The organism is Sorangium sp. So ce426 (assembly GCF_051475585.1).
Lineage (GTDB): Bacteria > Myxococcota_A > Polyangia > Polyangiales > Polyangiaceae > Sorangium > Sorangium cellulosum_B.
The window spans coordinates 2245841-2361183 of record NZ_CP150341.1 but is presented as its reverse complement, the minus strand read 5'-3'; the positions used below and the strand labels follow the sequence as shown (position 1 = coordinate 2361183).

Sequence of the window (115343 nt, the reverse complement as noted above, 5' to 3'; positions counted from 1 at the left end):
CGCCCGCGCGATACGCCGCGATCCCCGCGGCGAGGAGGCGCTCCGCCTCCGCCGAGATCCGGTCCTGATCGCCGCGGATCGAGCGCGCCTGGAGCGCGTTCTCCACGGCGGCGACGACGTCGGCGACGCGGAAGGGCTTCTCGATGTAGGCCTCCACGCCGTAGCTCGACTTCAGGTCCTCAGCGAACCGCCACCCGCGGTAGACGGCCGAGATCATGATGATCGGGATGTGGCCGTAGCGCTGGGTGCCCTTCATGCGGCGGGCGATGTCGAAGCCGTGCACCTCCGGCAGCATGGCGTCGAGGATCATCACGTCGGGCGGATTCTCCTTGACCATGCGCAGCGCGAGGAGCCCGCGATCGGCCTCCTCCACGCGGTACCCGCGCTCCTCGAAGATGCGACGGAGCAGCTTCCGGATCTCCGGCTCGTCGTCGACGACCAGGATCGTCGTCTGATCGCCCTGCGGCGCCTTGCCTGCGCCCGGGAGCGACTCGACGACGGAGAGATCACGGTCAGCGGTGCCGAAATCCGTGTCCGTGAGCTCGTCGGCCGCCGCCGCCCTCCGCATGGCGTCGTCGACGACGAGCGGCGGCCCCGCCGAGGAGAGGCGGGCCGGCGACGGGGCAGCAGGCGGGCTCGGCTCATCGGTGAGATCGGCGAACGAGATCTCCGCGTCGTCGCGCGGGCGATCCGGCGCGGGCCGCGGCGGCGGCGCGGCGCTGGGAGCAGGCGCCGCAGGGGCCTGGGCCGCCGTCGCCGGGGGCACGGCGGACGCGGGCCGGCGCGGCGCGGGCTGCGCGGGGGCTGGCGGGGGCGCGGGCGGCGCCTCGGAGGCGGACGACGCCGTGGAGCCGAGCCCGGCCCGCTTCAGCACCTCGGGCGGGCACTTGGCGCCCACGTAGAAGGGCTCGCCCTGCTCCTTCATGTCGTAGGCGGCCGCGATGGTCCGCACGAGGGGGCCCGCGAGCGCGATGTACGGGAAGACGCGCTTGCCGGTCACGAACTCGAGCTCGTCGATCACCTTCTTGTCGGCGGGCGCGGCCATGGCCACGAGGATGCGATCCTCGCGCACGAGCACGGGAAGGAGCTTGTGCTTGGCGGCGATCTCGCGGGGGAGGATGGAGAGGTCGCTCAGCTTGATGCAGACCTGGTTGAGATCGATGCCAGGAACGCCGCTCTGCTCGGAGAGGGCCTTCAGCGCAGCGACCTCGGAGACGGTGCCGCTCTCGATGAGGTTCGTGGCGAGGGGCACCCCCTTCGCGCGCGCCTCGAGGAGCGCCTGTTCGAGCTGGGGCTGGGTGACCGCCCGTTGCTGCAGGAGGATGCGTCCGAGCGGCTTTTTGTTGGCGTCTTGCGTCATTCCGCGGGCCGAGTTCGAAGGCTAATGGACGAGGAATGCGCGGGCAAGCACGCGACCCGCGCGCGAAGGCGGCCATCCGACCGACACGACCGGCTCGGGCTCGTGCGCCGGCGGCTCGGGCATACGGCCGGGTCGAGCGCGGCCAGGGCGCCGCCCGATGCGCGCGGATCCGAGCGCGCGTCCCGACGCCAGAGGCGAGAGCTCACCATCCGCCCATGTTACTCCGGAACCCTCCGGGCAGCGCAGGCGATGCGCCGGCGGCGCGACGGCGCCCGCTGCGCCCGCTCCGCGAACGCATCGAAGAGGCCATGGCGACGATGTAGGGTCACTCGGTTTGCTCTGTCTTACTCGGTCGCGCCCACCGTCTCGTTCGCGTCGTTGGCATTACCGTCGCCGCTCGCGCCGAGCCACGCGCGAGCGAACGCCGCGTACCTCCCCTCGGCGATCGCCGCGCGCGCTTCTCGCATCAGGCGGCCATAGAGGTGGAGGTTGTGCTCCGTCAGCAGGCGCAGCACCAGGATCTCGCCGGCCATGTAGAGGTGCCTCAGGTACGCGCGGCTGTATCCGCCGGCGCAGGTCGGGCAGGCGCAGGTCGGATCGAGCGGCGAACGGTCTTCTTTGTAGCGGGCCTGCTTGATGACGATCTTGCCGTGCTGCGTGAGCGCTTGCCCGTTCCGCGCGTTCCGGGTGGGGAGCACGCAGTCGAACATGTCGACCCCGGCGCCGATGGCGTGCACGAGGTCGATCGGCGTCCCCACGCCCATGAGATAGCGGGGGCGCGCCGGGTCGAGGTGCGGCCCGATCTGGGCGACGACCTCATGCATCATCGCGATCGGCTCGCCCACGGAGAAGCCGCCCAGGGCGAGCCCGTCGAACGGCAAGGCGCCGAGCTCATCGGCGTGCGCCATGCGCAGCGCGACCGAGGTGCCGCCCTGCACGATGCCGAAGAGCGCCTGGCTCGGGCGCTTCGCGGCGAGGCAGCGCTTCCCCCAGCGCGTCGTCAGGCGGCACGCCTCCTCGACCTCCGGGCGCGGCGCCCCGCCCGGCGGGCACACGTCGAGCTGCATCGCGATGTCGGCCCCGAGCAGCCCCTGCACCTCCATCGCGACCTCGGGCGTGAGCGCCTTGCGGGCGCCGTCGAGGTGCGATCGGAACACGAAGCCGTCCTCGACGAGGGTGCGCCGCTCGGCGAGCGAGAAGGCCTGGAAGCCCCCGGAGTCCGTGAGCATCGCGTGCGGCCAGCGGGTGAACGCGTGCAGGCCGCCGAGCTGCGCGACGAGCTCGGGGCCAGGGCGGAGCCACAGGTGGTACGTGTTGCCGAGGACGATCCTCGCGCCGGTCGCGGCCACCTCGGCGGGGGTCAACGTCTTCACGCTGCCCTGGGTGCCGACCGGCATGAACGTCGGGGTCTGCACGTCGCCGTGCGGCGTGGAGAGCACGCCCGTCCGGGCATGCCCGTCCCTCGCGAGCTCGGAGAAGGAGAAGCCAGGCGTCCGGCTCATGGCGCGTCCACCCCACGGATCAACATGGCATCACCATACGAGTAGAAGCGGTAGCCGGCGTCGATCGCCGCGCGGTACGCGAGGAGCGTGCGCTCGCGTCCCGCGAAGGCGAACACCAGCGCGAGCAGCGTCGAGCGCGGCAGGTGGAAGTTGGTCAGCAGGGCGTCGACGACGCGGAACCGATAGCCCGGCTGGATGAGGAGGCGCGTCTCCCCGGACTGCGCCCTCACGAGGCCGGCGCGGGCCGGATCGGCGGCCGACTCCAGCGCGCGAACCACGGTGGTGCCGATCGCGATCACCGGCGCGCCGCGCTCGCGCGCCCCCGCGATCGCGCCCGCGGTCGCGTCCGGGATCGAGTAGACCTCCGCGTGCATCGGGTGCAGGTCGAGATCGTCGACCGTGACCGGCTGGAACGTGCCGAGGCCGACGTGCAGCGTGACGCTCGCGATCTCGACCCCGTTCGCGCGGAGCCGCTCGACGAGGCCGGGCGAGAGGTGGAGGCCCGCCGTGGGCGCGGCGACCGCCCCTGGGACCCGGGCGAAGATGGTCTGGTACCGCTCGCGATCGGACGCGTCGTCGCCGCGGCCGAGGTAGGGCGGGAGCGGGACGTGCCCGTACGCGTCGATCGCAGCGGCGACGGACAGCCCCGCGGGTGAGGAGAGCTGCACCGTGAGCACGCCGTCCTCGGCGCGCTCCAGCACCTCCGCGACCAGCGCCCCGTCGCGCTCGATATCGAGCACCGATCCCGGGCGTATCGGCTTGGAGGCGCGCCCCATCGCCCGCCAGCGCTCGGACCGCGGCGCGCTCTCCTGCGGCCCTCCGCCGAGGTCCTCCGCGCCGGCCGGCGCCCCGTCCAGCCGGCGCAGCAGGAAGAGCTCGACCTGCCCGCCCGTGCCGCGCTTCCTCCCGAACAGACGAGCGGGCACGACCTTCGTGTCGTTGACGATGACGAGCGCGCCGCGCTCGATGTACCGGTCGAGATCGCGGATCGCCGCGTGCTCCACCTCGCCCGCTCCGCGGCCGCGATCGACCAGGAGGAGCCTCGCTCCGTCGCGCTCCTCGGGGGGCCGCGAAGCGATCAGCGCTTCAGGGAGTTCGTAGTCGAGCAGCTCGCAGCGCACGCCGCGCTACTAGCACGACGCGGGCGTGAGCACGTTCGTCTTGGCGCGGAGGAAGCGACAGATCTCGCCCACCTGGTAAGGCTTGGGGACGAAGGCCACCGCGCCGCAGTCGGCGCGCTCGACCTGGCGCGCGGAGAGGTGATACGCGCTGGAGAGCACGACCCGCACCCTCGGGAACGCATGCCGGATGTGCCGCGCGAGATCGAGGCCGTTCAGGTCCGGCATCATCAGATCGATCATCGCCACATCGATCGGGGACGAGCCGAGGGTGAGCAGCGCATCCTGGAACGAGGCGGCGAACACGACCTCGAACCCCTCGACGCTTAGCCCTGCCGAAAGAGCGCGACGCTGGGAATTCTCACCGTCCACGATCAGCATGCGGGCCATTAAGCGTCCTCCTGCGGCGATCGCCGCCATCCAAATACGCCTACCTGTCTAGCAATCATCGGGCCAAGTTCCCGAATCGACGCATTGCGGTTGCCGACGCTAAAGTGAAACAGAAGAGCACAGTCTACATCAGGCGCCTCATTGCACTAAGGCAAATCCCGACGCTGCATCATTGCAAAAATGCAACCTCGCGTGGGCTAGCTCCCCTGATTTGCCGCTGAGTCAGGTGGTTTGCTCGGATCGGGCGGCCGCATCCATACGACCCGAACGGAGGAATGCAGGCTGAGCTCGATGGGCAGCAGGTCGCGGTGCCCAGGGAGCACGGCCTGTCGAGCACGGTCCGCCTGAGGCCGCTGTGTGCCGTGGGAACGGGCTGCTGAACCCGGCCGGTGGGCGATGGAAGGCGCTCGGCAGGCCGGCGCCACTTCAGCCCGGGGGATACGTGATCGTCAGGCGGGTCATCTTGCGCCACAGCGTGGTCGCGCTGATCCCGAGCACCTCGGCGGCGCGCTCCCGGCTGCCGTCGCACTCCCGCAGCGCGGCCTCGATCGCCTGGCGCTCGGCGCAGTCGACGACGTCGGCGAGCAGCCTGCCGCCGGCCTCGGGCGCGCGCTTCGGCTGCACCGCGGCGGGCAGCACGTCGTCGACGCTGATGACGCCGCCGCCGGAGAGGGCCACCGCTTGCTCGACCATGTTCTCGAGCTCGCGGATGTTGCCGGGGAAGTCGTACTGCGTCAGCGCCTCGACGACGCCGTCCGCGGCGCGGGCGCGGCAGCTCATCTTGCGGTTGTACTTCTCCAGGAAGAACTCCCAGAGGATCGGGATGTCCTCGCGACGCGCGCGGAGCGGCGGGAGCACGAAGCGCGCGACGTTCAGCCGGTAGTAGAGATCCTGGCGGAACCGCTTCTCCGACACCGCGGTCAGGAGCTCCTGGTTCGTCGCGGCGATGATGCGCACGTCGACGTGGATGGGTTTGTTCTCGCCTACCCTGCGGATCTCGTTCTCCTGGATCGCGCGGAGCAGCTTCGCCTGGAAGGTGAGCGGGGTCTCGGCGATCTCGTCGAAGAAGAACGTGCCCCCGTCGGCCTCCTCGAACAGCCCTTTCCTCGCCGAGATCGCGCCCGTGAACGAGCCTCGCGCGTGGCCGAACAGCTCGCTCTCGAGGAGCGTCTCGCTGATGGCGGCGCAGTTGACCGGCACGAACGGGCGGTCGGCGCGCTTGCTGTTGGCGTGGATGGCCTTGGCGACGAGCTCCTTGCCGGTGCCGCTCTCGCCGGTGATGAGCACCGTCGCGTCGGTGGGCGCGACCTTGACGATCCGGCCGAGCACCTCGCGGACCGCCTGCGAGCGGCCGACGATGTTCTCGAACCGGTAGCGCTCCTTGAACTCGCTGGCGAGCAGCTGCACCTCGCCGGTGAGCTTCCGGTTCTGGATCGCGCGCTCGACCTTCACGAGGAGCTCCTGCTCCGAGAACGGCTTCTGGATGTAGTCGAACGCGCCGAGCCGCATCGCCTCCACTGCGCTCTCGATGGTGCCGTACGCGGTCATCACGATGACCTCCGTGTTCGCGTTCGACTCCTTCACCGCGCGCAGGACGCCGATCCCGTCGAAGCCGCCCATCCGGAGGTCGGTGAGCACGACGTCGTACGCCCCCTTGGCGCCCAGATCGGCGCCCTGGCTGCCGTCCGCGGCTTCATCGACCTCGTACCCGGCGCCACGCAGCATCATCGCGAGCGTGGTCCGCATGTTCCGCTGGTCATCGACGACAAGAATCTTCGACATGGATTTCCCCCGCCGCGCTCATCCTCCTCCGGGAAACGAGCGCGGCGCGACGATCACGACCGACGTGCCGCGCTGGCGCGTACGCGCGCGAGCACGGTCGTCCGCGGCGCCCTTGGACATGCGTCCAGAGCATCGTACGTCAAGCACGACCTCCGCCGCCAGAAGGTGCACGGGGGACGCCCCCTGCGCGAGGGACGGCCCTCACCCTACCCTACTCGCGGATCTGCTGGGCGAGGTAGGCGGTCTCGCCGAGCTTCTCGATCAGCCCGATTTGCGTCTCGAGCCAGTCGATGTGGTCCTCCTCGGACTCGAGGATCTTGGCCAGGAGATCCTCGGTGGTGCGATCCCCCTTGTCGCGGCAGAGGGCGATCGCCGAGTTGAGCCGCTTGACCGCGTGGTACTCGAGATCGAGGTCGCTCTTGAGCTGCTCCGGCACGCTCTGCCCGATGTGCAGGGTGTCCAGGCGCTGCAGGTTGGGCAACCCATCGAGGAAGAGGATGCGCTCGATGATCGCATCGGCGTGCTTCATCTCGTCGATCGACTCGGCGCGCCCGTGCGCAGCGAGCGTGACGAAGCCCCAGTGCGAACACATCTTCGCGTGCAGAAAATACTGGTTGATCGCAACGAGCTCTCCGGCAAGCACCTCGTTCAACGCATCAACGACGTCTTTTGCACCCTTCATCGGACCCCTCTCGCGCTCATGCCTGTCGTGCGGACCCCGCTCCTGCAGGGCGGGCGGGGGACGCTGGCTAGAACGCCAGCGCCCCGCACAAATGCGCGAGGTCCGTGGAGGTGCGCAAGAAGTTTCTAAGGAAATAGGTGCCGCTGCCGTCGCTTCCGACGGAAACCAGGGCATTCAGGCTGTCGCCGGTCGAGCCGGAGAATCAGGCTGCGCTGGAGACCGGCGCCATCGTGAGGCGGCGCGGTGTCGAGGTGCCATCGCGCTCGCCGACAAGCTCGGCGATCGTTGACCGACAGGAGCCGCACCGCGTACCGGCGCCCGTGCACTCCATGACCTGCGAAACAGAGCAGGCGCCCTCGCTCATCGCTTCACGAATCTCTCGATCACAAACGCCCATGCAGAGGCAGACGTACATGCAGACCCCCGGCTACGTAACGGGTGGGATTGATATTGAACATAGCTTTCAATATCGAAGCGTCAAGGGGAATGTCGCCTGGGCGGATCGCCGAGCTGGATCGAGGTCGGAGATCCCCCTGGATCGAGCCAGCAGCGCTCGGTCAGCGAACGCGCCGAGCAGCGCTCGGTCGGCGAACGCGTCGAGCAGCGCTCGGTCGGTCGAGCGTCAGAGGAGCGTCGAAGGAGGAGGGATCGGGCAGGGATGCAGCCGGTCAGACCGGCGGAAGACGACGCCGCGCGAGCGCGGCCGGAGGCGAGGCGCGAACGCACCCCCACCGCGGAGCGGTCGGCCGCGCGGCGGCGTCACATCGTGAGGCCGCCGTCGACGTCGATGCAGCGACCGTTGAAGTACTCGCACTCGATCACGAAGCGCACGGCCTGCCAGATGTCCTCGGGCACGCCGATGCGGCCCACGGGGATCATGGCGACCAAGGCGTCGCGCGCCTTCTGGTGCATGCCCTGCGTCATGGGCGTCTCGATCATGCCGGGCGCAACGGCGCCGACGCGGATGCCGAACGGCGCGAACTCGAGCGCCCAGGTCTTCGTGTTCGCCGCGAGCGCGCTCTTCGCGGCGGTGTAGCTCGACTGGCCGCGGTTGCCGTGGCGCGCGATGGAGCTGATGTTGACGATGACGCCCTTCTGCTCGGTCTCGATCATCTTCGCGACGACCTCGCGGACCATGAGCGTGGCCCCCGTCAGGTTGACGTCGATGACGGCCTGCCACTGCGCCGCGCTCAGCTTGACGACCGCGCCCGTCTGGCGGTCCTTCTTGACGAGCAGGCCGTCCCGCAGGATGCCCGCGTTGTTCACGAGGCCGTTCAGGCCGCCCATCGCCTCGTGCGCGAAGCGGACGAACGCCTCCACCTCGGCCTCCACCGCCACGTTGACCGCCCGCGCGTGGACCTTGCCGGCGAGCCCCTTGCTCGCCTCGACGAGCGACGCGAGCCCCTCCTCGTTCATGTCGCCGGCGGCGACCTGGCCCCCGAGCTCCGCGAGCCGCAGCGCATAGTGGCGACCCAGCCCCTGGGCAGCACCTGTGACGACGAACTTCGTGTCCTCGAGTCGCATGATCGCACTCCTCCAGGGATCGCTCCCGATCACCGTGTCGAACGCGCCGTCTACCACGACACCGCCGCGAGGCGGCGGACGACGTCGCAGCGCGCCCCCAACGCCCGCGACCCCCGCCCGGCCTGCAGGCCCCGGCGCAATCCGTGCAACCCATGCAACCCGCGTAAAAGCGCAACCCGGGCAACAGCGCGGTCACCGCTTGCGCCGGGTGGCATCGATGTTATTCAGCGCCCATGAGGTCGATCGCGCTCGCCGCCGTGTGCGCCGGCATCCTGACGCTCGCGCCTGCATGTGACCGCACCCCCCCGGTGCCCGAGACCTCCGATCCGACGGGCAAGGATCTGGTGATCGGCGCCGTCGTCGCAGCCGCCGAACAGAGCGGAGGGTTCCGCATCTACAAGATCGTCGAGGTGGAAGAGCTGCCCGCGCCGTTCGGGTCCGATCTGCACATGATCGCCTACGATCCGAAAGCGCAGAGCTTCCAGGAGGCCGCGGAGCTCCGCCGCAAGGGGAAGCTGACCGTCGCGAAGGACCACATGACGGTCCGGCTCGTGTATTTCCTGCCGCGCGACCACCGGGTGATCAGCAACGAGCCGGTCAGCGACGACGAGCGGGCCCCGTATCTCCGCTCGTTGCAGAGCCGGCAGCGCTGACCGGCGTCCGCTGGCGGGCGGCGAGGCGCCCGCGCCTCAGCGCGCTGCGCGGAGCAGCTCGCACAGCCGCTCGATCGCCTGGCTGTGCAGCCGGCTCGCCCAGCTCTTGCTGATCCCGAGATCCTGCGCGATCTGATCGAAGCGCTCGTCCTCGAAGTAGTGGCGCTCCACGAGGGTGCGCTCGCGCTCCGGGAGCTCGCGCACGGCGTGGCGCACGGCCTGCGCGAGCTCCGCGCGAGAGGCGCGCTCCTCCGGATCGTCCGCGGCGTCGGGGACGGCAGCGACGTCCCCGTGACTCGAGAGCAGGCCGAGCGCCATCGCGGCCGCGTGCCCGGCGAGCACACCGCCGAGCCGCGCGGCGTAGGCCTCCTGCGTGGCAGGCGCGTCGGCGTCGTCGTCCGCACCGCGTCCCTCCGCGAAGCGCGCCGACGCAGCGAGCGCGCTGGCCCGCGCGGCCGCGGAACGCCAGCGCGTCTCCCTCCGGACGCCGTCGAAGATGGCCCACCGGAGCTTCCTCTTGGCGTAGGCCTCGAAGGTGGAGCGGCTCGGATCGTGCGTCCGCACGATCTCGAGCAGCGCCGGGTGCCCCAGTGCGACGAGGTCCTCCACCGGGATGCGGCGGCCCAGACGGCGCGCGATGCGCTTCGCGACCAGCTGAAGCAGGTCGAGCCCCTCGGCGAGGAGCCGGTCTTCCGGAGTGCGCACCGCTATCCCGCCTTGGCGCGCTCCGCTGCGCCGAGCACCCCGAACGCCCGCTCGCCGCTCTCGTCGACCTCGCGCGGATGCGCGCGCCGCAGGAGGCGGCTCGCCTCCTCGTCGTGCAGCAAGACCTCCACGAGCTGCTCGCGCATCCACGCGATCTCGTGCGCCGGCAGGCGCCCCACGTAAGGCGCCACGGCGGCGTCGACCTGAGCGGCGATCCAGGGGTCATCGAGGAGCGAAGCGTCCATGGGAGACGCCCATTATATCTCCGCCGAGCGCGCCGTCATCCGCCGCTCGCCGCGTCGCCGAAGCGTCATGTGGACGGCGGCGGCGCGTTGAGGCAGGCCTCGAACGCCTTGACGGTCCGCGCGTCGAACGCGCACTTGAGCGACCTCGGATCCACGCTCTTGCCGACGTTCTGCTCGCACGACTGCGCGTACTGCTCCCCCAGCGTGGCCGCGACGGCGTCGATCTTCTTCTCGGTCTCGCCCCGCTGCTCCGCCGTGAGCTTGGCGCTGAGCGCCGCGACCTGCTCCAAGCGCGTGAGCGCCGTGAGCCGCTTGCCCAGATCCACGCAGTCGCCATGCATGAGCGCGTAGTCGTCGGGCACCGAGTCGTCGCGGCGCGGCGGCGCCGGCGCCGCGGCGCCGGGCTCCGCGTCTGCCTCCCGCGCCTCGGCGCCCTGGGCGGCATCGCTCGCGGGCTCGGCCGCCGGCGCCCGCTCCTCCGGCTGCGCCGGCTCGGGCTGCTCGATCGGAGGCGGCGGGGCCCCTCCGCACCCGAGCAGCAACGTCGACAACGGACCCGTGACCATGATCAAGAAAAGAGCTCTCCCCATGGAGCGAGGGTTGATCGGCTCGCGCCGGGCGTCCATGCCGCGCCGGGCGCGCTCGGCGCTGCGCGGCGGATCGAGCGACGCCTCGGCCTGCCGCGCTTGCCGCGCTTGCCGCCAGGGTGCACGGGCCGTCTTGGCAGGCTCCGTGCAGGGCGCACCGTGACGACAGGTCGGCCTCGCCGGCCATCTCGACTGTCCGTGCGGAGGCGGGAGCATGCGGTCGCTCTGGATTGTTCTCGTCCTGGTGCTCGGCTCGGCGTTGCTGCTTCAGGTGATGGCGGCGGCCGACGGCCGGATCCCCTACGCGCGCTTCCGCTCGCTCGCGGAGCGCGGAGAGCTCGCCGAGATCGAGATCCGGGACGACATGTACATCGGACGCGCGGTGCCCGGCCTGAGCGCGCGCGCGCCGCAGAGCTACCGCACGGGGCGCATCGAGCAGACCGAGAAGGATCTGCTCGCCGATCTCGACCGGCGAGGGATCCCGTACACGCGCGTCGCGGACGAGCTGGGCCTGCCGCCGTACCTCTGGCTGCTGCTGCCGCTCGCCGGTCTGGCGGTGATGGGCCACCTCGCGTCGCGCCGCGGGACGACGGCAGGGACCATCTCGGGCGCCGCGACCGCCTTCGGCAAGCACAAGGCGCGGCTCTACGAGGAGCGGGGCGCGATCGCGACGTTCCGCGATGTCGCCGGCAACGCCGAGGCGAAGACGGAGCTCGGCGAGATCGTCGACTTCCTCAAAGCGCCCGAGCGCTACGAGAAGCTCGGCGGGCGGATGCCCAGAGGGGTGCTCCTCGTGGGGCCGCCCGGCACGGGCAAGACGTTGCTCGCTCGGGCGATCGCGGGAGAGGCGAGCGTCCCCTTCTTCAGCGCTAGCGGGTCGGAGTTCGTGGAGATGTTCGTCGGCGTCGGCGCCGCGCGCGTGCGCGACCTCTTCTCGCAGGCGCGCGAGAAGGGGGCCTGCCTCGTGTTCATCGACGAGCTCGATGCGGTCGGCAAGGTGCGCGGCCTCGGCGGCTCCGTCGGCGGCCACGACGAGCGGGAGCAGACGCTCAACCAGCTCCTCACCGAGATGGATGGGTTCGACGCGCACACGGCCATGGTCGTGATCGCCGCGACGAACCGCGCCGAGATCCTCGATCCGGCGCTGCTCAGGCCAGGGCGGTTCGACCGCCGGGTGCACATCGATCGGCCCGACCTCGCCGAACGGAAGGAGATCCTCGCGGTGCACGCGAGGAAGGTGGCGCTCGAGCCTGGCGCGGATCTCGACGCCGTTGCCGCGCAGACCGCGGGGCTCGTCGGCGCCGACCTCGCGAACATCGTCAACGAGGCGGCGCTGCTCGCGGCGCGGCGCGGCGCGGAGGCGGTGGGACAGGGCGATCTGGAGGCGGCGATCGAGCGCGGGCTCGCGGGGCTCGAGCGCCGTGGCAGGCGGCTCGGAGCGCGCGAGAAGCTCGTCGTCGCCTACCACGAGGTGGGGCATGCGCTGACCGCCTCGCTGCTGCCGACGCAGGATCCGGTGCGCAAGGTGTCCATCGTGCCGCGGGGGCCGGGCGCGCTCGGGTACACGATCCAGCAGCCGCGCGAGGATCGTTACCTGTGGAGCCGGCAGGAGATCCTCGATCGGCTCGTCGTGCTGCTGGGCGGGCGCGTCGCCGAGGAGGAGGCCGTCGGAGACCTCTCGACCGGCGCGCAGGACGATCTGCTCAACGCGACCGAGCTCGCGCGTCGCATGGTCCGCGAGCTCGGGATGGGCCAGGGGCTCGGGCTCTCGGCGCTCGATCCGCGCCGGCCGCTGTCGTTCCTCGGCGAGGCGCAGGGCGCGATGCCGTCCGGCGCAGGGCCGCGGGAGTGCAGCGACGCGACCGCGCGCGCGATCGACGCGGAGGTCGCGCGGATCCTCGCGGACGCGGAGGCGCGGGCGCGCGCGTTGATCCAGGGGCACCGGCCGACGCTCGAGCGCGTCGCCGCCCGGCTCTACGAGGTCGAGACCCTGAGCGGCGATGAGCTCAGGGAGATGGTGGCAAGAGGGGAAGCCTAGAGCAGCCGCTCAGTCGACGCTCCGCAGCGCGCGGGACAGATCGAAGCCCGCGGCGTCATGGTGATAGACGACGCGGAGCACGCGGCCGCGCAGCAGCTCCCTCGGCACCGCCCCCATCGCCCGGCTGTCGAGCGAGGCGGCGCGGTTGTCGCCCATCACGAAGAGGTGGTCCGGCGGGACGACGACCGGACCGAATGCGTCGAAGTCGGGCTCGCCGGCCGCGTGTGTGACCTCGCCGAGGTGCTCCACCCGCGTGCCGTCCCCGAGCTGCTCGAGGGCTTGCGCCGCACCGTCGACGTACAGCACGCCATGCCGGAGCATCACCGTCTGGCCCGGGAGCGCGATCACCCGCTTGACGAGGAGGGTGGACCCGCCGCGCGGATCCGCGAAGAGCACCACGTCGCCGGCGCTCGGCCCGCTGCGCTCGAAGAGGTAGTGATCCGTGAGCGGGACGCGGAGCCCGTAGGCGACCTTGTCGACGAAGATGCGATCGCCCGGGGCGATGGTCGGCCACATCGACCCGGTGGGCACGTGGTACTGGTCCGCGAGGGTCGAGCGACCCAGCGTGAGGATCGCGAGCGCCGCGAGGATCTTGAGGAGGCTCCGCCCGAACGGCGCGACCGTCTGGTAGGCGCGCCGCGCGAGCGCGCGATCGGATCGAAGCGTGAAAAGTCCGGCCTTGTCGGGCTGGAGGCACGCCGCCGCGGCCTCCACCGCCGGCCGGGGAACGCTGGGCTCGCTCATCTCTGGCGGGGCTAGCATCCGCGCTCGAGACAGGCCAGCTTCGCTGCATGCACGGCTGCACTTCATCGACTGCACCACTCTCCCGAGCTCTGGGCCGCCTCACACTCTGCGGATCAATGTCGCGTCATCCGGTAACGACAGGGGCCGCCATGCACCTCGCCGGCTACCGCGCGCTGGGACTCGATTTTACCTATATCCCTTTTGCGGTGACCGATGTTGAAGGCGCGACGCGCGGGATGCGCGCGCTCGGGATCCGCGGCCTCGGCGTGTCGATGCCCTACAAGCAGGCGGTAATTCCGTTGCTCGACGAGCTCGATCCGGTCGCCGAGCGGATCGGCGCGGTCAACACGATCGTGAACAACGACGGGCGCCTCAGGGGCTACAATACCGACTGGATCGGCGCGGTGCGGGCGCTCGAGGAGGCGACGCGGCTCGGGGGCGCGCGGGTGCTGCTCCTCGGCGCCGGCGGCGCGGCGCGCGCGGTCGCGTTCGGGCTCGCGGAGCGCGGCGCCAGCGTGACGGTGGCGAACCGCGATCTCGAGAAGGCGCGGCAGCTCGCGGCGGCGGTCGGCGGGGCGGCCGTGCCGCTCGACGCAGCGGCGCTCTCGCCCGACCACGGCGTCCTCGTGAACGCCACGTCGCTCGGCATGGCCGAGGTCGATGCACGAAGCCCTGTTCCAGAGGAGGTGTTGCGGGAAGGTCTCCTGGTGATGGATATCGTGTACAAACCGATGATCACGGAGCTCGTGGCGGCGGCGCGCCGGCGCGGAGCGACCGCCGTTCACGGCGGGAGGATGCTCCTCCACCAGGCTGCAGAGCAGTTCCGGCTGTACACCGGGCGGGAGCCGCCGCTCGATGCCATGGACGAAGCGCTGCGCGCTCAGCTCGGCTGACGCGCGGAGCCGCGCCGCGCGCGCGGCCTCCGGAGCAATGGCCAAGGACGGGCGCCACGCGTAGGCTTCCGGCGATGGTCTCGTTCGAGATACGCGCAGCCGTGACCGGCGACGAGGAACAGCTCCTCTATGTCGCGCGCCACCTGAACTCGGTCAACCTGCCGAACAACCGTGACGCAATCCACGAGATCGTCGCCGAGAGCCACAAGAGCTTCAGCGGGGCGATCCAGGATCCCCGCCTCCGCCAATACGTCTTCGTCCTCGTCGACCTGACGAAGGGCGACAAGGGCATGATCGTCGGGACGTCGATGATCATCGCGCAGCTCGGCCGGCGCGGCGTCCCCTACATCTTCTTCGACGTGCTCGACGAGGAGAAGTACTCGGCCACGATCGACAAGCACTTCCATCATACCGTGCTGCGCATCGGCTACTCGTACAACGGCCCCACGGAGATCGGCGGGCTCGTGCTCATGCCGGAGTACCGGCAAGGGACCGAGCGGCTCGGCACGATGATCTCCTATGTTCGCTTCCTCTACATGGCCGCGCGATCCGCGCTGTTCCAGGACGAGATCCTCGCGGAGCTGATGCCCCCCCTCGAGCCGGACGGGACAAGCCACCTCTGGGAAGCGCTCGGGCGCAAGTTCACCGACATGAGCTATGCCGACGCGGATCTCCTCTCCAAGAAGAACAAGGAGTTCATCAAGGGGCTCTTCCCGGAGGGGACCATCTACGCCTCGCTGCTGCCCGAGGACGCGCAGCGCGTGATCGGGAAGGTCGGGGCGCAGACCCGGGGGGTGGAGAAGCTGCTCCGCCGCGTCGGCTTCCGCTATGCCCACAGGGTCGATCCGTTCGACGGAGGGCCGCACTTCACCGCCCGCATGGACGAGATCTCGCTCGTGCGCGATACGCGCCGGGCGAAGGCGGGCCGCCCGTTCACCCCGAGCCCGTCGGATCCGAAGGGCATCCTCGCGATCGAGCGCCCGGACGCCCCTTATTTTCGCGCGGTCGCCGCGAGCCTCCGCGATGAGGGAGAGCTCGGCATGGCGATCGCCGAGGACGCCTGGAAGCACCTCGAGCTCCAGCCTCGCTCGCCGATCTGGGTCCTGCCGATGCCGTGACAGGGCGCGTGTGCTCCACGTCCAGTGCGCAAGGCCAACGGATCAGCCCGCCTGTGCGCCACGTCCAGCACACGCGAGACCAGCGGATCAGCCCGCCTGCGCGCCATATCCACCAGCGGATCAGGCCGCCTTGCCTTGCAACGATTCTGTTGCTACAGAATTAACAGAAGTTTTCACGAGCGTTTCGGAGGACCATGACCCTTGGATTGGACCTCGATTTCGGGCGCTTGCCCGCGCTGGAGCGGGGGGAACGCCGGTCCGGGACACCGAAAAAGGATGCCGGCCCGGAGAGGGCCCCCGAGGCAAAGGGCGGCGCGGCGCCCAGGCTCTCCGGGCGGGAGATGCGTATCGCCGCCGCGCTCGCCGAGGCGGCGATGCCGCCCGGCCGCTTCCTCGACGGCGCGGGCGCCGCGACCGCCGGCCGGCTCGCGGCCTGGCTCGGCTCGATCCCGCCGCACCTGGCGCAAGGGGTGCGCGCGGCGCTGTGGGCGATAGAGCTCGCTCCCCTTCCGTTCCGGCTCAGGCCGCTGTCGGCGCTGCCGCTCGAGGATCGGATGGAGGTGCTCCGCGGCTTCGAGCAGAGCCGGGCGCGGACGCTGCGCTCGCTGCTCCGCGCCGCGCTCACGCCGCTCAGGTTCGTCCACTACGACCGGCCCGAGATGTTCAAGCACGTCGGCTGCCGTTACGAGCTGCCCACGGTGCGCGACGAGGCGCCGCGCTGGCTCGCGCAGGTGACGGACGGGCGCGAGGTCGAGGAGGACCTGGAGCTCGAGTGCGAGGTCCTCGTGATCGGCACCGGCGCCGGCGGAGCGGCCGCGGCCTACGAGCTCGCGTCGCGCGGACACGCGGTGCTCATGCTCGAGGAGGGCGACTTCCACCGCCGCTCGAGCTTCACCGGACGGCCCGCGCGCGCCTACCGGGAGATGTACCGCGACCACGGGCTCGACATGACGCTTGGCAACGTGAACATCCCGGTGTTCGCGGGGCGCGCCGTCGGAGGGAGCACCGTGATCAACTCCGGGACTTGCTACCGGGCTCCGGAGAGCACCTTCGCGTCGTGGCGAGACGGCATGGGGCTGCCTGCGGAGTTCTCGTCCGGCGGGCTCGCTCCTTATTACGAGCGCGTCGAGCGCATGCTCCAGGTCGCCCCTGCCGACCCGCTGCACCTCGGGGCGATCGGGCCGATCGTCCGGCGCGGGGCGGAGCGGCTCGGGCTGCGGCACGGGCCGCTCCAGCGCAACGCGCCGGACTGCGATGGGCAGGGGATCTGCTGCTTCGGCTGCCCCACGGGAGCCAAGCGCTCGACCGACGTGAGCTATGTGCCCGAGGCGCTGAAGCGGGGCGCGCAGCTCATCACGGCGGCGCGGGTCAGGACGATCGACATCGTGGCGGGCCGCGCGCGGGGGGCGACTGCAGTGCTCGGCGGCGACACGAGGGCTGGCGGCCGCGCGGCGAGCGGCGCTGGGCGGGGGCCGCGGCTCGTGGTCAGGGCGGAGGCCGTCGTCGTGGCCGGCGGCGCGCTGATGACGCCGCTGCTCCTGCGCCGGAGCGGAGCGTGCCTGTCGAGCGGCGCGCTGGGAAAGAACCTCTCGATCCACCCGGCGTCGAAGGTGATGGCGCTCTTCGATGAGCGGATCGATCAGTGGCAAGGCATCCCGCAGGGCTACCAGATCGACCACTTCGCCGATGAAGGGCTGATGTTCGAGGGAGGCTCGCTCCCGTTCGACGTCGCCGCGCTGGCCGTGCCCTGGACGGGACACCGCTACACGGAGCTGATGGAGCGGTATCCGCACCTCGCGACGTTCGGGTTCATGATCAAGGACACGAGCCGCGGCGAGGTGAGGCCCGGGATCGGCGGCACGCCGCTCGTGCTCTACACGATGAACCGGGAGGACCTCGCGAAGATGAAGCGCGGGGTCGAGCTGCTCTGCGAGGTGTTCCTGACCGCGGGGGCGCGGCGCGTCCTGCCGCTCGTCGCCGGCTGCGACGAGGTGAACGGCCCCGCGGACCTGGAGCGGCTCAAGGCGCGGCAGATCCAGGCCGGGGACCTCGACGTGGCCGCGTTCCACCCGCTCGGGACGTGCCGTATCGGGGTCGATCCGCGGTCATCGTGCCTCAGGCCGGACCACCAGGCGCACGACGTCGCGGGGCTCTACGTGTGTGACGGAAGCGCGATCCCCTCGTCGCTCGGCGTGAACCCGCAGATGACCATCATGGCCATGTCGCTGCGCGCGGCCGAGCTGCTGAGCGAGCGGCTATCCGGCTGAGCCGTCGCGGTACCCGAGGGCCGCGGCGCGCTCGCTGCCGATGCGATCGCTCTCGATCGTCCCGTCGCGCATGGTCACCACGCGCGGCATCGACTCGGCGAAGCTGAGGTTGTGCGTGACCACCACGACCGTGGTGCCGTGCTTTCGGTTCATCTCGAAGAACAGCTGGTGGATCGAGTCGCTCGTCGCGGTGTCGAGGTTCCCGGTCGGCTCGTCGGCGAGCAGGAGCTTCGGCGACAGGACGAGCGCCCGCGCCAGGGCCACGCGCTGCTGCTCTCCGCCCGACAGCTCCCCCGGCCGGTGCGTCGCGCGCGCCGCGAGGCCGACCTCGGCGAGCAGCGAGCGCGCGAGCGGCTCCATCTCGCGGCGGGTCTTCCCCTGGATGAGGCCCGGCATCATCACGTTCTCGACCGCGTTGAACTCGGGGAGCAGGTGGTGGAACTGGAAGACGAAGCCGATCGTCCGGTTCCGGATCGCCGCGAGCCGCGAGCCCGGGAGGCCGGTGAGCTCGTCGTTGCCGAGGCGGATACGGCCGCTCGTCGGGAGGTCCAGCGTGCCGATGCAGTGGAGGAACGTGCTCTTGCCGGCGCCCGAGGGGCCCACGAACGCCACGACCTCGCCCTGGTTGATGACGATGTCGATGCCGCAGAGCACGTGGAGCTCGCGGCCCATGTGAACGAACGTCTTGCGGAGGTCTTCGACGACGACGAGCGGAGTGGACATGGAGTGATTACTCGTAGCGGAGCCCGTCGACCGGAGAGAGCCTCGAGGCGGCGCGGGCCGGGTAGATGGTGGCGATGGTGCAGATGAGCATCGACGCGACCGCGACCATCGCGTAGTCGGAGAGGTTCACGTTCACGGGCAACCGGTCGATGTAATAGACGTCCGGATCGAGCCGGACACCGAACCAGTACAGGCCCGTGCAGACCGCGAGCGCGGTGCCGACACCGTAGATCGTGCCGATGGCGCCGATGATCACGCCCTCGAGCATGAACACGCGCATCACCATGTTGTCCGAGGCGCCCAGCGCCTTCAGGACGGCGATCTCCTTGCCCTTCTCGGTCACCATGAGCAGCAGCGTGCAGACGATGCAGAAGCTCGCGACCGCGATGGCGATGGACAGGATGATGAACGTCGCGATCTTCTCCAGCTTGAGCGCGCTGAAGAGGTTCTTGTTCATCTCCATCCAGTCGCGGACGCGGAGCTGCGGCGGCGGCTTGCCTCCCTCCGGCGCCTCGTCCAGCGCGGCGCTCGCGGCGACGGCCGCCTCCACGGCCGGGCGGACCTCCTGCACCCGCTCGGGATCCGGGACCCGGATGTCGATGTGGGTGATCTTGTCGTCGAGGCTGAAGAACTTCTGCGCCTCTTCCATCAAGACGTACGCGTGCGTGACGTCGTACTCGTACATGCCGCTATAGAAGATCGCCGCGACGCGGAACTTGCGGGAGCGGGGCATCACGCCGGTGGGGCCGAGCTCGCCCATCGGCGACAGGAGGGTCACCTCGTCCCCGACGAGCACGTGGAGCGATTTCGCGAGCTCGCGGCCGATGATGACGCCCGGGTACACGCGCGTCTGCTGCTTCAGGTAGTCGCGCACCGACGGGTCGACGTCCGTTGGCTGGCGGAAGTCCGGCCCCTTGAAGTACGGCTCCCCGCCCGGGCCTCGACCGATGATCTCCTCGGGAGGCAGGCTCGTCAGCTTCTCGGGATCGCGCAGGTAGTCGAAGCTGCCGACCTCGATGTTCTTGGCGAGGTCGATGACCTGCCCGATGGTGTCCGGATCGATGCCGCGGACGAGCGCGCCCGCGGTGTTCGAGGCGCTGGAGCCCATCGCCTCGCCGGCCGCGACCGGGGTCGCGGCGCCCCCGTAGGGCGCGAGCGCGACGCGCACCTGGGTGAGCTTGTCGTCCCAGTTGCCGAAGCCGCCAGGGCGGGAGGCGTCGACGACCATGTGCGCGTTGTTGCCGAGGATCTTGCGCTTCAGGTCGGCGCCGAAGCCGCCCATGATGCTCGTCACCGAGCACAGGGCGCACGAGCTGACGGCGACGCCGGCCATCGACAGGACCGAGATGACCGTGAGAAAGCCGCTCTTCGAGGCGCGCACGTGGCGCGCGGCCACGTGGGGCACGAAGCTCCGGCGCTCGAGCGCGTCGAGGGCGAGCGGCAGGAGCGCCGACAGCACGAAGAACAGGAAGACGACGCTCGAGACGAGCGCGGTGAAGCGGATGATCTGATCCGTCGAGTTGAACGACGCGCCCTTCCCGACGGGCATCCTGGCCGTGAGCGTCGCGGTGACGCCGAACGCCACGCCCACGAGCGCGCCCCACCACCAGCCGAGCGCGCGATAGAGCCCCTTGCGGACGGGGCGGCTCCCGGCGACCAGGTAGCCCGCGCCCGCGCCGAACAGGGTGCCTCCAAGGATCCACCTGAAGGTCGGCTGGATGGGCAGGACCGCGACCCAGAGGACGACGATCGCGAGCGCGGCGAGCAGGGACATCGCGCCGAGCACGCGGAGCCCCACGCGGGCCTTGAACCCCCACCTGCCGGAGAGCCACCGGGCGTTGTCCGCGGTCATCCTGGCCCGGAACAGCCGAAGGGCACCCCCCACGATCAGCGTGGCGACGAGCTGGGCGATCTGCTGGGTATTGCCCGCGAAGAAGGCGCCGATGGGCGCGAGGCCCTTCGCGCGCCCGCTGGACCCGATGAGCGTGAGCGCGAGCAGGCTGGCGCCCGTGAGGGCGACCACGACCCCGACGCGCACGACGCCGGGGCGCCGCGGCTCCAGCTCGCCCTTCTTGTCGAAGCGGGTGTAGCCCCGCCAGGCGAGCAGGACGATGCCCAGAGCGACGGCGGCGAGGAGCGCGGCCTGCAACGACCTGGAGAGCTCGATCACGCGTCGGTCTCGGGACGGAGGAGCGGGAACAGGATGACGTCGCGGATGGAGGTCGCGCCGGTGAGGAGCATCGTCAGGCGATCGACCCCCATGCCGAAGCCCGCCGTCGGCGGGAGGCCGTGCTCCAGGGCGCGGACGTAGTCGGCGTCGTAATCCATCGTCTCCTCCTCGCCCCGCGACTTCTTCTCGACCTGCGCGCGGAATCGCGCGTCCTGGTCCTCGGGGTCGTTGAGCTCGCTGAAGGCGTTGCAGAGCTCGCGGCCGTCGATGAAGAGCTCGAAGCGGTCGACCAGCGAAGGATCGCTGTCCTTCTTGCGCGCGAGCGGGGAGACCTCGAAGGGATAGTCGATGATGAAGACAGGGACGCTCTTGTCGCCCGCCTCCGTGCGGTAGTCCCTCGTGAGGAACGGCTCGACCACGTACTCGTAGGCGCAGAAGACGAGCTCACCCGGCGACTCGCACTTCTTCGCGCCCGCGCGGAAGTTCGTCCAGTCGATCTCGCGCCCGCTCGCCTTCGCCGCCTTCGCCCACTCCTTGATCGGGGCGTCGTCCGCGGCGACGCGCTGCGGGACGTCGGCCGGCAGGCCCGACTTCGCCAGGGCGCGGGCGATCCCCTCGGCCATGGGGACGCGCTCGAAGCGCTCGAGCGAGTACGTGCGCTGCGCGGCCCAGGCCGCGCGCTCGGCCGGGAGCCGCTCGGCGAGGCGGGCGTCGACGTGGCGGAGCATCGCCTCGGTGGCGTCCATCAGCGTCTCGTACGTCGCGTACGCCTGGTAGTACTCGAGCATCGTGAACTCGGGGTTGTGCCGCGTCGACAGCCCCTCGTTCCGGTAGCAGCGCGCGATCTCGTAGACGCGCTCGAAGCCGCCGACCACGAGCCGCTTCAGGAAGAGCTCCGGCGCGATGCGCATGAAGAGCTCGAGGTCGAGCGCGTTGTGGTGGGTCTTGAACGGCTTCGCGGCCGCGCCGCCGACGAGCGTGTGCATCGTCGGGGTCTCGACCTCGAGGAAGCCGCGCGCGTCGAGGAACTCGCGCAGCGCGGCGACGATCGCGGAGCGGGCGCGGAAGACCCCCGCGACGTGCGGGTTGGCCACGAGATCGACGTACCGCATGCGGTAACGCGACTCGACGTCCTTGAAGCTCGTCTTGGTCGGCAGCGGGCGGTAGGCCTTCGTGAGCAGCCGGAGGCGCCCTGCGCGGATCGAGAGCTCGCCCTTCTGCGTCGCCATCGCGACGCCGTGGGCCTCGACGAAGTCGCCGAGATCGATGTCCTCCAGCCGCTCGAAATCGGCGAGGCTCCCCTGCTCGCAGTAGAGCTGGAGCTCGCCGGTGCGGTCGCGCAGCCGGACGAAGGTGACGCCGCCGAACGAGCGCACGAAGAGGACCCGGCCCGCGACGCGGAACGGGACCGGCTCGACGCGCGCCGGATCGTAGCGATCCGCCGCGGAGGCGGATCGCTCGGGCGCCGCGCCCTCGGGCCTCGGCTCGGCCGCGGCCCGCGCCCCGTCGAAGCGGGCGCGGACGGCCGCGAGCTCGACGAGCGGCTCGCCCTCCGTGACGTCGTTGGCGAACGGGTTGTCGCCGCGCGCGCGGAGGCGCGCCGCCTTCGCCTTTCGCGTGGCGATCAGCGTCTCCTCGGCGCGCGCGGCCTCGGCGGCCTCCTTCACGAGCCGCTCGGTCTTCTTGTCGTTCGGTCTGTCTTTTTGCTGGCTCACGGAGCGTCGTCCTCCGCGACCGAGCCGCCCTTCCTGAGCGAACCGCCGGCCGCGGCGAGCAAGTAGGCCTCGATGAAGCCCTCGAGATCGCCGTCGAGGACGGCGTCCACGTCGGTGGCCTCGGTGGAGGTGCGCACGTCCTTGACGAGCCGGTAGGGCGCGAGGACGTAGTTCCTGATCTGGCTGCCGAAGTTGATGGAGCTCTTCGCGGCGTTGTAGGCCTGGACCTCGGCCTCCCGCTTCTGGAGCTCCATCTCGTACAGCTTCGCCTTGAGGACCTTCATCGCCATCGCGCGGTTCTGGTGCTGGCTGCGCTCGGCGCGGCACACGATGTTGAGTCCGGTCGGGATGTGCCGCAGGCGAACGGCGGTCTCGACCTTGTTCACGTTCTGCCCGCCCTTGCCGCCGGCGCGCATCGTCGTGATCTCGATGTCCTTCTCGTTGACCTGGATGTTGATCTCGTCGTCGCTGTCCGGGGTGACCTCGACGGCGGCGAACGCGGTCTGGCGGGTGTGATCGGCGTTGAACGGGCTCATCCGGACGAGGCGGTGGACCCCGGCCTCGGAGCGCAGATAGCCGTACGCCGCGTCGCCGCTCACCGTGAGGGTGACAGCGTCGATGCCGGCCTCGTCGCCGTCCTGGTAGTCGATGATCTCCGTCTTGTACCCGCGGCGCTCGCAGAAGCGCAGGTACATGCGGAGGAGCATGGACGCCCAGTCCTTCGCGTCGGTGCCGCCGGCGCCCGGGTGGATGCTGACGATGGCGTTGCCGCGGTCGGCGGGGCCGGACAGCATCCGATCGAGCTCGACCTTGCGCAGGCGCCCGGCGATGGCGTCGGCCTGCGCGTCGGCGTCGGCGATGACGCCCTCGTCGCCCTCGGCAGCGCCGAGCTCGAGGTACTCCGCGAGATCCTCGATCTCGCGGCCGAGCCGCTGCGCCACCTCGAGCTTTGACTCGACCTGGGCGCGCTTGCGGAGGACGGCTTGGGCCTTTTCCTGATCGTTCCAGAACCCCGACGACAGCGTCGTCTGGGTCAGATCCTGGAGCATCCGTTCGAGCTTGGGGACGTCAAAGATGCCCCCTTAGCGCCTCAAAGCGCCGTTTGATGTCGAGGACTTTCTCGCGGGTCTCGGAGAGCATGGCCGGGGATCTATTCGATCTGGGCGGCGATCGCCAGGAGAGACGCCAGGCGAGACCGCCGCGCGCGGGCGGGCCGAGGCGGCTCCACGCCGGCCCCACGTCGGCTCCACGTCCGGCGCGCCGGCGACGCGCTCTCCGACGCGGCGCGCGGCCGGAGAGGGTGCGGCGGATGACCCGGCGCCGCGGATTCCTTGGCCGTGGACCGCGTCACGACCGCCGGGCGCCCCGAGGCCGCGCGAGCTCCGAGCTTCCCGTCCAGCAGGACAAGGCGCCTCAACCAGGAGTCGGCGCAGGGACGGACTCCCGGACGGCGCGGCGGATCCTGGACCACAACCGCTGAGCGCTCCGCGCTCGCCTTGGGTGCCGCAGGGCATCCCGGATGGCCCGGAGGGAGACCGCGGGAGGCGGCGCCTTGCTGCTCAGCGCGGCGTCGAGGTAGCGGCCCAGGTACTCCGTCAAGGCGACGGCGGTGACCGCATTGGAGAAGAGACCGGCGACCGGGACGAGGCCGAGCGTGAAGTTGGCGAAGAGCCTGACGCCCGCTCCACCCCAGATGATCTTGCTCACCTGAAGCCACGGAGCCCTGCGGAGCGGCACGCCCCGGCGCCGGGTCAGCGACACGGAGAAGGAGTAATGAATGGGAACCACGATCAGCTCATCTGCGCCGGGAATGGGCTGAGTGACGAAGCTGATCACTGCAGCGATGGCAGAATACTTGTTGGTCAGCCGGCGGATCGTCGGTTCCATGGGTCGTATATACGGCCTGGAGCCTGCCGCCGGGAGGCCGAGACAAGCATGTTGACGAGGGCGCGGCGCGCGCAGCCGAGGGCGGATCACGCTCGGCCTGGACGAAGCATGGGAGTCTCCGCGCTCGTCGGTGTCCTGAGGGCCCTGGAGATCTTTGCAGGACAGGGAGAGGGAGATCTCCAAAGCGCGCTGGGGCGCCCCGCGGATTGGACCCCGACATGGGAAAGACCATTTCCCGCGGCCCTCGCGGGGCGCCGGCGCTACGGATCGAGCCCTTCCCTGCACGCGACCCGGAGCTCGCCGAGCGCGGCGACGAGCGCGCCGCGCTCGCCCTGCCACGCCGGCGACGGGTCCTCGGCGTCACGCCGGCGGATGTGCTCGCGGGCCTCATCCCAGAGCGGACGCGGCGGCGCGAGCGGCGGCACCCGCGCGCGCACCGCGTCCGTCAGGCGCAGCACGCGCTCGACGCGGGACAGCGCCTCGCCGAGCGGCACCTCGCCCGCCTTGCAGCGCCGGAGCAGGCCGCACTCGTAGCTGCTGCACACGGAGAAGCGCATCTCGTAGACGGTGCACTTCCGGTCGAGGTGGCAGGGGCACGGCAGGCTGAAGGCGTCGTGGTACCGGTTGCAAGCGAGCGGCAGGCGCAGCTTCTCGGCCCGCGGGAGCTCGTGCTCCTCGAGCGGCGCGACGTCGAAGAGCAGCCCCGTGCAGCAGAGGCCACACGCGGTGCAAAGGTCCGAGCCGTCCGGCCGCGCCTCGGGGGCTTCGTTCGCTGGGGGAGCGCTCACCCGCGTCGATTGGCACGCGCGTGGCCGCGCGTCGAGGCGCGAAGCGGACGGGCGTGCCCCACGAGCGCGTGTCCGACGAGCGCGTGTCTGACGCGCGCTCAGAGCGCGGCGTCGTCGAGCACGATCTCGCGCAGGTGGTCGAGCCCGACGGACCCGGAGCCGATCACCCTGGCGTGAAACGCCTTCAGATCGAAGGCCTCGCCGTGGCGGCGCCGCAGCGTGTCGCGCAGCTCCAGGACGACGCGCTCGCCGACCTTGTAGGAGATCGCCTGCCCCGGCCAGCCCAGATAGCGCGTCGCCTCGCTGTGCGCGTGATCCAGCGTGAGGAAGGCCCGGCGGTGGAGGTACTCGACGGCGATCTCGTAGCGCCAGGGCTCGCCGGCGTGGAGCGGCGCGTCCCGGGGGATCGGCAGCTCCAGGTGCATGCCGATGTCGAGGACGACGCGGTAGGCGCGCGTCAGCTTGCCCGCGAGCATCCCGAGCACGTAATCGGGGCGCTCGAAATAACCGAGCTCGTACATGAGCTGCTCGGCGTAGAGGGCCCACCCCTCGGCGTGGCCGGAGTTCGTCACCAGGAAGCGGTGGAGTCGGCTCAGCCGGTCATCGAGGTGCACCTGGAGCGCGCACTGCAGGTGATGGCCGGGAAAACCCTCGTGGTACGCCGTGGTGATCTCCTCGTAGAGCGGGAACGCCTGCTTCGTGCCGGGCGCATACCAGACGGTGCCGGGCCGCTTGAAGCCGTCGCTCGGGGGCACGTAGTAGGCGCCGAGCGCGCCGCCCGGCGGAGCGAGCTTCACCTCGATGTGACGGATGGGCGCCGGGATGTCGAAATGGACGCCGTCGAGATCGGCGAGCGCCTTTCGCTGGCGCTCGGACATCATGCGGAGGAACTCGTCGGCGCCCTGCGCGCACCGGGCGGGGTCGGTCATGAGCAGATCGATCACCTCGGGCAACGACGCGCCGGGGAGGATCTCGCCGGCGAGGCGCGCCATCTGGGCCTCGATGGCGTGCACCTCGGACCACCCCCAGGCGTAGGTCTCGATCGGGTCGATGCTCGCGCCGAGGAAGCGGCGCGCGAGGCGCAGGTAGCGCTCCTCTCCCACGGCGTCCGCGGCGCGCGCGCTCGGCAGGTACGTCTGCTCCAGGTAGCCGGCGAGCGCGCCGAACGCGGCGCGCGCCCGCTCGACGCCGTCGACGACGCGTGCGCGGCCGGCGCCCGCGCCGCAGCCCGACGCCTCGTGAGCGGCCGGCAGCGTGAGGAAGAACGACGCGTCGCCCGCCTGGTAGCGCGCCTGCTCGATCACGGCGAACACCTGGCGACGCGCGACGACCTGGCCCGTCCGGCGGCCCTCCTCGAGCGACGCGCGGTAGCTGTCGCACGCGCGGGGCAGGCCCTCCAGGCGCGACGCGATGGCCTCCCAGCCGGCGGCGCTGTGGACATCCATGAGGTCGAAGACCATCCGGAGGTGCTGGAACGCCGACTCGATGTTGTTGAGATCGCGCAGGTGCTCGCCGTGACGGAAATCGTCGAGCCGCTCATCCAGGTGTTCCGCCATGACACGGCGTGCGAGGCGACCCCACCGCGCCTCCCCGCCGGGGCGCGGCGGCGGCAGCGAGCGGAGCCGCTCCTGGAAGGACGCGACCGTGGAGGCCCAGGACGCGGCGCCGCTCGGGCTCCAGTCGTTCCAGGCGCCTTCGTCGCAGGGGATGCCCGCGAGGGTGGCATGGGCAGGACAGCGGGCAGCGAAGGCTTCGACGAACTCGTCGCTGAGGGCGAAGATGGGATCACGCGCGTCGTGGTCTTGGCTCACCGCGACAGCATATGCGGCCACGACCGGATTTTCTCCGGGCGCGCGAGACGATCCGTCGGGTCTTCGTTACGCTTGCTGGAGGGAGGTCGCTCACGCGGCGGCCTCGGGGAGCGACATGAACCACCGCAGCCTGCCAGGCGAGCTCCATGACGACGACCGGCCCTCCTGCGCCGCTCCTCCATCGCGCCCCCGCCCCCCGCGGCGGCGCGCCTGGCCCCGCGCCTCGGCGCTCGTCGCCGCGGCGGCGATCGCGGCGCTCGGCTGCACCGCGAGCTCGACAAGCCAGCCGGCGACCTCCGCGTCACAGCCCGCGGCGATGACGCCCGCGCAGATCGCGGCGCGCGCCATGCCGGCGGTCGTCACGATCCGCGGCGACGGCTCGCTCGGGGCGGGCTTCCTCGTCCGCGAGGACGGCTGGATCGCGACGAATTTCCACGTCGTCGCCGGGATGCCGGACCTCAAGGTCGTCCTCTCCGATCAGAGCGAGCACCCGGTGCTCGAGGTGCTCGCGTTCGACGAGGCTCGAGATCTCGCGATCGTCCGGATCCACGCGCCTCGGAGGCTCCCGCTGCTCTCGCTCGGCAACAGCGGCGCGGTCCGCCCCGGCGATCCGGTCGTCGCGATAGGCCATCCGCTCGGCCTCGCGGACACCGTGTCGAACGGCCTCGTGAGCGCGGTCCGCGTCGTGGATCCGGAGCTGACGCTGCTGCAGATCTCCGCGCCGATCGCGCCAGGCTCCTCGGGCGGCCCGCTGTTCAACGACCACGGCGAGGTGATCGGCGTCGCCGCGGCGGTCTCGACGCAGGGGCAGAACCTCAACTTCGGCGTGCCCGCCGACTACCTCAAGCGGCTGCTCGTGCGCCCCGATCCCGTCCCGCTCTCGACGTTCGCGGCCGAGACGGCCGAGGAAGAGCAAGGGCTGCCGGCGGTCAAGCGATCGGTGCCTCACCACGCGCTCGCGATCCTCCGCGGCTGCACCGAGGGTGACCTGCTCGTGCTGGCGCGCACGATGGACGGCGCGATCCAGGTCGGCTCGCCCCTCTACAACCAGGGGGATTTCGCGTCCTGCTACCACGTCTACGCGGGCGCCTCGCTCGACATGGAGCGCCGGCTCGGCCCCGCGTGCAGGGGCCCGAGGAACGCGCTCGTCGAGGGGCGGCGCAAGGCGGCTGGCCTCGACGACGAGGCCGCCCAGGCCTGGGCGATGCGCGACGCGTTCGACGGGCTGCTCGAGGTGATCCTGCGCAAGGTCCACGGCGAAGCGCGGTGAGCGGCGCCTCGCCGCGGTAGCGAAGGGGGCCGGGCGCGGCGCGCCGCGGCCCCGGAGCGCGGTCGGGGTGCCGCTAGTCGAGCTGCGCCGGCGCCGGCCGGCCCGCGTCGTGCGCGACGGCGGCGCGCGCCGCGGCGCCGCGGTGCCCCGCCGCGACGACCCCATCCCCCGCCGGAGCGACGCCGCCCTCCCCCGCCCCGCGCGGCTCGCCCTGGTCGTCGCTGCCCCGCATGAAGGGCAGGATCCGCTTGAGCCACGACGAGACGTCGTCGAACAGCGAGTAGGCGACCGGGGTCGCGAGCAGCGTCAGGAGGAGCGCCAGCGTCTGCCCGCCGATGATCACGAAGCCGGTCGCGCGGTTCGTGCCCGAGCCCGCGCCGCTCGAGACGACGAGCGGGATCATGCCGGCGACGAACGCGAGCGTGGTCATCAGGATCGGCCGGAGCCTGTCGCGGTTCGCCTCCAGGATGGCCTGCGCCCGCGGCAAGCCGTGCTCGCGCAGCTTGATCGTGTGATCGATCTGGAGGATCGAGTTCTTCTTCACGACGCCGAACAGCACGACGATGCCGAGCAGCGAGAAGATGTTGAGCGACTGCCGGAAGATGATGACCGCGATGAACGCGAACGGCACCGTCAGCGGCAACGACAGGAGGATCGTGATCGGGTGCAGCCACGACTCGAACTGCGCCGCGAGCACGAGGTACATGAAGACCAGCGACAGGAGGAGGGCGACGAGGAAGCTCTTCATCATCTTGACGAGCTCCTTCGACGCGCCGACGGGGCCAGCGGAGTAGCCGGACGCGAGGTTCATCTGCGACGCGGCCTTGTCGAGCTCCTGGATGACCGTCTGCTGCGAGTAGCCCGCCTCGAGGTTCGCGGTCAGCATGACCTGCCGCTGCCGGTTGTACCGCTCGATGCGCGACGGGCCCGTCCCCTCGGTGAACGACACCACGTTGTCGAGCGTCACGGCGCCGAGCTTGGTCGAGGGCACCGTGATCTTCGCGAGGCCTTCCTTGTCGGAGCGGAAGCTCGGCAGCGCGCGCGCGCGCACCTCGTACTGCTCCCCGCCTTCGTTGTAGGTCGACACCTTGTACCCGCCGACCAGGAGCCGCAGGGTGCTGGCCACGTCGCCGACCTGAACGCCGAGATCGGCGGCCTTCTTGCGGTCGATGACCACGCGGATCTCCGGCTTGCCCACGAGCAGCGAGGTGTCCGGATCGACGACGCCCGGGATCGCCTTGAGCTTCTGCAGCAGCACGTCGGAGTACTGGCCGATCTTCTGGAGGTCGGGGCCTTGCACCTGGTAGGCGATCTGGGTGTTCTGGCCGCCGGAGAAGGCGGGCACTGGGCCGATGTTCGCCCGGAGCTTCTCCGCGTCGAACTTGGGCTGGAGCTCGCGCCGGGCGCGATCGATGAGGTCCTGCTGCGACAGCGCGCGTTCCTCCGCCGGCTTGAGCTTCACGTAGATGGTGGCCATGTTCGGCGTCTTCTGCGGATCGTCGCCGATCGTCGTCAGCGTGTACGAGACGCCGGGGAGCTTCTCGATGTCCGACGCGAGCCGCGTGGCGATGACGCGCGTCCCGTCGAGGCTCACGCCCTCGGGCGCGCGCATGCTGACCTGGAACTGCGACTCGTCCTCGATCGGGAGGAAGTTGAACTTGGCCATGCCCCCCAGCACCGGGATCGAGAACAGCGCCAGGAGCGAGGCGAGCACGATCACCCAGCGGTGCGCCATCGACCAGCGGAGGATCGCCATGTAGCCGCGCTCGATCGGCCCGTAGAAGCGCGACTCCTTGGAGCTGCTGGCGTCGTGCTTCTCCGGCTTCTTCAGCCATCGCGCGGACAGCATGGGCGTCAGCGTGAAGCTCACGATCAGCGACACCAGGATCGAGAACGCCATGGTGAGGCCGAACGAGTTCAGGAAGCGGCCGACGATGCCGCTCATGAACGCGACCGGGAGGAACACGGCGACCAGCGAGAGCGTCGTCGCGAGCACCGCGGGGCCGATCTCCTTCGTGCCCTGGAGCGCCGCCTCCCAGGGGCTCGCGCCCTTCTCCTCGATCCAGCGGTAGCAGTTCTCGAGGACGACGATCGCGTCGTCGATCACGATGCCGACCGCCAGCGTCAGCGCGAGGAGCGTGATCCCGTTGAGCGTGAAGCCCGCCACCTTCATCAGGGCGAACGTGGAGATGATGCTCGTCGGGATGGCGATCGCCGAGATGATGGTGCTGCGGGCGTTCGCGAGGAAGAGCGCGACGATGATCGCGGCGAGCAGCGCGCCGAGCACGAGGTGCTCCTTGACGGCGTGGACCGAGTTCTTGATGAACTCCGACTGATCGCGGGCGATGGCGATGCTGTACCCCTCGGGGAGGCGCTTCTCCACCTCGCTGATCCGCGCCTTCAGCCCGTCGATGACCTCGACGGTGTTCGTCCCGCTCTGCTTGCGGATGCTGAGGAGCACGGCAGGATCGAGGCCGCGGAAGCCGGCGGACTCCGGCTCCGCCATGCCGTCCTGGACCTCCGCGACGTCGCCGAGCCGGACGGAGTAGCCGTCGCGGTTCGCGAGGACGATGTCCGCCATCTGCTGGACCGACTGCACGCGGCCGCGCGTCCGCAGGGTGAGCGCCCTGCCCCCTTGCTCGATCCGGCCGGCCGGGATCTCGACGTTCTGGCTCGCCAGCGCCTGGGTCACCACGCCGCCGGTCAGGGCGTACTTCTCGAGCTTCTCCGGATCGATCCAGATGTTGATCTGCCGGCTCCGGCCGCCGATGAGCAGCACCTGTCCGACGCCGGCGAGCGACTCCAGCTCGCGCCGGAGCGTCTTGTCGGCGAACTCTGTCACCGAGCGGACGTCCGCCTTCGGCGACGAGACGGCGAGCGTGAGGATCGGCGCGGCGTCCGGATCGAGCTTGCCGACCACCGGCGGGTCGATCCCTTCCGGCAGATCCGCGAGGATGCCCTCGACCTTGTCGCGCACCTCCTGCGCGGCGACGTCGACGTCCTTCTCGAGCTGGAAGGAGATCATGACCTGGCTGAGCCCCTCGACCGAGGCCGAGCGCAGCTCGTCGATGCCGCTGATCGTGTTGACCGCCGACTCGATCTTGTCGGAGAGCTCCGTCTCGACCTCCTCGGGCGCTGCGCCGGGGAGGACGGTCGTCACGACGATGAACGGGAACTCGACCTTGGGGAACCGATCCACGCCGAGGCCGAAGTAGGAGAACGCCCCGAGCACCGTCAGGAGCAGGACGATCACCGAGGCGAAAACCGGCCTACGGATGCAGATTGCCGCGAGCCATTGCATGGTCGCTACCTTTCTTCAGTAATGAGGCGCGCGGTGCGCTCGGCTCACTGCGCCGCCGCGACCTCGATGCCGTCCGCCAGCTCGCTCACGTTGTCGATCGCGACCTCATCCCCCTCCGAGAGCGGACCGACGACCTCGACGAGGCCTTCGATCTTGCGACCGGGCTTGACGAGCCGCTCCGTCACGCGATCGCCCGACTTCACGAACACGCGCGCGCTCGTCCCGGAGGTGCCGACCGCCGACTCGGGGACGAGGATCGCCGTTCTTGACTCGCCGGTCAGCGTCAGCTGCCCCTGCGCGAAGAGGCCGGGGCGGAGCTTGCCCTCGCTGTTGTCGAACTCGGCCTCCACGGGCAGGGTGCGCGACGAGGCCTTCAGACTCGCGCCGATCCGCTTCACGACGCCCGGGAACAGGCGGTCGGGGAAGGCGGCGACCGAGACGCTGACCGGCTTGCCCACCTCGATGTGCGCGATGTCCGCCTCGGGCACGTCGATGCGCAGCCGCAGCGGGTTGTCGCGGACCACGACCGCCACGACGCGGCCGGGGCTCGCGTACTCGCCGACGCTGATCCGCTTCTCGGCGATCGCGCCGTCGAACGGCGCCCGCACCGTCGTGTCGGACACCGCCTTCGAGGCGAGCCCCGCCTGCGCCTGCGCGGACGTGAGCGCCGCGACGGTCGCGCGGATGCCGTTGACCGCGGCCTCGTACTGCGCGGCCGCGTTCTGGGCCTGCGTGCGCGCCGCGTCCCAGGTCGACTGGGGGACGGCGCCCTGGTCGTAGAGCTGCTTCACGCGCTCGGCCTCGGACTTCGCGAGCTCCATGCTCTGCTTCGCGGCCCGGACCTCCGGCACCTGGTCGGGATCGATGCCCTTCGGCGACGCGCCTTCCTGCAGCGCAAGCTTGGCCCGCGCCTGCGCGACGGCCGCGGACGCGGCCTGCGACTGGAGCGCGACGTTGCGCGCGTCGAGCACGACGAGCGGATCGCCCTTCTTGACCCGGGAGCCCACGTCGACCGCGACGCTCACGACCAGGCCGCCGACCTGCGTCGCCGCCTCGCTCGTCTCGTCGGCGACCAGGGTGCCGCTGATGTCCAGCGTCTGCGCGAGCGGGCGCGCGGTCACCTTCCCGAAGCGCACCGCGGGCTTCTGGCGTGGCGCGGCGGAATCGCGCGCCGGCGACGGCTGCGCGTCCGCCTCGGGGCGGCGACAGCCGGTCAACGTGGGCACCGCGAGCGCAGCGAGCAGCGCCGCGACGACGGCGGCGCGGGAGTGATTCGATGCGGCGCTACGAGCGCCGAGAGCCCATCGAGCGAAACGGCGCTCGGGTCCGCAAGGAGGATGTGTCATGGGGAGTCCGCCCGGTTCTTTGCCAGCGCCTGCCGGTGCGGTCCAGGAGCAAAGCTGGCGGGCAACACACTAGGGTGCTGACCGGCCGGTCATCAAGGGGGTGTTCCGGACAAGGTCTCCGTCCCTCTCGCACTTCATGCCGCCATGACCGCGAAAAACGTGCTGGGAGATGGGCGCCGGATCGCGCGGCCGGCGGCCGGCGATGAAACGAGCGGGTGAATCGCGGGTCACCCTCCCGAAAAGAGGCGCCGAGGGCGCCGCCGCTGGGCGCACACGCCCTCCCACGGAGTCGACCGCCGCGACGCGGAGGGTAGGCGACCATGTGAAATATCGTCGCAGAAATTTTTAACGTAATTTAATACTCCGTTGCCGGAAATTGATCTGCCCCCTGGAGCGCGGGAGATCCGGAGGCGAGCGGCGCGGACGAACGCCGGCTCAGCGCCACGGGTCGAAGGCGCCTCGGAGCACAGGGCCCGAGAGCTCGACGAGGAAAGGGTCGAGCGCGCACAGCGCGTCGAGCCACGCCACGTCCGAGGGCGAAGCCGTGGGCTGCTGGGCCAGGGACGCGAGGCGGCGGGCGCGGGTCGCGTGGGCGTGGGCGCGCGCCTCGGCATAGGAGGCCATCTCCCCGGCCGACATCATGAAGGCCCAGTCGCTCGATTGAAGGAGGAGGAGCTCGCGGATCGCCTGGTCCAGCGCGCGGCCGGGCAGGCCGCCCGCGTGGCGGCAACGCGACAGCGCGCCCAGCACGGCGCGCTCGGCGTGGTGCGCGTGGCGCCACAGGGAGGACGCGCTCGGGCCCGTCCAGAATGCGCCGAACCCGCCTTCACCCCACGTCGACGCGGCAGGCTCCACGACCTCGACGGGCGGATGGCGCTCCAGGTACGCGCCGAGCGCGATCGGAACGGCGCGATCCGAGGCCGCGAGGCGGCGCAGGGCGTGCTCGAGGAACTCGGGCCCTTCGAGCCACCAGTGGCCGAAGAGCTCGGCGTCGTAGGGGGCCACCAGGATGGGCGGGGCGTTCACGCCGCGGATCGACGCCAGCGCGGCCTCGCGGCAGGCCACGAAGTCCGCGGCGTGCGCGCGCGCCTGCGCGGAGGCGCGGACCGGGTCGTACGGCGCCTTGTCGGGGCCGGGCCCGGTCACGCGATGGAGCTTGAGGCCGGTCATGAGCCGGGTGCCGTCGGGACCGACCTCCCCTTCGAGCTCGCGCTCGGGCAGGTCGAGCCCGACGTCGCGGTAGAACTCGCGGTACACCGGGTGACCCGGATAGCCGGCGTCGCGCGACCAGACCTCGCGCGCGCTGTCGCGATCGCGCCCGAAGCACGCGAGGCCGGCAGGCGAGCGCACCGGGACGGACGCGCCCGCGGACGCAGGAGGCGCGGCGAGCGTGAGCGCGTGGGCGTCGAGCACGGTGAAGCGGACGCCCGCCGCCGCGAGATCGGCGTCGAGGCCGGGCGCGTAAGCGCACTCGGGCAGCCAGAGGCCGCGAGGCTCGGGCGCGCCGGTGAAGGCCGCGAAGGCGCGGCGGCCGAGCCGCAGCTGCGCCCGGATCGACGCCGGCGTGGCGAGCAGTCCGGGCAGGTACGCGTGCGTCGCGGCCGTGGTGAGGAGCTCGAGGCGGCCCGCCCCGGCGTGGCGCACCAGGGCGCCCGGGACATCGCCGCCGAGCGCCTCCCAGGAGCTCGCCGCGTCCGCGAGCCGCGCGCGGTAGAACGCGGCGGCCTCGGCGAAGCCGCTCCCGGCGAAGCGGGCCTCCACCCGGGCCGCCAGCGCGGTGAGCCGGCGGAGGTGGTCCTCGAACCGGCGAAGGAGCAGCTCGTCGCGCAGCATCGCGAGGAGCGACGGCGAGACGGAGAGCGTCAGCGGGGCGACGACGCGGTCGGCGGCGAGGCGATCGAGGACCCCGAGCAGGGGGAGATAACACTCCCAGAGCGCCTCGAAGAGCCAGCGCTCCTCCAGGGAGCGGACGTGCTCGGGGTGACGCACGTACGGCAGGTGAGCGTGGAGGACGAGGGCGACGTAGCCCGGCATGGAGCGCTGGGGGCGGGAAACCGCCGGCGGGCTGTCTCGCACGGTCGCGCCCGCGCGGGAAGCGCGCCGGTCATGGGCTGCGGCGCGCGAGGCGCGGGCCGGCGGGCTCCGCCTGGAGGCGCCGGCGCGCGGAGCGCTGGCTATCACGTCGCCAGGCGACCGTTCATCCCGGCGTGGTACGGAGATCCCTTGTCGATTCCATTCCAGAAATGTTCTGGACGTGGCAGCCGTCCAGTCGAGTTACACGCCTCAACCCTTCTTGAGCTCCGCCCCGAGGTCCGCCCCGAGGCGCTCGGCTTCGTGCGTGTTTCCGGGCCACGACAGGCGCCTTTCCGCCCTCCGCAACCGGGAGCCGTCGGGCTCGGCGAGGAGCGCCCGTAGCCACAGCGCGCCGCCGTCCCGCACCGCATAGGCGGCCACCGGCGTCCGGCAACTGCCTTCCACCGCGGCCATCACGGCGCGCTCGGCAGAGACGCAGATCGTGGTCTCGGCGTCCGCGAGCGTCCCGAGGACGTCACGCACGCTGTCGTCCGCCGTGCGGCACTCGATGCCGAGCGCGCCCTGTCCGATGGCGGGCAACGACACCTCGGGCGACAGCACCTCCGTGGCGCGGCCTTCGAGGCCGAGCCGCTTCAGGCCGGCGAGCGCCAGCACAACGGCGTCGAACACGCCGTCGAACACCTTGCGGAGCCGGGTGTCGACGTTGCCACGGACCGGCTCGATCACGAGATCCGGGCGCGCCTCGCGCAGCGCGACCGCCCGGCGCAGGCTCGAGGTCCCGACCCGGGCGCCCGCCGGCAGCTCCGCGAGCAAGGCGCCGCTCCGGGTGACGAGCGCGTCGCGCGGGTCCTCCCGCGCGGGGATGCAGGCGAGGCACAGCGCGGGGGCGATCTCGGCGGGGACGTCCTTGATCGAGTGGACCGCGAAGTCGGCGCGCCGGTCGAGGAGCGCCTCTTCGAGCTCCTTGATGAACAGCCCTTTGCCGCCGATGTCCTGGAGCGAGCGATCCTGCGTCTTGTCGCCCGAGGTCACCACCTCGAGCTCGCGCAGGGAGAGATCGGGCACCGCCGCTTCGAGGGAACGAGCGAAGGCGCGGGACTGGGCGAGGGCGAGCGCCGAGCGGCGCGTGGCGAGGGTGAGCTCCGTGGGCATCACGCTCCCTTTAGCCCAGCTGCGCTCACGGCCGCGGCTGGATTCGCGACGGCCATGACGCCCGCCTCGGCGGGGCGCCCGCCGGGCTGCCGCGCGTAGACGCCGTTGTCCTCTGCAGCCTGGGGGCGCGGATCGGCGTGCCGGGGCGAGCCGCCGCCTCGAGCGCCGGAGGCGGGAGGCGCTTCCCCGCGGGCGGAGCGAGGCGTGGGAGGCCCGTCCACCGCGCCGCGCAGCTCCCCCTCGGCGAGCGCCGAGGCGGCGGCGTTCTCGGGCGGCGCGCCGTCGATGTCGAAGAGCTCCCGGAGCGAGTCGACGTGCTCGGCGACGCGGGGATCGCAGGCCATCGCGCGGAGCCGGGTGGTGGGCACGTGGAGCAGCTTGTTCGTGGCGGCGTCGATCATCACCGCGAGGGCCTGGCGCTCGGCCACGCCGAGGTGCCGGAGCTTGCCGGAGAGGCTGCGCTCGACCTCGGCCGCGAGGATGGAGCGCGTGCGGGCCCGCAAGCCCACGATCGTGGGCGTCAGGGCGCGCTCGAGCGTCCACGCCTCGAAGGCCTGCGCCTCGTCCGCGACGATCGCCTCGGCCCGCGCCGCCTCGGCGGCGCGCCCCTCGACGGACTCCGCCACGATCTGCGAGAGGTCGTCGACATCGTAGAGGTACACGCTGTCGAGCTTGTTGACGGCGGGGTCGATGTCACGCGGGACCGCGATGTCGATGAGAAACAGGCTCCTGCCCTTCCTGGCCTTGCGGGCTCGGCGGACGAGGTCGGGCGTGACCACGTAATTGGGGCTCGAGGTCGACGAGATCACGATGTCGGCGTCGATGACGGAGCGCTCGAGGTCGGCCCAGGGGCGAGGCTCGCCGCCGACCTCGCGGGCGAGCGCGGCGGCGCGGTCCGGGCTCCGGTTGACCACGATGAGGCGGGCGCCGGCGCGGACGAGGAGCTTCGAGGCGGCCTCGGCCATGTCGCCGGCGCCGATGAGCAGCGCCGTGTGACCGGCGAGATCCGCGAAGATCTGGCGGGCGAGATCGATCGCCACGCTGGAGACCGAGACCTGCCCGGCGCCGATCGCCGTCTCCGTGCGCACCCGCTTGCCGACCTTGATGGCGCGGTGGGCCGCGCGGCCGAGCCGGGCGCCGAGGGTCTTCGCCCCGCGGGCCACCTCGATGGCCTCCTTCATCTGTCCGAGGATCTGCGGCTCGCCGACGACCATCGAGTCGAGCGACGCGGCGACGCGGAAGAGGTGGAGGACGGCATCGCTCCCGACGCGGCCCGCGAGGTGGCCCCGGACGGCGTCTCCGCCGAGGCCGACGAGGGTCGCGACGGCGGCGCGCAGCGCCTCGTTGTCGCGCGAGAGCTCCTCGTCGGACGGCGGCGGAGCGCTCCCGGGGCGGGGCGGCGCGGGCGCCTGCTGCCGGGGTGAGGCGTAGATCTCGACGCGGTTGCAGGTGGAGAGGACGAGCGCCTCGCCGATGGCAGGGTGGGCCGTGAGGCGCGCGAGCACCTCGGGCAGCCGATCCCGCCCGATCGCGAGCCGCTCGCGCACCTCGATGGGCGCGGTCTTGTGGGAGAGCCCGACGAAGATCACCTGCGCTAGCCTCCGAGCCCCGCGGCGGGACGGACGAGATAGATGACGAGCACCGCCCCGGCGCAGGCGAGCCCCGCGATGGTGCCGTACGCCGCGCGGCGGCCGCGCCAGCCGGCGGCGGCGCGCAAAAGCAGCACGAGCGCGATGAGGAGCCATGTGGCGTAGCCGAAGATGGCGCGCATCACCTCGTCGGCGTTGCCCATCTCGAGCCGGTGCGCCCAGTACGTGCCCGTGACGATGCCGAGCGTCAGCAAGGGGAAGCCGGCGCTCAGGAAGCGATGGATGGCGCGGTCGAGCGTGTCGAGCGGCGGGAGGTTGCCCATGCGCTCGAGATGCCGCTTCCGCTTGAGCCGCTTCTCCTGGACGAGGTAGAGCGCGGCAGAGGCGCCGGCGAGCAGGAAGAGGGCGATCCCGAGCAGGTTCGCCATGACATGCGCCGCGATGAACAGCGGGCTGAGCTTCGGCTCGGGGTGCGGCTTTCCGAGGAAGAACGTGCCGAGCAGGAAGGCGAGCCCGAGCGGCCCGATGAGGAGCCCGAGCGCGTCGATGCGAAAGCGATGGCGGGCGACGAGGTAAACGGCGATCGCGAGGAGGGACGCGACCGAGAGCATGAAATGAACGGAGTGCACCGGGCAGACCCGCGCGACGAAGCTGGCGAGCGTGACGTAGGTCGCGTGCCCGAGGGCGCCCAGGCCGAGCAGCAGGGGCGCGTGCCGCGAGGCGGACGCGGCGACCGCAGCGCTCGGCCGAGCGCCGGGGTCGTGGACGCGCGCCCCCGCGCCGAAGAGGCCCGCGAGGTCGCCCGCGGAGGGGAGCCGGGCGCGGCTGCGGGCGACGTCGAGGAAGAAGAGCGCGCTGGCAACGCTGTAGAACAGCAGGGCGAGCGCGAAGCTGATCCCGGAGATGACCTCGGGCATGGCCCCGTTATAGCCTGCCTCACCGGGGATGGCCCGCCGGCCGCAGAGGCGGGAGCGTACTCTCGTAGGCCGAGGCCTGACAGCGCGGACGCGCCGGGAGAGGCGGGCCCGAGAGACCGTATCGGCAGCGCCTCGCCACCGCGGGTGTGGCGCGCGGAAGCGACCGGGCGCGGCGCCGCTACATCTCGCTGGTGAGGAACGCGGCCAGGAGCTCCTCGTCGCTCGTCGGGCTGCTGCTGGTCGCCGTCCCCGCCGGGGCGGCCTTGCGGTGCTCGGCGAACGTGCCCACCGGGGCGCCGATGAACCCCGGGATCACGTCGTAGGCGTTGTCGCCGATGATCATGGACCCCTCGAGGATCTCCGCCCCGAGCTCCCGCAGGAACGCCCGCGTCTTGACCCTGCCGAGGACCTCGTGGATGTCCGCCGAGCCCGTCACCTCGCGGAGCACGCGGATCGCCTCGATGATCTTGTAGCGGCGGCCCTCGGTCTTGATCAGAAGCTCGTCGTTGTTCAGATCGACGCGGTCGCTCGCGATCCAGTCGTCGAGCGCGGCCTGCGGAAAGAACACGCGGTTCTTCATCGCGCGCAGTCTACTCAAAAATGAGCCGGAGCGGTTGGGTCGCGATGCCGGCCACCAGGGGTGAGCCCGAGCCGACGAGTCTCAGGCCGCAGGCGCTTCAGGCCGCAGGCGCTTCAGGCCGCAGGCGCTTCAGGCCGCAGGCGCTTCAGGCCGCAGGCGCTTCAGGCCGCAGGCGCTTCAGGCCGCAGGGGGTACCGTGGGCGGAGGCACCGAGTCCCTACGCAGGCCGCGGAGCCGCGCGGGCAGGTGCCAGAGCGACTCGAAGATGCCGAGCAGCACGTAGAAGCCGAGCAACCACACGAGCACGAACGCGGGCTGGAGCTGCGTCGAGATCACCGCGCTCGACCCGACGGCGAACGCCACGAAGAGCACCGTCCGGACGTTGAGCCGGAGATCCTTGAAAGAGCGGAACCGGATGGTCGAGACCATCAGCAGCGACAGGAGCGTCGTGGTGGCGAGGATCGCCGACGCGTAGCGCTCGCCGCCGATCTCGCCGGCGGCCGCGTGGTTCGCGACCACGATCGAGACGAGGATGCCCGCCGCGCCCGGGATCGGGAGGCCGACGATGTACTTCGAAGGCTTCGTGGGCTTGCCCGCCTCCCCCATGGAGAGGACGTTGAAGCGCGCCAGCCGGACCGCGCCGCAGGCCGTGAAGATGAACGACACGAGCAGCCCCGCGAGATCGAAGCGGTGCAGCGTCCACTGATACACGAGCATCGACGGCGCCACGCCGAACGAGACGATATCGGCCAGCGAGTCGATCTGCAGGCCGAAGGCGCTCTGGGTCTTCGTCATCCGCGCGACACGCCCGTCGAGGGTGTCGAAGAACATCGCGAAGACGATCAGCAGCGCGGCGCGGTAGAAATCATCTTCCGACTGCGCGGTCGCGGAGCGCCGGATCGAGTCGAAGCCACAGAAGATCGATGAGAGGGTGATCAGGTTCGGAAGCAGGAACAGCGTCTTCCTGAGCTCGAACCGCCGTCGCTTCCGGATCATGCCGCCTCCCGTTTAGGCAGGCCAGGCTATCGCCGCAGGGACCGCGAACGCAAGCGTCGAAGCGCACACGCGAGTCGCTAGAAGGTTACCGCGAGCCAGGATCCGGGATCGTTTCATCTCACCGTCAGCTTCGTTTCATTCGTCGTTTTTGCTTTTCCGCCGTGGCTCAACGCGCGGGCTGCGCCATGCCCGGCTCACTCCATACCGCCTCCGGGACCTCCGCGCCGGGCTCGAAGCGGCACGCCATCGGGCGGAGCTCGACGGCCGGGCCGCTCGATCCGCCCCCAGCGACCGCCGAGCCCGCCGCCGCCCGGAACAACCACGCCTGGGCGAGATCGCCGGGGATGATCGCAGAGCGGGGCGCCCGTCCGATCGCTCGCGCGTCCCAGCCCGCGACACACGGCGCGGCAGGCGTACCGTGGAGCACCGTGGTGGAGGTCAGGAGCACCGTGACCTCGGGCGGGCTGGAGGGACCAGCGGCGTCCACGACGAGCACGGGGTGGCGTGTGCCCGGGAACAAGGCCGTGCTGCCGAGGAACAGCGGCGCCTCCTGACGCGCGGTCGCCGCGCGTTCTGCGGCAGAGCACGGGCGCGGCGCGTCTCCGAGGTCGAACGGCGTCGGCAGCGGCAGCGCGGGGCCGAGCGTGCCATCCCCGCGAAAGGGCTGGAAGATCGACCACGCTGCCGCGTGCCCGGGGTGGGCGACCAGCGTCGCCACGCCGATCGACCGTCCAGCGTAGGTCCAGTCGGTGTGCACGATCCGATCGCGGTCCGCCGGCGGAGCGACCGAGACGGCGTCGATCGCCCACGCGGCGCCCGGGCCCAGCGCGGCGGACGCGCCGGCCGGAGGCGCCGGGCGGTGGGCGAGCAGCATCCCGACCATCGGGCCGTTCGACGCCTGCCGGACCATCCCCACGCCGACGGGCTGGCCGTCCGCCAGGACCGCATCGGCGCGCACGTCGAGGCTGCCGTGAAGGCCCGACGCAGGCCAGGACGGGAAGTCGAAGCGCTGGAGCTTCCCCGGCGGCTCGTAGAAGAACGTGAGCGCCGACTGAGCGCTGCCGGAGTGCGGCCGGAGGAAGAGCCCGCGCAGCGTGACGGACAGGAGCGCGGGATCGAAGAAGTCGTCGGGGGGCGGCGCGCGGCGCGGGGCCGCGCCTCCCGGGCCGGCGCCGGCCTGCGGCCGGGCGCCCGCGCGCGGCTTTCGCGCGGCGTCGGGGACGACCTTCACGTCGCCGAGCTCGAACGGGCCGGCGTCGGGGATCGTGCCGCGGCCCGAGGTGCCATCCAGGAAGTTCTCCCAGGCGACCTCGACGTTGCGCATCGCGGCCCCCGGCACCGCCGCGCCGCCCGGGATCCGCAGGCGCGCCACGGCGTAGCCCTCCATCTGGAGGGTGACGTTGGTCGCGACCCGCGCTCTCCCGAGCCCCGCCGGCACCGCGGGCAGCAGCGATCGCGTGACGATCCGCGCCTCCCCATCGCCGGACTCGGGGAGCATCGCGGAGACGACGTCGACGGCGCCGCTCGGGGCGCGCGTGAGCAACGACCACACCGACCGGCCGCGCAAGAGCTCGTCGCCGTCGGGCAGGCCGAGGCCGCTCGAGTCGACATGATCGACGCGCGTCCACTTCGAGGACGGCAGCGTCTCGCAGACGATGGGCGTGCGCGCGGAAGGCTGCGCGCGCGGGGCCGGATCCGGCGCGCGCGGCAGCGCGCCGTCGACCTGGCCGCCCCAGCCGACGCGGGTCGCCACGTCGCCGAAGAGGCAGCCGCTTCCGCCGCATGTGACGGCGAGCTGGGCCTCGGAGAGCTCGCGCGAGAGCGCCGGCATCTCCGGGAGCTCCGCCCAGCTCACGCCGCCGTCGAGCGACTCCCACAGCGCCGCGACGTCATCGCCGCTGTCTCGCGCGCGCGACGCGAGCGCGAGCACGCGCCGCCCGAAGCCGGCGAGCGCCGCGCTCTCCGCCGGCGGGGTCGTCGCCGTGAGCACCCGGCCGTCCTCGTCGGCGGTCAGGTACGTGAGCGAGCCGCGCTCCGAGAGCAGCAGGCCGACGGCGCCGTCTTCCGCCGGGCGCAGGGCGCTCTCCTCGACGACGTCGAACCCCTCCGGCGAGGGACCGTCGCCCGGCCCGCCCTCCTCGTCCTCGTCCTCGGCGCCGTCCGCCTGCGGGGCGGGCAGCGCGGCGGTCGCGTCGAGCGGGCGCGGCGCGAAGGTCTCGCCCCCGTCGTGCGAGACGAACAGCGCGAGGCGCTCGTCCTTGCCGCGGAAGCCGAGGAAATACGCGGAGCGCCCGTCCGCCGAGAACGCGGGCAGCACGGCGGGCGCGCTGAGCGTGGGGGCCGCCGCGAGGGCGACCGCGGCGCGATCCTCGTCGTTGGCGCCGTCGTGGGACAGGAGGAGCGGCGCGGTCGGCTTGCAGCTGTCCGCGCCGTCGCTCGGCTTGCAGACGCCGGTCAGGAGCGCCGCGCCATCGGGCGCCACCGCGACGCCGACCTGGTCGATGTCGGGCGTCTCCAGCGTGGCGGCCGGCGACCACGCGCCGCCGCCATCGTCGCTGCGGAGCACCCGCGCCACGACGCGATCGCCGTCCGGCTCGGCGCACACCGCGACGACGCGCCGGCCGTTCGCGCCGAGCTTGATGCTCCCGCAGTCGCCCGTGCCCGGCATGGCCGCCTCCTTGAGCGGCCCCTCGATGGGGCCGCTCGCGAGGAGCCACGGCGCGCCGGCGTCCTCCGGGCGGACCGCCTCGACGTAGCGATCGCCGCTCATCGCCGCCCGCCCGATCGACACGGCGGAGGCGGACGGGGCGCGCGGGGCCGTCACGTCGAGCTCGACGTCGGCCCGCGGGAGCGTCGCCGCGCTGCGCGAGAACGCGGGCGTGCGCCGTGGATCCCAGGTCGCCGACGCGAGGAGCCCCTCGGCGAGGAGCTCGCCCCCGAGGGCGCCGACCCGCGAGAGGCCCATCGTCGGGAGCGGCGCGCGCGACCAGGTGCCCCCGCCGTCCTCGCTGGCGAACAGCGCCTCCGGCAGCGCGAGCACGAGCGCGCGGCCGCCGTCGGCCATGGCGACGCCGAAGGCGCGCGGCGGGGCCCCGCCCTGCCCCGCGGCGCCGTCGAGCAGCACCGGCTTCCAGCCGAGCTCCTCGCGCCACCGGAGCACGCCGCCGCCCCGGGTCACCCCGATCAGCGAGCCGCCGGCGCCCGCGACCTGCAGGAGCGGCTCGGGCGGAGAGAGCGCCCGCGTGAGCTGGCCGAGCGGCGAGGAGGCCTCGTAGATCGCGCCGCTCGCGCCGACGAACATCCAGGAGGCCGGCGAGCGCCGCACGATCGCGGTGAGCTCCTCGGGCGCGGGCGAGGCGCTCGTCCTGCCCTGGCCGGCGCAGCGCGCGGCCTGCGCAGCGGGCCCGGCGGCGCTCGGCGGCGGCGCGGACGTCCGAGGATCGGGCGTCACCGTCCATCGCTGGCCTCCCTGGGCGACGACGACGCAGCCGGCGCCGGCGAACGGCGCCCACGCGACCGCGGCGTCGGGCGCCGCCGGATGGTAGCTCCAGCGCGCGGGCGAGGTGTAGGCCGCGCCGACGGCGTCCGTCGACGGGAGGGTGGCCTCGGCAGGGCGGGGCGGCTGCGCCGGGGCGCCCGAGCAGCCCGCGAGCGCGCACGCCGACGCGAGCGCGAGCGGCGCGCGGGTCCGCGACGGCGGCGCGGTCATTCGACCCAGCGGGCGACGAACAGGTTGGTCTCGCCGGGCTTCGCGCCGTGCCGGTTCGAGGCGAAGACGACGTGCTCGCCGGTCGGAGAGAACATCGGGAAGCTGTCGAAGCCCTCGTAGAAGGTCACGCGCTCGACGGGCGGCACGCCGTCCGCCGCCAGGGGCGCCTCGGAGTCGACCAGGTAGAGGTCGAAGTTGGGCATGCCCCGGGCGCCCTGGGGGGTGCTGAAATCGGAGGCGAAGAGGATCCGCCGCGAGTCCGGGAGGAAGTAGGGCGCGAAGTTGGCGCGGCCGTTCCTCGTCACCGGGCGCGGGTCCTGCCCGTCGGCGCCCGCGACGAAGATCTCGAGCGCGCTGGGGCGCACGAGCCCCTTGGCGAGCAACGCGCGGTAGTCGTCGAGCGCCGGTCCGGTGGGGCGGCTCGCCCGCCAGACCAGCTTGGTCGCGTCGGGGGAGAAGAAGGCGCCGCCGTCGTAGCCGGGCGTGCTCGTGATGCGCTTGACGTCCGAGCCGTCGAGCTTCGCTGTGTAGAGCTCGATGTCCCCGTCGCGCGTGCTCGTGAACACGAGGCGCGAGCCGTCGAACGCGACGGTCGCCTCGGCGTCGTAGCCCTTGCCCTGGATGAGGGGGCGGAGCTCCGAGCCGTCGGCGTTCGCGGTGTAGATGTCGAACTCGTCGAGCGGCCAGACGTACCCCTGCGAGTGGTCGGGCTTCGGGGGGCACGCCTCGCCGGCGGCGTGCGTGGAGGCGAAGAGGACGCGCGCCTGGGCAGAGGCCGCGGGCGCGGGGAAGAGGAAGTAGCCGCAGGTGGTCTTGCCCTGGCCGTTCGAGACCCGGCGGACCTCGCCGCTCTCCAGATCCAGGACGTACTGCTGGTCGCACTTGTTCTCGTCGCGGGTCGACTGGAACACGAGCTTCCTGCCGTCGGGCGACCAGTAGGCCTCGGCGTTCTCGCCGCCGAAGGTGAGCTGCCGGAGCTCGGCGAAGTGCTTCTCGCGCGGATCGGCGGCGACGCTCTTGCCGGCGCGGATGCGGAAGGGAAGCCACTCGGGCTTCGCCGTGGTCGTCGCCTCCGGGATCTGGCCGATCGGCTCCTTCGGTCGGGGTTCCGAGGAGGCGCAGGCGGCGAGCAGCAGGCAGGCGAGCGGAGCGGGCAGCCTTCGTTTCATGGCGGCGCGACCATAGTACGAAAGCGGCGAGCCGTCGCGGGGAGGCGCCCGCGGCGGGTCAGCCCGAGGCGAGGCGCGCGGCGAACCGGGCGGCGGGGCAGGTCAGGAGCCGACTCGGCTGCTGCTGCCGGAAAATCACGCGTTGGCGAGCGCAGCGGAGAGGAGCCCGTGGCCGCGCCGCGCGCCACCGACGGGGCGCGCGCGACGGAAACCCGGACCCGCTACTCCCGGAAGACGGTCACCGTCGTCGGCGTCGTATGGCCACCACCAACGCAGTTCGGGAAGCTGCCGTCCGACGTCGGAGCGCCGCAGATGTCGTCGCAGTCGCCGAGGACGTCGACGATGCAGCCCTGCGTGTCGACGCCCGTCCCGCCGCACACGCGGCTGATGAGCGTCGAGCCGGGCGACTTGCACGCGAACCGGCGCTGCTCCGGCGCGAAGAGGTCGCCGAAATAGGCCGCCTCCCGCCGAGGGAAGGCATCCTGCTCCGCTTGATCCGAGTCAAGGGCCTTGTGCTTGCCACGCATCGAGAGGGGCACGCTCTCCCCGAGATGGTTGATCCTGGCCAGCATGCAGGCGGAGAGCCACCCCTGACAGCGGGCGTTGCACTGACCATGAGCTCGGCCCCACTCGGGGGAAAGACCGATGCTCCCCCCGAAGGTATAGGTCTCGCCGTCCAGCGAGACCTGCACGGATTGCCCCTCCGGGAGCGCGCAGCTCGCCACGTACGTCAAGAACTCGCGGGCCAGAGGATCGCGCAGCGCCCTCATGACATCGCTGCTGCTCCCGACTGCGTCGCTCGTCAGCGGGTTGCCCGTGAGCGCTTCCGTGGCAAGCGTGTCTGTCGCGAACGCACTCTCCACGAGCGCTTCCTTCGTGAACGCATTCCGCGTCACCATCTCTTGCTCCGCCGTGCCGCCGGCTGCCTCCAGGGGGTCAGCCTCGCCGCTACAGGCCGGGAGAACGCACGACAGGCCCAGGAACGAGATTGCGAGTTTGAAACGGTATTGCATAGCCCCCTCCTCACAAATGAAACACGCATCAGGAATTTCCTCAACGATTTTTCCGGAGGAACCCTAAAATTCCGCGCCTGCGGTGACGTCGTGAGAACGGCGAGAGACCGGTCGTTCAGGCGCGCTCGTGGGCAGCGCACGGCTCCTGGAAGAGCCGCGAGCAGGGAATCCCACGTACGACGGAGCGCGAGCTCATGGAGCGTCTCGGTCGCCGAGCCAGCGCGCCGCGAGCGCGAGCGTCTCGCCGTTGTCGAGCGCCGACAGAAACCGATCCCGGTAGAGAGGATTCGAGATCTGCCCGGCACGGGCGATCACGCTGTCGCGCGCCCGCGCGATCGCGTCGAGCGCCTCGGCCTGCCGGCCGCTCGCGAAGAGCGCCTCGGCCCGCACGAGGCGGATCAGCGACTCGCCCTCCTCGACCGCGCCGAGCGACTCCAGGAGGGAGAGCGCGTCGCCGGAGAGGGCGAGCGCCTCCTCGGCGCAGCCCTTCCGGAGCAGGACCCGCGCGCAGAGAGCCCACGCCGCCGCGCGCATCGGCGGCGCGCTCCGCAGGAGCTCCGCGGCCGCGCGGGCCTCGGCCTCGGCGGCGCCGAGATCGCCGCCGAGCAGCGCCGCCTTCCCCAGGTAGGCGCGGGCGATCCCCTCGGCCCTGGGATCGCCCAGCCGCTGGAACGTCGCGATCGCCTCGGCCTGGACCCGCCGGGCCTCGTCGAGGTTGCCGCGGGCGCTCATCACGTTGCCCAGGTTGGTGCGGGCGACCGCGGCCAGATCCGTGAGCTCCATCTGCTCCGCGGCGCGCAGCGCGGCGCGCAGCGCGGCCTCGGCCCCCTCGTAGTCCCCGAGCTCCATGGTGATGGCGCCCAGGTTCACCCGCAGCGAGCACGCGTTGCGGCGATCGCCGCTCCGCTCGAACACCTCGAGCGCCGCCTCGATGCCGTCGAGGCAGGCGCCGAGATCGCCGGAGGTCATGGTGCGGATGGCGCGCGCCTCGTAGAGCCTGGCGAGCACCTCGACGTCGAGCGGCCGCTCCTCCTCCCCGCTGCGCTCGAGGGCCTCGATGATGCCGTCCGCCACCGCGTAGCGGCCGCCGAAGGCGAGCCAGTTGGCCCCCTCGACGAGGCAGATGTCCCTCCCGGTCAGCGCGCCCTCGCGGGGCGACGCGCCCCGCGCCGTCGCCACCCAGGACTCCACGCGATCGAAGGCCCCCTGCTTGCCAGCGGCCGTGACCACCCAGGTCACGGCGGAGTACCAGGACGGCGAGCCCGGCTCGAACCGCGCGACGGCGTCGAGCGCGCGCTGCTCGGCGACGGCGAAATCGCCACGCCACACGCGGGCCTCCGCGTCGACGAGGAGCAGCCCGCCCGCCTCTGCCTCGGTCGCGCCGCACGCGAGGCCGCGCTCGGCGTGGCGGATCGCGGCGAGGAGATCGTTGCCGCGCAGCGCCTGCTCCGCCGCGCGCCGGTACCACGCCGCCGCGCGTCCCGGCTCGGCGCCGCGCTCGAAGTGCTCCGCGAGCTGCGCCGCGTCGCCCTTCCCCTCCCCTTCGAGCCACTCGCCCGCCAGCCGGTGGCCGAGCCGCCGGTCGTACTCCGTCAGCGCCCCGTACGCCGCCTCCCGCACAAGGCCGTGCCGGAAGCTGTGCTCGGCGTCGTCCGCGCCCGCCTCGATCAGAGGGCCAGGCTCGGGCGCCCCGGCACGGCACGCCGGCGAGGCCTCGCGCTCGGGCCCGTCCCCGGGCCCCCCGCGCGCGGACGACGTGGAGGAGAGGCTCTCACCAGGCGCGCCGCCCCGGCCAGGCGGCCGCCTCGGGACGATCACCTCGCGCTCGACGAGCTCGGCGAGCCGGACCGCCACCTCGGCGTCGGCGCCGCCGAGCAGCGCGGCGACGCCGGCGGGCCGGAAGCTCTGGCCGAAGACGCTCGCCGCCCGGAGCACGCGCCGCGCCTCGGGATCGAGCGCCTCGAGCCGCGCCTGCACCATCGCCAGCACCGTCTCCGGCAGCGCGGCCCCTCGCCCCTCGGCGGCGGCGCGGATCTGCTCTTCCAGGAAGAAGGCGTTGCCGTCGGCCCGCTCGACCAGCGTGCCGATGATCTCCTCGGTGACGGCGCCGCCGAGCGCCTGGCGCGCGAGCCGCTCGCTGGCGCGGCGCGAGAGCCCCGTGAGCTCGATCTCCTGGACGCCGCGGCCTGCCCACAGCTTCGGGAACATCTCGCGCACCTCGGGCCGGCCGAGCGCCAGCACCATGAGGGGCGCGTCGCGCAGGTTGCGGAGGGCGCTGTTGATCATGCCGACCGTGGGCAGGTCGCCCCAGTGCATGTCCTCGAGGACGAGCAGCACCGGCTGCGCCGCGCACTCGGCGCGCAGGAACTCCTCCCACGCGAGGTGCAGCTGATCGCCCATGAGCACGGAGCTCCGCCGCGCCGCCCTGAGCGCCTCGCTGGCCTCGTCCGGGAAGGGCGCCCCCACGAGCTCGCCGAGGAAGGGCGCGACGTGGGCGCCGCGCTCGCCGTGACGATCGACGTGCTCGCGGATCTTGCGCTGCACCGCCGCGGCCGGCGCGCCGTCGGCGACGCCGAGCGCGCGGCGGAGCACCTGCGAAAGGAGGCCGAAGGCAGAGCCGGCGCTCATGGGGTCGCCGCGCGCGATCCAGACCGCCATGGGCTCGTCCCGCGCCCGGAGGCGCCGGAGCAGCTCGACGCGCAGGCGCGACTTGCCCATGCCGGCGGGGGCCGTCACCAGCACCGCGGACGGGGTCTGCTCCTCGATGCACTGGGCGAACGTCGCCTCCAGGAGCGACAGCTCGCGGTCGCGGCCCACGCACGGCGTCGGCTTGCCGAGGAGGCGCGGCACCGCCTCGAGGTCGTCGCACTCGCCGCGCAGGAGATGGCCCGCGTGATCCGACCCGAGATCGAACCGCGCGCCGAGCAGGCCGGCCGTGACCTCGTCGATGCGGACCACGCCGAGCCGCGCCTCGTCGCCGGCGAGCAGCGCGGCGGCCTGATCGATGAGCTTGCCGATGGGGGAGCGGGCGGTGATCTCGGCGCGCCCCGAGACGAGCGCGACGGGCGCGCCGCCGAGCAGCACCTGCATCGCGAGCGCGCACCGCGCCCCCCGGGCGGCGAGGTCGGTCGGCGCGACGGGGCCGGACAGCACAACGACGGGAGAGCGCGCCTCGATGATCTCGAGGCGCCCCTGGTGGCGCTCGGCCAGGGCGCTGAGCGCGCGCACGCGGAGCGCGTCCTCGCCCTCGGACCGCGTGGCGTCGCTGTCGAGCGCGCCGTCGCGGGCGACGAGCAGGCATATCATCCGGCGCTCGCCGGTCGTCAGCTCGGGCGTCGGGCCGCCGATGGGCAGGGGGAGGCCGCGCCGCGAGCCTGGCGCGAGATCGCCGAGCGACCCGAGCTCGGCGGCCACGGCCGCGCCGTCGCGGGGGCGGTCGCGCGGGGCCTTGGCGAGCATGCGCGTCACGAGGTCGTCGAGCGCGGCCGGGACCTCGCCGCGGAGCTCCCGGAGCCGCGGCGGATCCTCGAGGAGGACCTTCACGAGCACGGAGAGGCCGTCGTTGCCGACGAACGGGGGCCGGCCGGTGAGGCAGCGGTAGAGGATGCAGCCGAGGGCGAAGACGTCGGCGCGGGCGTCGATGGCGACCTCGCCGCGCGCCTGCTCGGGGGCCATGTAGCCGGGGGTGCCGAGCATCACGCCGGGCATGGTGAGCTCCTGGCCTCCCTCCGCGACGCGCACGACGCCGAAGTCGAGCAGGGTGACGTCGTCGATGGAGCCGCCGGCGAGCAGGAGGTTGCTCGGCTTGAGGTCGCGGTGGACGATGCCGAGCCGGTGGAGGGCGCCGAGCGTGGAGGCGACGCGCACGCCCAGCGAGAGGCTCTCGGGGACGGTGAGCGGCTCGCGGAGCAAGCGCTCGGCGAGGGTCTCGCCGGAGAGCCACTGCATGGCGAGGTAGAGCTCGCCGCCCTCGGTCGTGCCGTGGGCGACGTACCCGACGACGCCGGGGTGGCGGAGCGCGGCGAGCGCGTGCGCCTCCCGGCGGAAGCGGTGCGACTCCTGCGGGCCCGTGCGCTGGAGGATCTTCAGCGCGACCGGCTCGCCCGTGAGCCGATCGCGGGCGCGGAAGATCTGCGCCATGCCGCCGGAGGTCGCGTGCCCTTCGATCTCGAAGCGGTCGGCGACGATGTCACCGGCGCGCATCAGCGGTACCCCTGAGACGACTCAGAGAGCCGCAGCGCTCGCCTGTGGGGTGCTTCGGACGAGCTCATCGCAGCGACCGAGGATATCCAGAACCGCAGCGCTCCCCGTCAGCAAATTGTGCTGTAAGCAAGGCAACGTCAGGGACCGCGGCGCGGTGAGCTCGCGGCGAGGGCGGATCGGAGGTTGTGCACCTCACCACACGCGAACAACGATGTACCCGACGTCTGCCCGAGTCGATCAGCCCTGCAGGTGTCCGTCCTTGGCGCCGGAGAGGACCTCATCGACAAGTTTCACCCAGGCGCGCTTTCCATCGAAGACCGCGGCGAGCTCATGCACGGGGGCGGCGCCGGCGGCGACCAGCTCGACCGCGTAACGGCGATCGCGGACTTGCCGCGCCGCGGCGAGGAGCGCCTGCTCCGGGGTCTCGCCTCGCTGCGGCACCTTGAGCTCCAGCACGACGCCTGGACGGCCCGGCGCGCGCGGCCGCACGAGCAGGTCCGCGCGGCCGAGGCCGGACTCGCGGTTCGAGCGAACATCGTAATCGCCCTCGAGCTGCACGAGGAGGCCAAGGATGAAGCCGTGATAGAGCTTCTCCGGCTCCCGGCCGGCGGGGTCCTGATAGGACATCACCGTGACGAGCAGCCGCTCGAGCAGCGCCTCCAGCGACGGGGCGTCGCCGCCGAGCAGCGCGCGGAGAAGCGCCTCGGCGTGCCTCCGCTCGGGGAGCCCGCGCCGGAGCCAGGAGCGGAAGAGATCGCGGTACGCGACGCGGACCTCGAGGTTGGGAATGGCGAGCGAGGCGGTGACCTCGCCGAGCTCCTCCCGCACCGCCGTGGCGGTGAGATAGCCGGAGAAGAGGAGGAAGCTCCACAGCGCCTCCGGCTGCTGGTCCAGATCGCGCAAGACGATGTTCTCGTCGATGCGCGCCTCGACGGGCTCGCCGCGCAGGAGCGCCTCGGTCTCGCTCGAGAGCCCGAGCCCCCGCCGGGCGATGAGGTGCTGGAGGAGCTCGGTCGAGGCGGTGTTGACCCAGTACGGCCGGAGCGCGCCGCTGGCCACACAGTTGAGGATCGACCAGGGGTTGTAGATGACCTCGCCCCCGAAGCGATATCCGTTGTACCATGCGCGTACCTCCTCGACGCGCGGCAGCGTGGGGTCCGGGAGCGGGGCCGGCCGCGCCGCGGAGACGCCGTCGGGCCGCGCTTGCGCGAGGACGCTGGCGACCTCGGCCTCGGTGAAGCCAAACGACGTTGCGTAGCGGCGATCGCTCAGGATCGACGACACGATGACGTTGTTCAGGCCGGAGAAGAGGTTCTCCCGGGCGACCCGCAGCACCCCCGTGAGCGCCCCCTTGAAGAGAGAAGGGTTGTCCTTGAGGGCGGCAGAGAAGAAGTTCCGGAAGAACAGCGTCACCTCGTCGAAGAAGCCGTTCAGGTAACCGGACTGGATGGGGGTGTCGTACTCGTCGATCAGGATGGCCACCTTCTGGCCGTGGTGGCGCGCGAGGTAATCGGAGAGCTCTCTCAGTGAGCCACGGCAGTCTTCCTCGGAAATCTCTCCGAGGAGCATGTGCTCGTAATGTCGCCGCTCATCGGGGCGGAGCGCGTCGCTCTTCAGCAGGTGTTGATGCTGGCTGTAGAGGCGCTGAACCTCCGTACGGATCGCGTCCAGCGTGGTCTCGTAAGAGAGGGTCTTGATGTCCTTGAACGTCAGAAAGAGGACGGGGTACCGCTGGAAATGCTCGCGGGCCGCCGGGTCGTTCCAGACGGCGAGATCCTGGAACAGCGGGGAGAGGTCCTCGTCGCGTTTCTCGAGGAAATACGCGAGGGTGGAGAGGTTCAGGGTCTTTCCGAAGCGGCGCGGCCGCGGGAACAGGACGACCTGCGCAGGATCGGCGAGGAGCTGTCCCAGGAAGGGCGTCTTGTCGACATAGCCCGCGCCCGCGCGGCGGAGCTCGCGAAAATCGGACTGGCCGAGGGCGGGGATGAAGGGCATGGCGACTCGCTGCGCGCAGGGGGCTGTCGCTCGACGTGATGGCGTCGACGTTACCAGACAGAGCGCGCGGGGGACTGTCCCCGGCCGCCCCCGGCGCGTCAAGCGCTCGGCCGGAATGGGAAAGTCGTCTGCTGAGCTCAGCGGCCTCGCATGTCCCGCGTCCGCGCCGCCCCGATCGCGCCCGTTCCCGGCGCCGCCGCTGCTCCGCGTGGCCGGCCGCGCACCGTCGATCTACCCTACCCAGGTGCGATCCCACGTTCTGGCCGGCTGCCTCGCGGTCCTGATCCCCGCGGCCGCGACGCTCGCTATCCCGCACGCCGAGGCCGCGGATTTCGATCCGTCCGGCCGCGGCAAGCGGCCCAGGCCGAAGGCCCCGAAGCCCGGCAGCGGCAGACCGGGCCCCGCCGCGCGGCCGCAGCCCGCGAAGCCGCCGCAGGCGAAGCCGGAGCCGGCCGAGACCGGCGACGGGAAGCGGGGCGGCCCGTCGAGCGACGCGCTGATCGCGCGCTACACGGCCATCGTCATGAGCCAGCCGAGCGCGCCCTTCCCCCTCCAGCGCCTCGCCCAGCTCTACCGCGAGCGCGACGGGAACCTGAAGAAGCTCGTCGAGGAGTTCGAGCGCCGCGCCGCGCAGCCCGGGGCCGACGCCTGGGCCTCGAAGGTCGTGCTCGCCGGCGTCTACAAGCAGGACGGGCGCTACGACGACGCCATCAAGACCTACGAGGCCGCCATCGCGGACCGGCCCGGGGACCCGGCGGCGATGATGGCGCTCGCCCAGCTCGAGGCGGACCGCGGCGACAAGGCCCGCGCGCGCGGGCACTACGAGAAGGCGCTGCCGCTGCTCAAGATCCCCGCGGACGTCGAGCAGACGCGGCGCACGCTGCTCGCGCTCTGCCTCGACCTCTCCGACTTCGAGGCGGCCAAGGCGCAGCACGACGCGCTCGTGAAGAACGCGCAGGGCTCGCTCTTCGTGAAGGCCGAGCTCGGGCGCGAGCTCTCCGCGCGCGGGCACCACGCGCGCGCCGAGGCCGAGTTCCGCGAGCTCGTGAAGGCCGCGGCCGGCGACAACCGGGCGCTCGCGCCGGCGCTGCGCGATCTCGGGCAGGCGCTCGCCAAGCAGAAGAAGATGGACGAGGCGCTCGCCGTGCTGAAGCGGGCGCTCGCCATCGCCGGCAGCGCCGCCGGGGTGCGGGCCGAGATCCTGCTCATCATGACCGACGCGTTCCGCGCCGAGGGCAAGCTCGCGGAGCTCATCGCGATCCTCGAGGCCGAGAAGGGGCAGGACTTCCAGCGGCTCGCGACCCTGGGCGCCCTGTACGAGGAGACCGGCGACGTCGACAAGGCGATCGGGATCTACAGGAAGGCGCTCGCGCTCGACGGCAAGCACATCGACACGCGGCTCCGGCTCGTCCACCTGCTGCAGACCGCCGGCGAGCTCGACGCCGCGATCCGCGAGTACGAGCTCCTGATCAAGGCGGCCCCGGGCAACGCGGACTTCGTCTTCGAGCTGTGCGAGACGCTCATCCAGCGGGGCGACCGGCCCAAGGCGCTCGCGCTGCTCACCCAGCTCGAGGGGCGCGTCGCGGACGAGGCCGAGACGCTCGCGGCCGTCGCCGATTTCTACGAGCGGGTGGAGGAGAAGGACCGGGCCCTCAAGGTGCTCCAGCGGCTCGCCGCGGCCGCGGGCGGCGATCCGAGCCACCTCGTCGACCTGGGCGACCGGTACTTCCAGGCCGGCGACAAGAAGAAGGCGCTGGAGACGTGGGCGCGCATCAAGCAGGTCGTGCCGAGCCGGGCGCGCGCCGCGGCCACGCTCGGGGAGGTGTACCTCGACCACGACATGGTGGCGGAGGCGCTCGCCGCGCTCCGGGAGGCCGCGCAGCTCGAGCCCGCGAACAGCCGCTACAAGAAGGCGCTCGCGATCGCGCTGGAGCGCACCGCGAGCGCGCTCGGCAACGCGGGGCCGCGCTACGCGGAGGCGCGCGAGCTCTGGGAGCAGCTGCTCGCCGGGGCGGGCAACGACAAGCTGCTCGCGCGCGAGGCGCGCACCCACATCGTCAGTCTCTGGTCGCTCACCCACGAGCTGCCGAGCCGCGTCGCGCCGCTCGCCGCGCGCTTCAACGCGGCCCCGCCCGACCTGGAGGCGGGGCGGCTGCTCGCGGAGGTGCAGCGCAAGCTGCACCGGCTGCCCGACGCCGAGGCCACGCTCCGGCGGCTGGTCCAGGCCGCGCCGGGCGACGAGGACTCGCTCCTCGCGCTGGAGCGCGTGCTCGTGCTCCAGCAGAACCTCCTCGGCGCGATCGACGTGCTGGGCAAGCTCGTCGAGGTGAACCCGAAGCGGGCCCGCGAGTTCTACCAGCGCATGGCGCAGTACGCCGCGGAGCTGTACCGCGACGACGACGCGATCCGGTACGCCGCGCGGGCCGTCGAGCTGTCGCCCGAGGACGCGAGCGGCCACCAGAAGCTCGGCGACATGTACCGCCGGCGGCAGGACTTCCCGCGCGCGATCGCCGAGTACCGGCAGGCGCTCGCGAAGAACGACCGGCTGTTCCCCGTGTACTTCGACCTCGCCGAGCTGCTGCTCACCGCGGGGCAGGCCGAGGAGGCCGACCGGCTCTTCCGCCGGGTGGTGAGGGCGTCGAACGACGAGGAGCTCGTCGCGCGCGCGGCGCGGATGTCCATGCAGGTGAACCTCGGCAGGGGCTCGCTCGAGGTGCTCGAGCGCGAGCTCCTGCCGGTCGCGGTCGGCAACCCGCAGAAGCCGCTCTACCGGCGGCTGCTCGTGGAGCTCTACGGCGCGATGACCTTCCCGCTGATGCAGAAGGTCCGCGGCGACGGCCGCGCGGCGAGCGCGGCGGCGCGCGCGGAGCTCGCGAAGATCGGCGCCCGCGCGGTGAAGCCGCTGCTCGACGCGCTCGCGGACGAGAAGGAGTCGCAGCAGAAGATCGCGATCGAGGTGCTGGCCTACGTCGAGAACAAGGGCGCCGGGCCGGCGCTCTACAACTTCGCGATCGGCCAGGCCGACAAGGGCCTGCGCGCCCGCGCGATGATCGCGTGCGGCGCGCTGCGCGACCCGGCCATGCTGGAGCGCTACGAGCAGATGCTCGCGCCGCGCGACGCGGCGGCGAGCGTGCTGCCGAACGACGCGGTCGCGGTCGCCGCGACCTGGGGCGTGGCGCGGCTCGCGGCGGGCGGCGGGCGGCCGGCGGCCAAGGCGGTGGCGCTGCTCGCGCGGCTCCTGTCGTCGCCGGCGCCGGAGGTGCGGGCGCTCGCGGCGGTCGGCCTCGGGCTGACGCACGACCGGAAGCACGCCGCGGCGCTGTCCGCGGTCGCGCGGGCGCCCGAGGCCGGCTCCGTGCCGCGCGCCGCCGCGGTCCGCGCGCTGGGCGAGCTCGCGGGCGGCGGCGAGGGGCCCGCGCTGTTCATGTCGCTCGCCGACTCGAGCGAGCCGGAGCTCCGCCGCGCGGCGCTGCTCACGCTCGCGCGGCTCGGCGGCGGCGGCGCGGGCCCCGGGGGCGGCGGCGCCGGCGAGGCCGAGGCGGTCGCCGCGGGCGGGGCCGCCCAGGCGATCGCGGCCGGCGCGTTCTCGTCGGACGAGGGGCTGCGCGCCGCCGCGGTGTCGGCGGCGGTCGCGCTCACGCGGCGCGCGTACCCGCGCACGCGCGAGCCGCTGCCGGTACCGGACGGCGCGCTGACGGTGAAGGACGTGCTCGCGGGGCTCGACCCCGATCCGCCCGGCCCGGAGGATCGCGCGGCCGCGCTCGTGGCGCTCGGCCCGGCGCTGCAGAAGGCCGCTGTCGCCGCGGTCGCGACGTCGCCCGAGCGGGCCCTGGTCGTCGCGGACGCGATCCTCTCGCGCGGCGCGGCCGTGTCGGGCGGGGCAAGCGGCGATCGCGGCGCCGGCGGGGGCATCGCGGCGCTCGGGCTCGCGCCGTTCACGGACGGGCGCGCGGCGCTCGCCCCGGAGCCGAGGGGGCAGGTGGAGGCCGCCGTGGAGGGGATCGCGGCGGCGGTCGTGAGCGGGTTCGTGGCGCTCGTGCGGCACCCGGCGATCGAGGTGCGCACGCGCGCGGTCGAGCTGCTCGCGACCCGGCCCGAGCCCGAGGCCCAGGCCGCGGTGGTCGACGCGCTCGGCGATCCCGAGGAGAGCGTGCGGCGCGCGGCGCTCGCGGCGCTCGGCGCGGTCCGGCACGGGCCGACGATCGCGGCCGTCTCGGAGCTCCTGCGGACCTCGTCGAGCTGGCCGCTGCGCGTGCGCGCGGCGGAGGCGCTGGGCCGGCTCGGCGCGCCGGGCGGGGGCGCGGGCGGCGGCAGGCCGAGTCAGGTGGCCGAGACGCTCGGCGAGGCGGCCCGCGCCGACGCGTACGCCCTGGTGCGCGAGGCGGCGGCCCGCGCCCTCGCCTCCGCGGACCGCGCGGCGGCGGCGCCGGTGCTCCGGCAGCTCGCGGCGGGCGATCCCGAGCCGCGCGTCCGCCAGACAGCGGCCGAGCTGATGCGGAGCGCCGCGCCTTGAGCCGCGCTTCTCCGCCCGGGCCGCGGCGCCGCGCGCTGCGGCTCGCGCCGCTCGCCCTCGCCGGCGCGATGAGCGCCGGCGGGGCGGCCGGCTGCGACGATCTGAGCCGGTTCTCGACGGCCGACGGGGAGGCGTACTGCGGCGCGATCACGCTGGGCGGCGCGTTCCGCGCCGGCCTGAGCCCGCGGGTGCAGATGCGGCTCACGCTCGACGCGGACGCGCTCGACGGGCCGGAGCCGCCGGGCGCGCTGTGGACCTACGAGGCGCCCGACGGGGCCACGGCCGAGCGGCGCCTCCTCGACGGCGTGCCGCTGCGGCCGATCGGCGCGCTCGCCCACGACCCGCTGTCGCGGCTGGAGTTCGGGGAGGGCCGGGAGCGCAACGCGATCTACGCGGTCGACGCGTCGGAGCCGGAGGCGGAGCCGATGCTCGCGGTGCTATCGCTGCGCACGGACGCGTCGGTCGAGGTGCGCCTGCTCCGGCCTGGCCGGGCGCCGCTCGCGCCGGACGAGGCGGATGCGGCGGGGCAGCGGCAGGTGTTTGGCAATTTCAGGCTGACGCGGCGGACAGGGACATGCGGGTTCTAGGGATCGAGACATCGTGTGATGAGACGGCGGCGGCGGTGGTCACCGAGGGAGGCGACGTCCTCTCCGACGTCGTGCGCAGCCAGGTGGCGCTGCACGCGCCTTACGGGGGCGTCGTGCCCGAGGTCGCGGCGCGCGATCACGCGCGCGCGGTGGTCCCGGTGGTGCGCGAGGCGCTCTCGCGCGCGGGCGTCTCGGCGGCGGATCTCGACGGCGTCGCGGTGACGTCGCGGCCGGGGCTCGCCGGGGCGCTGCTCGTCGGCCTGCAGGCCGCGAAGGGGCTCGCGTGGGCCGCGGGCAAGCCGCTCGTGGGCGTCGATCACCTCGTTGGGCACCTGCTCGCGGTGTTCCTGCGGCGGGGCGGCGCGCCGCGCTTCGACGAGCACGAGCGGCCGTCGTTCCCGTACGTCGCGCTGCTCGCCTCGGGCGGGCACACGGCCATCTACCGGGTGGATGGCCCGGCGATCGGCGCGATCCGGGAGCTCGGCGCGACGCGCGACGACGCCGCGGGCGAGGCGTTCGACAAGGTGGCGAAGCTGCTCGGCCTCGGCTATCCGGGCGGGCCGGTGGTCGATCGGCTCGCCGCCGGGGGCGACGCGGCGGCCGCGGCGGACGCGGTGCCGGCGCTGATGGCGCGCAAGGAATCGCTGGAGTTCAGCTTCTCGGGCATCAAGAGCTCGGTCGCGCGGCACGTGGCGAAGCGGGGGCGGCCGGAGGGGCAGGCGCTCCGCGACCTGTGCGCGGCCTTCCAGGGGGCCGTTGTCGACGCGCTCGTGCAGAAGACCGTGCGGGCCGCGCGGGCCGAGGGGATCGGGCGGGTGGTCCTCGGCGGTGGGGTCGCGGCGAACCAGGGGCTCCGCGCGAAGATGGCCGCGGCGTGCGAGCGGCGGGGCCTCGCGCTGTTCGTGCCGCCGCTCGCGAGCTGCACGGACAACGGGGCGATGATCGCGTATGCGGGCGCGCTGCGGCTCGCGGCCGGGGAGCGGGACACGCTGGATCTCGCGCCGGAGACGAGGACGGCGCTGCCGCGGGTGACCCGCAAGGGCGGTGGCGCGAGGTGATCGGGACAGCCCGGTAGCGGGAGCGGCGCGCGGAGGACGCGGGTCCTGTGTGTGGGGGGACATGGCGTCCGGTGGCGTCCGGTGGCGGACCATGGCGAACGGTGGCGGACGATGAAGTCATGGCTCGTGCTGGGGATTACCTCGGACTTGTACGCTGCGGCGAGCCGTGGTCTGATGCGTTTCTCAGGATTCAGGCCGGCCCGCGCTCGCCGTTCTTCCGGCCGCGCGGGACAGGACAGGGCGGGATAGCCCGCCCGGCGGGGCGCGAGGATTGTAAGCCATGCAGGTTGTTCTACCGATAGTGCTCGGGTTGATCGCGGTGGCGTGCGGCGCAGGCGCCGTGTTCCTGTTGATGCAGGCCACGCAGCTGAAGCGGCAGCTCCAGGACGCGAACCAGCACATCGAGGCGCTCCGGCAGGCCAAGGGCCAGCTGGATCAGATGCGGTCGCAGTACGGGCAGATCCAGCAGGCGCTCGAGATCGCGAGGAGCGACGATCGCCAGAAGGTCGACTGGCTCGACGCCCAGCAGAAGGAGATCGACTGGTACAAGAGCGAGCTCGAGAGCCGGCCGAAGATCACGCAGAAGCGGTACAAGATCCTGACGCTCGGCATCAAGTGGACCGGCAAGACGTCGCTCACGCTCAAGTGGGCGAATCCCCTCGTGGATCTGGGCACGCTGCAGGGGACGAAGATCGAGCGTTACGAGCGGACCGTCAGCCACGTCCTCACGAAAGAGGTGTTGACGGAGCACGTGTTCGAGATCGGCGACTGGGGCGGCGAGCACATCGTGGATGCGCAGCAGGAGCTCATCATGGAGGAGATCCATGGGCTCTTGATGGTCGTGGATCTGGCGGGCAAGGACGGTCAGAAGATCGAGCCGTCGAGGATCCAGGAGCAGCTCCGGGAGTTTCAGCCGCAGTCGCTGCAGTTCTTCTTCAGCCCGAAGACGCTGGCCTCGTGCAAGGCGGTCGTGCTCTTCATCAACAAGTCCGATGTTCTGTCCGGGACGCCGGCCGAGGTGGAGCGGGAGGCGCGCGGGTATTACAAGACGCTCATCGACAGCCTGGAGCGGTACAAGAACAACATCGACATTCGCGTGCTCGTCGGGTCGGCGAGCTACGGGCACAGCACGCATCACCTGTTCTCGCACTTCGTGGAGAAGATCCTCCCGAAGAACGCGTATGATCCGCAGCTCCTGCAGCGGATGAAGCAGGACATCAGCGGGCATTCGGCGCTGTCGCGGACAGCGGCGCTCCCTGCCCCGCCGGTGCCGCAGCAGGTCAGGCCCAATGTACGGTAGCGAGGGCGCTTCGGGGTATGTGATCCCGCGGTACCGCGCGCCGGCGGACGCGGCGTGGTATCATGTGCTGCACGGGAACATCCCGGGGCACCAGATCGACTTCATGTACTGCCCGGAGGTGCCGCAAGGGCCCCTCACGACGACGCAGTTCAGCCACCTGGCGCGGCTGATGAAGTACATCGAGCCTGCGACGGGGGCGACGCACGCGTTCGCGATTGGCAATCTGTCGAGGGATGACACGCAGCACGAGCCTGGCCACGGGGCGGTGGGGCTCATCTTCGGCTTCCGGATCGGCGGGGCGGTCGACCATGCCGGGCGGGGGAACCCGCCGTTCGCGCACGGGATCGTCGCGGTGGATCGGGACCTCGGGTATGCGACGCTGCTGGAGGCGTCGGCGACGTTTTACCGGCACGTGATGAACGCGACGGAGCTGAACTCGTCGGCGGGCATGTTTTACCGCGAGTACACCGGCGCGGTGCGGGAGGCGCCGGAGCGTGTGGCGCACGTGCTGGAGCGGTATGTCGAGGAGTTCGGGGATCTGCCGTATCTGCGGCGGAGCGGCGCGACGTGGGACTGGGTGGCCGACGAGGGGGCGCAGCCGAAGCGGGTGGTGATCGTCCACAAGCCGGATGAGCCCTTCGGGTCGATCGCGCTGGCGGCGGCGAAGATCGCGACGGTGCTGTACCGGTCGAACATCAAGTGGACGTCGATCACGAGCGGGCGGGAGGCGGATATCCCGGGCGGGGTATCTGTGCGGTTCGTGAGGGAGCGGGACGTCACGATGGAGGACCGGCACGGGGTGCTGCTCCGGATCGAGGAGGTCTCGGAGGACGAGGGGGAGATCGCGCGGGGCATGTTCGGGGCGCGGCCGCTGGCCGAGGTGGAGGAGAAGCCGCAGTTCGGCGGCGGGTGGCGCGAGCGGTTCGCGGCGCAGCAGGGCGGGACGGGGCCGGTGGGCGTGGCGGGCGCGATGCCGGGGGTGGCGCTGCAGGAGCGGCGGGCGCCGGGGTCGCTGCCGCCGTCGCAGAAGGGCGTGGCGGGGCCGGCGGGGCCGGCGTCGCAGCAGGTTGGGCCGAAGGGGACGCTGGTCATCGACTCGGAGAAGCTGCTGGGGAGCGCGGCGCTGGCGGCGGGGATCGAGGCGGGGGGCACGGGGCCTGTGCGAATGGGCCAGGCGGCGGCGGGGAATGCCGTGGCGGCGAGCGGCGGGGCCGGGCGGGCGGCGAACGGCGGGGCGTGGAGCGCGCCGGCGGGGCCGATGCCGCCGGTGCCGAGCGTCGGCGGGGAGGAGCGCGACGAGATCCCGGTCATCGTCGAGAAGCCGGCGTCGTCGCGGACGTGGATCTGGGCCGTCGCGGGGCTCGGCTTCGTGGCCGTGGCGGGGATGGTCGCGGTGCTGGTGTCGCAGGGGGCACCCGGGGGTGGGACTGTAGCGCCGGAAGCGACGGGGCCGGGCGTGGCGCCGCCCTCGGGGAGCGCGGCGGCGCCGGGGCCGAGCGCCGAGGCCGGCGCGGCGGCGACGACAGGCTCGCCCGCCACGACGGCACCGCCGGAGGCGACGGCGAAGCCGCAGGCGGCGCAGGAGCAGCCGCAGCAGGGTGAGCCTCAGCCGAAGGCGCAGCCATCCGGGCGGACAAGGAACACGAAGGCAGGTGGGGCCGCGCCGGGGCGCTTGGACCCGAAGCCCAGAGGGGGTAAGGTGCCGCCGTCGAGCACTGCCGTGCCGCCTCTCCCCGAAGGGAAGCCTGAGTTCTGATGACTCCGACGATGAGAAAGCGACCGCTTCTGTGGAGCTTTGGTGTGGCCGTGGCGTTGATGGCGCAGCCGGCGGGCGCGCAGCAGCCGGCCACTCCGGCCGTCGCTGAGGAGACCGACGCGCTGACGGACAAGGCGCGGCAGCTCTACGAAGAGGGGAGACAGGCGGCGGCGGCGGGGAAATGGGCCGATGCGCACGCGTCGTTCCTCGCGGCGTGGGCGATCAAGCCACATTACCAGATCGCGTCGAATCTGGGGGTCGCGTGCCTCAAGCTGGGCAAGCACCGCGACGCGGCAGAGTACCTGACGCGGTATCTGCGCGAGGCGCCGGCCACCAAGGTGAACGAGCGGCAGAACGCCGAAGCGTCGCTGAAGGAGGCGCTCGCGAAAGTCGCATCCGTGACGGTGCAGGTGACGCCGGCGGGGGCGGAAGTGACGGTCGACGGGGCGGTCGTGGGCAAGGCGCCGCTCGCGGATCGGGTGTTCTTGGCACCGGGCGAGCACGAGATCGGGGCGAAGCTCGATGGGTACGCGCCTGCGACGCGTCCCGTCGCGGCGGTGGCGGGCCGTGCGGAGACGGTGGCGGTGCAGTTGGAGCGCGCGCCGGTCGCTGGCGTGGGCGCGCGTCCCTTCGTGGTGGAGCCGGTGGCGCCGCGCGCTGAGCTGCGGACGCCGTTGCTCGTCACGGGCGGGGTCGTGGCGGGCGCCGGCATCGTGACGGGCGTGGTCTTCGCGGTGCTCGCCGGCAATCGAGCCGATCACGCGGAAGAGGTCCGGAACGAGCTGAAAGCCCAATGGGGCGACGAGAAGAGATGCCCCGAGGGGGACGTTCCCAGGTGTAGCGACCTTAAAGACGCAGTCTATGACGAGATCGACCTGGGCAACGTCGCATTCTGGAGTCTCGTGGCGGGGGGAACGGTCGGGGTTGGCACGCTGGTCTACGGGCTGGTGACGATGAACGCTGAGCCTCAGAAGACGGTCCCGGGCACACGCGTGGCGCCGTTCCTCGGACCGGGCATTGCCGGGCTTTCGTTCAGCGGAAGGTTTTGAGCTTACGTACTTCGAAGGGAGAAGGCCGTACTATGCGTCGTCGCGCCCATCTTGCTGCTGCGATCTTCCTGGGGACGATGGCCATGGGAACGATAGGACCTCAATGCAGCGACCCCACGTGCCTTGACTTGAGTGGTGAGCTGCTGGATGACTGCCAGTCGGACGGAACGGCAGGAGGGCCGCCGGATCCGCCGCCGAACTGTGTGCCAGGGGAGGGCGAAGGGTGGAAGGCCGACGCGTTGTGTGGTGGGATCTTCGTGAGGCTCGACGGAGACGATGAGAACGCCGGGACGCCGGACGCGCCGGTGAAGTCGTTGGGGAAAGCCATCGCCCTCGCGACTGCCCTCCCCGATGCCACGAAGAAGAACGTGTATGCGTGCGCCGAGACGTTCGAAGAGAAGGTCGAGATCCAGGCGGATGTGACGCTGTTCGGTGGACTCGACTGCGAGAACGGCTGGCAATGGATAGGCGAACAGAAGCGGACGACGCTGACGGCCGAGGCTGGGACCATCCCGCTTACGATGCACGGGGGCGGATCAGTTCGGATGGAGGACGTGCATGTCCTTGCTGAATCGGTTCTGACATCCGGAGCGTCGTCCATCGCGGCCGTGGCCGATGGTGTCACGGTCTCGCTGGCGCGCTGCACGATTGAGGCAAGTCATGCTGCGCCTGGCGCCGATCAAAGCCAGGACTCGAACAGCGCCACGCGCGGTGACGATGGGAACCCAGGTGAAGCTGGGTGCATGGCCTCTGTTACCGCCGGCGGTGTCGAGCAATTCAACGACTGCGAAGATGGGGGCGAGGTCTCCATCGGCGGCGCTGGCGGAGTAGGACAGACGAGCAACGGTGGCAACGGCAGCGATGGCCTACCGGGTGACTCGGCCAATGGCGGAGCCGGGCAGACGACAGGGGGAACTGTCTGCGCCCCTGGCAACGCTGGTGCAGGTGGCATGCCCGGCGAGCCAGGCCGCGGGGCCACGGCTCTCGGCACCCTCTTACGAGGTGGCTACGACGGCGCAGGCGGCCTGCCCGGCCTGCCCGGAACCAAGGCGCAGGGTGGCGGCGGTGGTGGCGGCGCTCGCGGTGTTCCCCAGAGTGGCGCCTCCGGGCGCTCCTGCCCCGACCCCAATGCCAAGGGAGTCGGCGGCCCCAGCGGCGGCTCGGGTGGCGCGGGCGGCTGCGGTGGCAAGGGCGGCCTCGGGGGTTCCGCCGGCGGCGCGAGCATCGCGCTCATCAGCCTCGACGCCACCCTCCAGTTCCACGACGTCACCCTGAAGACAGGGCGCGGTGGCAAGGGCGGCAACGGCGCTCCAGGACAGCGCGGCGGCAACGGCGGCAACGGCGGCACCGGCGGCAAGGCGCTATCGGGCTCCTCCGGCCTTGACGACGCCTGCGACGGCGGCCCGGGCGGCCCGGGCGGTCAGGGCGGTCGCGGCGGCGGTGGCCGCGGTGGTCACTCCATTGGCATCGCCTTTCGCGGCACGCCGCGGCCCATGGACGCGAACGACCTCCATTTCGAGCTCGGCGAGCCCGGCCTCGGCGGCGAGGGAGACGGGAGCAACGGCGACGGCGCCTCCGGAGCCAAGGAGTCGACGCTCGATTTCGCCTCCCCGTGACGCCACCGTGCCCCGCGGTTGCCTGGTCTCGTGAACTCGCCGGCTCGCGTTCTTTCCCCGAGGACAATCTGTGAGTAAGAGTGCGGCGATGAACTACCGTTCTGCAGCGGCCAGCCTGCTCCTCGTCGGCCTGCTCTGCACATCGCCTGCGGCGGCGCAGGACAGTCCTGTGTCGGCGCAGAGCAAAGCAGCCGCTGTCGCGCTCGCTGAGCTGGGATGGGCCCACTACGAGGCTGACCGGTACACGGAGGCGTTTCAGGCGTTTCGTGACGCGGAGGCGAAAGCGCACGCGCCCCCGTTCCTGCTCATGGTGGCGCGCTGTTACGTCAAGCTCGGCCGCTTTCTCGAGGCGCGCGATATATATCGGCTCGTCGTGGACGAAAAGCTTGCGCCCGGCGCTCCACCCGCATTCGCCGACGCGAAAGCCAGCGCGACGAAGGAGCTTGCCGAGCTAGAAGCGCGCACCCCGACCGTGGAAGTCAACGTCACGGGTACCGTTCCTGCCGGGCTGGAGATAACGCTCGATGGCCTGCCCATCCAGGGTTCTACCCCGGTGCAGCGCGATCCAGGCGCTCACACCTTGGTCGTTCGCTCGCCTGGGCGCCGCCCCTTGACCCGGGCTATCCAGCTGGCCGAGGGATCGAGAGAACGCGTCAAGCTTGATCAGGCCGCGATCGATGCGTTGCCGGCCGTTGAGCAACCGGCAGCCGAACGCATGCCATCCTCAAGCGTGACTGAGCGCGCTGCCCCATCGATCTCCTCGGCACTGATAACGCCGCGAGATGACGTCCGGACGGCAGTGCTCGTCGGAGGCGGGATTGCGGCTGGCGCTGGCGTCGCGGCGGGCGCGATACTCACGGTGATGGCCAACGCGCGGGCGAGCGAGGCAGAGCACAAGAGGGATGCGTTGCTGGCCAACGGGTACAGCGAATCTTCCTGTCGTGGCATGAGCCAGACCGGCTGCAATGGCCTCAGGGATACGGCATATGCCAAGGTTGATCTCAGCAACGCGGCGTTCTGGAGCTTCGTGGCAGGCGGGGCGATCGGAGCTGGCACGCTTGTGTATGGGCTCGTGACGAGGAAGCCTGTTGAGGTGGCGCCAGGCGTGCGGGCAGCGCCGCTCCTGGGGCCGAGTGTTGCCGGACTCTCGCTCACCGGACAGCTCTGATCTCGCATTCCTGGACAGGAGGAGTTTGCACTATGCGTCGCCGCGCTCGTGTCGCCTCGGTGCTCTTTCTAGCGACGATGGCCCTAGCCGCCGGCGGGGCCGGGTGCGACTGGCCGTTCTCTCGTCCTCAGGAGGCCGACGAAGCGGGCTCCCAAGGAGAGGACACCACCGGCTGCGCGGACATCCTCGGCTGCCACGGGAGCGATGGAGAAGGCGGAGCCGGAGGACAGCCGCGACCGCCGCCGCAGTGTGTGCCAGGAGAGGGCGACGGATGGAAGGCCGACGCGTTGTGTGGTGGGATCTTCGTGAGGCTCGACGGAGACGATGAGAACGCCGGGACGCCGGACGCGCCGGTGAGGTCGTTGGGGAAAGCCATCGCCCTCGCGACTGCCTTCCCCGATGCCACGAGGAAGAACGTGTATGCGTGCGCCGAGACGTTCGAAGAGAAGGTCGAGATCCAGGCGAATGTGACGCTGTTCGGTGGACTCGACTGCGAGAACGGCTGGCGATGGGTAGGCGAACAGAAGCGGACGACGCTGACGGCCGAGGCTGGGACCATCCCGCTCACGATGCACGGGGGCGGATCAGCTCGGATGGAGGACGTGCATGTCCTTGCTGAATCGGTTCTGACATCCGGAGCGTCGTCCATCGCGGCGATGGCCGATGGTGTCACGGTCTCGCTGGCGCGCTGCACGATTGAGGCAAGTGATGCCGCGCCTGGCGCCGCTCAACGCCAGGACACGAACAGCGCGACGCGCGGTGGCGATGGGAACCCAGGTGAATCTGGGTGCATGGCCTCTGTTACCGCCGGCGGTGTCGAGCAATTCAACGACTGCGAAGATGGGGGCGAGGTCTCCATCGGCGGCGCTGGCGGAGTAGGACAACCGAGCAGCGGTGTCAGCGGCAGCGATGGCCTACCGGGTGGCTCGGCCAATGGCGGAGCCGGGCAGACAGCAGGGGGAACTCTCTGCGCCCCCGGCAAGGCCGGCGCAGATGGCATGCCCGGCGGGCCAGGCGCCGGGGCCACGGCTCTCGGCACCCTCTCACAAGGTGGCTACACCGGCCTATCCGGCGTTTCCGGCATGCCCGGAACCACGGCGCAGGGTGGCGGTGGCGGCGGTGGCGCTCGCGGTGTTCTCAGCAGTGGCTCCCCCGGGCGTTCCTGCCCCGGCGGTGCCAAGGGAGTCGGCGGCCCCAGCGGCGGCTCGGGCGGCGCGGGCGGCTGCGGTGGCAAGGGCGGCCTCGGCGGTTCCGCCGGCGGCGCGAGCATCGCACTCATCAGCCTCGACGCCACCCTCCAGTTCCACGACGTCACCCTGAAGACAGGCAGCGGTGGCAAGGGCGGCAACGGCGCTCCAGGACAGCCCGGCGGCGGCGGCGGCAACGGCGGCGTGGGCGGCGTGGCACCGCCGGACTCCTCCGGCCTTAACGACGCCTGCGACGGCGGCCGCGGCGGTCAGGGTGGTCAGGGCGGCCGCGGCGGCGGCGGCCGCGGCGGTCACTCCATCGGCATCGCCTTTCGCGGCACACCGCCGCCCATGGACGCGAACGACATCCATTTCGAGCTCGGCGAGCCCGGCCTCGGCGGCGAGGGAGACGGGAGCGACGGCGACGGCGCCCGCGGAGCCAAGGCGCCGACGCTCGATTTCACCTCCTCGTGACGCCATGGGCCCCATCGATGGCCCCTCGTGCGTCTCGCGCTCCCCAAAGGCCCCGCGATCCCGCCAGCGGCGTCGCTCGGCGTGGCCCGCTTCCCGAGATGTCACCGCTCCACCGAGAGGAGCGCAAACACGCTGTCAGCACCCCTGACCTCAGCATCGGCCGCGCGCCCGAGCTTCCGTCCACCACGCCCGCATCAGGAGAACCCCGGTCGGCACCCCATCACCGCCTGCCCCGTGCCGCCCTCCCCCAACCGCCGCCACCCGATCCACCCCCGCTCCCCCTCATCCTCTTCCTTCCCCGCGTCCGGATCCGCTAGCCTCTTCCCTCCTCCCGAACTCCCGCCCATGCACCTCGGCGCCGGCTCCGTCCTCATCGACAAGTACCGCCTCGAGCGCCCGCTCTCTCGCGGCGGCATGGGCTCGGTCTGGGTCGCGCACCACCTCCAGCTCGGCACGCCGGTCGCCGTCAAGTTCATGGACCCGGCCTACGCCAGCTCTCCCGCGTTCCGCACCCGCTTCGAGCGCGAGGCGCGCGCGGCCGCCCAGCTCAGGACGCCGCACGTCGTGAAGGTGCAGGACTTCGGCATTCACGAGGGCGTCCCCTACCTCGTCATGGAGCTCCTCCAGGGCGAGGACCTCAACGCGCGCCTCCTGCGGCGCGGCCGCTTCCCGCTGCTGGAGGCGCATCGCATCCTCGCCCAGACCGGCAAGGCCCTCCGCAGCGCGCACGACGCCGGCCTCGTCCATCGCGACCTCAAGCCCGCCAACCTCTTCCTCGCGCACGTCGACGGCGAGGACGAGGACTTGGTGAAGCTCCTCGACTTCGGCATCGCCAAGGAGACCACCTCGAAGCTCGTCGCCGACGCCTCCACGACCGGAGAGGTGATGGGCTCGCCCCACTACATGAGCCCGGAGCAGCTCCGCGCCGAGCGCGACGTCGACGCGCGCAGCGACCTCTGGGCGCTCGGGGTCATCCTGTTCCGCATGGTCACGGGATACCTCCCCTTCCCCGGCGATGTGCTCGCGCAGGTCATGACCAGGATCCTCGTCGACCCGATCCCCTCCGCGACCCAGCTCGCCCCCGGCCTGCCCCCGACCATCGACGCCTTCTTCCACCGGGCGCTGGCGCGCGATCGGGCCCACCGGTTCCAGACCGTCCGCGAGCTGGTCGACGAGTTCGCGCGCATCGCGGGCGCGCCGCGGTTCGCGTCGTCCGTGTCCGATGCGCACGGACCGTTCCCCCTGGCCCCCACCGGCTTCGTTCCAGGGGCGGCGACGCCCCTGCCCGGAATGCCACTGGGGCCGGGCGGCACGACCCCAGGCGGGCCGCTCGCTCCGTCACCGGCGCCGCTGGCGGGCTCTGTCTCGGCGGGCACGCTGACTGGCACGATCGATCCTGCCAAGCCGTCCGGTGGACGGCGCTCGGTCGCGTGGACGACGTGGCTCATCGCCGCGGGCGCCGCGGCTGCCGTCAGCGGGCTCGGCGTGACGCTCGGAGCGTACTATGGCGGGCAGGCCGAGGCTCCGTCTCCCGCAGACGCCCCGGCGACCGCCGAGCTCGCGGCCTCCGGCCCGGAGATCACCACCCGCGATGCCCCGTCCGCGCCCCCGGCGAGTCGCCTTGCTGCAGAGACGTCGACCGCTGCACCTCTCGTGGTGCCGTCTGCGCCGGTGACGGATGCGGGTTCGGAGGCCGCCTCCGAGCCATCAGCGCAGGACCCCACGCCACCCAGCGAACCAACGGCCGTTCGCGCCGGCGCGCCGGCAGCGGGTCGCACGGGCGCGCCGAGCGACGATCGCGGCCCTGTTGCGCCAGCCGCCGGCACACAGCCCCCGAGCGGCCCCGCCCCCCACAGCACATCCCCTCGGCGGCCGTCTCCGCCGACAACCCCCAGCCCGCCGCAGACGCCGAAGCCAGCGAAGCCGCGCTGGGGGATCTGAGGGAAGTCGAAGGGAGGGGAGCAGCGGTCTCCGGCGCTCCGAGAGCACGCTTCTCCCTCCGGGAAGCCCCTCAGCCGAGGCTGTCGCCGCGCAGCACGGCGGGCGGGGCGGCGTGCGGCGGAGCCGCTGCACCATCACGCCCTGCGTGGAACGGGTGGACAAAAGCTTCCGTCACGGCGCGGAAGAGGTACGGTTCGCGCTCCAGGGTGGGTAAAGTACGGCTGTACGCGTCTTCCGAACCGCAGCTCCCTGGAGCACCGCTGGACTCCTTATGACGACGAACCGCCCGCTGCTGTGGACCTTGAGCATCGCCGTCGCCTTGCTGGCACCTGCCGCCGGAGCACAGCCTGCGCCCCCTCGGACCGAGGCGCAGGAGAGCGACGCGCTGACGGACAGGGCGCGCCAGCTCTTCGAAGACGGGGTGAAGGCGGCCAACGCAGGAAAGTGGGCCGACGCGCACGCGGCGTTCCTCGCGGCGTGGGGGCTGAAGCCGCACTACCAGATCGCCTCGAACCTGGGCGTGGCCTGCCTCCGGGTGGGCAAGCCCCGCGACGCGGCCGAGTACCTCACGCGCTACCTCCGCGAGGCCCCCGAGACGAAGGTCCAGGAGCGGCAGCGCGCGGAGGCGTCGCTGCAGGAGGCGCGGGCGCAGGTCGCGGCGGTCACGGTCCGCGTCGCGCCGGACGGGGCCGAGGTGACAGTCGACGGGGCGAGCGTCGGGCGAGCGCCGCTCGCGGATACCGTGTTCCTCGATCCGGGCCGGCACGAGGTCGGAGCGAAGCTCGACGGGTATGTGCCGCAGGCGCGCTCGGTCGAGGCGACCGCCGGCGGGACGGAGGCGGTGGTCCTCGATCTGCAGCGCACCCCGGCGCCCGACGCGACGCGCGCCGGCGCGGAGCAGATCGGCTTGCCGGCTCCCGAGGTGCGGCGGGGCAGCGGGAGGACGGCGGTGCTCGTCACGGGTGGGGTCGCGACCGGCGTTGGCGCCGCGGCGGGCGTGCTCTTCACGGTGCTCGCGAACAACAGGGCCGGAGATGCCGAGACGCAGAAAACCGCGCTGCTCGCCGGAAATCGGAACCCGTGCACCGCCCGGCCCGCTCCAGCGGCGTGTACAAAGCAAAGCCAAGCGGTCGACGAGAGCGCGCTCTACAGCAACGTGGCGTTCTGGAGCTTCGCGGGGGCCGGGACGGTCGGCCTCGGGACGCTGCTCTATGCCTTCGTGAGCGGCCCCGAGGCGCGCGTGCAGGTGACGCCCAGGGTGGGAATCAACGACGTGGGTCTCTCGGTGGGCGGGGCGTTCTGACGACCGGGATCTGAACTCAAGACGATGGAGAATGGCTGATGCCTCGGACTGCCCGTACCGCCGCGCTGCTCGTCCTCGGAACGACGGCCGCCGGCCTCGATCTGGCTGGCTGCTTCCCGTACTCGAACCACGACGATTGCAAGCACAAGCCCATGTTCTGCAGCGAGAACGGGGGTGACGCAGGGGGAGCAGGAGGCGTGGGCGCCGGAGGGACCGGGGGTGCCGCGGGGAGCGGGGGCGCGGGCGCGGGCGGGAGCGGAGGTGCTGGGGGGAGCGGAGGTGCCGGGGGAGGGCCGCCGCCCCTGGTGTGCGTGCCCAGCGAGCAGGGCTGGACCGCCGACGCGCGCTGCGGCGTGTTCGTGTCGGCCACGGCGAGCGACGGCGGGAAAGGGACGCCCGAGGCACCGGTGAAGACGCTCGCCGAGGCCATCGCGCTCGCCGCGCAGATCCAGGACGAGAGCGCGCGACGCGTGTACGCGTGCGCCGAGGAGTTCGAGGAAACGCTCACGGTGACTTCGAGCGTGACCGTCTTTGGCGCGCTCGATTGCACCGCGAACTGGCGGTGGGGAGATGAACCGAAGACCACGCTGAGGGCGACGCCCCCAGCCGTGCCGCTGACGATGCGCGTCGTCGGCGGGACGGTACACTTGGAGGATCTCCATATCGTCGCTCGGTCGATCGATCAGGCGGACGCGGGGACCTCCGCCATCGCAGCTATCGCCGATCACTCCAAGGTCGACCTGGTCCGCTGTGTGCTCCAGGCAGGGGATGCATCCTCCGGGAAGTCGGGGGACGCACCTCCCCCTCCTCGCGAACAGGCGCCCGACGGCAGCGACGGCAATCCTGCTTGCTCGGCAGAAGCGGTGGCAACAGCACCGCCGGAGACGAATAATTGCGGCACCACCACGGATACCAGCGACGACTCGCGCGGCGGCCGGGGAGGAAATGGCCGGGATGACCGCGGGACCTCCGGTAACATAGGCTATCCAGACGAGAAAAACAACGACAACGCCGGGGGATACAATAGTTCAACCGCGATGTGCAGCCCGGGCAAGAGGGGTAGCGACGGGGACCCGGGCGTAGCTGGCGCAGGCGCACACGGCGTCGGCCAGCTCTCAAGCGCCGGCTACGCCGGTGAACCCGGCGGTGATGGCCAACGCGGGAAGACCGCCCAGGGCGGCGGGGGTGGCGGAGGCTCCCGCGGGAGTACCGAATGCCCTGGGACCAACGATGGCGGCGCCAGCGGCGGCAACGGCGGCGCAGGCGGCTGCGGCGGTCAGGGCGGCAAGGGTGGCGCTCCAGGGGGGTCGAGCATCGCTCTCGTGAGCCTCGACGCAAAACTCACGTTCCATGAGGTTCGTCTGATCGCCGGCAAGGGCGGCAGGGGCGGCGATGGCGCCGCCGGCCAAATCGGCGGGTTGGGTGGAAACGGTGGGGCGGGCGGGGAGGGCCAGAGTTTTGGTCCCAATAATTCCATTCGTAACGCCTGTGCCGGCGAGAGGGGAGGCCAGGGAGGCACCGGCGGCAAAGGCGGCGGCGGTCAGGGCGGCCATTCCCTCGGCATCGCGTTCCTGGGCACGCCGGACACAATCCCGCCGCTCGACGACGCCATCATTGAGCTCGGCACGCCCGGCGCCGGCGGCGAAGGCAGCGACGCCGCGCAGGACGGTGAGACGGGACAAGCCCTCCCGCTGCTGGACTTCTCCCCGTCAACATCTGCTCCGCGGCCATGAGGTCCTGCCGGCATCCCGCCTAGGTCGACCCCTCGCCCGCGCAGAGCTCCGGCGGCCCTCTGCGACACGCTGAAATTCAACTCGACCGCCCACGGCTCCCATGCACCTCTCCGCCATGCGATCCCGCCGACGACTCCGCCTGGCTCTGCTCCTCGTGCTCGCGCTCCCGGCCGTGCCGGCCACCGCGATCTCCCAGCCGGCCCCGTCGACCGCGCAGACCAAGGCGGCGGCCCGAGCCCTCGCCGACAAGGCCTGGGAGCACTTCAACGCCGGCCGCTACGAGGAGGCGCTCGCAGCCTTCCGCGAGGCGGACGCACAGGTCCACGCGCCGCCGTTCCTGCTCTTCGCGGCGCGCTCCTGCGAGCGGCTCGGCCGCCTGCTCGAGGCGCGCTCGCTCTACCAGCGTGTCGTGGACGAGCCGCTCGTCGCCGGCGCTCCACAGGAGTTCCAGCAGGCCCAGGCGGACGCCCGGATCGAGCTCACCGCGCTCGCATCCCGCATCCCGACCCTGGAGATCGCGATCGCGGGCGTGGCGCCGGGCGCAGTGGAGCTGACGCTGGACGGCGAGCGCGTCGTCCAGACCGGGCCGGTGGAGTGCGACCCCGGCGAGCACACGGTGACCGCGACCGTGCAGGGTCTGCGCCCGGTGACGAAGACGATCCAGTTGAGCGAGGGGGGGAAAGAACGCGTCACCCTCGATCTGGCGCCGCCCCCCGCGCCGGCGGTCGCGACGCCAGCCACCCCGCGCCACGCGCGCGAAGACGCAGGGATGGATGTGCGCGGCGCCGCGCTCGTCGGCGGCGGGGTCTTGACGGGCGCGGGGGTGGTCGCGGGCGTCGTGTTCACGCTCGTCGCCAACGGCAAAGCGAGCGACGCGAAACGGCAGTGGCGCGTGGTCGACGCCATGGAGGGAGAAGCCGTCGACTGCAGGTACCCCGCGGGCATCAACCAGACGCAGGAGTGCGGCGAGCTGCGCTCGCTGGTCGACGATCAATATCTCTTCAGCAACCTGGCTCTGTGGAGCTTCATCGGCGCAGGCGCCAGCGCGATCGGGACGCTCGGCTACGTCTGGCTCGCTGCGGCGCCGAGCGAGCCGGAGCGCCAGGTGCGCCTCGCACCGCTCGTGCTGCCAGGCGGCGGCGGACTCGTCGCCGGCGGCGCCTTCTGAGTCGAGGAACCCATGAACCGACCCATCAAGAGAGGGATACGGCTGGCTGCGCGCGGGGCCTCGACGCTGGTCCTGGCGTCGTTCGCGGTGGCGAGCCAGACAACGAGCTGCCTCGGCCCCGACTGCAGCGAGCTGCATCGATGTGGAGACGAAGGCGGGAGGGGTGGCGAGGCAGGCGACGGCGCCGGGGCGGGCGGCGCCGCTGGAACCGGCGGAGCAGGGGCGGGCGGCGCCGCTGGAACCGGGGGTGCCGCAGGCTCAGGGGGTGCAGGGGGAGGGCCGCCGCCCCTGGTGTGCGTGCCCAGCGACCAGGGCTGGACGGCAGACGCGCGCTGCGGCGTGTTCGTGTCGGCCACGGTGAGCGACGGCGGGAGCGGGACGCCCGAGGCACCGGTGAAGACGCTCGCCGAGGCACTCGCGCTCGCCGCGCAGATTGAGGACGAGAGCGCGCGACGCGTGTACGCGTGCGCCGAGGAGTTCGAGGAAACGCTCACCGTGACTTCGAGCGTGACCGTCTTTGGCGCGCTCGATTGCACCGCGAACTGGCGATGGGGGGATGAACCGAAGACCACGCTGAGGGCGACGCCCGGAGCCGTGCCGCTGACGATGCGCGTCGTCGGCGGCACGGTACATCTGGAGGATCTCCATATCATCGCGCCGTCGATCGCTCCTAACGACGCGGGAACTTCCTCCATCGCAGCGATCGCTGATCACTGCAAGGTCGACCTGGTCCGGTGTGTGCTCGAGGCAGGGGATGCAGCCCCCGGGGCCTCGGGGGCCGTACCTCCTTCGCCGCGCGAACAGGCGCCCGACGGCATCGCCGGCAATCCCGCTTGCTCGGCAGCTGCGGTGATAACAGCACCGCCGGAGGTGAATGATTGCGGCACCACCCTGGATACCACTGACGACTCGCGCGGTGGCCGGGGAGGAGTTGGCCGGGATGACCGCGGGACCTCCGGTGACATAGGTTATCCAGACGAGAAGAACAACGACAACTCCGGAGGATACAATAGTACAACCGCGACGTGCACCGCGGGCAAGAAGGGTAGCGACGGCGACCCTGGCGTAGCTGGTGCAGGCGCGCGCGGCATCGGCCAGCTCTCCAGCACCGGCTACGCCGGTACACCCGGCGGTGATGGCCAACGCGGGAAGATCGCCCAGGGCGGCGGGGGCGGCGGAGGCTCCCGCGGGAACACCGAATGCTCCACGATCGCTGGCAGCGGCGGCGCCAGCGGCGCCAGCGGCGGCAACGGTGGCGCAGGCGGCTGCGGCGGTGCAGGCGGCAAGGGCGGCTCTCCAGGGGGGTCGAGCATTGCCCTGGTGAGCCTCAACGCAAAACTCACGTTCCAGGACGTCCGCCTGATCGCCGGCGATGGCGGCAGGGGCGGCGACGGCGCCGCCGGCCAGACCGGCGGGTTGGGTGGATACGGTGGGGCGGGCGGGGAGGGCCAGAGTTTTGGTCCCAACAATTCCGTTCGTGATGCCTGTGCCGGCGGGCGGGGAGGTAACGGCGGCAACGGCGGAAACGGCGGCGGCGGTTTGGGCGGCCATTCCCTCGGCATCGCATTCGTGGGCACACCGGACACCATCCCGTCGCTCGACGGCGCCACAATCAAGCTCGGCGCGGCCGGCGCCGGCGGCGAAGGCAGCGACGTCGCGCACGACGGCGACGCAGGGCTAGCGCTCCCGCTCCTGGATTTCGGGGCACCGCCTGCGCCAGGGCCGTGATGCCCCGCCGGCATCTCCGCCTCGGTCTGCTCCGACAGACGTTCGACAGCCTCGCAGGGACATCGCACATCGTTCGACCGAAAGCCGCCCTGGTTCCAGGGATGCGCGCCATCGATAACTTCCGTCCGCTTACCCCGCCTCGACTTCTGGCTGCGGGGCCGCGATGGTTGGACGCCTCGCACCGGTCGCTCGAAGCCTCCGACCGATTTCTGAAGCCTTCCACCGATCTTCGAACGTTCGAACCGATCGTCCGACGCCTACGACCGCTTTTTCAAAGCCCAAGATGGCCGGCCAATAGCCAGGGATCGCCAAGCTCGGGTCTGCTGTCCTGCCGGAGGCGAGATGCGCCCTCAGTTCCTCGGATGCCTGGCTCCCCCGCGCTCAACACCGCTCAGGGAGCGTAGGGGTCCTTCTTCTTCGCCTGGTCCCGCAGGCAGTTCGTCCGCATGAACCCTGTCTTGCCCGCGCACGGATCCACGGGTTGCCGCCGGACCGTCGTTGTCTGCGCAGGCCGCGGCGGCGCAGGCGCAGGCTGCGCCGACGGCTGGATCCTGGGCTGCGCCGCAACCACCGACCGCACCGGCGCGGGCGCCGCAGCAGCCGGCGGCGCCGTGACGACCGGCGCCGCCGCCGCTGGATTCGGCGCCTCCACCGCCGGCTGGCTCCGCTCCACCGACGCCGGCTCCGTGCCCGCCGGCCCCGCGTCCGGCGCGCTGTTCGCCCCGCCGGCATCCACCGTGGGCGGCTCAGCCGCCGCCGAAGCCTGAGGCGCAGCGGTCGCCGGCGAGGGCGGCGGGTCCGGCTGCCTTGCCGCGCTCGCGGCGCTCTCGATCCCGGCCTCCGGCAGCGCCTCGATCCCGGCTGCGCTCTCCGCGGGCGCTGGCGAGCGCAACGCGACGAAGAGCGCTGCGCCCACCAGGCCAGCCGCGCCGGCGGCGAGCGCCACCACGGCCGGGAACGGAAGGCGCTTCCAGCCTGCCTGCCGCCGCGGCGGCGTCCGCGGCGCCTGCGGAGGCTCCGGCGTTGCGCGCGCTGCCCAGGGCGACGGCTGCGCGCCTCGGCCTGCCTCCGGGCCCGGCACGAGCGGCGCGGTCGTCGATTTCCCCGGCTCACCGTGGCCCCATGCGGGCGACGCGCCCAGCGCCGCCTCGGCGCTCGCCATGGCCTCCGGCTCGAGCCTCTGGGTCAGCTCGGCGTTCCACTCCGGCGCAGACGCCCCGCTCGCCATCGGCGACACCGGCGCCCCGCTCCCCGTCGCCGACACCGGCGCCCCGCTCGCCATCGGCGACACCGGCGCCCCGCTCCCCGTCGGCGACACCGGCGCCCCGCTCGCCATCGGCGACACCGGCACCCCGCTCCCCGTCGGCGACACCGCCGCCCCTGCCGGTGCCCCGCCGGGAAACGCGGGCGCCTCCATCGCCGCCACCTGCCCGCCGCCCCCGCCGCCCCCGCCCCCGACGGCGAAGCCCGCCCTCGCCCGCGCCCCCGCGGCCGTGTACCCATCGAGGAGGTCCGCCACCTCCGCGGCCGACCCGATCCGCTCGTCCCGGTGGCGCGCCATGCACCGCGCCACGAGCTCCACGAGCCCCGGGTCCACCCGCCGCACGTACCGGGAGATCTTCGGTATCTCGCCCGTCAGGATGCCGGTGAAGACCGCCCTCGCGTCCCCCTGGAACGGCCGCATGCCTGTCAGCATCTCGAACAGCACCACGCCGAGCGACCAGATGTCGGCCCGGTGGTCGACGTTCGGCTCGGCCCTCACCTGCTCCGGGCTCATGTAGAGCGGCGATCCCACCGCGCCGCCCGTCGCCGTGCGGATGCCGTCGTTCACGGCGAGGTTCTTCGCGACCCCGAAATCGAGCACCTTCACCACCGGCTCGTCCGCGTCGGCCTCGCGGTGCAGGAAGATGTTCGCCGGCTTCAGATCGCGGTGGACGATGTGCAGCGCGTGCACCGCCGCGAGCCCCCTCGCCACGTCTCGCCCGATCGACGCCGCCACGTCGGCGTCGAGCCGCCGCCTGCGCACGAGCAGCTCCGCGAGCGTCTCTCCGGTGAGCAGCTGCATCACCAGGAAGGGCTCGCCGAACTCGGTCTCCCCCATGTCATACATGTCGATGACGTTGCGGTGCCGCAGCGCCCCGCCGTTGCGCCCTTCGCGCTGGAGCCGCCGGCGGAGCTCGGCATCCGGGCGGTGAATCAGCTTCAACGCCACCTCGCGCGACGTGGACAGGTTGAGCGCCGCCCACACGACGCCCATGGATCCCTCGCCCAGCCGCCGCACCAGCTTGTACTTCTCGGCGATCACCAGGCCGGCAGCGATCTGCGTGAAAGAGGTGGACATCGAGCTCAGCAGGGTGGGTCGAGGCGCGTCGCCGCGGCGGGCGAGGTCGCTTTACCTGGCGCAAACGAGAGGGCGACGCGGAAGGTAGCACGCTCTCCGCCGGGGTCCCTCGGGCGCTCCACCTCGCTGCGCCGCAAGAGATACCCCGCGGCCATGCCGATCCCCAGGAGGAGCGCCGCCGCGACCACGGCCATCGCGATCCACACGACAGGCGAGCGGGCGGGCACAGGCGGCGGCCGCTTCGGCTCGGGGAGCGGATCGAGCGGCACCGTGCCGCCGAGCGACAGCGCCTGTCCGAGGGGAGCGGCCGGACGCGCCAGCGACGCGCTGGACCCGCCGGCCTCGGATCGATAGGCGGCCGCCTGGTCCGGTGAGATCTTGATCGTCCCGCGGTCCCCCAGCAGAGGATTGCTCGCCATCCGCTCCCGAGGCCCCGGCGCCGCCGCCCCGCCCGCCGCCGGCTGCCCAGGCCACGCGCCCGCCGCCGGCTGCCCAGGCCACGCGCCCGCCGCCGGCTGCTGCGGCGACGCGACCGCCCCGCGCGGCCCCGAGACCGGCATGTTCGGGTGTCCCTGCGGGGCCTGCAGATGTGCCATCGACGCTGGGAGCGGCGTCCCGGTCGCCGGCGTCGGCGACCGCCCAGGAGGGTGTCCCTGCGGGGCCTGCAGATGCGCCATCGACGCCGGGAGCGGCGTCCCGGTCGCCGGCGTCGGCGACCGCCCGGGAGCGGCCCCACCCCACGACCCTCGCCCGAGCTGCTGCGGGATCTCGTGCCGCAGCTCCGGCGACGACCCCGGCCTCGAGGGCACACGCTGCGGCGCCGACGGCGTGACGAACGGCTCGAGCGCCGCCGCGACCTCGGCCGCCGAGCGCGGTCGCTTCTCGCGATCGCGCTGGAGACACTGCGTCACGAGGGCATCGAGGCCGGGATCGATCTGCCAGACGAGCTGGGACACCGCCGGGATGTCGCCCTGCAGCACGTTTCTCAGGAGCTCATGCGCCTTGCCCTGGAGCGGCCGCCTGCTCGTGAGCATCTCGAACATCACGACGCCGAGCGCCCAGAGGTCCGCGCGTGTGTCGATATCGCTCTGCGCCCGCACCTGCTCAGGGCTCATGTACGCCGGCGAGCCGATGAGGATGCCTGTCGCGGTCTTCACCTGTTGAGGACCCACGAGGAACTTGCTCACGCCGAAATCGAGTATCTTGACGATGGCATCGCCCTCGCCAGGCTCGGTGTGGAGAAAGATGTTGGACGGCTTCAGGTCGCGGTGGATGATGCCCCGCTCGTGCGCGGCGGAGAGGCCGCGCGCGATGTCCCGAGCGATGCGCGAGGCGTCGTGGATCTCCAGCTTGCGCTTGCGCTTGAGCAAGGACGAGAGCGTCTCGCCGGAGAGCAGCGGCATGACGAGGAACGGATCGCCGTTCTCCGTCTCGGCAGCATCGTAGATGTCGACGATGTTCCGGTGGCTCACGGCGCCGCAAGCGCGCGCCTCCCGCAGCAGCCGCACGCGGAGCTCCGGGTCGGGCCGCACCAGCAGCTTGAGCGCGACCTCCCGAGAGGTAGCCTCGTTGTGCGCCGCCCAGACGACGCCCATCGCCCCTTCGCCGATCCGCCGAAGAAGGCGGTATTTGCCGCAAATGAGCGCACCTGGCGGCGGCGCGGCAGGAGCCGAAGGGGACTGCATGGGGTGGTCTCGCTGGAGGACGGACGTGGCAGCAGGTCGACGGTGCTTGGAAGAAGTGTCGCAGGTGAGACAGCGCACCGTCAAGAAAAGCTGCCGGCCGGGCTCGCAGAGCGCGAAGCCGGCTCCGGCGCTTCCGGTGCGGGCACGCGCTCAGCGCACGTGATCGTCGCCACGTCGTCGCTGCCCAGGAATCGCGGCGTTACCGTGGCGTCATTTCGGGAGGGGCGGCCCGAGCCGCGGAGAGGCCGAGTCTATTTCTTGAGCTTCGCCTCGCACTGCTTCTTCGCCAGAAACCTGAGATGATCGCACGAGGACGCGGAGGGGGCAGGAGCAGCCTTCGCCGGCCGCGATGGCGCGGGAGGCGCCCCGGGCGTCGCGCTGCCCGTCTTCGCGCCGCTCGCCGTCCCCGGCGCCGTGCCCGCGCCGCCGCCTGGCGCCGGCGCGCCGGCCGCGCTGCTCGTCGGAAGGGCGCTCGGCGCCGAGGGCACGGGCGGCGCCAGCGCCGAGGAGCCCGGCGGCGCCAGCGCCGAGGAGCCCGGCGGCGCCGACGCCGAGGAGCCCGGCGGCGCCGACGCCGAGGAGCCAGGCGGCGCCTCCGCGGGTGGCGCCGAGGGCTCCTGCGCTGGGAGCTCCTCGTCCCGCGGCGGCGCTCCCCCGCGCTCCGGCGGGGCGACCGTGTCTCCTCCGGCGCGGTCCAACGACGGCATCGCGCTCCCGGACACTTCCGGCGCGGCCGACGACGTCTCCGGCGACCTCAGCGAGATGAGCATCCCCACGACGATCAACGACAGCGCGGCAGCCACGATCGCGAGCGTCGCGGCCGTGCGCTTGCGCCTCGGTTCGTCGCCGTGCGGGGCCCGCTCCTGAGCGTCCTGGGCCTGGTGCACCCCGACCTGATGGACCGACGGGTGGTTCGAGACGAGCGGGGTCGTCGACGAGCTCCCGGCCTGGCGCGGCGCGCCCGTTCCCGTGGTCGCGCCCGGCCTGGAGTCCGAGGCGCTCGCGCCCGCTTCCGGGCCGAGCCTCGCGGCCGGCGCCGAGCTCCAGCTCGGCTGCGCGGCGATGCCTCCCGGCGGCAGCGCGCCAGCAGGGCCGAGCCCACCCGGCCCCGCCGCTGTCTCGGGCATCGGCGGCGCGTTCATGCGCACCGTCATCGCCCAGGAGCCCTGCTGCGGCGCCGCCACGGGCGCAGGCTGCGCCGGAGCCGCTTGCGCCGCGCTCGCCTGGGGCGGCTCCGGCGCTGCGAACGCCGCCACCGACGACGACGGGGGCCGGGGCGCAGCGGCGGCAGGCCCCGCCGCCGGATAGGTCCCCGACCCGGCGCGCGGCCCCGCGGCCCCGGCCGCCTCCGCGTTCCGCCGCGTGAGGGGCAAGGTCGCCACGTCCTCGTCCCGCAGCGCGCGCACCACGGACGCCGCGGCCAGGTGCTGGCCCGAGCTGCCCGGACGCCGAGGAACCGCGCCCGCCGCAGGGCCGGCGCCCGACGCTGGCCCCCCATCCGCCACGCGGCTCATGCCCGACGCTGGCCCCGCAGCCACCTGCCCCGGCCCCAGCGACCTGTGCGCCTCAGGCGACTCCTGCACCGGCACCGGGGCCCGCGGCCCCCCGCCGAGCAGCGCCAGCGGCAGCGCTCCCGCGCCCCCCTCGACGCTCCCCGAGCGGTTCGCCACCGACATGGGTTGCGCCACCGACGCAGGCTGCGCCGCGAGCGCCGACATGGGTTGCGCCACCGACGCAGGCTGCGCCGCGAGCGCTACCGTGCCGCCTTGCGACTCCTCCCAGCCGCCGTCCACGTCCTCGTCCGGGAGCGCCCCCCGCCCCTCCGGCGACGACTGCCGCAGCGCCGCGTCCCTGCCCGGACCCGCGCCGCGCTCCGCGTACCGATCGAGCTGCGCCGCGACCTCGGCCGCAGAGCCGATCCGGTCCGCGCGATCCCTGCGCATGCAGCGGGCGATCAGGTCGACGAGCCCCTGGTCCACCCGCCTCAGGTACTTGGACACGGTGGGGATCTCGCCCGTCAAGATCCCCATGAACACCGCCTGCGCGTCCCCCTGGAACGGGCGCATGCCCGTCAGCATCTCGAAGAGCACGACGCCGAGCGCCCAGATGTCGGCCCGGTGATCGACGTTCGGCTCGGCCCTCACCTGCTCCGGGCTCATGTAGAGCGGCGACCCGACCGCGCCGCCCTGCACCGTGTGCAGGCCGTCGTTGACCGAGAGGTTCTTGGCGACCCCGAAATCGAGCACCTTCACCACCGGCTCGTCCATGTCCGGCTCGCGGTGCAGGAAGATGTTCGCCGGCTTCAGATCGCGGTGGATGATGTGCATCGCGTGCGCCGCCGCGAGCCCCCTCGCCACGTCTCGCCCGATCGACGCCGCCACGGGCGGGTCGAGCCGGCGCCGCCGCGCGAGCAGCTCGGCCACGGTCTCCCCCGTGAGCAGCTGCATCACCAGGAACGGCTCCCCGGCCTCGGTCTCCCCCATGTCGTAGATGTCGATGACGTTCCGATGCCGCAGCGCCCCGCAGTTGCGCGCCTCGCGCTGCAGCCGCAGCCGGAACTCGGTCTCGGGCCGGTGGATCAGCTTCAGCGCCACCTCGCGGGCCGTCGCCACGTTCACCGCCGCCCAGACCACGCCCATCGCCCCCTCGCCGATCTGGCGCAGGAGCCGGTACTTCCTGTCGATCAGCACACCGGACGCGAGCAATGTCGAGCTCTTCGGCGAGGGCATCATCGGCTTTCCGGAAGCGCGGCGCGCCCCACCGCCACGGAGCGCTCACGGACGGCCGCGACCGGCAGAGCGAGGCGAGCCACGGCGCACCCGCGACGCCCCCGCCGCCCAGCGCTCACGCCGCGCGATCCGTCAACCACCTGCGCCCGCGCGACATGACATCCGGTCCCCAGGTCCACGGGACAGCCTCCTGTGCGGGCATCCTACAGCAGATCTCCCTGGCGCGATACGTTCCCTGCAAGGATGAACGCACGAAGAAAACCGACGAGGAAAGAGGGAGAAGCCCGATTCGATCCATCCAGGACCGGACCCACGCTCGTCGCCAGACCCGGCAAATCATTCGTGGGGGAAAGCGAGGCGCACATGAGCGACACAACCGTCATGAAGGTCTCCTCCGGCCGCTCTCCGACAGGCCAGATGGGACAAAAATACCTGGCCTCCGGGATCCAGGTCTCGATGCGGCTCTGGGAACGCGAGCCGCCAGGCGACGCCAAACAGCCGACCGCCCGGGATTACGAGACCGTGGGGTTCGTCATCGCTGGACGGGCCGAGCTGCTCATCGAGGGGCAGATGGTGCGCCTCGAGCCGGGCGATTCCTGGACGGTCCCCAAGGGGGCGTCGCACGCCTACAAGATCATCGAGCCGTTCACCGCCGTGGAGGCGACGAGCCCGCCGGCCGGCGTCCACGGGCGGGACGAGACCGGGGCGACGCCCTCTGGCAAGACCTGAGACCTCGACGCGGGGGGCTCGCCCCCTGGGAAGCCCGAGCTCACCCGGACCTCACAGCGCGGTGCCAGCGCCAGCCGCGGGCTTCCCCTTGTCCTGCGCCTCCTTGGCGCGCCCCGCCGGCTGCGGCTCGGCAGCGCCACGCCCCGCGGACTTCTTGTCGTCCGCTCCGCCCGCCGCCGGCTTCCTCTCGCCCTCGGCGGCCTTCCTCTCGCCCTCGGCGGCCTTCTTCTCGCCCTCGGCGGCCTTCTTCTCGCCCTCGGCGGCCTTCTTCTCGCCCTCGGCGGCCTTCTTCTCCTCCGGCTTCGCTCCGGCCAGGTCGCCCGCGCCCGCCGCCCCCGCGCCGCCGGGCTTCCCCTCGCCCGCGCTCGCCACGACGGGCGCCACGGGCGTCAGCAGCACCGCCGGCTTCACCGGCTCGGCCGCCGCCTTGTCGCCGTCGTCCACCGCGCCCGCGGCCTGAGCCGACGCCACGCGGACCTCATCCTCGCGCGGCTCGACCGGCGCCGGCTCGTCCGGTCGCGAGGCCGGCACGTACACCACCAGCCGATCCCCGGGCATCAGCGGGCTCCGCCGCGAGCGCTGGTTGATCCGCTCCAGGCTGCCGACGCTGAGGCCGTACCGGCTCGCGATCTTGCTGAACGAGTCCCCCTCCCGCACCGCGATCTCGATGCGCTTCCGCCCCTTCAGCCCCTCGAAGTGCGTGAAGAACTCCTCCGAGCCGACCTCGATGACGCGCGCGCCGCCCTCGTCGAGCAAGAACACGCCGTCGTGGCGCTGCGACCTCGGGACGAACAGCTGGAGCGTCATCCCCTCATGGAGCGACGCCCCAGGCGCCAGCGTGTTCCAGCGGCAGATCTCGTCGGGCGTCACCGAGAGCACCGCCGCCAGATCCCGCAGCGTGTCGCCCGCGACCACCCGATAGAACACCCGCCGCCGCCCCTCGTAGGAGAAGCGCTGCGCCGGGACCACCACGACCGGCTTCCCCTCGGACGACAGCGGCGCGCCGCTCGCGAGCAGGTGCTCGGCCGCCGCCGCCCCGACGCCCTCCGCCGCCGGGACGAACAGCAGCGCCCCGGGACGCACCGGCTCGCCAGCCCGCAGGCCGTTCAACGTCTGCAGCGCCCACCGCGTCGTCCGCCGGAACGTCGCGATGTCGTCGAGCGACTCGCCCCAGCGGACCAGGTAGCGCTCGAGCTTCGGCTCGCGCTCCAGGAGCTTCGGCATCGACTTCGCCGCGCGCGCCCCCGCCCCCGCGGGCACCCGGACCTCCCAGCGCGCCTGCTCCTTCGCGTCCACCGGCGACGGCGGCGTGCGCTTCGCCACGAGCTGCGGGTTGAGCGCCTCGATCTCCGGCGCCGCCGCGCCCGAGGCCGCCGCCACCGCCTGCAGCGACACCCCGGAGCCCAGCGAGATCTTGTCGAACGTCACCGCCGGATCGAGCTCCACGTCGTCGCAGCCGAACACCGCCGGGTTCCGCGCCACGATCGCGATCGCGAGGATCTTCGGCACGTAGAGCGCCGTCTCGAGCGGCATCCCCGCCTCGAGCCGCGACAGCTCCCAGAAGTCGTTCGTGTTGTACTTCCGGATCGACGCGAGCAGCCCCCCGTACCCCATGTTGTACGCCGCGAACGCGAGCTCCCAGCCGCCGAAACGCCGCCGCAGATCCGAGAGGTACCGCGCCGCCGCCAAGGTGGATCGCTCTGGATCCAGGCGCTCGTCGACCCAGCGATCGACGGTGAGGCCATAGATGCGCGCGCCCTCCGGCATGAACTGCCAGAGGCCCGCCGCGCCGGCCGGGGAGTGGATGGTCGGGTCGAAGCCGCTCTCGACGAGCGAGAGCCAGAGGAGATCCTCCGGCAGCCCCTGCTCGCGGAGGACGCGGCGGATGGCGGCGCCGTAGCGGCCGCTCTTCTTGATCCAGATGACCACGGCGGAGCGGCCCCGCGGGTCGTTCTTGTAGTACTCGAGGTAGCGCACCACCCGGCCGTCCCAGCGGACCGGGATCTCGGGCAGCTCGAGCTGGCGCAGCCAGGAGATGTCGCGGGTCTCCTCCGCTTCCGCCGGCGGGGCGGGCAGGCCCGCGGGCGGCAGGCCGGAGACCTCGAGACGCGGCTCGCCCGCGCCGAGCAGGAGCGTGCCGTCGACCGGCCACGCGGGCCCGGCGCTCGGGGCCGCGCCGGGAAACAGCGCCAGGTCGATCGCGCGCAGCGTGCGGAGCTCGGGCGACTCGCCGGTGCTCGCCCCCGCCGGCGTCGCCATGCCGGCGATGACCCGCCGCGCCGCCTCGTCCGGCGCGCCCGGCTCCCCCGGCTTGCGCGTGATCTTCGCCGCGCCCTTCTTCGACGGCTTCGATCGCGGAGCGGCCTTCGCCGGCGCCTTGGCCGCGCTCTTCGCGCCGCCCTTCCCGCCAGACACGGCCGCCACCCTGACCGGCGCCGGCTTCTCCGCCTTGCCCTCGGCCGACCCGTCCTTCTTCGCGTCGACCTTCGCCGGCTCCGCCTTCGCGGGCTCAGCTTTCGCCGCGTCGGCCTTCGCGGGCTCCGCCTTCGCGGGCTCTGCCTTCGCCGCGTCGGCCTTCGCCGCACCGGCCGCAGGCGCCGCTACCTCCGAAGGAGGCGCCGCAAGGCCGTCGAAAGCGACGCCCGAGAGGGCGGCCAACCAGCCAAGACATACAAGCCTGCGTGCGGCGCGTCGGATCCGCATGTCAGGGACCGACCTGTCTCACGATGCGCCCGAGGGGTCAACTTTGGCAGCCCGCTGGAACCCAGCCCACCTCAGGAGAGCAGCGCGATGAAGTCGCCGATCGCCGTGAAGGGCAGGCTCTCGTTCACGACCCCGGCCCGCACCGCGGCCCCGGGCATGCCGTAGACCACCGCCGAGTCCTCGCTCTCGGCCACCACCGTGCCCCCGGCCGCGCGGACCGCCCGCGCGCCGTTCACCCCGTCGTCGCCCATCCCCGTCAGGATGATGCCCACCGCGCGGCTGCCGCCCACCTGCGCCACGCTCCGGAACAGCCGGTCCGCGCTCGGAACGTACCGATCTCCAGGCGCCGGCGCCCCCACCCGGATCCGGATGTCGCCGCTCAGCCCGACCCCGCTGCCCGGCGTCACCGCGATCTCCATGCACATCCTACCCGGGCACACATAGGCCTTGCGGGCCACCACCTGCTCGCCGTTCTGCGCCTCGACCACCCGGAGGCCGCCCTTCCGATCGAGCCGCTCCGCGAACGTGCGGGTGAACTTGTCCGGCATGTGCTGCGCGATGAAGATCGCGCCGGGGAAACGATCCGGGATCCGGTTGAAGATCTCGAGGAGCGCCGTGGGCCCGCCCGTCGACGAGCCGACCGCCACGAGGTGGCGCAGCGAGACGCCGAGCCGCGACGACTCCTGCACCGCGCGCGGCGACGCAGGCTGCGCCGGCCGCGCCGGGGCCGGCGCGGCAGGCACCGGAGACCGGGGGCGGAGGTAGCGCACCAGCAGGACCTTCTGGATGATCTCCCGCCGGATCTGCGCGTCCGCCGTGAACTGCCGGTCCGGCTTCGCCACGAAGTCGACGGCGCCCAGCTCGAGCGCCTTGAAGACGTTCTCCTTGTGGCTGTAGCTCGAGACGATGATGACGGGCGTCGGCTGCCTCGCCATCAGGATGCGGAGGAAGGTGAAGCCGTCCATGCGCGGCATCTCGAGATCCAGCGTGATCGCGTCCGGCCGGAGCTGCGCCGCCTGACGTAGCGCGTCGTCGCCGTCACCGGCCTTGCCCACGACCTCGATCTCGTCGCTTCCGCTCAAGATTTCGGCGATGTTGCGCCGGTTGTACGCGGAGTCGTCGACGACGAGCACGCGCAGGGGAGCGAATGTCATGAGCGCAAAACCTTCCGCCGGAGGTTCATTCTACCCCACCCGGAGCGCCATGGGACCAACCGTCGCCTGCGCAGCCTCGACTTCCTCGGCGCCTCATCCGCCCTCCTCCCCGCCGCCCCGCTCCGGGCCGCCCCGATCGGGCGAGATCTCCGGGATCCCCAGACGCAGCGTGGCCGCCGGCTTGCGGTACACGAGATCCTCCCGAAGGTGCACGAGCTCGAACGCGGTCGTGACGTTCAGGAGCGACTCGGAGTGGCCCAGCAGGAGGAACCCGCCGGACGAGAGGCGCTCGTAGAAGATGTCGATCACGCGGCGCCGCGACTCCTCGTCCAGGTAGATGAGGACGTTGCGGCAAAAGATCACGTCCACGCGCCCGACCACCGCCGCGCGCGACGAGTCGAGCAGGTTCAGGTGGCCGAACTGGCAGAGCGTCCGCAGCTCGTCCGCCACGTGGAACCCGTCCGGGCGCTCCACGAAGTAGCGCCGCTTGAGCTCGGGCGGCGTCACGCGGAACGACGAGGCGCCGTACACCCCCCTGCGCGCCGCGATCACGCAGCGGCGGGAGATGTCGCTGCCGAAGATGCGGACCTCGCGGCGCTCCGCGGCGCCCGACTCCCGCGCGGCGATCGCGATCGAGTAGACCTCCTCGCCCGTCGAGCAGCCCGCGCTCCAGATGGACAGCCGGCCCCTGGCGCCCCCCGCCTTGACGATCATGGGCACGAGCTCGGTCATGAGCGCGCGCAGCTGGTAGTCCTCGCGGAAGAAATACGTCTCGTTGACGGTGATGAGCTCGAGCGCCTCGTCGAGCTCGGCGCGCCCGCGGCTGTGGAAGCGCAGGTACTCGTGGTACTGCGCGAACGACGAGAGCCCGAGCTCGACGACCCGCTCGCGCAGCCGGCGCTCCATCGACGTGCGCGCCTCGGGCCCGAACTGGAGCCCGCAGTGCTTGTTGAACAGGTCACGCAGCCTCTGGAACTCGTCAGGCAAGAGGCGGATCTCGTCGTCCCGCCGCCGGTTCACAGCACCTTCCCCGACGGCGGCCCGCCGGTCATCCCCGAGGGGGACGCCGGGGCCTCACCGCCGTCGATCGCCACGGGCGCGCTCAGCCGCTCGGCGGCGTCGCTCCAGGGAGGATCCGAGCGGAACGGCGCGCCCCCCTGCGCCGCGGCCGCGATGAGATCGGGCTCCCCCGACGCGCGCACAAGCCCGAGCAGCTCGCGCGCGCGCGCCCGCTCGTCGCTCGCGCGGTCCGAGAGCGACGCGTACAGGCGGCCCAGCGCGCGCGCCGCGGCGAGCCGGACCTCGCGCTCCTCGTCGGCCAGGGAGAGGCTCAGCACGTCGAGCGCGGAGACGCCCGCCGCCGCCGCGATCGCGGTCACGGCCGCGCGGCGCGCGCGCACGTCCCCCGCCGACGCGGCGCTCGTGAGGAACGCGATCTCCTCCGGCTCCGCGTCGCCGAGCGCCTCGATCACGATCGCCGCCGCGAGGTGGGTCTCCTCCGTCAGCGCGAGCCCGCGCGCGAGCTCGCGCGCCGTCCCGGGGTAGCGCTCCGTGAGCCCCGCGAGCGCGCTCTCCGCCGCGCGCGCCACCGGCAGCGAGATCGCGCGCGTCTGCGACACGATGAGCGGGAAGTCGACCGCGGCCCCGATCTTCGCGAGCCCGTAGAGCGCGCTGGTCGCCACGAGCGTCGAGGGGCTCCGGACCGACCGCCGCACCGCGCCGAGCAGCTCGGCGAGCGTCGCGTCGATCGCGGGCCGCTCGCCCGGGAGCGCGCCCTCGCGCCCGCCCTGCTCCGCGATCGCCACGGCGCCGTCGAGGAGCGCGGCCGTCGCGTCGTCGACGCCCTCCCAGAGATCCGGATCGGGATCGATGTGGCGCTCGAGGTAGGACAGCACCGAGGGCAGCGCCTCCGCGCCGAGCAGCCCCAGCGCGCGCTGCGCCGTCTCGACGAGCGCGGGCTCGATCATGGCCTGCACCGCGGCGTCGGCCGCGCCCGGGGCGCGCGCCATCGCCGCGAGCAAGAGCGCCTGGGCGCGCCCGCTCACCGGATCCGCGCCGAGGCCGCGCCACGACGGGGGCTCCGCGCCGCCCGAGCCCGGCGCGGCGGAGGCGGCCTGCACGAGGCGGGCGCCCACCTCGGGCGGCGCCGCCCGGAGCGCGTCCACCGCGTGCGACGCGAGCGGCCCCTCGGCGAGCCGCGCGAGCGCCCGGACGAGCTGCGCGAACGCGCCGCCCCGCGCCGTCGCGAGCGCCGCGCAGAGCGCCCGCGGCGCCTCCGGGCTCTCCGCGAGCGCCGCGGCGACCAGCGCCGCCGGCCGGAGGATCGGATCGTCGATGAGCGACGAGAGCACCCGCCACGGCACCGGCGCCTCGAGCCCGTTCAGCCCGTTCAGCGAGGTCAGCCGCACGAAGCGATCCCGATCGGAGAGCCGCTCGTACAGGATGTCCGTCACCCGCTCGCGCGCGATGAGCCCCATCCCGGCGATCGCCTCGATCGCGCTCTGCCGCAGGTTGTCGTCCTGCTCGGCGAGCGCCGCGTAGAGCGGGTCGAGCGCCGCCGGGTCGCGCGTGCGGCCGAGCGCGTCGACGACGAGCTTGCGCTCGTCCCCCGCGAGCGCGCCGAGCGCGTCGACGAGCGCCGGCGTGGCGTCGCGGCCGCAGTAGCCGAGCACCTCGATGGCCGCGTTCCTGAGGCCGACGTCCTCGCTCTTCTGAAGCGCGTCGAGGAGCGCCGCGACGAGGAGCTGCGGGGCGGACGGCCGCTCGCCCTCCGCGCCGGCGCCGGGTGAGGCCGGCCGCTCCCCCCCGGCGGCCTGCGCCGGCGCGGAGGCGGGCGCGGCCTGGATCAGCCGGTGGCAAGCGTAGGTCGCCTCCTTGCGGACGCGCCAGTCGGGATCGCCGAGCGCGCGGAGCAGCAGCGGCAACGCCTCGACGACGTCGGCCCTGCCGAGCCGCGCGGCCGCCTGGCGGCGCTCCTCGGCGTCGTCCGCGGAGAGCGCCGCGGCGATGACCGCGATCGGCATCGGCGTGCTCCGCACGCTGGGCGAGATGGACTCGGGCTCGGCCGGCCAGGAGCCCGCGTCGCCCGCGCGCGGGCCCTCGAACGGACCCAGATCGTCGAACGCGCGGCTCACGGGGCCTCCAGGAGGGCGCCCGACGCGGCGAGCGCGAGGGCGAGCTCGATGAAGCGCCCGACGTCGAGCACGAAGATCATCCGCTCGTCGTGGGTCGTCACCCCCGTGATGCCGCGCAGATCGCTGCTGCCGCCCACCGGCGGCGTCGGCCGGTAATCGCCGCTCGTCCCGAAGACCTCCGTCACCGCGTCGACGACGAGCCCCACCGTGTGCGTCCCCACGTCGACGAGGATCCACTTGGTGCTGCGGGTCGGATCGACCGGAGGCAGCCCGAAGCGCACGCGGAGCTCGATGACCGGCACCACCTCGCCGCGGTGGTTCGCGACGCCGGCGACCTCGGGGGGCGTGTGCGGCAGCGTGGTCACCTCGAGCGGATTCACGATTTCGCGGACCCGCGTGATGTCGATCGCGTAGTGGACGTCGCCGACCACAAAGCCGACGAGGCTCTTCTGCGGGTCGGGACGGCTGCGCTCTCCAGTCAACGGCATCTGAGCCTCCGAGCGCCCGGGCTCTTGCGAGCCGCCCGGGCGCGGACGAATCGTCCGTTAGGACGCGAGTATGGCCTGCAGGTCCAGCAGGATGATGACGCGCGGCTGCGCCTCGCCCAGGGTGCCATCCGACGCGCTCGCCCCGTGCATGGGCCGGGCGATGCCGGCGATGTAGCCCGCCACGTCCCCCCCGAGCGCCGTCGCGGCGTGCTCGATCTCGGCGTCGGCGAGCCGGTAGACCTGCTGGACCTCGTCGACGAAGAGGCCGAGCGTCTCGCCGTTCGCCGCGTCGACGAGCAGGATGCGCGCCCGCCGCTGCGCCGCGCTCTCGTGCAGCCGCATCCGCCGCCGCAGATCGATGACGGTGACGAGCTGCCCGCGCACGCTGACGATGCCCATCGTCGAGTCCGGCGCGCGCGGCACCGGGGTGAGCGGGGGCGGCTTCAGGATCTCGCGCACGAGCGAGACGGGCGCGGCGTAGGTGTCGCCCGCGAGCGTGAACGCGAGGTACTCGGTCCGCGGGCCGCTCGCCTGCGCGCGCGAGTTCCGCTTCGAGACCGGTATCCGGGCGGGCCTTCGGGTGAGGTTAGCCATGGGTGCTCCGCGGATCGCTGCGCTGCCGGTCCCCGCCGTGGAGGATCTCCTCGATGAGCGCGGGGGCGTCGAGGACGAGCGCGATGCGCTGGTCGCCGAGCTCGGTGGCGCCGGAGAAGCCGCGCACCGAGGAGAGCGACGGGCCGAGCGCCTTGATCACGACGTCCTGCTGCCCGATGAGCGTGCTCACGACGAGGCCCAGCCTGCGCGCGCCGACCGACGCGACGACGATGTACTTGCGCTTGCTGCCCCCCTGGAGCCCGAGCGTCGCGCGCCCGCCGTCGCCCCGGCGCCCGCCGCCCACCGCGGCGCGCGCCGCCGAGCCGCCGCGCGCGCCGCCGAGCAGGCCGGCGATGCGCGCGCTGAGCTCCTCCTCCTCGTTCAGGCCGAAGAGCCGCGCCAGGTAGCAGAGCTGGAGCGTGCTGTTGCGCAGCGTGATCATCTCGCGGCCGTCGATCTGGCGCACCGTGGCCTCGTCGAGCGCGACCGCCTCCTGCACGTTGGTCAGCGGGATCGCGAACAGCCGGTCGGCGACCCGGACGATGAGCGCGCTGATGATCGCGAGCGTGATCGGCAGCGTGACCGTCATCTTGGTGCCGATGCCGGGCTCGCTGTGCACGTCGATGACGCCGCCGAGCTTGCTGATGTTCGTCTTCACGACGTCCATCCCGACGCCGCGCCCCGAGAGCTCGCTGACGTCGGTCTTGGTCGAGATGCCCGGCTGGAAGATGAGGTTCAGCACCTCGCGGTAGCTCGTCGTCCGCGCGTCCTCCGGCGTCATGACGCCGCGGCGCAGGGCGGCGTCGAGCAGCTTGTCGACGTCGATGCCCTTGCCGTCGTCCTCGATCTCGATGACGACGTGGTTGCCCTTCTGGAAGGCGTTCAGCGCGATCGTGCCGACCGCCGGCTTGCCCACCGCCTCGCGCATGCTCTTCGACTCGATGCCGTGGTCGATGGCGTTGCGCATCATGTGCATGAGCGGGTCGCTGAGCTCCTCGACGATGAGCTTGTCGACCTCGGTCTCGGCGCCCGTGATGACGAGGTTCACGAGCTTGTCGGCGTCGCGGCTGATCTGGCGGACGACGCGCGCGAGCTTGTCGAAGACCTGCCCGAGCGGGACCATCCGGACCTCGAGGATGCCCGCCTGCATCTGGGCGAGGTGCCTGTCGAACGTCCGCTGGAGCCTGTGCAGATCGAGGGAGAGCTCGCGCTCGGTGGGCGCCGCGCGGAGCCGCTCGACGAGGCGGCCGAGCGCGGAGCGGACGAGGGCGAGCTCGCCGACGATGTTCATCAGCCGGTCGAGCTTGTGGATGTCGACCCGCACCGTCTGCGCGACGGAGCGGATGGAGCTGAGCTCCCCCTTGCGGTTGCCGCGCGCGCTCGACGGCGGGCTCGCCGCCGACATCGAGCCGGTCAGGTCGACGGCCCGCGACACGCCGGTCGGCGCGCCGCCCCGGAGCGCCGCGGACATCGACGGCATGCCCGGCGGCGCGACCCGGCCGTGGCCGTTGTTGTTGCGCCGGGGGATCTCCTCGACGGCGGCGCCGGCCTGGTGCAGCGCGCGCTGGAGCTCCTCGAGCGGCGCGCGCGAGGCCATCAGGATGTCGAGCTCGATCGAGTCCTGATCCGCGCCCGCGCCGGTCGGCAGGTAGGTGATGATCTCGCCGTACGGCTTCGCGGTGATCTTCAGGTCGTCGAGGGCCTGATCGATCGTGGCGAGGTGGAACTGCACGCGGAGCCGGAACAGGGTCATCCCGCTCGCGATGTTCGTGCGCAGCCGGTGCTCCTCGTACTCGGTGAGCACGGAGAGCAGCCCCGGATCGAGATCGTAGTTGTCGTCGGGGAGGCCGGCCGCGCTCGGGCCCGCGTCCTGGTGCAGCTGGCGCAGGAGGTCGTCGACCTCGGGCATCGGCGCCTCGCGCCCGTCCTTCTCGTTCTGGAGGATGCGCCCGTAGAGCTCGACGCTGCGGAACAGGAGGTCGAGGACCGACGCGCTGATCTCGATGCGCCCGAGGCGGAGGTTGTCGAGCAGCTCCTCGAGCTCGTGCGAGAGGGTGGCCATCCGGGTCGCGCCGAAGAGCCCGGCGAGCCCCTTCAGGGTGTGCACGGCGCGGAAGACGTCGTTGATGACGTCGGGGTCGACCTTGTTGGTCCGCACCGCCTCGTCGAGCGCGAGGAGGTCGCGCCCGAGCCCCTCGACGATCTCCTGCGCTTCCGAGAAGAACTCTTCGCGCGCCCGATCGCCGCTCTCGACCATCAGCCGCCGCCTCCCTCGCCGGAGCCGGGCTGCTTGGTGCGGGCCGCGGGCTCCTCCGCGCGCGGGGAGGCAGCGGGAGCGCGCTCGTCGACGCCGGCGGCGCCGCCTTCGGACGGCGAGGCGCCGGCCTGCGGCGCCGCGGCCCGCGCGTCGAGGCTCGCGACAACCGCGTCGCGCAGGGCCTCGGGCGTGAACGGCTTCGGGAGGAAGCGGTCGGCGCCGAGGCGGAGCCCGCGCTGGATGTCGCGCTCGGTCGCCTGCGTGGAGATGATGAGGATCGCGACGTGCCGGTAGCGGTCGCTCTGCCGGACGAAGCGGATCACCTCGAGCCCGTTGATGTCGGGCATGTTGATGTCGGTGATCACGAGGTCGAACGCGCCGCGCGGCAGGAGCCGGAGCGCGTCGAAGCCGTTCACGGCCTCCACGATGTCGACGTCGCCCGCGAGCCCCAGCACGCGGTCCTCCAGCGTCGAGCGGATGTACGCTCGCATTGCCGGCGAGTCCTCGACGATCAGGATGCGTGCCATGCGGCGACAGGGTAACGGAAATCGGCCCGGGGAGACCAACTCGCTGAGCGCCCGGGGGCGACGCGCGCGGTTTTCGACGCGCACGGGGCTATGTACGGCGGTCTCCCTCCCGGAGTAAACCAGCGCGAGCGCCTCCCTGCACGATCGGCGAGGCGGCCGCGCGTCTGGCGAGGCCGCGCGGCGCGGCCGGGCGGGGCCGCCGCGCGCGGCGCGGCCAGCGCCTCGGTGCGGGGTCCCGCCCTCCCCGCCGGCGCGGCCGTGCGGCCGTGACCGCCCGGCGGGGCGGCCGCGGGGAGGGGCCGCCTGCGGGAGCGAATTGACATCGCGGCGTCCGATGCGCGCTAATCGCGCGCGTGAAAATCCTCCTTTGTTCTCCAGCGTTCCGGATCCTGCTCGCTGCCCTGTTCGCTCTGTCGAGCGTGGCGTGCGGCGGCGGGCTGCGGGTGACCCGGATCAACTCCGCCCAGAAGAAGCCGAACAACGTCTGGGTGTTCTTCAGCGTCGATGCCGGCGAGGACGAGCCGGTGGGCGGCCTCACGGCCGAGGACTTCGAGATCTACGAGGACGGCGAGATCGTCTCGAAGTTCGAGAGCAAGCAGACCATCCAGAACCCCGAGGTCGCGGCGGTCATGTACACGATGCTGCTCGTCGACATGAGCGGCAGCATCACCGAGTCGGGCCAGGCCGACGCCCTCGTCGACGCCGCGCAGTCGTTCAGCGATCGGGTGGGCAAGAGCCAGAAGGTCGGCGTCTATGCGTTCGACGGCGAGGTAAAAATCCACTCGGTGGTGCCGTTCACCGAGGCGCAGGGCTCTGTCGAGGGCGGGCTCGAGGGGCTCCGGAGCTACAAGCCGAAGGACACGTCGACGAACCTCCACGGCGGCGTGATGGAGGGCATCCGGGAGCTCAAGAAGCAGCTCGACAAGGACCGTCGCCCCCTCAAGTTCGGCACGCTCGTCGTCTTCTCGGACGGCACCGATCGCGCGAACCGCGTGAGCCGCGAGGACATGCTGAACGAGCTCAAGAAGGAAGAGTACGAGAACTACCAGATCTTCGTCGTCGGCGTCGGCGCCGAGATCGAGAAGGCGCGCCTCGACGAGATCGGGCGCGACGGGACCGAGCTCGCGGCGGACCAGGCGAAGGTCAAGGAGTCGTTCGACAAGATCGCGGCGAAGATCGAGGCGCACATGAAGCGCTTCTACCTGCTCTCGTACTGCACGCCGGCGCGCGCGGGGGAGCACGAGGTGGAGATCAAGGCGATCCGGAAGGATCCGTCGGCCTCGGGGTCGCTGTCGTGGAAGTTCAACGCCGACGGGTTCGGGCCGCCGCCGGAGTGCGATCCCAACACCCCGCCGTCGTTCGAGCTGAAGGCGACCGTGCCCGCGGACGACGACGGCGGCGGCGCGGGCGGGAAGGCGAGCTTCAAGGCGAACGCCAACGTGAAGGTCGAGGCGAAGTGAGGTGCGCCGCGGCCGCACGGGGCGGCCGCGACCCCGTCCCAGCGGCTCGCCGCGCCCCGCGGCGGGCCTGATCCAGCCAGGCTCGAGCCTCCTCCCTCCCGTCGGCGTTCACGCGCCGGCGTTCACGCCTCGACGTTCATCCTCCTCTGCTCGGCGCCGGCGCTCGCTGCGGCGTGGCGCGCGCTGCCATCAGGACCCGCCAGGCGGTGGCGCCGAGGAGGACGGCGCCGCCCACGGTCGACCAGATCCCGGGGCGCTCCCCGACGAGGAGGAGCGCCCAGACGGGGTTGAGCACCGGCTCCAGGAGCACCAGCAGCGAGGCCTCGACGGCCGGCGTGTGGCGCATGCCGCGGCTGAACAGGGCGGTCGCCACGCCGATCTGCACCGCGCCGAGGAACACGAGGAGCCCGAGGTCGACGAGCCCCGGGCGGGCCGCGCCGCCCAGGGCCATCGGCAGCGCGCCGAGCCACGCGAGGACGTTGCCCCAGACGAGCACCGCGGGGTTGTCGTCCGGAGCGGCGCGGAACCTCATGATGCACAGCGCGAACGCGAGCCCGGAGAGCAGCGCCAGGGCGTTGCCGAGGAGCTGCCCCGCCGAGAGCCGATCCAGAAAGAAGAGCGCGAGGCCCAGGAGGAAGATGGGGGCCGCGATCCTCTCGCCGCGCGAGGGCCGCTCGCCCAGCAGCCAGGGGCTGAGCAAGAGGACGTACACGGGCGAGGTGGACTGCAGGAAGATCGCGTTCGCCGCCGTCGTCAGCTTGGTGGCCTGCACGAACAGCACCATGACGGCGGCGTAGATCGCCGCGACGCCGAGCGTGCGCCACGAGGGGAGGCGGCGCGCGCCCGGCATGGCCAGGCCCAGCGCGAGCGCCGCGATGAACGCGCGGGCCGAGGCGACCTGCCACCCGTCGAGGGAGATCAGCTTGATGGCCGCCCCTCCGGTGGACCAGAGGACCGCGGCGGCGAGGATCATCAGTCGAGAGCGGAGCATGGGCGACGAGGGCGGCGAGCCTAGCCGAACGGTCGACGAGGCGCGCAGGGGCAGATTACGCTGCTCCGCGATGCCACCCCGCCGCCCCGAGCGCGCCGACCGCGACGTCGATCCTCGCCCCCGCCGCTCGGTGGAACGCGCCTCGCCCGGGTCGCCGACGTCGCGCGGCGCACGCAGCCGCGGGCGGCTCCTCTCGCTCGCCGTGGCGGCGCTCGTCTCGGCGGCCCGGCCCGCGCCGATCGCGGCGCAGCCGCGCCCCGCCGAGCCGGCGAGCGAGGCCCTCGCCGCGGCCCACGAGCGCTGGAGAGCGGCCGTCGAGAGAGACGATCTGGCCGGGGGCGCCGCCCTCGCCGACAGGTACTTTGCGCTGCTGGAGGGCACCTCCGGGCTCGATGGCGAGCTCGCGCATTTCTACCTCGGCTACGGCGACTACGCGCGCGCCGAGGCGCTGCTGGTGCGGGGGCTGACGCGCGAGCAGCCCTCCTTCCACGACGAAGGGATGCTCTATGCCCGGCTCGCCAACGTCTACCTGGACCTCGGGGACCTCCAGAGCGCCGAGGAGCTCCTGAAGCGAGCCCAGCCGCTCCTCCACGGCTGGGGCGAGTTCTACGCCGTCGACTCGCTCGCGCGGCTGTACCTGGAGCGACGCGCGCTGCGCTCCTTCGCGGAGGCGCTCGACAGGATGCGCGCGATCCTCAGGGAGGCCACCGGCGGCTCGGCGTGGGCCTACGCGATCCCGGATCTTCGCGCCGCGCAGCTCTCCTTGCGGCGCGGGCAGGTCGAGGAGGCCGAGCGGCGCCTCCTCGACCTGCGCCCGCGGCTCGAGCCCGCGCTCCCGGCGCAGAGCGCGGTGCGCGCCGATCTGCTGGAGGAGCTCGGCGTGCTCTCCACCCGCAAGGGCGATCCCGCGGCGGAGGCGCTGCTCCTCCAGGCGCTGGTGATCCGCGAGCGGGTCTTCGCGCCGGATCACCCGGCCATCGTCCGCGCGCTGGGGCACCTCGCGGACCTGTACGTCGCGCAGGGCCGGACCGCCGTCGCCGTGCGGACGCGCGAGCGGGCCGCCGGCCTCCAGGACCGGAGCGCCCGGGCCAACCTGGCGAGGGGCTCCGAGCGGCAGAAGCGCCTCTACATGGGCCTCGTCCAGCGCGACACCGACGCGACCCTCTCGCTGCACCTCCAGGGTGCCCCGCGCGACCAGGCCGCGGCGCGGCTCGCCCTGCGGTCGATCCTCCGGCGCAAGGGGCTCGCGCTCGACGCCATCGCCGAGAGCTTCGCGTCGCTGCGGCGGAGCCTCGACGCCGAGGGCCGGGCGCTGCTCGACGCCCTCACGCAGCTCGACGCGAAGCTGTCCACCGCGATCACGCGCGGCCCGATCGACCTCCCCGCCGAGGAGCACCAGCGCGAGGTGCAGCAGCTCGAGGCCGAGCACCAGCGGCTCGAGTTCCAGCTCGCCGCGCGGACGCGCGCCGCGCGCCCGGCGGACGCGAAGGACCCGCCGATCACCGTCGAGGGCGTGCAGGCGGCGATCCCGGACGGGGCGGCGCTCGTCGAGATCGTCCAGTACCGGCCCCACGACCCGTTCGGGCCGCCGGTGAGGCCCACGTGGGGCAAGCCTCGCTACGCGGCCTATGTCGTCGGGCGGCGCGGGGGCGTCACCGGGGTGGATCTCGGCGACGCCGCCGCCATCGACGCGGCGGCCGCGGAGCTCTCGCGGGACCTCTCGAACCCGGAGCGAGACCCCCGGGAGCGCGCGCGCCGCCTCGACGCGCTCGTGATGCAGCCGCTCCGGAGCGCCCTCGGCCCCGCGCGCTGGCTGCTCCTCAGCCCGGACGGCGCGCTGAACCTCGTGCCGTTCGCCGCGCTCGTCGACGAGGACGGCGGCTATCTCATCGAGCGCGCCTCGTTCACCTACCTGACCAGCGGGCGAGATCTGCTGCGCGCCGCGGGCGCCCTGGCGCCGCGGGCCGGAGCGCCGCGTGGAGGCGTGCTGGTCGTCGCCGATCCCGCGTTCGGCAGCCTCTCGGAGCTCGCGCCGGACGACGGCGCCACGCGCGGGCTGCGCTCGGCCGAGCTGGCCGGGGCGCGCTTCCCGCCCCTGCCGGGCACGGAGCGCGAGGCGGAGGCGGTGCGGAGCGCGCTGGCCAGCGCGACGGTCCTGACCGGCCCGTCGGCCACCGAGGAGGCCCTCAAGCGGGCGCAGCGGCCGCGCGTGCTGCACATCGCGACGCACGGCTTCTTCCTCCCGGACCAGGGCTCTCCGGCGGATCCGGCGGGCACCCGCGGCGCCGAGCGCGGCGCCGAGATCGAGGGCCGCGCCTTTCGCGAGAACCCGCTCCTGCGCTCGGGCCTGGCGCTGGCCGGGGCCAACGCGCGGCGGAGCAGCTCGGACGAGGACGACGGCATCCTGACCGCGCTCGAGATCTCCTCGCTCGACCTCCGCGGGACCCAGCTCGTGGTGCTCTCGGCCTGCGAGACCGGCCTCGGCGAGGTGCCGCGCGGCGACGGGGTCTACGGGCTCCGCCGCGCGCTGCTGCTCGCCGGGGCGGAGACGCAGGTGATGAGCCTGTGGAAGGTCGGCGACCTGGCGACGCGGGATCTCATGACGTCGTACTACGCGGCGCTCGCGCGCGGCGGAGGGCGCAGCGAGGCGCTGCGGTCGGCGCAGCTCCAGATCCGGCGCGAGCGCCCGCACCCGCACGCGTGGGCCGGCTTCATCACCTCGGGCGAGGGCGCCGCGCTCGACGGCAGGCAGGTCGCGCCGGCCTTCCCGCGCGTGGGGGGGGCGAGCCCGCGCGGGTGCGCCTGCGCGGCCGGCGAGGGCGGCCCGAGCGCTCCGCCCGCGATCGCCGCGCTCGCCGCGGCGCTCGTCCTGGCCGCGCGGAAGCGCTGGCCCCGCAGGCCTGGGAATTGGTAGACGTCGACGCCGGAGCCCACCCATCGCGGGCTCGTGGAGGTCTGCATGCGTCGATCGGCGATCGTTCTGGTGCTCCCCGTCCTGGCCTGGATGCTCTCTGCCTGCGGAGGCGCGCAGGCGCCCGAGCAGCCCGCCGCCAAGGAAGGCGAGGCCGAGATCTGCCCCACGGGTGATCCCAGCGTGCAGCCGTGCCCGGAGGGCTGCGTGTGGGACGAGAAGGTCCAGAAGTGCAACAAGGACCGCGGCATCATCGTGCACTACAACCCGGGCACGCCGGCCCCCAAGCCGTGACGTGATCACCCCCCGTCGAGCCACGCCGCCATCTCCGGGAGGATGGCTCGCAGGAGGTCGATGACGCGCGGGCTCGACGCGCGGACCTCCCGGACGAGCCGCCGGCGCGCCTGCGCGGCTCCCGCGGCTCTCCTGCGCACCCACGGCGGCCCTCCTGCGCGGCTCCGGCGCCCTCCTGCGCGGCCCCCGCGGCCCTCCTGCGCGGCCACGGCGGCCCTCCTGCGCGGCCGCGGCGGCCCTCCTGCGCGGCTCCGGCGCCCTCCTGCGCGGCCCCCGCGGCCCTCCTACGCGGCCACGGCGGCCCTCCTGCGCGGCTCCGGCGCCCTCCCGCGCACCCACGTTGGTATCCTATCGTACAATTTCGCGGCTCCTGTGCTTCCCCGCCGCCCTCCTGCGCAACCCAACATCGCACCACGAGCCTGCAGGATCGAGGCAGTCTGATCCTTGTCGGGATCGGGCATGCGCGCGCACAAGACGGGATGAGCGACAGCGGGGCACCCGAGATGACGCATTCTCCTCGGCACCTCGGCTTCGTGTGCGACGAGAGGCGGCTATCGGCGGTGGCCAAAGCTTCTGCGCCGCACGTTCGCGCTCGATGTCCTCGAGTGCCCAGCCTGCAAGGGCAGGACGAAGCTCGTCGCCATGGTGACCGGACCAAGCAGCATCGTCCGCTTCCTCTCCGCGCTCGGCGAGACCGGCCACTTCAGTGCGCCGCGCCACATTTCCTCGCGTTGCAATCCGGCTTCCTTTGTCCACGCGCTCAAGCCGCCTTGACGGAGGCGACCCGTTGTTCTCTTCTTCTTCTTCTGCTGCGTCAGCGAGATCTTCCGCGAGAGTGCATAAATGCAACAACCGATGACCCGGGGCTCTCTGATTCTCAATGCAGCAGCCTACTCGGACGTGCTGTGTGACGAGGCTGGGGTCAGCCGGGTTCGTCACGGGCTCTCTCAGGAGCTCAGGAGGGCGCTGGCCACCATGTCCAGCACGGGGTGGTACCCTCGCGCCTACTACGTCGAGGTGCTGCGCGGCATCGTCCAGGTCCACAACGAGCCATCGCAGAGCTACCTGGACGTCGTGAGGTGCGGCCGGGCGGTCTTCGAGAAGGAAGCGAACACCTTGATGAAGCTGCTTCTCAAGGTGATGAACGCTCGGCTCTTCCTCCGGAAGTTCCCCGATTTCTGGGCGCAGGATATGGTCGGCGGGACGCTGCGGGTGGACTCCTCGCAGATCGAGCGGAACGAGGCGACGCTGCTCGTGACCGGGGTCGCAGGGTTCGAGCACCTCGGACCGCTGTGCGTCGGTTTCGCCGGCCGTGCGCTGGAGCAGGTGATCGGCAAGCAGGTCGACGGGACCCAGACGGGCTGGTCGTTCGACGAGCCAGACGCGGATGAGGTCACGTTGCGCTTCTCGTGGTGAGCGCGCCGGCGCGCCGGCGTGAGCGGGAGCGATGACTGCCAGGCTGAGGAGGCGAGAACGTCCCTGAGACATAGGAGGATATCGCTCGCTTCTGGGGCTCAATCCTCTTCGCAGTCTGCATGCGCTTTGCGCGGATCATGCGGCGAGCTCTCGGATCTCGAGGAGGCGCGTCCTCACGTCTTTGTGCGCGAGGAAATCGAGGACTTTCGTTTCCAGCTCCTCGACGTCGTTGCACTCGGGGCGCTCGACGTCGAAGAGGTCGAGGGTCACGGGGAAGCCGTCCGGTGGCACATAGGCTCGGAACAGCACGTCCCGGAGCTGGACTTTGTCGACGTACACCACGAAGTTGTATTGCTGCCCGTAATTGACGCGGTGGCCTGCCTCGACGTGCACCCGTACAGTGTCCGCCGCGAAGGAAGCCTCCACGGCTTCAGCCAGCTCGCGGAGCTTCCGGACCGCCTGTCTGAATCGATCCAGGTCATCGCCCGCCTCTTCCTTCAGCAGCTCCGCGACCCTCTTCTTCAGCTCGTCCTTGTCCATGGTTAGCCTCTATGTGCACGAGAAACTTCGCGGTCAGGGGGAAGTGATCCGACGCGCCGCGCGCCACACCTCCAATGAAGCTCCATCGGCTAGGTCGCCGGTCACCATCGGGTAGGTGGTGGCCGATGATGTCGTCGAAGGCATAGTCGACGGTGCCCTCCTGCAGCAGGATCGGGCCTCCGGCGATCGCCCGCGCGGTCACTAGCAACTGATCGAACACGACCGAGACCGGGCGCTCCTTGTCGTAGTAGTCGAGCGTAGTCCTCGCTCGCGAGGCTCGGTACTGTTTCCCGTGCGCGACCGAGACCTCGCAATAATCCGGCTCGGTGAGGAACCGCCACGCGGTGTTATAGAGCCTCGGGTAGACGAGCGGGCGGAAGTACCGGGTCGCAGAAAGATCGCCTTCGCCGAACGGCGCCTCGAAGGGCTCGGCGTTGAAGTCCCCGACGACGATGGCGCAGGTGTCGGCGCCGTTCTCCGCCAGCCACGTAGCAAGCGCCTGCGCGGTATGCCGGCGATCGGTCTCCGCTTCCGCGGCTTTGGACTGGCCCACCGGGATCCTGCTTCGCCAGTGGTTCACGACGAAGAAGAACGGCTCGCTCCCCTCGGCGAGCACGCAGCGGACAACGATGTAGCGCGGACGGTAGAAGGAGCTTTGTGGGTACTGGGTGACAAGGTCGAGCGAAGCAAAGCGCTCCTTGCGGGCCAGGATGGCGAGCCCGGTGAGCGCGTAGTCGGAGTTCCGGCAGGGCTGCCAGACGAGGAGGGGCATAGCGAGCTGGCGAGCGAGCTCCTTCACGATCCCGTCGGAGTGGATTTCTGCCAGTCCGACAAGGTCCGGCCCCTCTCCGCCGAAGAGGCTCTTCAGGACCTGGGCAATCCTGGCGACCTTGGCGTCCCGCTCCCCCACGCTCGCGGGTGCGCGAGGGTCATCTCGCCTAGGTTCGAAGAGGTTGTTGACGTTCCCAAAAGCGATCTTGAGATCCGGCACGGCGTGACGCGGAGTATACAGGAGCCGCCCCTGGGAAGCCACTACCACGCGGCAGCAGCCCGCCTCGGGCGCCGCTCCGGACAGGAGCGCCCATGCGTAACTCTCCGCACGGCGCCACCGATCAACGCTACAACTTCCGCCCGCCCAACGTTCGCACAAGCTGCAGGCAGGCAACGCGAGCAGCACGGTCCAAGGACGCGCTGCGTAGGTAGACTGACTGCCGGCCTCACGCGAACCTTAGCCTGGCTGTCGCAGTTCACGTTGCACCCTCGCATCAATGACTCGTTGTATAGCCCTCTGCAGCGCATTCGTACCGGTTGCCTTAGGCCAGCAAAGCTGCGCGGGCCAACCGGCGATCCCGTAGGCGGTCCAGCATTCGACATTGCCTCCGGGCAATTGCAGAAGCCAGGACTTTCCATGAACGGCTCCAACCTTCGACAAATCTTGCAGATCCCTTCCACCGACGCCCCAGAGCGCATTTGCTCGCGCAATGACTGTCCTCCCGCACAGAAGTACCAATGCTGGTCGAAGAACGTCAATTTGCCTGTTCAGCCAGCGCCCAGGGCACTCAGCGAGCGGATGCTCTTGCGCAACTCGGTCGAGGTGCTCTTCGTTCGCGGTGGCACGCTTATAGATGTCGAGAAAAGTGAAGTGCTTGGCGAGTAGCTTATGCGCTGTGTCGCAGTTGGACCCGAGAAGCAACTTACATGCCGCTGACAGCCATTTCTTGTGTCCGGGATGTTTGGCCACCCAAGGAGCGAACTCGCCCGGGTCTGCGCCTGCGAAGATCGCCAAAGACTCGTCGGCGAACCGCAATTTACGCCGATTATCCTCGTCTCGGATTTGCTGGTAGATGGCAAGGCCGCCGTCGCGGCGTGCCGCGCGCGCGGTTCCCCCCCTCGAACCGTTGGCCTGCGGCCTGTAACGCTCGTCCTCCCACGCAGGGTCGAATGGTCGCTGTGCGTTGATGGTGAGCACAAGAATCTTGCCAGGCTCGTAGCCGCCGAGGATGTCTTCATGATGCCAGCATCCCCGGGCAGTCTTACTGCCTTTAAAGCAATGGTTGCACGAGAGAATCTCGTGTCTCAGTGCCAGGATGTCGTCAGAAGTCATGGAGACCGGCATGAGTCCTCATCGATGCAGGTCACCTCGCCCAGAGCACCGAGAGATCGAGCTCGACGGCGTCGAATGGCTCGACGCGGACGCGGGCGGCTTCGCGGTGGACGACCGCAGTTCCCCAGCGGCCATCCGCGCCGAGCACGTACACCTCCAGCGTCCGCTGGATGGGGTCGACCAGCCATGCGTGCCGCACGCCCTCGCGCGCGTAGATCGGCATCTTCTCGTCGCGGTCGACGCCCTCCGTGGAGGCGCTCAGGACCTCGCAGATCCAGTCCGGGGCGAGCGCGAAATACGCCGTCTCGGGCAGCTCGGGCATGCGCTCGCGGCGCCAGCCGGCGATGTCCGGCACCAGCGCGTCGATCTCACCAGGCGCGTGCGGGTCGGGGAAGTGCAGCTCGGGCTCGTCCAGGATCCACCAGCCGCCGGGGCCGCCTCGCCCGCGCTGGAAGGCGCCGTGCAGGTCGGCCCCCAGCGACGACGCGGCGTTCGCATGTCGCGGCGCCGGCCGGGGCATGACGTGGAGCACGCCCCGGATGAGCTCCGCCACCTTGTTCGGCGGGACGGCCTCGAGGTCGGCGTACGTGGCGCGGCGCTGCTTCTCGGCGGACTGGCCCACGACGGAAGCCTGCCCGTGGGCCGGCGGCGGGGCAAGGCGTTCAGGCCCGCCCGTCGCTCCCCCTCGCCGCGGCCGCAGCGCCCTGATCAGCGCATCGATCCCGCGGGAGCGCCACCTCAGCGCAGGAGCACAGGCAGCTTGTCCGGCCCGTGCGCGACGGATTCCTTCGCGCCAACCATGAAGATCGGCCGCTCCTCGGGGACCGCCCGGAGGCCCGGGAAGCGCGCGAGCAGCGCCTGGAGGCCTACCCGCGCCTCCATGCGCGCGAGCGGCGCGCCGACGCAAAAGTGGGCGCCGCCGCCAAATACGTTCGCTGCGGGCAGCGGCTTGCGATCGATGTCATAGACCTCAGGCGAGGGATAGGCGGTCTCATCATAGTTGCCGGCGATGCCCGCGAGGCAGACGACCGTTCCCGCGCTCAGCGCCTGATCGTCGAGCTGGACGTCACGCTCGACCATTCGCAGCACGCCAAAGGAGCTCGGGCACCAGCGCATCCCCTCCTCGATCGCGGCGGGCAGCAGCGAAGGATCTTGCCGGACCCGCGCCAGCGTGTCCGGGTGCGCGAGCAGGGCATGGATGGTGTTGGCGACCAGCCAGCTGGTCGTCTCATAGCCGCCGAGTATCAGGCTCAGCACGATCTGCCGGCAGGCCTCGATCGTGTCCATGTGCTCTTCCTTCAGGGTGCGGAGGATCTCGCCGAGCAACGTGTCGCTGGTGTCTCTGCTCTCGCGCTCGACGACCTCCGTGATCAACCCGAGCGTCTCCCCGTAGGCCCTCTGGCTCTCGGCCACGGCGGCGGGGTCGTGCATGCGGACGAGGCCGCGGAGCATCGCCCGGACGCGCTCGTCGGTCTCGTGGAGCTTCTCCGCCGGGAAGCCGAACAGCTCGCCGATCACCCGCCGCGGCAGCTCCATCGCGAAGTCCTCCAGCAGATCGACGCGGGGCTTGCCCGCGAGCCGATCGACGACCTGCTCGCTGATCGGCCGGACGAATCTCTCCTCGTACTGCGAGACGGCGCGGGGGAGGAAGAACATGTTGTAGACGCGCCGCATCCTGGCGTGCTCGTCTCCCTGCATGGCAGCGAGACCGCCGTTCAAGATGCCGGCCTGCAACATGCGTGTCGAGAAGGTCGCTGTGTCGCGATATGCGGTGGTGATGTGAGACTTGCGCAGCAGGATCGGCATCCCGAACACGGTATCGAAGACGATCGGCGCTTGCTGGGCGGCAGCACGGAGACGCCGGCCGAACGCCGTCGCATCCTCGGAAGGCACGAAGAACAGATTGGCCAGCGGGAAATCCATGCTGGAGACGCTATGGAGGGCGTCGTGGAGAGTCAATCGGGGGAGCGCGGCGGCGAAAGCATCGACGCGGCGGGCGGCGCCGGAGCTTCGTTCTCCGTCTGCTCTGGCGCCCTTTTGTGCTCGCGCCCCGGCGCTTTCTCGTCTGCCATTGCGCCGTCACGCGCCTTCTCGAGCCGCCCGTGGGCGCCCAAAGCCGGCGACGCGATCACCCCTCGTCGAGCCACGCCGCCATCTCCGGCAAGAGGCCCCGCAACAGGCCAATGACGCGCGGGCTCGACGCGCGCACCTCCCCGACGAGCCGCCGGCGCTCCGCCTCGAGCCTGCCGAGCTGCGCGCGGCGCAGCGCCGCCCAGAGGCGCGCGCCGGCGGCGATGCTGTCGTCGCCGTGCTCCTCGGCCACGCGCCGGGCCTCCACCGCGTCCTCGAGCGCCTCCCCCACCCGCTCCAGCTCCCATTGGATCTCGGCGCGCCGGAGCAGCGTCAGCGCGTGGTATCGGTCCCCCCGCGCCCGCTGGAGCTGCTCGGCCTGATCCGCGCTCTCCAGCGCGGCGGCCGGCCGGCCCGCCCGCGTGAGCGCCGCCGAAAGGAGCGAGAGCGCCGCCGCGCGGAGCGCGGGGTCCCCGTCCTGCGCCGCGAGCTCCGCGGTCCGCCGCGCGACCTCCGCCGCCTCGGCGAAGCGCCCCTCGCGCATCAGGAAGGCCGAGAGGTTCTGCAGGAGCAGCCGGAGCTGGCCCCGCATCCCCTGCTGCTCGGCCTCGGCGACGAGCCTGCGCAGCCGGTCGATCGCCACGCCGGTCCGCCCCAGCTCGGCCTCGAGCACCGCGAGATCGCCCCCGATGTGGACCCTGTGCCACGCCGAGGCCAGCGGCGCCGCGATGGCGAGCGCGCGCTGGAGATCGCGCTCCAGCAGCTCGTGATCGCGGCGGTTCTGCGCGTAGTTCAGCTCGCACCGGAGCACGCGGGCCGCGAGCTCGGCCGCGGGGCCCGCGCCCGCCGCGAGCTCCACCGCCTCGCCCGCGAGCTCCATCGCGCGATCCCCGGCGACCCCCGCCCCGGCGGCGACCCCCGCGAGCGCCATCCGCGCCTCGCAGCGGAGCGCGGCCTCGCCGAGCGCGTCCGCGTCGGCGAGCAGCCCCGGATCGTCGGCCCCCGCCTCGCTGAGCCCGCGCGCCACCTCGAGCCGGTGGATGCGCCGGCGCACGTCGAGCCGCCCGCCGCGCGCCACGACGGCGTGCTCCGGGAGGCGCGCGAGCCGCCGGCTCGCCTCCTCGAGCTTCCGCCCCTGGATGAGCGCCCGGACCGCGTCGATCTCGAGGCCGGCGCGCGCCTCGGGATCCGCCGCGAGCGCGGCCAGCCGATCCGCGAGCGCCGCCGCCTCCTCGAAGAGCCCCGCGGCGGCCGCCTCGGCCATCGCGCGGCCGAGCCAGCGGCGCGCCTCGGCCGCCGCGCCGAGCCGCTCGTAGCCCGCGCCGAGCAGCCCCGCGTCCACGCGCCCCTGCGCGCCCTCCGCGAGCGCGTCGAGCAGCGCCCGGTGCAGCCGCTGGAACCACGGCCGCCGCTGCGTCAGGTGGAGCGCCGCCTGCCGCAGCATCTCCTGCGGGAAGCTGTACTCCTGCGCGTCGCCCGAGGCGGTCAGCACGCCCGCCCCGCCGAGCGCCTCGAGCGCCGCCTCGGCGCGCTCGTCGTCCCCCACGACGCGCAGGAGCACGTCGACGCCGAGCCCGCCGCCGCAGAGCGCCACCGCGGCGAGGGTCCGCAAAGCGCTGCGCTCGGCGGCGCTGTCGTCGGCGAACGACGCCACCCGGGCCTCGAGCAGATCGGCCACGCCGGGGACCTCCCCCCGCAGGGCCCGGTCGTCCGCGGCGCAGAGGGTCCCGTCGCGGAGCGCCAGGGCGCCGCCCTCGTGCCACGCCATGAGCGCGTGCACGATGTAGAAGGGCACACCTCCGGACGTCGCGACGACGGCCCGCTCCAGCGCGGGCGCGAGCGGGGCAAGCGGGGCAAGCGGGGCGACGAGCGCCGCGGCCCCGCCCTGCGTGGCCGCTGGATGCAGGCCGCGGCCCACCGCCTGCGCGAGCTCGGCGGCGGCCTCGGGGTCGAGCGGCGCGAGGCCGAGGTAGGTCACCCCGGGACTCACCCGCGCCCGCACCTCGCCCAGCAGGGCGCGCAGGGGCGCCGGCCGGCTCGGCTCGCTGCGCGCGGCCGCGATCACGAGCAGCCGGCCCTGCCCCTCCGCGGCGGCGCGCCGCAGGAGCAGCTTGATCAGCTCCAGCGTCGCCGCGTCGGCCCACTGCAGATCGTCGACGAGGAGCAGCAGCGGCTCGCGGGCGCTCGCCCGCAGCAGCGCGTCCTCGATGGCCTCGACCGTGTGCGCGACCTCGTCCGCGGAGGGGAGCAGCGCCGGAGACAGCGCGCGCTCCAGCGCCGCGGGGAGCGCGCGGAGCTCGGGCAGGTCGCTCTCACCGAGCTCCTCGGCGGCGCGGCGCAGCGGATGGAACGGGCTCCGTCGCTCGGGCAGGCACCGGAGCCGGACGACGTGGCGCAGGTCCCACCCGGTGCGCTCGACAGCGGCGTCGAGGAGCCGGCTGCGCCCGATCCCCTGGTGGCCGCCCACCACGATCCCGCGCACGCGGCCCTCCTGCGCGGCCTGCGCGGCGCGCGCGATCGCGTCGAGCTCGGCTCGCCGCCCGAGGAGCGGCGGCCGGCCGTCGGGCGGGAGCCGCGCGGGACGGTCCTCCGGCAGCGGCCGCGCGGGGCGATCCTCCGGCGAGCGCCGCGCGGGGCGACCCTCGGGCGCCGGCCGCGCGGACAGGTCGGACGCGCGATGTGGCGGCTGTGACCCTTCCTTGCTCCCTGGCGGGGCGAGCTCGGGATCGAGCGCGGCGAGGATGCGATCGAGCTCGCGCGCGACCTGATCGGCGTGCCGCGGGCGGCTCTGAGGATCCAGGGCGACCAGCGTCGCCGTGAGGCGAGAGAGGAGGCCGGTCGCCGTCGTCGGATCGGGCACGAGCGCATCGAGCGGGGGCGCCGCTCGCCGCGGCACGAGGAGCCAGTGCGCGGTCTCCCCGCTGCGCTGCTCGAGCTCGGCGGGGAGGCTGCCGGTCCTCAGGCGGAAGATCAGGACGCCGAGCGCGTAGAGATCGCTGGCGGGCGTGGCGGACTGGCCGGCGGCGCACTCCGGCGCGATGTAGCCGGGTGTGCCCGCGAGCACGGAGCCCAGCTCCCGGACGGCGCCGGCGACCGCGGGCACGCTCAAGGTCATTGTCGCGCCCGCCGGCTCCTCGGCCAGCACCGTGCCGGAGTATCCGTCGACCGCCACGGTGGGCGGCGGCCCTGTGGGGGCGGCGAGCCCCCGCTCGACCCAGCTCCGCGCGTTTCCCCCGGAGATCCCGAAATCGATCAGCTTGTAGGCGCCCGACCCGCGGACGACGTTGGCGGGCTTGACGTCCCGATGGACGAGCCCGGCGGTGTGCACCGCGGAGAGCGCCCAGGCGACGGCGGACGCCGCTTCGAGGACGACGCGCTCGGGGAGGCGGCCTGCCTCGCGAGAGAGCTCATCGAGGCTCGTGCCGGCCACGTACTCCATCACCAGGCCGACCACGCCGAGGGCGTCGTCGCGCTGGAACGAATAGAACCGCACGACGTTCGGGTGCTCGACCCGGCAGAGCGCCTGCGCCTCGTCGAGGATCGTGTCTCGCCACGCGGCCGTCGCGTCGGGGGAGCCCGCGAGCTGCTCGGGGACGAAGAAGAGCTTGATGGCGACGTCGCGGAGCTTCCTGCCTTCGTAGATCTCCTCGGCGAGCCACACCGGCGCGAACCCGCCGCTGCCGAGCTGCCGGACGAGCCGGAAGGGACCGAGGCGGCCGCCTTGCCCGAGCGGGGCTCCGGAGGGATTCGGCGACGAGGTGGGCATCCGCCGCGAAGCATATCCCAGCCACCCCGGCGCTCCCGCAGGAACCGGTCGCGTACGCTCTCCCTCGTCCGCTCGTGCGTTCGCGCGCGGGCGCCGTCAGGGCACGATCTCGCGGACGCTGCCCTTCTTGTACAGGAGCCCGTCGGAGCCCACGCCGTCGCTCCGGAAATAGACGCTGATGTTGGGCTTGCCGGTCTCCGAGCCCTCCCGGGTCGGCTCCCGCGTGAGCTTCATTGCGGGATCGATGCCCGGCCGACAGGGCTCGCCTCCCACGCCGAAGTCGGTCCCCTGGTCGACGTGCTCGAGGATCTTCACCCAGGTGCCTCCGTTCGCGCCGTCGGTCTCGTCGATCCAGAGCTCCTGCTTCACATCGCCGTTCGGCAGGTCGTAGACAAGCTGCTTGTACCCGATCCATACCTGCTCCGGCATGCCGCCTTCCCAGTACCTCTTGCTGAGGATGGCCGAGGAGGCGGGGTGGCTCGTCTCCTTCTCGAAATCGATCTTGCCGTCGTAGCGCATGCGGGCGGCGATCCCGCGCGTGTCGCATTTGTTGACGTCCTCGTCGCCGATCGTGCCGTGGTTGGTGCGCGTCATGGCGACGAGGCCGCCATAAGGTGTCCCGTCGTCGGCGGCCCGCAGGAAATACATCGTGACCTCGACGTCGCGCCACGGGTCGGCGAGCGCGGGGTCGTGCACGTACATCCGCGGGACGCGGCCGCTGATCTTGAGAATGCCCTGGCCGTCGGTGTCATACGACGCATCGCCGTGGTCGGCGTCGAACCAGGCGTCGGCCGGATCGATCCCCGAGAACGTGCGCGCGGCGCCGTTGTCCCAGGTCGAGAGCCACGTTTTGCCCGAAGGCAGCGTGGGCCGCAGCATCGCTATCCCGAACCTGTCGAGCCGTCCCTCCTCCCCTCCCCCGGCGCCGGCCGAGCTGGACGCCTCTGCGCTGCTCGATGCGGACGACGCCTCCGCGCCGCCGCCGAGGCCCGCGCCGCCGGGGCCGCTGCCGCCGGGGCCGCTGCCGCCGGGGCCGTTGCCACCGAGGCCCCCGCCGCCGGGGCCGCTGCCACTGAGACCATTGCCGCCCACCCCGCCGCCACCGGAATGGCTTCCTGACGCAGGGGCGTGATCGTCTGCGCAACCGGCGCTGCTCAAGCCGACGGCAGCCGACGCGACGGACATCGCGACCGTGAGGAAGACGCGCACGCCCTCGTGCATAACATGCTCTCAGCGCATCCGCGAGACCATTGACGGCGAGATCCCGGCTGCAACGTACCTGCCAGGTGCTTACGGAGACAGCTCGGTTTTAGTTCGAGAATTGCACCTTTCATCGTGCTTCAAGCGGCGGCATTGCGGTGGTCGTGCTCGGAGGGCGATCCGTGAGGTTGCCGCCTGCACGCGACATTGGCTGCAGCGCTCCGTGTCTGCTACCTCCCGCAACACGATGGGTCAGCCGGACCTGTTCGCGAAGCGGACGTTTGCCGAAGAGATAGAGCGGGTCACGGCTGGAGCTGTGATGTGGCAAGATCCGCCCGAGATCCGGCTGGAGAAGGTACAGGCCGACGGCCTGCTCGCGATTCTCCGCCCGGGGCTCCTCGCGCACCTGCCGCCCCCGTGGCCGGCGGCGCAGGCGTACGGGGAAGTCGTGGTGGAGCTGAAGCTCGCGGGGGACCATCTGGACATGACCGCCGTGGAGCGGGCCCTGCTTCGCCGGCAGGCCAGGCAGGTGCAGCGGGTCGAGGAGCGGGCTCCGTCCTGGCCGGGTGAGACGCCGCTCTGGCTGGCGGCGCCGCACGTTCCGGGGTGGCTGAGGCAGGCGCGCCGTCCGGTTCGCTTCGCGCCTGGCTGCTACGCCGTGGAGCCGCTGGGGCGCTGCTTCGTGTGGGTGGCGGCGAACGAGCTCCCGCTGCGCGACGAGCTGGTGCCGTTCCTTGTCGCCCGTTCGGGGCAGCCGCTCGACGAGCTCGCCCGCTGGGTGGCGCCGCGCCGGCCGCTTGAATGGGTGCTGTCCATGCTAAAGTACCTGCCCATGTCGACGACGGCCCGTGAGGAGCTCCTGTGGCGGTTCGCCAGGACCGGCGATCCCGAGATCGACGCGCGCCAGGACCGCATCCTGGAAGTCCTGCTCACGGCCAATCCCAAGATGAAGCAGCGTCTGGTCGACGAAGGTCGCCTCGAGGGGCGCCTCGACGAGGCGCGCGCGGCCCTGCGCCGCGTGCTCGCGCACCGGCAGCTCGCGCTCATCGCGGAGGATGCGGAGCGCATCGAGGCGTGCACCGACCTCGCGACCTTGGAGAGGTGGCTCGGTCAGGCGCTCGCGGCGTCCAGCGCACAGCTGGCCCTGCGCTGAGCGCCGCCGCGGGCGCACCTCAGCACCGGATCGGCCGCGGCAGCATCAGCGTCCCTTCCGGAAGGTGGACGCGAGGCGGTGCCGAGGAGACATCGAGAACAGGAACGGCCGGCTCCGCTGCGACCGCGGCCGCTGACGCGCGCCGCGGAGATGAGCAGGCGCGCATCGGCCTGCTACGTGCCCCAACGGCGGCGCTCGTTGGGCCGGCGGCGCCTCACGGGTCAACGAAGGCCCCCGCCGTCAGGCGGAGAGCAACAGCGAACGCCGGACGTCGGCCGCTCGAGCGAGCGAGCCACGTGGACGTCCGATCCTTCATTCATCGAGGGGTCGCGCTCGGCATGCGGTCGTCCAATCTCCCTGGCACCAGCCTCTCCCAGCAGACGCGATCCGTCGCGCCCCCCTCCGCCGCCCTCTCGCGGCTCACTCGATTCGTCGGCCCCCCTCCGCCACCCCCTCGCGGCCCACTCGATCCGTCGCGCACCCCCTCCGCCACCCCCTCGCGGCTCACTCGATCCGTCGCGCACCCCCTCCGCCACCCCCTCGCGGCTCACTCGATCCGTCGCGCACCCCCTCCGCCACCCCCCTCGCGGCTCACTCGATCCGTCGCGCACCCCCTCCGCCACCCCCCTCGCGGCTCACTCGATCCGTCGCGCACCCCCTCCGCCACCCCCTCGCGGCTCACTCGATCCGTCGCGCACCCCCTCCGCCACCCCCTTCGCAACGGATCGAGTCCGTCGCGCACCCCCTCCGCCACCCCCTTCGCAACGGATCGAGTCCGTCGCGCACCCCCTCCGCCACCCCCCCGCGATGGTTCGAGTCCGTCGCGCCCCCTCCGTCTCCCTCGAGCGCGGCCGTCCGTGTCGGCGGCCCGCGCTGGTACGGCGTCGCCTTAGTTCCTCCCTGGTTCTGCGTCCGCGGTAGGCCCCCGGAGGGGGTGCTCGTCGCGCGGGCGCGGGGTGGGGATGGGCCGATGTCTGAGCCTGAGCCCTGTCTCCTCCGGCTCTGCCGGAGGAGACAGGGCTCAGGCGAGTTCGGCGGGGCCCCACCCCGCGCCCGCGCGACGAGCACCCCCTCCGGGGGCCGGGCGTCTCGGTACGACCTCTCTCGCAGCCAGGAAGCGAGTTCGGCGGGGCCCCACCCCGCGCCCGCGCGACGAGCACCCCCTCCGGGGGCCGGGCGTCTCGGCACGACCTCTCTCGCAGCCAGGGAGGAACGCAGGCGACTCGCTCGTGAATGCGCCTTCGCCGCTACCCCTTCCGCTCCTTCCACGGATCGTCCTGATACAGGTAGTTCGGCTTCAGGATCTTGTTCTCCATGTTGGTGTGGAACACCGCCATGGTCGACGCCGACATCGGCGGGACGATCCACGTCCAGTCCGCGTACACCGGGCGCTCGCACTGCCGCTCCTGCTGCTCGAACTTCTTGAAGTACTCCGAGAGCGTGTGGTGGTCCATCATCCGCACCTTGGCCTGCCGGAACGAGTGCAGCACCGCGACGTTCAGCTCGACCAGCGCGGCGTCCTGCCACAGCGTGTCGCTGCGTGACCGGTCCAGCCCGAGGCGATCCGCGATGAGCGGCAGCTGGTCGTACCGCGTCACGTCGCTCAGGTTGCGCGCGCCGATCTCGGTCCCCATGTAAAAGCCGTTGAACGGCGCCGCCGTGTACTGGATCCCCCCGAGATCGAGGGCCAGGTTGGAGACCGCCGGCAGCGCGTGCCACTTCAGCCCGAGCTCGGCGAACCACGCATACCGCGGGTGCTCGATCGGCACCTCGAGCACCTTCTCCCGCGGCAGCTCGAACCACTTCGGCCGGCCGTCGCCGATCTGGAGGATCAGCGGCAGCAGATCGAAGCGCGTCCGCTCCCCGCCCGGCCAGCCCAGCGCGAGCGCCTGGTCCGTCAGCTCCACGTTCCCCGGATCGCCGAGCACGCCGCCCTCCGGGAGCCGGTAGCCCGCATAGCGGACCAGCTGGCCGTTCCAGATGCGGATCCGCGGCTCACCCGGCCTGAACACCGTCATCGTCGCCCGGATGTCGCCCCCGTTCGTCGCCAGATCGAGGTGCTCGACGAGCGCCTGGAAGATCTCCTCCTCCGTCCTCAGGTGGCGCAGATCGCGCACGTGGAGCGTCGACCAGAAGAAGCGCCCGATGCAGCGCGAGCTGTTGCGCCACGCGAGCCGGGCGCCGTAGGCGAGCTCGTCGGGCAGGTGCGTGTACGTCCCGTGCTTCGAAAGGCTCGCCCGCACCTCCTGCCAGCGCTCTTCCACCGCCGAGGGCACCCCGAGCTCCGCGTAGCACTGGCGCAGGAACGCCTCGGCCTCGGTCGGCACCGCCTCGGGCGCGGTGGGGGTCACGTGAAACGACCCGTGCTCGACCGGACACACGCCGCCAGCCGCCCGCGCCGCGCCGGCGCGCCGGAGCGGCGTCGGGCGGACCTCGCCGGCGGTGTCGACGTTCGAGCTGAACAGCTCCCGCTGGATGGCGTCCGGCGGCCAGCCCACCGCGCGCAGGTGCTCCTGCGCGTCGCGCATGAAGGCATCGGGACCACACACGAGCGCCCGCGATCCCGGCCGGTAAGGATACAGCTCGGCCACCTGCTCCCTGGACAGCCGACCCTCCGCCTTCGTCGCACGCAGGCGGAACGCGACGCCGGGCGTGCGGCCGGCGATCGCCCGCAGATCCTCCTCGAAATAGGCGAAATCCGCGGCGCGCGACGCCGACCAGTCGAGGAGGAAGGCCCGCGCGTCGAGGCGGTCGGCCCCGCCGTCGAGCGCCCGCAGCATCGCCATCGCCGGCGTGACGCCGATCCCGCCCGCGAGGAACACCACCCGCTCCACGGGCGGCGCCGGAAGGACGAAGCTGCCCTTCGGCGCCGACGCGCGCAGCAGCGAGGCCGCGGCGCGCTCGCACAGCCACCGCGAGAACACCCCGAGCTCCTCGCGCTTCACCGTGATCTCGTAGTCGCCGCCGGCGCGCGCCGGCGCAGACAGCGTGTACGCGCGCGCCACCCAGCGCCGATCGAGGTAGCCCTGCACGAGCACGTGCTGCCCGGGCACCGACGCCGCCGGCGCGCCGCCGACCGGCGAGAGCGTGATCTGGAAGATCCCGGGGGAGAGCTCCCGCGCGGCCTTCACCTCGGCCTGCTGGAGGCTCGATCCGCCGAACATCTCGGCGAGCGCCGGGGCGCAGCCGCCGCAGATCTGGCCCGCCCGCGTCCGCTCCGACAGCTCGGCGGGCGTCGCGCACCCGGCCTCGATGAGGCTCGTGATCTGCCCGCGCTTGACCCCGGCGCAGTTGCACACGACCTCGTTCGGCTCGAACAGCGCCGCGGGTTGATCGATCTTCAGCTCGCCGAGCTCCCGGAACGTCGTGAGCTGCCAGCCGGGCAGCGGGCCGCGCGCCATGAGCAGCCGCATCGCCGAGGGGAGGTCGTTCCATTCCCCCTCGACGTGCAGCCCCGTGAGCTGCCCGCTCGACAGGAGCAGCGCGCGGCGCTTGTCGCGATCCCCGCACGGCACCCACCGGAGGCTCTCCATGGGCGCGTCGAGCCACCGCGCCGAGACGCCGCTCCCGTCGAGCGCGCGGGAGAGCGACAGGATGCGGCCGCCGCCGTCGACGATCTTCGAGATCGCGGCCTCCTTGCCGGCCAGCGCGCCCATCGCGGCGCTGCTCTCGACGACCCCCTCGCGCCGGGAGAGCAGCCCCTGCCCGGGCAGGAGGTGGACGTTGACGAAATCGAGCGCGTGCCGCTCGGCCCAGGCGTCGACGGTCGCGGGCGGCAGCTCGAGCCAGGCCTCGTCGGACCCGCGGACGTCCGCGGGGATCCCCTCCCTGGCCAGGCTCGCCCAGCCCTCGATCAGCGCCTCGGCCGCCGCCTTCCGCAGGCCCGCCTGGACGAGCGCCGCCGCGGCCCGATCGGCCGGCGTGTCCACGTACCGGAGCTCGAACGGGTCCTCGCGCAGCAGCTGCTGGACCAGGTTGTCGAGCCGCCCCCGCAGCCCGGCGGTGAACTCCTCGAAGTCGACGGTCCCGTCCCCGGTCGTGTCCGCGGCCAGGAGCAGCGCCTTCGCCTCGTCGGCCCGCATCCCGAGGCCGGTGAGGTACGGCAGGAGCTCATCCTCGCTGAGCTTGCGGTCGTGGTCGCGATCGATCTCCTCGAACCTTCGCCAGGCGAAGCGCTCGCTCGTCAGGCCGGCGCGGAGGCCGCGGGAGAGCGCGGCCGCCACCTCGGCGCCCGAGCACGCGGCGGGGCCGCAGACGACGGGCGCCGGCGCGCCGGGCTGCTCCAGCGCGCGGATCGCCCTGCGGGCCACGTCCGCGGGCGCCACCCAGGGCAGCGCGCCGCCGCCCAGCGGCAGCGGCAGCGTGCGGCGGAGCCGGATGTCCTCGCGCCAGAGGTTGAGCGCGCTCAGCAGAGGTCCGTGCCAGACCGTGGTCACCGCCTGGCCAGAGGCGCGCACGGACGCCTCGGCGTCGCGGATCTGCTGCCCCACCCGGCTCGAGGGAGGGAAGTACGGCGCCACCCAGAGGAGGTGCGACGCGC

The 115343-nt window shown here is 72.3% G+C and carries 80 protein-coding genes (2 of these 80 running past the window's edge); 26 read left to right on the top strand and 54 right to left on the bottom strand.

Features of this window, described 5'->3' with window-relative positions; all coding sequences use genetic code 11:
* The 8 genes from WMF44_RS08940 to WMF44_RS08905 form a co-directional block, all read right to left on the bottom strand.
* Positions 1–1360, bottom strand: the 5' portion of a protein-coding gene (locus WMF44_RS08940) for a response regulator (RefSeq protein WP_437298709.1). The gene continues 305 nt to the left of window position 1, outside the view; the window shows 1360 of its 1665 coding nt (coding positions 1–1360); the start codon lies at positions 1358–1360; its stop codon lies beyond the left edge, outside the window.
* Positions 1361–1704: 344 nt separating this feature from the next.
* Positions 1705–2862, bottom strand: coding sequence for a tRNA guanosine(34) transglycosylase Tgt (gene tgt / locus WMF44_RS08935; protein ID WP_437298708.1), 1158 nt, complete (start codon positions 2860–2862; stop codon positions 1705–1707).
* Complete coding sequence (queA, locus tag WMF44_RS08930; RefSeq protein ID WP_437298707.1) at positions 2859–3983, bottom strand: tRNA preQ1(34) S-adenosylmethionine ribosyltransferase-isomerase QueA; 1125 nt, start codon at positions 3981–3983, stop codon at positions 2859–2861. Before queA ends, tgt begins: the two co-directional genes overlap by 4 nt.
* 9 nt (positions 3984–3992) lie before the next feature.
* A complete protein-coding gene (locus WMF44_RS08925) occupies positions 3993–4400 on the bottom strand; it encodes a response regulator (protein ID WP_437298706.1) in 408 nt (135 codons plus the stop codon).
* A 396-nt stretch (positions 4401–4796) separates the two neighbouring features.
* Complete coding sequence (locus WMF44_RS08920; RefSeq protein WP_437298705.1) at positions 4797–6152, bottom strand: sigma-54-dependent transcriptional regulator; 1356 nt, start codon at positions 6150–6152, stop codon at positions 4797–4799.
* Positions 6153–6363: 211 nt separating this feature from the next.
* Positions 6364–6834: a bacterioferritin gene (bfr, locus tag WMF44_RS08915; RefSeq protein WP_437298704.1), complete on the bottom strand. Its 471-nt coding sequence runs from the start codon at positions 6832–6834 to the stop codon at positions 6364–6366.
* A gap of 202 nt (positions 6835–7036) precedes the next feature.
* Complete coding sequence (locus WMF44_RS08910) at positions 7037–7249, bottom strand: (2Fe-2S)-binding protein (protein ID WP_437298703.1); 213 nt, start codon at positions 7247–7249, stop codon at positions 7037–7039.
* Positions 7250–7593: 344 nt separating this feature from the next.
* Complete coding sequence (locus WMF44_RS08905) at positions 7594–8358, bottom strand: SDR family oxidoreductase (RefSeq protein WP_012234280.1); 765 nt, start codon at positions 8356–8358, stop codon at positions 7594–7596.
* Positions 8359–8591: 233 nt separating this feature from the next.
* Between WMF44_RS08905 and WMF44_RS08900 the strand changes: the two genes are divergently transcribed.
* Complete coding sequence (locus tag WMF44_RS08900; RefSeq protein ID WP_437298702.1) at positions 8592–9011, top strand: hypothetical protein; 420 nt, start codon at positions 8592–8594, stop codon at positions 9009–9011.
* Positions 9012–9047: 36 nt separating this feature from the next.
* Here the strand turns inward: WMF44_RS08900 and WMF44_RS08895 are convergent, their stop codons facing one another.
* The 3 genes from WMF44_RS08895 to WMF44_RS08885 all read right to left on the bottom strand — a co-directional run bounded on the left by WMF44_RS08895 (position 9048) and on the right by WMF44_RS08885 (position 10551).
* A complete protein-coding gene (locus WMF44_RS08895; RefSeq protein WP_437298701.1) occupies positions 9048–9716 on the bottom strand; it encodes a sigma-70 family RNA polymerase sigma factor in 669 nt (222 codons plus the stop codon).
* A 2-nt stretch (positions 9717–9718) separates the two neighbouring features.
* On the bottom strand, positions 9719–9961 hold the full coding sequence (locus tag WMF44_RS08890) for a hypothetical protein (protein ID WP_437298700.1): 243 nt from the start codon (positions 9959–9961) through the stop codon (positions 9719–9721).
* Between the two features lie 65 nt (positions 9962–10026).
* The gene (locus WMF44_RS08885; RefSeq protein ID WP_437298699.1) at positions 10027–10551 is read right to left on the bottom strand and encodes a hypothetical protein; all 525 of its coding nucleotides are present in this window, start codon (positions 10549–10551) and stop codon (positions 10027–10029) included.
* Positions 10552–10762: 211 nt separating this feature from the next.
* Between WMF44_RS08885 and ftsH the strand changes: the two genes are divergently transcribed.
* Positions 10763–12586, top strand: a complete 1824-nt coding sequence (ftsH, locus tag WMF44_RS08880) for an ATP-dependent zinc metalloprotease FtsH (protein ID WP_437298698.1) — start codon at positions 10763–10765, stop codon at positions 12584–12586.
* Positions 12587–12595: 9 nt separating this feature from the next.
* On the opposite strand, the gene lepB is transcribed toward ftsH, so the two are convergent.
* Entirely contained in the window at positions 12596–13330 is a 735-nt protein-coding gene (gene lepB, locus WMF44_RS08875) for a signal peptidase I (protein WP_437298697.1), read from the bottom strand.
* A gap of 47 nt (positions 13331–13377) precedes the next feature.
* Between lepB and WMF44_RS08870 the strand changes: the two genes are divergently transcribed.
* The 3 genes from WMF44_RS08870 to WMF44_RS08860 all read left to right on the top strand — a co-directional run bounded on the left by WMF44_RS08870 (position 13378) and on the right by WMF44_RS08860 (position 17608).
* Positions 13378–14223 carry a shikimate dehydrogenase gene (locus tag WMF44_RS08870; RefSeq protein WP_437298696.1) on the top strand — a complete coding sequence of 282 codons (846 nt, stop codon included), beginning with the start codon at positions 13378–13380 and terminating at the stop codon, positions 14221–14223.
* A 74-nt stretch (positions 14224–14297) separates the two neighbouring features.
* Positions 14298–15341 carry an arginine N-succinyltransferase gene (locus WMF44_RS08865; RefSeq protein ID WP_437298695.1) on the top strand — a complete coding sequence of 348 codons (1044 nt, stop codon included), beginning with the start codon at positions 14298–14300 and terminating at the stop codon, positions 15339–15341.
* Between the two features lie 194 nt (positions 15342–15535).
* Positions 15536–17608 carry an FAD-dependent oxidoreductase gene (locus WMF44_RS08860; RefSeq protein WP_437298694.1) on the top strand — a complete coding sequence of 691 codons (2073 nt, stop codon included), beginning with the start codon at positions 15536–15538 and terminating at the stop codon, positions 17606–17608.
* On the opposite strand, the gene WMF44_RS08855 is transcribed toward WMF44_RS08860, so the two are convergent.
* From WMF44_RS08855 to WMF44_RS08820, 8 genes are all read right to left on the bottom strand, one after another.
* Positions 17597–18331 carry an ABC transporter ATP-binding protein gene (locus tag WMF44_RS08855; protein ID WP_012234271.1) on the bottom strand — a complete coding sequence of 245 codons (735 nt, stop codon included), beginning with the start codon at positions 18329–18331 and terminating at the stop codon, positions 17597–17599. The two genes, WMF44_RS08860 and WMF44_RS08855, sit on opposite strands and share 12 nt — an antisense overlap.
* Positions 18332–18338: 7 nt before the next feature.
* A complete protein-coding gene (locus tag WMF44_RS08850; protein ID WP_437298693.1) occupies positions 18339–20501 on the bottom strand; it encodes an FtsX-like permease family protein in 2163 nt (720 codons plus the stop codon).
* The gene (gene lysS, locus WMF44_RS08845; RefSeq protein WP_437298692.1) at positions 20498–22216 is read right to left on the bottom strand and encodes a lysine--tRNA ligase; all 1719 of its coding nucleotides are present in this window, start codon (positions 22214–22216) and stop codon (positions 20498–20500) included. The genes WMF44_RS08850 and lysS overlap by 4 nt, the downstream gene beginning before the upstream one ends.
* A protein-coding gene (gene prfB, locus WMF44_RS08840; RefSeq protein WP_157907532.1) for a peptide chain release factor 2 occupies positions 22213–23356 on the bottom strand; the annotation gives its coding sequence in 2 pieces (ribosomal slippage) (positions 22213–23286 and positions 23288–23356; 1143 coding nt in all). The genes lysS and prfB overlap by 4 nt, the downstream gene beginning before the upstream one ends.
* A gap of 273 nt (positions 23357–23629) precedes the next feature.
* Positions 23630–24103: a hypothetical protein gene (locus tag WMF44_RS08835; RefSeq protein ID WP_437298691.1), complete on the bottom strand. Its 474-nt coding sequence runs from the start codon at positions 24101–24103 to the stop codon at positions 23630–23632.
* 260 nt (positions 24104–24363) lie between these two features.
* Positions 24364–24891, bottom strand: coding sequence for a hypothetical protein (locus WMF44_RS08830; protein ID WP_437298690.1), 528 nt, complete (start codon positions 24889–24891; stop codon positions 24364–24366).
* Between the two features lie 98 nt (positions 24892–24989).
* A complete protein-coding gene (locus tag WMF44_RS08825; protein ID WP_437298689.1) occupies positions 24990–26702 on the bottom strand; it encodes a DUF885 domain-containing protein in 1713 nt (570 codons plus the stop codon).
* A gap of 90 nt (positions 26703–26792) precedes the next feature.
* Complete coding sequence (locus tag WMF44_RS08820; RefSeq protein ID WP_437298688.1) at positions 26793–27050, bottom strand: hypothetical protein; 258 nt, start codon at positions 27048–27050, stop codon at positions 26793–26795.
* Here WMF44_RS08820 and WMF44_RS08815 point away from each other — a divergent pair.
* Positions 27049–27972: a S1C family serine protease gene (locus tag WMF44_RS08815; RefSeq protein WP_437298687.1), complete on the top strand. Its 924-nt coding sequence runs from the start codon at positions 27049–27051 to the stop codon at positions 27970–27972. The two genes, WMF44_RS08820 and WMF44_RS08815, sit on opposite strands and share 2 nt — an antisense overlap.
* A 73-nt stretch (positions 27973–28045) precedes the next feature.
* Here the strand turns inward: WMF44_RS08815 and WMF44_RS08810 are convergent, their stop codons facing one another.
* From WMF44_RS08810 to WMF44_RS08750, 13 genes are all read right to left on the bottom strand, one after another.
* Positions 28046–31273 carry an efflux RND transporter permease subunit gene (locus WMF44_RS08810; RefSeq protein WP_437298686.1) on the bottom strand — a complete coding sequence of 1076 codons (3228 nt, stop codon included), beginning with the start codon at positions 31271–31273 and terminating at the stop codon, positions 28046–28048.
* Between the two features lie 44 nt (positions 31274–31317).
* Positions 31318–32499, bottom strand: a complete 1182-nt coding sequence (locus WMF44_RS08805) for an efflux RND transporter periplasmic adaptor subunit (RefSeq protein WP_437298685.1) — start codon at positions 32497–32499, stop codon at positions 31318–31320.
* 555 nt (positions 32500–33054) lie between these two features.
* Entirely contained in the window at positions 33055–34653 is a 1599-nt protein-coding gene (locus tag WMF44_RS08800; RefSeq protein ID WP_437298684.1) for a glycoside hydrolase family 57 protein, read from the bottom strand.
* A gap of 249 nt (positions 34654–34902) precedes the next feature.
* Positions 34903–35808 (bottom strand): hydroxymethylbilane synthase, encoded by a 906-nt coding sequence (hemC, locus tag WMF44_RS08795; protein ID WP_437298683.1) that lies wholly within the window; start codon positions 35806–35808, stop codon positions 34903–34905.
* Positions 35805–37394, bottom strand: a complete 1590-nt coding sequence (hemA, locus tag WMF44_RS08790) for a glutamyl-tRNA reductase (protein ID WP_437298682.1) — start codon at positions 37392–37394, stop codon at positions 35805–35807. The genes hemC and hemA overlap by 4 nt, the downstream gene beginning before the upstream one ends.
* Before the next feature lie 5 nt (positions 37395–37399).
* Positions 37400–38311 (bottom strand): cytochrome C assembly family protein, encoded by a 912-nt coding sequence (locus WMF44_RS08785; RefSeq protein ID WP_437298681.1) that lies wholly within the window; start codon positions 38309–38311, stop codon positions 37400–37402.
* A gap of 178 nt (positions 38312–38489) precedes the next feature.
* Positions 38490–38891: a hypothetical protein gene (locus WMF44_RS08780; protein ID WP_437298680.1), complete on the bottom strand. Its 402-nt coding sequence runs from the start codon at positions 38889–38891 to the stop codon at positions 38490–38492.
* Positions 38892–39068: 177 nt separating this feature from the next.
* Positions 39069–39887, bottom strand: coding sequence for a CDP-diacylglycerol--serine O-phosphatidyltransferase (gene pssA / locus WMF44_RS08775; RefSeq protein WP_437298679.1), 819 nt, complete (start codon positions 39885–39887; stop codon positions 39069–39071).
* A 166-nt stretch (positions 39888–40053) separates the two neighbouring features.
* Complete coding sequence (locus WMF44_RS08770) at positions 40054–43596, bottom strand: hypothetical protein (protein WP_437298678.1); 3543 nt, start codon at positions 43594–43596, stop codon at positions 40054–40056.
* The gene (locus WMF44_RS08765; protein WP_437298677.1) at positions 43593–44765 is read right to left on the bottom strand and encodes a TolB family protein; all 1173 of its coding nucleotides are present in this window, start codon (positions 44763–44765) and stop codon (positions 43593–43595) included. The genes WMF44_RS08770 and WMF44_RS08765 overlap by 4 nt, the downstream gene beginning before the upstream one ends.
* Positions 44766–44986: 221 nt before the next feature.
* Positions 44987–45664, bottom strand: a complete 678-nt coding sequence (locus WMF44_RS08760) for a hypothetical protein (RefSeq protein ID WP_437298676.1) — start codon at positions 45662–45664, stop codon at positions 44987–44989.
* Positions 45665–45970: 306 nt separating this feature from the next.
* A complete protein-coding gene (locus WMF44_RS08755) occupies positions 45971–49981 on the bottom strand; it encodes a protein kinase domain-containing protein (protein ID WP_437298675.1) in 4011 nt (1336 codons plus the stop codon).
* A gap of 237 nt (positions 49982–50218) precedes the next feature.
* On the bottom strand, positions 50219–51976 hold the full coding sequence (locus tag WMF44_RS08750) for an AAA family ATPase (RefSeq protein ID WP_437298674.1): 1758 nt from the start codon (positions 51974–51976) through the stop codon (positions 50219–50221).
* 244 nt (positions 51977–52220) lie between these two features.
* On the opposite strand from WMF44_RS08750, the gene WMF44_RS08745 reads away from it, so the two are divergent.
* From WMF44_RS08745 to WMF44_RS08680, 14 genes are all read left to right on the top strand, one after another.
* Entirely contained in the window at positions 52221–56489 is a 4269-nt protein-coding gene (locus WMF44_RS08745) for a tetratricopeptide repeat protein (RefSeq protein WP_437298673.1), read from the top strand.
* Complete coding sequence (locus WMF44_RS08740) at positions 56486–57076, top strand: hypothetical protein (RefSeq protein ID WP_437298672.1); 591 nt, start codon at positions 56486–56488, stop codon at positions 57074–57076. Before WMF44_RS08745 ends, WMF44_RS08740 begins: the two co-directional genes overlap by 4 nt.
* A complete protein-coding gene (tsaD, locus tag WMF44_RS08735; RefSeq protein WP_437298671.1) occupies positions 57064–58134 on the top strand; it encodes a tRNA (adenosine(37)-N6)-threonylcarbamoyltransferase complex transferase subunit TsaD in 1071 nt (356 codons plus the stop codon). Before WMF44_RS08740 ends, tsaD begins: the two co-directional genes overlap by 13 nt.
* A gap of 280 nt (positions 58135–58414) precedes the next feature.
* Positions 58415–59434, top strand: a complete 1020-nt coding sequence (locus WMF44_RS08730; RefSeq protein WP_437298670.1) for a hypothetical protein — start codon at positions 58415–58417, stop codon at positions 59432–59434.
* A complete protein-coding gene (locus tag WMF44_RS08725; RefSeq protein ID WP_437298669.1) occupies positions 59424–61190 on the top strand; it encodes a hypothetical protein in 1767 nt (588 codons plus the stop codon). The genes WMF44_RS08730 and WMF44_RS08725 overlap by 11 nt, the downstream gene beginning before the upstream one ends.
* Before the next feature lie 11 nt (positions 61191–61201).
* Positions 61202–62239: a PEGA domain-containing protein gene (locus WMF44_RS08720; RefSeq protein ID WP_437298668.1), complete on the top strand. Its 1038-nt coding sequence runs from the start codon at positions 61202–61204 to the stop codon at positions 62237–62239.
* A 257-nt stretch (positions 62240–62496) separates the two neighbouring features.
* Positions 62497–63855 (top strand): PGRS family protein, encoded by a 1359-nt coding sequence (locus tag WMF44_RS08715; protein WP_437298667.1) that lies wholly within the window; start codon positions 62497–62499, stop codon positions 63853–63855.
* An 88-nt stretch (positions 63856–63943) separates the two neighbouring features.
* Complete coding sequence (locus tag WMF44_RS08710; RefSeq protein WP_437298666.1) at positions 63944–65023, top strand: tetratricopeptide repeat protein; 1080 nt, start codon at positions 63944–63946, stop codon at positions 65021–65023.
* Between the two features lie 305 nt (positions 65024–65328).
* Positions 65329–66684: a PGRS family protein gene (locus WMF44_RS08705; protein ID WP_437298665.1), complete on the top strand. Its 1356-nt coding sequence runs from the start codon at positions 65329–65331 to the stop codon at positions 66682–66684.
* 345 nt (positions 66685–67029) lie between these two features.
* Complete coding sequence (locus WMF44_RS08700) at positions 67030–68625, top strand: protein kinase domain-containing protein (RefSeq protein WP_437298664.1); 1596 nt, start codon at positions 67030–67032, stop codon at positions 68623–68625.
* Between the two features lie 271 nt (positions 68626–68896).
* A complete protein-coding gene (locus tag WMF44_RS08695) occupies positions 68897–69928 on the top strand; it encodes a PEGA domain-containing protein (protein WP_437298663.1) in 1032 nt (343 codons plus the stop codon).
* Between the two features lie 311 nt (positions 69929–70239).
* Positions 70240–71661: a hypothetical protein gene (locus WMF44_RS08690; RefSeq protein WP_437298662.1), complete on the top strand. Its 1422-nt coding sequence runs from the start codon at positions 70240–70242 to the stop codon at positions 71659–71661.
* A 115-nt stretch (positions 71662–71776) separates the two neighbouring features.
* A complete protein-coding gene (locus WMF44_RS08685) occupies positions 71777–72829 on the top strand; it encodes a tetratricopeptide repeat protein (RefSeq protein ID WP_437298661.1) in 1053 nt (350 codons plus the stop codon).
* Between the two features lie 297 nt (positions 72830–73126).
* Complete coding sequence (locus tag WMF44_RS08680; RefSeq protein WP_437298660.1) at positions 73127–74557, top strand: hypothetical protein; 1431 nt, start codon at positions 73127–73129, stop codon at positions 74555–74557.
* Between the two features lie 391 nt (positions 74558–74948).
* Here WMF44_RS08680 and WMF44_RS08675 read toward each other — a convergent pair whose 3' ends face one another.
* The 3 genes from WMF44_RS08675 to WMF44_RS08665 all read right to left on the bottom strand — a co-directional run bounded on the left by WMF44_RS08675 (position 74949) and on the right by WMF44_RS08665 (position 81315).
* Positions 74949–76898 carry a protein kinase domain-containing protein gene (locus WMF44_RS08675; RefSeq protein WP_437298659.1) on the bottom strand — a complete coding sequence of 650 codons (1950 nt, stop codon included), beginning with the start codon at positions 76896–76898 and terminating at the stop codon, positions 74949–74951.
* Between the two features lie 5 nt (positions 76899–76903).
* A complete protein-coding gene (locus WMF44_RS08670) occupies positions 76904–78583 on the bottom strand; it encodes a protein kinase domain-containing protein (protein ID WP_437298658.1) in 1680 nt (559 codons plus the stop codon).
* Positions 78584–78834: 251 nt separating this feature from the next.
* Positions 78835–81315 (bottom strand): protein kinase domain-containing protein, encoded by a 2481-nt coding sequence (locus tag WMF44_RS08665; protein ID WP_437298657.1) that lies wholly within the window; start codon positions 81313–81315, stop codon positions 78835–78837.
* 360 nt (positions 81316–81675) lie between these two features.
* Here WMF44_RS08665 and WMF44_RS08660 point away from each other — a divergent pair, with 360 nt between their 5' ends.
* On the top strand, positions 81676–82041 hold the full coding sequence (locus WMF44_RS08660) for a cupin domain-containing protein (RefSeq protein ID WP_012234236.1): 366 nt from the start codon (positions 81676–81678) through the stop codon (positions 82039–82041).
* 51 nt (positions 82042–82092) lie between these two features.
* Here the strand turns inward: WMF44_RS08660 and WMF44_RS08655 are convergent, their stop codons facing one another.
* The 8 genes from WMF44_RS08655 to WMF44_RS08620 all read right to left on the bottom strand — a co-directional run bounded on the left by WMF44_RS08655 (position 82093) and on the right by WMF44_RS08620 (position 92898).
* Positions 82093–84699, bottom strand: coding sequence for a transglycosylase SLT domain-containing protein (locus WMF44_RS08655; protein WP_437298656.1), 2607 nt, complete (start codon positions 84697–84699; stop codon positions 82093–82095).
* 116 nt (positions 84700–84815) lie between these two features.
* Positions 84816–85898 (bottom strand): chemotaxis-specific protein-glutamate methyltransferase CheB, encoded by a 1083-nt coding sequence (gene cheB / locus WMF44_RS08650; protein WP_437298655.1) that lies wholly within the window; start codon positions 85896–85898, stop codon positions 84816–84818.
* A 93-nt stretch (positions 85899–85991) separates the two neighbouring features.
* Complete coding sequence (locus tag WMF44_RS08645; protein ID WP_437298654.1) at positions 85992–86918, bottom strand: CheR family methyltransferase; 927 nt, start codon at positions 86916–86918, stop codon at positions 85992–85994.
* Positions 86915–89032 carry a HEAT repeat domain-containing protein gene (locus tag WMF44_RS08640; protein WP_437298653.1) on the bottom strand — a complete coding sequence of 706 codons (2118 nt, stop codon included), beginning with the start codon at positions 89030–89032 and terminating at the stop codon, positions 86915–86917. Before WMF44_RS08640 ends, WMF44_RS08645 begins: the two co-directional genes overlap by 4 nt.
* On the bottom strand, positions 89029–89520 hold the full coding sequence (locus WMF44_RS08635) for a chemotaxis protein CheW (RefSeq protein ID WP_012234231.1): 492 nt from the start codon (positions 89518–89520) through the stop codon (positions 89029–89031). Before WMF44_RS08635 ends, WMF44_RS08640 begins: the two co-directional genes overlap by 4 nt.
* A 57-nt stretch (positions 89521–89577) precedes the next feature.
* Positions 89578–90114, bottom strand: a complete 537-nt coding sequence (locus WMF44_RS08630; RefSeq protein WP_437298652.1) for a chemotaxis protein CheW — start codon at positions 90112–90114, stop codon at positions 89578–89580.
* Positions 90107–92371 carry a chemotaxis protein CheA gene (locus WMF44_RS08625; RefSeq protein ID WP_437298651.1) on the bottom strand — a complete coding sequence of 755 codons (2265 nt, stop codon included), beginning with the start codon at positions 92369–92371 and terminating at the stop codon, positions 90107–90109. Before WMF44_RS08625 ends, WMF44_RS08630 begins: the two co-directional genes overlap by 8 nt.
* Entirely contained in the window at positions 92371–92898 is a 528-nt protein-coding gene (locus tag WMF44_RS08620; RefSeq protein WP_437298650.1) for a response regulator, read from the bottom strand. Before WMF44_RS08620 ends, WMF44_RS08625 begins: the two co-directional genes overlap by 1 nt.
* Positions 92899–93251: 353 nt before the next feature.
* Between WMF44_RS08620 and WMF44_RS08615 the strand changes: the two genes are divergently transcribed.
* A complete protein-coding gene (locus tag WMF44_RS08615; RefSeq protein ID WP_437298649.1) occupies positions 93252–94358 on the top strand; it encodes a VWA domain-containing protein in 1107 nt (368 codons plus the stop codon).
* A 136-nt stretch (positions 94359–94494) separates the two neighbouring features.
* Here the strand turns inward: WMF44_RS08615 and WMF44_RS08610 are convergent, their stop codons facing one another.
* Entirely contained in the window at positions 94495–95349 is an 855-nt protein-coding gene (locus tag WMF44_RS08610) for a DMT family transporter (protein WP_437298648.1), read from the bottom strand.
* A gap of 70 nt (positions 95350–95419) precedes the next feature.
* Here WMF44_RS08610 and WMF44_RS08605 point away from each other — a divergent pair, with 70 nt between their 5' ends.
* Together WMF44_RS08605 and WMF44_RS08600 are read left to right on the top strand one after the other, a co-directional pair.
* The gene (locus tag WMF44_RS08605) at positions 95420–98263 is read left to right on the top strand and encodes a CHAT domain-containing protein (protein ID WP_437298647.1); all 2844 of its coding nucleotides are present in this window, start codon (positions 95420–95422) and stop codon (positions 98261–98263) included.
* 45 nt (positions 98264–98308) lie between these two features.
* Positions 98309–98554, top strand: a complete 246-nt coding sequence (locus tag WMF44_RS08600) for a hypothetical protein (RefSeq protein ID WP_437298646.1) — start codon at positions 98309–98311, stop codon at positions 98552–98554.
* 5 nt (positions 98555–98559) lie between these two features.
* Here WMF44_RS08600 and WMF44_RS08595 read toward each other — a convergent pair whose 3' ends face one another.
* Positions 98560–98694, bottom strand: a complete 135-nt coding sequence (locus WMF44_RS08595) for a hypothetical protein (protein ID WP_437298645.1) — start codon at positions 98692–98694, stop codon at positions 98560–98562.
* 835 nt (positions 98695–99529) lie between these two features.
* Between WMF44_RS08595 and WMF44_RS08590 the strand changes: the two genes are divergently transcribed.
* A complete protein-coding gene (locus WMF44_RS08590; protein ID WP_437298644.1) occupies positions 99530–99970 on the top strand; it encodes a hypothetical protein in 441 nt (146 codons plus the stop codon).
* Positions 99971–100105: 135 nt separating this feature from the next.
* Here the strand turns inward: WMF44_RS08590 and WMF44_RS08585 are convergent, their stop codons facing one another.
* From WMF44_RS08585 to WMF44_RS08555, 7 genes are all read right to left on the bottom strand, one after another.
* Complete coding sequence (locus WMF44_RS08585) at positions 100106–100510, bottom strand: hypothetical protein (RefSeq protein ID WP_437298643.1); 405 nt, start codon at positions 100508–100510, stop codon at positions 100106–100108.
* Positions 100449–101501 (bottom strand): endonuclease/exonuclease/phosphatase family protein, encoded by a 1053-nt coding sequence (locus WMF44_RS08580; protein ID WP_437298642.1) that lies wholly within the window; start codon positions 101499–101501, stop codon positions 100449–100451. Before WMF44_RS08580 ends, WMF44_RS08585 begins: the two co-directional genes overlap by 62 nt.
* Before the next feature lie 237 nt (positions 101502–101738).
* Entirely contained in the window at positions 101739–102626 is an 888-nt protein-coding gene (locus tag WMF44_RS08575; RefSeq protein WP_437298641.1) for a hypothetical protein, read from the bottom strand.
* Positions 102627–102645: 19 nt separating this feature from the next.
* On the bottom strand, positions 102646–103236 hold the full coding sequence (locus WMF44_RS08570; protein ID WP_437298640.1) for a Uma2 family endonuclease: 591 nt from the start codon (positions 103234–103236) through the stop codon (positions 102646–102648).
* 116 nt (positions 103237–103352) lie between these two features.
* Positions 103353–104537, bottom strand: coding sequence for a cytochrome P450 (locus WMF44_RS08565; RefSeq protein WP_437298639.1), 1185 nt, complete (start codon positions 104535–104537; stop codon positions 103353–103355).
* A 205-nt stretch (positions 104538–104742) separates the two neighbouring features.
* A complete protein-coding gene (locus tag WMF44_RS08560; RefSeq protein ID WP_437298638.1) occupies positions 104743–108450 on the bottom strand; it encodes a serine/threonine-protein kinase in 3708 nt (1235 codons plus the stop codon).
* A gap of 96 nt (positions 108451–108546) precedes the next feature.
* Positions 108547–109542, bottom strand: coding sequence for a hypothetical protein (locus WMF44_RS08555; protein ID WP_437298637.1), 996 nt, complete (start codon positions 109540–109542; stop codon positions 108547–108549).
* A gap of 100 nt (positions 109543–109642) precedes the next feature.
* Between WMF44_RS08555 and WMF44_RS08550 the strand changes: the two genes are divergently transcribed.
* Positions 109643–110803, top strand: a complete 1161-nt coding sequence (locus tag WMF44_RS08550; RefSeq protein ID WP_437298636.1) for a hypothetical protein — start codon at positions 109643–109645, stop codon at positions 110801–110803.
* Between the two features lie 1247 nt (positions 110804–112050).
* On the opposite strand, the gene WMF44_RS08545 is transcribed toward WMF44_RS08550, so the two are convergent.
* Positions 112051–115343: the 3' portion of a nitric oxide synthase oxygenase gene (locus tag WMF44_RS08545; RefSeq protein WP_437298635.1), read on the bottom strand. The gene runs 172 nt beyond the window's last position; 3293 of the gene's 3465 nt are visible here — the last part of the coding sequence; the start codon falls outside the window, past its right edge — the gene reads right to left on this strand; its stop codon occupies positions 112051–112053.

Bases quoted from the DNA above. Each gene is read 5' to 3' on its own strand.
- WMF44_RS08685 (WP_437298661.1), top strand. From the start codon at position 71,777: ATGCGATCCCGCCGACGACTCCGCCTGGCTCTGCTCCTCGTGCTCGCG.
- WMF44_RS08675 (WP_437298659.1), bottom strand. From the start codon at position 76,898: ATGTCCACCTCTTTCACGCAGATCGCTGCCGGCCTGGTGATCGCCGAG.
- WMF44_RS08575 (WP_437298641.1), bottom strand. From the start codon at position 102,626: ATGCCGGTCTCCATGACTTCTGACGACATCCTGGCACTGAGACACGAG.
- WMF44_RS08635 (WP_012234231.1), bottom strand. From the start codon at position 89,520: ATGCCGTTGACTGGAGAGCGCAGCCGTCCCGACCCGCAGAAGAGCCTC.
- WMF44_RS08600 (WP_437298646.1), top strand. From the start codon at position 98,309: ATGCGTCGATCGGCGATCGTTCTGGTGCTCCCCGTCCTGGCCTGGATG.
- WMF44_RS08700 (WP_437298664.1), top strand. From the start codon at position 67,030: ATGCACCTCGGCGCCGGCTCCGTCCTCATCGACAAGTACCGCCTCGAG.
- WMF44_RS08860 (WP_437298694.1), top strand. From the start codon at position 15,536: ATGACCCTTGGATTGGACCTCGATTTCGGGCGCTTGCCCGCGCTGGAG.
- WMF44_RS08720 (WP_437298668.1), top strand. From the start codon at position 61,202: ATGAGAAAGCGACCGCTTCTGTGGAGCTTTGGTGTGGCCGTGGCGTTG.
- WMF44_RS08665 (WP_437298657.1), bottom strand. From the start codon at position 81,315: ATGATGCCCTCGCCGAAGAGCTCGACATTGCTCGCGTCCGGTGTGCTG.
- lepB (WP_437298697.1), bottom strand. From the start codon at position 13,330: ATGAGCGAGCCCAGCGTTCCCCGGCCGGCGGTGGAGGCCGCGGCGGCG.
- WMF44_RS08755 (WP_437298675.1), bottom strand. From the start codon at position 49,981: ATGCGCGCCGGTGACATCGTCGCCGACCGCTTCGAGATCGAAGGGCAC.
- WMF44_RS08890 (WP_437298700.1), bottom strand. From the start codon at position 9,961: ATGGACGCTTCGCTCCTCGATGACCCCTGGATCGCCGCTCAGGTCGAC.
- WMF44_RS08920 (WP_437298705.1), bottom strand. From the start codon at position 6,152: ATGTCGAAGATTCTTGTCGTCGATGACCAGCGGAACATGCGGACCACG.
- WMF44_RS08620 (WP_437298650.1), bottom strand. From the start codon at position 92,898: ATGGCACGCATCCTGATCGTCGAGGACTCGCCGGCAATGCGAGCGTAC.
- WMF44_RS08835 (WP_437298691.1), bottom strand. From the start codon at position 24,103: ATGGAACCGACGATCCGCCGGCTGACCAACAAGTATTCTGCCATCGCT.
- WMF44_RS08905 (WP_012234280.1), bottom strand. From the start codon at position 8,358: ATGCGACTCGAGGACACGAAGTTCGTCGTCACAGGTGCTGCCCAGGGG.
- WMF44_RS08800 (WP_437298684.1), bottom strand. From the start codon at position 34,653: ATGCCGGGCTACGTCGCCCTCGTCCTCCACGCTCACCTGCCGTACGTG.
- WMF44_RS08780 (WP_437298680.1), bottom strand. From the start codon at position 38,891: ATGAAGAACCGCGTGTTCTTTCCGCAGGCCGCGCTCGACGACTGGATC.
- WMF44_RS08770 (WP_437298678.1), bottom strand. From the start codon at position 43,596: ATGACCGCGCCGCCGTCGCGGACCCGCGCGCCGCTCGCGCTCGCGTCG.
- WMF44_RS08585 (WP_437298643.1), bottom strand. From the start codon at position 100,510: ATGGACAAGGACGAGCTGAAGAAGAGGGTCGCGGAGCTGCTGAAGGAA.
- WMF44_RS08760 (WP_437298676.1), bottom strand. From the start codon at position 45,664: ATGGTGACGCGGAATGCGTTCACGAAGGAAGCGCTCGTGGAGAGTGCG.
- tsaD (WP_437298671.1), top strand. From the start codon at position 57,064: ATGCGGGTTCTAGGGATCGAGACATCGTGTGATGAGACGGCGGCGGCG.
- cheB (WP_437298655.1), bottom strand. From the start codon at position 85,898: ATGACATTCGCTCCCCTGCGCGTGCTCGTCGTCGACGACTCCGCGTAC.
- WMF44_RS08855 (WP_012234271.1), bottom strand. From the start codon at position 18,331: ATGTCCACTCCGCTCGTCGTCGTCGAAGACCTCCGCAAGACGTTCGTT.
- WMF44_RS08765 (WP_437298677.1), bottom strand. From the start codon at position 44,765: ATGAAACGAAGGCTGCCCGCTCCGCTCGCCTGCCTGCTGCTCGCCGCC.
- WMF44_RS08815 (WP_437298687.1), top strand. From the start codon at position 27,049: ATGCCGGCGGTCGTCACGATCCGCGGCGACGGCTCGCTCGGGGCGGGC.
- WMF44_RS08885 (WP_437298699.1), bottom strand. From the start codon at position 10,551: ATGGGGAGAGCTCTTTTCTTGATCATGGTCACGGGTCCGTTGTCGACG.
- WMF44_RS08670 (WP_437298658.1), bottom strand. From the start codon at position 78,583: ATGCAGTCCCCTTCGGCTCCTGCCGCGCCGCCGCCAGGTGCGCTCATT.
- WMF44_RS08810 (WP_437298686.1), bottom strand. From the start codon at position 31,273: ATGCAATGGCTCGCGGCAATCTGCATCCGTAGGCCGGTTTTCGCCTCG.
- pssA (WP_437298679.1), bottom strand. From the start codon at position 39,887: ATGATCCGGAAGCGACGGCGGTTCGAGCTCAGGAAGACGCTGTTCCTG.
- WMF44_RS08710 (WP_437298666.1), top strand. From the start codon at position 63,944: ATGAACTACCGTTCTGCAGCGGCCAGCCTGCTCCTCGTCGGCCTGCTC.
- WMF44_RS08660 (WP_012234236.1), top strand. From the start codon at position 81,676: ATGAGCGACACAACCGTCATGAAGGTCTCCTCCGGCCGCTCTCCGACA.
- tgt (WP_437298708.1), bottom strand. From the start codon at position 2,862: ATGAGCCGGACGCCTGGCTTCTCCTTCTCCGAGCTCGCGAGGGACGGG.
- WMF44_RS08750 (WP_437298674.1), bottom strand. From the start codon at position 51,976: ATGCCCTTCATCCCCGCCCTCGGCCAGTCCGATTTTCGCGAGCTCCGC.
- WMF44_RS08820 (WP_437298688.1), bottom strand. From the start codon at position 27,050: ATGGCGCGCGCCGCGATCTGCGCGGGCGTCATCGCCGCGGGCTGTGAC.
- WMF44_RS08695 (WP_437298663.1), top strand. From the start codon at position 68,897: ATGACGACGAACCGCCCGCTGCTGTGGACCTTGAGCATCGCCGTCGCC.
- WMF44_RS08565 (WP_437298639.1), bottom strand. From the start codon at position 104,537: ATGGATTTCCCGCTGGCCAATCTGTTCTTCGTGCCTTCCGAGGATGCG.
- WMF44_RS08610 (WP_437298648.1), bottom strand. From the start codon at position 95,349: ATGCTCCGCTCTCGACTGATGATCCTCGCCGCCGCGGTCCTCTGGTCC.
- ftsH (WP_437298698.1), top strand. From the start codon at position 10,763: ATGCGGTCGCTCTGGATTGTTCTCGTCCTGGTGCTCGGCTCGGCGTTG.
- WMF44_RS08900 (WP_437298702.1), top strand. From the start codon at position 8,592: ATGAGGTCGATCGCGCTCGCCGCCGTGTGCGCCGGCATCCTGACGCTC.
- WMF44_RS08910 (WP_437298703.1), bottom strand. From the start codon at position 7,249: ATGTACGTCTGCCTCTGCATGGGCGTTTGTGATCGAGAGATTCGTGAA.
- WMF44_RS08870 (WP_437298696.1), top strand. From the start codon at position 13,378: ATGCACGGCTGCACTTCATCGACTGCACCACTCTCCCGAGCTCTGGGC.
- bfr (WP_437298704.1), bottom strand. From the start codon at position 6,834: ATGAAGGGTGCAAAAGACGTCGTTGATGCGTTGAACGAGGTGCTTGCC.
- WMF44_RS08560 (WP_437298638.1), bottom strand. From the start codon at position 108,450: ATGCCCACCTCGTCGCCGAATCCCTCCGGAGCCCCGCTCGGGCAAGGC.
- WMF44_RS08865 (WP_437298695.1), top strand. From the start codon at position 14,298: ATGGTCTCGTTCGAGATACGCGCAGCCGTGACCGGCGACGAGGAACAG.
- WMF44_RS08785 (WP_437298681.1), bottom strand. From the start codon at position 38,311: ATGCCCGAGGTCATCTCCGGGATCAGCTTCGCGCTCGCCCTGCTGTTC.
- WMF44_RS08730 (WP_437298670.1), top strand. From the start codon at position 58,415: ATGCAGGTTGTTCTACCGATAGTGCTCGGGTTGATCGCGGTGGCGTGC.
- WMF44_RS08725 (WP_437298669.1), top strand. From the start codon at position 59,424: ATGTACGGTAGCGAGGGCGCTTCGGGGTATGTGATCCCGCGGTACCGC.
- WMF44_RS08630 (WP_437298652.1), bottom strand. From the start codon at position 90,114: ATGGCTAACCTCACCCGAAGGCCCGCCCGGATACCGGTCTCGAAGCGG.
- WMF44_RS08590 (WP_437298644.1), top strand. From the start codon at position 99,530: ATGTCCAGCACGGGGTGGTACCCTCGCGCCTACTACGTCGAGGTGCTG.
- WMF44_RS08925 (WP_437298706.1), bottom strand. From the start codon at position 4,400: ATGGCGGCGATCGCCGCAGGAGGACGCTTAATGGCCCGCATGCTGATC.
- WMF44_RS08605 (WP_437298647.1), top strand. From the start codon at position 95,420: ATGCCACCCCGCCGCCCCGAGCGCGCCGACCGCGACGTCGATCCTCGC.
- WMF44_RS08625 (WP_437298651.1), bottom strand. From the start codon at position 92,371: ATGGTCGAGAGCGGCGATCGGGCGCGCGAAGAGTTCTTCTCGGAAGCG.